Below are 115,343 nucleotides of genomic sequence, written 5' to 3'. Positions count from 1 at the left end.
AGTATGTTCACAACCTAACAGTGCAATTGATAAGAAGAATGATGTCGTTGCAAAGGGGGCGGAAATTTCTAATCTAGATAAATTCGAGAAGTTCGTTTGGAATGTGGAACAAGGGGAAGTTGATAAAATAAGAATTGTACAGTATACACATGAAGGTGACCCGATTTTTCAAACGTTAGAGCATAGTGAGAAAGATATACTTTATGTGTTAGATAATAGACAAGATCAATTTGCTGGTGACCATAAAGGGTTACATAAAGATAGTTGTAAAAGGATTGTTAAAGAGCAACGTGAATCAGAAACGGCATATAGGTTAATAGATTGTACGAATGAAAATGGGTGCAATGGATATGACTTATTATATGTACTTAAAAAATAGAGTTAGTAGAGGAAGGGAGTATTTATTCCTTCCTTTTTCTATATATAACTTGTCGAAAACTTTACCGAATATCTGTTCGTTTTTTTAGGTTTTTTATGGGCATTCGTGGTAAAATAATAATACAGATTTTTATGAGGAGGTCGGTTTTTAGTTGGAACATCCATTTGAAATTATCTCAGAGTATTCCCCGCAAGGTGATCAGCCGGGAGCGATAGAGAAGCTTGTAGAGGGAATTAATAGTGGAAAGAAAAAGCAAGTGTTGCTTGGAGCGACAGGAACGGGTAAGACATTTACGATTTCAAATGTCATTAAAGAAGTGCAGAAGCCAACACTTGTAATGGCTCATAATAAAACGTTAGCAGGACAGTTATATAGTGAGCTGAAAGATTTCTTTCCTAACAATTCTGTGGAGTATTTTGTTAGTTATTACGATTATTATCAGCCGGAAGCGTACGTACCACATACGGATACGTTTATTGAAAAAGATGCGCAAATTAACGATGAAATTGATAAATTACGCCACTCGGCAACGTCTTCTTTATTTGAACGAGATGATGTTATTATCGTTGCGAGTGTTTCGTGCATATACGGTTTAGGTTCTCCGGAAGAATACCGCGAGTTAGTTGTTTCGCTTCGAGTTGGTATGGAAAAGGACCGCAATCAATTGCTTCGTGAACTTGTTGATGTACAGTATGGACGTAATGATATTGATTTTAAGCGTGGTACATTCCGTGTGCGCGGAGATGTAGTTGAAATCTTCCCCGCATCACTTGATGAGCATTGTATTCGAATTGAATTTTTTGGGGATGAAATAGATCGTATTCGAGAAGTAAATGCATTAACGGGTGAAGTATTAGCAGAACGTGATCATGTAGCAATCTTCCCGGCATCTCACTTCGTTACACGTGAAGAAAAGCTGAAGGTCGCTATTGAAAATATCGAAAAAGAATTAGAAGAGCGTTTAAAAGAATTAAATGATAACGGTAAGTTGTTAGAGGCGCAGCGCATAGAACAGCGAACGCGTTATGATTTAGAAATGATGCGCGAGATGGGCTTTTGTTCAGGGATTGAAAACTATTCCCGTCATTTAACACTTCGTCCAGCAGGTTCAACGCCGTATACGCTTTTAGATTATTTTCCAGAGGATTTCTTAATCGTTATGGATGAGTCGCACGTATCGGTTCCGCAAGTAAGAGCGATGTATAACGGGGACCAAGCACGTAAGCAAGTGCTTGTTGATCATGGATTCCGTCTGCCATCAGCTTTAGATAATAGACCGCTCACGTTTGATGAGTTTGAAGAGAAAACGAATCAAGTTATTTACGTTTCGGCAACGCCAGGACCGTACGAGTTAGAGCAGTCACCGAAAGCAATAGAACAAATTATTCGTCCAACAGGGCTTTTAGATCCACCAATTGATATACGACCAATTGAAGGACAAATAGATGATTTATTAGGAGAAATCCATGACCGGATTGCGAAAAATGAACGTGTATTAATTACGACTTTAACGAAGAAAATGTCAGAGGATTTAACGGACTATTTAAAAGATGTAGGAATTAAAGTGAATTATCTTCACTCTGAAATTAAAACATTAGAGCGTATTGAAATTATCCGTGATCTTCGCCTTGGTAAGTTTGATGTACTTGTCGGTATTAACTTATTACGAGAAGGATTAGATATTCCAGAAGTATCACTTGTAGCTATTTTAGATGCTGATAAGGAAGGTTTCTTACGTTCAGAGCGTTCATTAATTCAAACAATTGGTCGTGCGGCGCGTAATGCAAACGGCCGCGTTATTATGTACGCAGATCGCATAACGAGATCAATGGGAATTGCAATTGAAGAAACACAGCGTCGTCGTAGTATACAAGAAGCTTACAATGAAAAGCATGGTATTACGCCGAAAACGATTCAAAAAGGAGTACGTGACGTTATTCGTGCGACAACAGCAGCTGAGGATACGGAAATATATGAAGCAACACCAGCTAAGAAGATGACGAAAAAAGAACGTGAAAATACAATTGCGAAGATGGAAGCAGAGATGAAAGAAGCAGCAAAGGCATTAGATTTCGAGCGTGCAGCTGAATTAAGAGATTTACTATTAGAATTAAAAGCGGAAGGGTGAAAAGAGTGAGTAAAGATTTTATTGTTGTAAAAGGTGCTAGAGCGCATAATTTAAAAAATATTGACGTAACCATTCCGAGAAATCAGCTTGTTGTTGTGACGGGATTGTCTGGTTCGGGGAAATCATCGTTAGCATTCGATACGATTTATGCAGAAGGGCAGCGTAGATACGTGGAATCTTTATCTGCGTATGCGCGCCAGTTTTTAGGGCAAATGGATAAGCCGGATGTTGATATGATTGAAGGTTTATCTCCAGCGATTTCAATTGATCAAAAAACGACGAGTCGTAATCCTCGTTCAACGGTTGGAACGGTAACGGAGATTTATGATTATTTACGTTTATTATTTGCACGAATTGGTACGCCGATTTGTCCGAATCATGGAATTGAAATTACATCACAAACAGTGGAACAGATGGTAGACCGTGTTCTTGAATATCCTGAACGTACGAAGTTGCAAGTGCTAGCGCCTATCGTGTCAGGGCGTAAAGGTGCGCATGCGAAAGTATTAGAAGATATTAAGAAGCAAGGTTATGTTCGTGTGCGCGTTGATGGAGAGATGCTGGATGTATCGGAAGAGATTACTTTAGAAAAAAATAAGAAGCATTCAATTGAAGTTGTTATTGACCGTATTGTTGTGAAAGAAGGAATTGCAAGCCGACTTGCAGATTCACTAGAAAGTGCTTTAAAGCTTGGCGGGGGCCGAGTTTTAATCGATGTAATGGGAGAGGAAGAACTTCTATTTAGTGAACATCATGCTTGTCCACATTGTGGTTTTTCAATCGGAGAATTAGAGCCGCGTATGTTCTCGTTTAATAGTCCGTTCGGCGCGTGTCCTTCTTGTGATGGACTTGGATCGAAGTTAGAGGTAGATTTAGAACTTGTTATTCCGAACTGGGATGTATCATTAAATGAACATGCGATTGCTCCTTGGGAACCGACAAGTTCACAATATTACCCGCAATTATTAAAATCTGTGTGTAATCATTACGGCATCGATATGGATATGCCGGTGAAAGATATACCGAAGGATTTATTTGATAAAGTGCTGTACGGAAGCGGGGAAGAGAAGCTTTATTTCCGCTATGTGAATGAATTTGGTCAAGTAAAGGAAAATGAGATTTTATTTGAAGGTGTTATTCCGAATATTGAGCGTCGTTATCGTGAGACGAGTTCTGATTATGTTCGTGAGCAAATGGAGAAATATATGGCAGAGCAAGCTTGTCCGAAGTGTAAAGGTGGACGCTTAAAGCCTGAGAGTTTAGCTGTTTTCGTTGGTGATAAAACGATTGCCGATGTAACGAAATATTCTGTTCAAGAAGTACAGGAGTTCTTCTCAACTGTTGAGCTAACTGAGAAACAACAAAAAATTGCGCATTTAATTTTAAGAGAAATTCAGGAACGTGTTGGGTTCTTAGTGAACGTCGGTTTAGATTATTTAACGTTAAGTCGTGCTGCAGGAACTTTATCAGGTGGTGAGGCGCAGCGTATTCGTTTAGCGACACAAATTGGTTCTCGCCTTACTGGCGTACTTTACATTCTTGATGAGCCTTCTATTGGTTTGCATCAGCGTGATAATGATCGTCTTATTCGTACATTGCAGGAAATGCGTGATTTAGGAAATACGTTAATTGTTGTTGAGCATGATGAAGATACGATGATGGCTGCTGATTATTTACTTGATATCGGACCTGGTGCAGGTATTCATGGTGGTCAAGTTGTATCAGCAGGTACACCAGCTGAAGTTATGCAAGACGAGAATTCATTAACTGGGAAATATTTAAGCGGTAAAGAGTTTATTCCGGTACCACTTGAAAGACGTAAAGGTGACGGACGTAAAGTGGAGATTGTCGGTGCGAAAGAAAATAACTTAAAGAATGCGAAAATGTCATTCCCTCTAGGAACATTTGTAGCAGTAACAGGCGTATCTGGCTCTGGAAAAAGTACGATAATTAATGAAGTACTATACAAATCATTAGCTCAAAAGCTATATAAGGCGAAAGCGAAGCCAGGGGCTCATAAAGAAATTAAAGGTCTTGAGCAGTTAGATAAAGTGATTGATATTGATCAATCACCAATCGGGCGTACACCACGTTCAAATCCGGCGACATACACTGGCGTATTTGATGATATTCGTGATGTATTTGCGCACACGAATGAAGCGAAAGTACGTGGGTATCAAAAAGGACGTTTCAGCTTTAACGTAAAAGGCGGCCGTTGTGAAGCGTGCCGCGGTGATGGAATTATTAAAATCGAAATGCATTTCTTACCAGACGTGTATGTTCCGTGTGAAGTTTGTCACGGTAAACGTTACAACCGTGAAACGTTAGAAGTGAAATATAAAGATAAGAATATTTCTGAAGTGTTAGGGATGACAATTGAAGATGGGGTAGAGTTCTTTGCTAATATCCCGAAAATTAAGCGTAAACTTCAAACGCTTGTAGATGTAGGGCTTGGTTATATGAAGTTAGGACAACCAGCTACGACGTTATCAGGTGGTGAGGCGCAGCGTGTGAAATTAGCTTCTGAATTACATCGTCGTTCTACAGGGCGTACGTTATACATTTTAGATGAGCCAACGACTGGCTTACATGCACATGATATTGCACGCCTTCTAGAAGTGTTGCAACGTCTTGTTGAGAGTGGTGAGACGGTACTTGTAATTGAGCATAATTTAGATGTTATTAAAACAGCTGATTATATTATTGATCTTGGACCAGAAGGCGGAGACAAAGGCGGACAAATCGTTGCTTCCGGAACGCCAGAGCAAGTAGTGAAAGAAGAGCGCTCTTATACAGGTAAGTATTTAAAAGAGATTTTAGATCGTGATAAAGCAAGAATGAAAGAGAAAATAAAAGAAGTAGAGTTATCACAATAAGTTGTTAATAAAAACCGAGTGGGAATTGCACTCGGTTTTTATTTCACTAAGAGAAACTGGTAAGAATGTTAGTAGGTATACAAGTATAAAGAATAGAATAAATTGGTATAAGTGTTTGCGTGTTACTTGCGTTTATTATCTATTAGCGTATGATGAAATATATATGTTAAAAGGATGTGTAAGGAAATGAGATGGATTGTATCACTTCTTGTAAATAGCGTTGTGTTAATCGCTGTATCCGGACTTTTAAAAGGGGTTGCACCAGACGCATTTTACATAGCAAATATACAAACTGCAATTATTGCGAGTATTATATTGGCGATTTTAAACGTATTTGTAAAGCCGCTTTTAATTTTAATTACGCTACCGATTACTCTTGTAACTTTCGGTTTCTTCTTAATTGTTATTAATGCGATTACGTTAAAGATGACGGATTCGTTATTAGGGGACGCCTTTAATATATCTGGATTTGGTGTAGCGATTGTTGCGGCAATTTGTATTTCTATTTTTAATATGATAATTGAAAAAGTAATTGTTGAACCATTACATGAAAAAAAGAGAAAATGACAAAAAGAAAAACATTTCATGATTCATATGAAATGTTTTTTTCTATTTATTAGAAACCGAGTTTCTTGTTTCCAGAAAAAAATGGTACAATATCCGATAGAATGGAATTTTACATCAAATGAGACTGAACCCGCAGCGGAGTGGAGGTTTATACATATGCCGAAAGTAAGGACAAAAGATTTAATTGAACAATTTCAATTGGAGTTAGTAAGTGGTGAAGAAGGGATTCATCGTCCGATTGATACGAGTGATTTATCGCGACCTGGAATTGAAATGGCAGGATTTTTTACATATTATCCAGCTGATCGCGTGCAGCTTCTTGGGAAAACGGAGCTTACATTCTTTGATACGTTAACGACAGAGCAAAAGCAAGAGAGAATGAAAGCGCTTTGTACTGAGGAGACGCCTTGTATTATTGTAACTCGTAATCAAGATGTACCGGATGAGTTATTACAAGCATCACGTGAATCAGGCGTGCCTTTATTACGTTCTGCTCAAACGACGACGAGATTATCAAGTCGTTTAACAAACTATTTAGAAGGTAAGTTAGCACCAACAACAGCTGTTCATGGTGTGTTAGTAGATATTTATGGTGTTGGTGTTTTAATTACAGGTCAAAGTGGTGTCGGGAAAAGTGAGACAGCGCTTGAACTTGTAAAGCGTGGTCACCGCCTTGTTGCGGATGATAGCGTAGAAATTCGTCAAGAAGATGAAGATACATTAGTAGGGAGCTCACCTGATTTAATTGAGCACTTATTAGAAATTCGTGGTCTAGGTATCATTAACGTAATGACGTTATTCGGTGCAGGGGCAGTACGAAATTATAAACGTATTACACTTGTTATTAATCTTGAAATTTGGGATCAAAAGAAAAATTATGATCGCTTAGGTCTTGATGAAGAGAAGATGAAGATTATTGATACAGAACTTACGAAGATTACACTTCCAGTTCGTCCTGGTCGAAACTTGGCTGTTATTATTGAAGTAGCAGCGATGAACTTCAGATTAAAACGTATGGGAGTCAATGCGGCACAACAGTTCTCTGAACGATTAATGAGTGCGATTGAGTTAGGAAATCAAGAGTAGACTCTGGAGAGGGAGGTCATATATATGCTGTTAGGTTCTGTACCACAGCTTGACCGTATAGCAGTCCAACTTGGGCCGTTCCCTGTTTATTGGTATGGGGTTATTATCGGTACAGGTGTGCTATTAGGTCTTTGGCTAGCAACTCGCGAGGGAGAAAGGCTTGGTATTCACAAAGATACATTTATCGACCTTGTATTAATCGCAGTACCAATTGCCATTCTTTTTGCGAGAATGTATTATGTCATTTTTGAATGGGAATATTATTCGCAAAATCCGAGTCAAATTATTAATATTCGTCAAGGTGGTTTGGCGATTCATGGTGGTTTAATCGGGGCTGTTATTACAGGAATCCTTTTTGCGAAACGACGCGGGCTTTCATTCTGGAAGTTAGCGGATATTGCTGCGCCGAGTATTTTACTAGGACAAGCAATTGGTCGATGGGGAAACTTTATGAACCAAGAGGCGCATGGTGATGAAGTAACGAGACAGTTTTTAGAAGGTCTTCATTTACCAGATTTCATTATTAATCAAATGTACATTGATGGTGTGTATTATCACCCAACGTTTTTATATGAATCATTATGGAACTTTGCAGGTGTTATTTTACTACTCGCGTTACGAAAAGTGAATTTACGCCGTGGTGAATTATTCTTCACATATTTAATTTGGTATTCAGTGGGACGCTTCTTCGTAGAAGGTTTGCGTACAGATAGTTTAATGTTAGGACCACTTCGTATTGCACAAGTAATGTCTATTGGAATTGTTGTTATTTCTATCATTTTCATTATTGTGAGACGAAAAATGGGGCAAGCTGATAAAAGATATTTAGAAAATTAGAGAAAAGTAGCATCTTATATAAGATGCTGCTTCTTTCATATTCAGGTAATGAAAGGATTAAGGACGATGAAAATAAATACAGTGTTATTTGATTTAGATGGAACGTTAATTAATACAAATGAACTTATTATCTCTTCTTTTTTACATACGTTAAATCACTATTATTCTAATCAGTATAAGCGTGAAGATGTATTGCCATTTATCGGTCCATCTTTGCATGATACTTTTAGTAAGATTGATGCAAGTAAGGTTGAAGAGATGATTACATGTTATCGTCAATTTAATCATGAGCATCATGATGAATTAGTGGAAGAGTATGAAACTGTATATGAAACGGTTCAAGAATTGAAGAAGCAAGGTTATAAGATCGGCATCGTTACAACGAAAGCGAGACAGACGGTTGAAATGGGATTAAAGCTTTCGAAACTTGATCAGTTTTTTGATGTTGTCGTGACGATTGATGATGTGGAACATGTGAAACCACATCCAGAACCACTTCAAAAAGCATTGAAATTATTAGATGCAAAGCCAGAAGAAACATTGATGGTTGGTGATAATCATCATGATATCGTCGGTGGACAAAATGCAGGTACGAAAACAGTAGCGGTTTCATGGACATTGAAAGGTAGAGCGTATTTAGAAGCGTATAAACCAGATTATGTGCTAGATAAAATGAGTGATTTACTACCGATTTTGTCCCGCATTAACGGGTAGTAAGATTCCTGCCGGTTAAAGTGTCACTTTATATAAGTAGAGGAGAGAGTTCAGTGCGACGGACAACGCGCTATCCTGTTTCAGGAGAAAATTCATTGTGGAATGTGTATAAAACAGTTTCTTTTTGGAAGGTAATGAAAAACTTTATTATCATCCAAATCGCACGTTACACGCCATTTTTATCCGTAAAGAATTGGTTATATCGCACGTTTTTACGGATGGAAGTAGGAAAGAAAACGTCGTTTGCACTTATGGTAATGCCAGATATTATGTTTCCAGAAAAGATTACTGTGGGAGACAATTCAATTATCGGCTATAATACAACGCTTTTAGCGCATGAATATTTAATTCGTGAGTATCGACTCGGAGAAATCGTCATAGGGAATGAAGTTATGATTGGAGCGAATACGACAATTTTACCAGGTGTGATAATTGGAGATGGAGCTATCGTTTCTGCAGGTACACTTGTCCATAAAGATGTACCAGGCGGCGCTTTCGTAGGCGGAAATCCGATGCGTATTATTTATACGAAAGAGGAAATGGCCACTAGAGAAGGTTGATGTTAAAAATGTAACATTTCCCTTCTCTTTTTATGAATAAAAAGGAAATAATTGATTATAATATACTGTTTTGTTTTTTACGGAATCGTTTATACTTATAGATAGAAGAATGTGTGAACGAAGAAAACAAAAAACTGGAGGATATATGGGGAAAAATCAAAGAATATATAAGGAGAACGGACAAGTTATCTCTTTTAATCAGTTAGCGGACTTCTTTTATAAAAAAGGGATGAGGGCTTATAAAGGGCAAAAATTGCAAGATGCAATTAAATATTTTCGAAGAGCAGCGCAAAGCGAGAAGGAGCCGTTTATTTTATGCCAACTAGCAATAGCATTATCTGAATCTGGTGAATATCAAGAGTCGAATCAGATATTTCTAAAGCTTGTTAGATCCAATCCTGAACTTGAGCAATGCTATTATTTTATTTCAAATAATTATGCATATATGGGCTTGTTTCAACAGGCGAAGAAGTATGCAGAGCGATATTTAGAAGTTGCGGAAGAGAAGGAATTTGTAGAAGATACATTAGAATTGCTTGAGATTATGGAAGAAGATGCAATGGGTGCGGAAGAGATTGAGGATGAAGATGAGCTAATTGTTATGCAAGAAGAAGCGAACCGCTACATTCGTAACGGACAATTAGAAGAGGCGATTGCTACACTAGAAGTTGTTACGAAAGAATATCCAGAATTTTGGTCAGGACATAATAATTTAGCGATTGCACATTTTCAATCAGGTAATGTAGATCAAGCGCTTAAGTTAACAGAAATGATTTTAGAGAAAAATCCTGGTAATATGCATGCGCTTTGTAATACGCTTATTTTTCTATATTCAATTGGAGAGCATAAGCAAGTAGAGTCATTAGCGGGGCAGTTAGTTTCGGTATATCCAATTTCATTTGAGCATCGTTTGAAACTTGGAACAACGCTTGCAACAATTGGTCATTTTGAACCTGCATATAAATGGTTCAAAGTATTAAAGCGTCAAGGGTACGAAGGAGACGTCAGTTTTTATTACTGGTTTGCATACTCTGCGTATATGGTGAAGGAACAGCAAGTAGCTGAAAAAATGTGGCAACATGTTGTAGAATTGCATCCTGATAAAAAAGGAAAAGAACCGTGGAATGCACTGAATTTAGCAGATGAAGGACAAAATCTTTTATTTGAAGAGTTACGAAAATCATTTCAGCAAAGTACGACGCTAGAAGAGAAAATGCTAGCTTTATATTTAATGAATGAATTGTCAACACCAGAGAAGGTTGGATTCTTCTTTGATGTAACGCAAGCGAAAAATGGTGTTCCAATCGTATCGCAACTTGCAAAATATTTCTTTTTACTTAATAGTCATAAAAGCATCCCAGCTGATTTACAGCAATTTGAAAAGTGCGTACGAATCGCGGATGCATTATACAATTATACGAAAAAAGACGATGAATTAATCGAAGAGTGTTTAAATTTTTGGTTTTGCACGTTCATACGTTTATATACATCTGGAGCGACTTTTACAAATGTGTACGGTTGGTCAGCGGCAATTGAATACATTGTGCGCGGCGAACAAAGAAATAAGATGACACAGGCAGAGCTTGGTGATGTATATAATGTATCTGTAGCGACTGTACGAAAGTATGTGCAGGCTGTTAAGCGCACGCACACGTAGGGTAGGCAAATCATTGGGAAAAAAATGATGCTAACAGTATAATGAGGGTAACTTAATGTGTATGAATGAATGGGAGTGAATAGTGTGTCAGAAGAAAAAATTTATGATGTCATTATTATTGGTGCAGGACCAGCTGGTATGACAGCTGCGGTATATACATCTCGTGCGAATTTAAGCACACTGATGCTTGAGCGTGGTATTCCAGGTGGACAAATGGCAAATACAGAAGATGTAGAGAACTATCCAGGTTATGAGTCTATTTTAGGACCAGACTTATCAAATAAAATGTTTGAGCATGCGAAGAAATTTGGTGCTGAATATGCATACGGTGATGTGAAAGCAATCATCGATGGTAAAGAGTACAAAACAATTATTGCTGGTAAAAAAGAATATAAAGCACGTGCAATTATCGTTGCAAGCGGTGCAGAGTATAAAAAAATTGGTGTGCCAGGTGAAACAGAACTTGGCGGCCGCGGTGTATCATATTGTGCAGTATGTGATGGTGCATTCTTTAAAGGGAAAGAACTTGTTGTTATTGGCGGCGGAGATTCTGCTGTTGAAGAGGGTGTGTTCTTAACACGCTTCGCATCAAAAGTAACGATCGTTCACCGTCGTGACACTCTTCGTGCACAGAAAATTTTACAAGATCGTGCTTTCCAAAATGAGAAAGTAGATTTCATTTGGAATCACACTATAAAAGAAATTAACGATGCAAATGGTAAAGTAGGAAGCGTAACACTTGTAGATGTAAACAGCGGAGAAGAACAAGAAGTTAAAACTGACGGCGTTTTCATATACATCGGTATGTTACCATTATCAAAACCGTTTGTTGAGCTAGGTATTACAAATGAAAATGGTTATGTTGAAACGAACGAGCGTATGGAAACGAAAGTTCCTGGTATTTTCGCAGCTGGTGATGTTCGTGAAAAAATGCTTCGTCAAATTGTAACGGCAACAGGCGATGGTAGTATTGCAGCACAGAGTGCACAGCATTATATAGAAGAGTTAGTAGAGGAACTAAAGACTGTAACAGAAAAATAAGGTTATTTTTCCTTTTGAGAAGAAAGCTACCGATAGGTGGCTTTCTTTTTTTGTCCAAATGTCAAACTATTGTCAAAAACAATTAAGAATATAATGATTCTTATTGTTATACTAGAATTTACGGGAAAAATCATTATAAGAAACGAGGAATTTATTCAGTATGGAATGGCGTAATATATATCGTGGATTTTGTATGGGCGTTAGTGATTTAATTCCTGGTGTGAGTGGCGGAACAATCGCTGTTGTGTTGGGGATTTATGAACAATTGCTTGCAGCAATTAGCGGATTCTTTAGTCGTGAATGGAAAAAACATTTAGCGTTTTTAATCCCACTTGCAGCTGGTGTAGCGGCAGCTTTTCTAACGTTAAGTCACGTTATTAAATATTTATTAGCAAATCATTATGAACCGACTCAATTTTTCTTTCTCGGTTTAATTATTAGTATATTACCGATGTTAATGAGAGAAGCTGATGCAAAGGCAACGTTTAAAGGTAGTCATATTGTCTTATTAATAATTGCAGCAATTCTTGTTGCAATAACGGCATTCTTTAAACCAGATAAGGTAGCTGATCCGATTACGACGTTAACAATTTTAAATGCAATTGGTTTATTTTTCGCAGGATGGATGGCTAGTATGGCTATGCTTCTTCCTGGAATTAGTGGATCGTTTATTTTATTAATTATTGGTGTGTATCCAACAGCAATTAACGCTTTAACTACACTCAATTTACCGTTAATCGTGGTTATCGGTGCCGGCGTGATGGCCGGATTTGTTGTAAGTAGTAAAGGAATTAGTTATTTGTTAGATCGTTATAAAAGTATGACATTTGCGGCAATTATTGGGCTCGTTATCGGGTCGATTGTCATTGTGTTCCCTGGCATTCCGACTGGTGGAATTTCAATTGTAAGTTCAATTATTACTTTTATTTTAGGATTTGCGGTTGTTACTTATTTCGGTAAGAAATAAGTGTTTTAATCCCCTTAACGATAAAAATCGTTAAGGGGATTTTTATGTGCTATTCATGGGAAGTAAGGTATTTTGATTGCTTGTTATAGAAAGAATTTTTACAATTGCTTAGCGAAAGGGGACTGGCACCTTCGTTGTAGCAAACTGTTTTTGATAGTATAATGAAATGAGTATGCAGTGAGAAATTTTGCTGCAAGTAGCTGAGGTGAAGAAACATGCAAAGAGTGACAAACTGTGTGTTAATTAGAGATAATGAAGTACTCTTACTCCAAAAACCTCGCCGGAATTGGTGGGTTGCACCGGGCGGGAAAATGGAGCGTGGTGAGACAGTAAGAGATACCGTTGTTCGCGAGTATCGTGAAGAAACAGGTATTTATTTAAAGAATCCAGCATTAAAAGGGGTCTTCACTTTTGTCATCCAAGAAGGTGATAAAGTTGTTTCTGAATGGATGATGTTCTCCTTTTTAGCAACAGATTTTGCAGGAGAAAACAAATTAGAGAGCGAAGAAGGCATCATTGGTTGGCATACATTTGATAAAATTGATGATTTAGCAATGGCACCAGGAGATTATCACATTATTGATTATTTAATTAAAGGGAATGGTATAATCTACGGTACATTTGTATATACCCCAGATTTTGAGTTGCTTTCATATCGATTAGATCCGAGTTAAACCTGCAAGGAGAGGATACGATGACAGAGAATAATGATATAAAAATGGTAATTATTACAGGGATGTCTGGAGCTGGAAAGACGGTAGCGTTACAAAGTTTCGAAGATTTAGGATATTTTTGTGTAGATAATTTACCACCGATGTTATTGCCGAAGTTTATTGAACTTATGGCAGATTCAAAAGGTAAAATGAATAAAGTGGCACTCGGTATTGATTTACGTGGCCGAGAGTTTTTTGAATATTTATGGGGAGCGCTTGATGATTTATCAGAACGTACATGGATTATTCCTCATATTTTATTTTTAGATGCGAAAGATAGCACACTTGTAACTCGTTATAAAGAAACGAGACGTTCGCATCCACTTGCGCCAACTGGCTTGCCGTTAAAGGGAATTGAAGCTGAGCGTGGTCTCTTAACTGATATGAAGGCACGAGCGAATATTGTGCTTGATACATCTGATTTGAAACCGAAAGAATTACGAGAAAAAATTGTTCACTTATTCTCAACAGAAACTGAGCAAGCATTTCGTGTAAATGTTATGTCATTCGGATTTAAGTATGGAATTCCAATTGATGCTGATTTAGTATTTGATGTTCGTTTTTTACCAAATCCATATTATATTCCACATATGAAGCCATTAACAGGACTGGATGAAGAAGTTTCGTCGTATGTGTTGAAATTTAATGAAACACATAAGTTTTTAGAGAAATTGACGGATCTTATCACTTTCATGCTGCCTCATTATAAAAGAGAAGGTAAGAGTCAACTTGTAATTGCGATTGGATGTACAGGTGGGCAACATCGTTCTGTTACGCTTACAGAGTACCTTGGGAAACATTTGAAACCAGAGTATAGCGTTCATGTATCTCATCGTGATGTGGAGAAGAGAAAGGGCCATTAAGGGATGAAAAAAGAGAGAAAACCTAAAATTGTTATCATGGGAGGTGGAACTGGACTTTCTGTTTTATTAAGGGGATTAAAACAATATCCTGTTGATATTACAGCAGTTGTAACAGTAGCCGACGATGGAGGCAGTTCAGGTAGACTACGTGATGAGCTAGAAATTCCACCTCCAGGTGATATTCGTAACGTACTTGTTGCGTTATCGGATGTAGAACCATTAGTGGAGGCTTTATTTCAGCACCGTTTTACAACTGGAGACGGACTGAAAGGGCATGCGTTAGGAAATTTACTATTGGCAGGTATGACTTCGATTACAGGAGACTTTTACCACGCGATTACGGAAACGAGTAAAGTATTAAATGTCAGAGGACGTGTATTACCAGCAGCGAATCAAAGTGCGGTACTTCATGCAGAATTAGAAGATGGAGAAATTGTAACAGGTGAATCAAAGATTCCTCATTTCGGGAAGAAGATTAATCGTGTCTTTTTAACTCCAGAAGATGTAGAACCGTTATGTGAAACGTTGACGGAAATTAAACGAGCTGATTTGCTTGTTTTCGGTCCAGGAAGTCTGTACACAAGTATATTACCGAATTTAGTTGTTAACAAAATTGGAGACGCTGTTCTTGCTGCAAAAGCGAAGAAGGTATATGTATGTAATGTTATGACGCAAGCGGGCGAAACGAAGGGTTATACTGCATTTGATCATGTGCAGGCGTTACATGATCATTTAGGTAAACCATTTATCGACACTGCGATTGTAAATAATCGTGATATTCCTCGTGAATTACGTAAGTTATATGAGGAAGAGATGTCGGAACCAGTTGCACTGGATACAAATCGTTTTGCTGAACATAATATCGAAATCATTCAAGATCGATTAGCGAAATATGATGATCGTGTTGTAAGACATGATACATTAAAGTTAGCTTCTATTTTATATTCATTGTTATAAATGTGCGTTGCCTCATTTGAGGTAACGCTCCTCATTCATATAGGACAAGATTTTTGTTCCAAAGTAATAGTATAAGGAGGTGTTGACTGTGTCATTTGCATCAGAAACAAAGAAAGAGTTGACCAACCTTGAAATGAAGGAATGCTGCGAGAAATCAGAATTATCGGCGTTGCTTCGAATGAACGGATCGCTTTCTTTTTCAAACCGTCGCCTATCTATCGATATTCAAACGGAAAATGCAGCAATTGCAAGAAGGATTTATACGCTTTTGAAAAAAGGATATGATGTGACGGTAGAATTACTTGTTCGTAAAAAAATGCGATTGAAGAAAAATAATGTATATATCGTGCGGCTTGTTGAGAAGTCTCGCGAAATATTAGCAGATCTTCACATTGTTCGAGATGACTTTTCGTTTATTCGAAATATATCGCAGGAATTAATCGAGAAGAAATGTTGTAAACGATCGTATTTACGCGGTGCATTTTTAGCAGGTGGTTCAGTAAATAACCCAGAAACATCATCTTATCATTTAGAGATCTTTTCGTTATATAAGGAACATAATGATTCTATATGTGAACTGATGAACGGATTTGATTTAAATAGTAAGACGTTGGAAAGAAGAAAAGGGTACATTACGTATTTGAAAGAAGCTGAAAAAATTACAGAGTTTTTAAATATTATAGGTGCTCATAATGCACTTTTAAGATTTGAAGATATTCGAATTGTTCGCGATATGCGTAATTCAGTAAATCGTTTAGTTAACTGCGAAACAGCTAATTTAAATAAAACAATTGGTGCAGCGCTAAGGCAAATTGAGAACATCCGCTATATTGATGAGACGGTTGGGCTTGATATTTTGCCAGATAAATTAAGAGAAATTGCACAGTTACGAAGAGATTATCAAGATGTAACATTGAAAGAGTTAGGTGAGATGGTATCCGGGGGGAAAATTAGTAAATCGGGTATTAATCATCGTTTGCGTAAAATCGATGAAATTGCAGAGAAATTACGCGCGGGGGAAACAGTAGCAAAAAAATAAAAGGTTAAAGGGGAAATGGAGCTGTGGTTCAAAAACTGGTTAAAGTGGCATTAAAAAACGGCTTACAAGCACGTCCGGCTGCGTTGTTTGTACAAGAGGCAAATCGCTTTCATGCGGATATCTTCATCGAGAAAGATGGAAAGACAGTGAATGCAAAGAGCATAATGGGGATTATGAGCTTAGCAATCGGAACTGGTAGCATGATTACAATCACAACAGAAGGTTCAGATGCAGAAGAGGCTTTGGAAGCATTAACTGCATATGTACAATAAAGGGTTATCGCGAATGTGCGATAGCTTTTTTTATTTTTCTGTTTGTGGGGTGAGGTGAGTTGAGTTTGAGTGGTGGGGGTATATGATACCCTTGTACATAATAAAAAAAGCGCCCTGTTGACGGGCGCTTCCGCTTTTAGATGTATCCAGCTCCAGCGGCTAGAATCTCCGGTCGTTTCGCTTTTACATTCGAGGCAAAAAGCGCCTCGGATGTAAAAGCTCCAACGCCCTGCGATTCTGAACGAGCCGCTTCCGCTTTAAATTCTATCCAGCCCCAGCGGCTAGAATCTCCGGTCGTTTCGCCCCTTCATTCGAGGCAAAAAGCGCCTCGGAATCAGGGGCTCCAACGCCCTGCGATTCTGAACGAGCCGCTTCCGCTTTTAATTCTATCCAGCCCCAGCGGCTAGAATCTCCGGTCGTTTCGCCCCTTCATTCGAGGCAAAAAGCGCCTCGGAATCAGGGGCTCCAACGCCCTGCGATTCTGAACGAGCCGCTTCCGCTTTTAAGTATATCCAGCTCCGGCGGCTAGAACAGTCGGTCGTTTCACCCCTTCATTCGAGGCAAAAGGCGCCTCGGAATCAGGGGTTCCAACTTCCTCCTGTTCTAAACGAGCCGCCTCCGCTTTTAAGTATATCCAGCTCCAGTGGCTAGAATCTTCGGTCGTTTCGCTTTTACATTCGAGGCAAAAAGCGCCTCGGATGTAAAAGCTCCAACGCCCTGCGATTCTGAACGAGCCACTTCCGCTTTTAAGTATTAACGATTTGTAAAGATCTTATCGATTAAGCCGTATTCTAGAGCTCTTTCTGCTGTCATGAAGTTGTCGCGGTCTGTGTCGCGTTGTAGAACTTCAAGTGGTTGACCTGTGCGGTCAGCAAGAATTTGGTTTAATTTTTCACGTAAGAATAGGATACGTTTTGCAGCGATTTCGATTTCAGTCGCTTGACCTTGTGCTCCGCCAAGTGGTTGGTGAATCATAACTTCACTGTTTGGAAGTGCGTAACGTTTTCCTTTTTCACCTGCTGCAAGTAAGAATGCACCCATAGATGCAGCCATACCGATACAGATTGTTGATACTTGTGGTTTAATAAACTGCATTGTATCGTAAATTGCCATACCAGCTGTGATAGAACCACCAGGGCTGTTGATGTAAATGTGAATATCTTTTTCTGGATCTTGAGATTCCAAGAATAAAAGCTGGGAAACGATTGAGTTTGCTACGTTGTCATCAATTGCACTACCAAGCATAATGATGCGATCCTTTAATAGTCGAGAGTAAATATCGTAAGCGCGTTCTCCACGATTTGTTTGTTCAATTACTGTAGGAATTAAATTCATCTGTTATTTCCTCCTTTAAAAGCTTTCTTAGTCTTATAATACAATTATGGTCAATGAAGGTCAAACGAAACCACTTTAAATCAAAAAATATGTAGTTGTATCATGATTTATTCGCTATGTTTTTAAAATTCCCTGCTTATGTATCTTCAACATCATAACCGAATTACATAAATTTAAACGTGATTAATGGTGTGGGAAAGGCAAAAGAACGCCTTTTGTATAGAAGCGTTCTTTCATTTTTTATTCTTTTAACAGATAGGTTACTTTATTTAAGATTTTCTCGATTTGTTTTGCGTTTTTACTATACATATCACTCGCTGATTTTGATTTCGTTTCTAAAGAGAATAATTCAAGATCAGCATTGCATTTCTTTAAGGATGCCAATAGTAAAGGCTTGTTTTGAGGAGAAGGCATTTGGAGTTTATCATTATAGATGTCGATAGTAAGTTGTCCGTATGAATCAACTTGACCAAGAAAGACATTTTCAATGACAACACCGAGTTTTTCTAGCTCAGAATGTAACCAAGCGCGATTATGCCCGCTAGCAGAAAGAGGTTCATCTAATACATTTCCATCCATAATAACAGTTTGCGGTTCTTTTTCGTTTGGCACTTTTAAGCTGATATCTTTTGCTGTAAGTGGTTGGCGATCTTTCTTTAATAATACATTTAATTCACCGCTCGGTTCTAGTACAGCAAATTCAACATCAGCTACGCTGAACGCATTTTTTCCTCTGAGAAGCTCAAGTAATTCATCACTTGTATACTTTTCTTTCTTTAAATTATCTTCAAGTATTTTGCCATCTTTTATTAATACGGTAGATTTTCCTTCAAAAAAATCTCGAGCTGTTTTGTTCTTTAAAGAGAGGATTCCAGTGAAAAAAGGTACCACAGCGAAAATGAGTATCGCAAAGACGCCGTGGAAAAATTTTGAATCAAGCCCTGTAGATACTTGGGCAGCGATGTCACCGATTGTCATTCCGGCTATGTATTCAAAAAAGGAGAGCTGAGAGATTTGTCTTTTTCCTAACCATTTCGTAATAGCGAATAAAATAATTAATATGAATACAGAGCGAAGAATGACAAGTGTCCATTCCGGCAGGTGAGACATAGTCATTTCCTCCAGTCTACTTAAAACCCTTTATATTGAGGTTCTTCACGTTCTAATACTGAAACTCTATTCTGTAAATCGGTGATGATGCTGTCCATTTCTAACATACATTCATGAAATACACGTTTTGATTCCGCGTCCTGTGAATTTAGTGAAAGGGAGCTTAAACTTGCTTGAGCGCCCCTTACACTGGCAAGGCAGGTTTTAACGCTAGCGATAACTGTCATACGAACACCTTATCCTTTCGGTTTGAATAGCAATGCTCCAATGAAGCCGAAAATAATGGCAGCTGATACACCAGCACTCGTTACTTTAAACATGCCGGTAATAACGCCGACGATGCCATGTTTGGCTGCTTCCTCCATCGCGCCATGAACGAGGGCATTACCGAAACTTGTAATAGGTACAGTTGCCCCAGCGCCTGCAAAGTCGATTAATGGTTCATACAGATTGAATCCATCTAATATAGCTCCAGCAACAACGAGTGTTGCCATCGTATGAGCGGGGGTTAGTTTGCCGACATCAAACATAAGCTGTCCGATTACGCATATGAGTCCACCAATGACGAAAGCCCAGAAAAAAATCATTGCGTTGCACCTCCAAATTCAATCGAAACAGCGTGAGCGATACACGGAATCGTTTCTTCTTGTTGGAATGTAAGTGGAGATAGTAAAGCGCCTGTCGCAACGACAAGTATTTTCTTGAGTTCTCCTCTTTTCATTCGGTTTAATAAATGTCCGTATACGACTGTTGCTGAACAGCCTGGACCACTTCCACCAGCTATGACAGGTTGACCTTCTCTATAAATGATGATTCCGCAATCTTGAAATTGCTCGCTCTTTACTTTTGTTCCATGTTTATGTAGTAGGTCGTAAGCGATTTCGCGACCGACATGTCCAAGGTCACCTGTTACGATTAAGTCGTAATAAGAGGCGTCAATTTGTCGTTCGCGTAAATGAGCTTCAATCGTATCGACAGCAGCTGGGGCCATCGCACCACCCATATTAAAAGGATCTGTTAGTCCCATATCAATAACTCGTCCAATGGTGGCCGATGTTACTTGTGGACCATATCCAGTGTCGCTTAAAATAGCCGCGCCTGCACCGGTCACTGTCCACTGAGCCGTAGGAGGTTTTTGACCACCATATTCAGTTGGATAGCGGAATTGTTTTTCTACCGCAGCGTTATGACTTGATGCCCCAGTTAATAAATACTTTGCACCTTTTGCATTTACGATACTTGCGCCGAGTGCTAAGCCTTCCATAGAGGTAGAACAGGCGCCGAATAAACCGAGATAAGGTGTTCCGAGTGTGCGGCATGCAAAGCTCGTTGGAGTTATTTGGTTAATTAAATCCCCTGCGAGTACGAATTGAATATCGTCTTTACGGAGCTTTGCCTTTTCGGTAGCGCGGCTACAAGCTTCTTCAAATAAAATTTTATGCGCCTTTTCGTAAGAATCTTGTCCGAGCCATAAATCTTCATGCAGGGTATCGAAGTCTTCAGGAATTTTTCCATTTGCCTCAAATGGGCCACCGACTACACCTGTTGAGATGATAACTGGTTTGTTTTCGAATACCCATGTTCGGTGTCCTTGTAACATTTACAGCCCTCCCCATTGAAAGAGAATCGTTTTAATAAGAGCGATGACAAAAGCTGAAAATACGCCAAATAAGATGACCGATCCTGCTAGTTTAAACATGTTACCACCAACGCCGAGAACGAATCCTTCTGTACGGTGTTCAATACACGCGGCAATAACAGAGTTACCAAATCCAGTAACGGGAACTGCGGTACCAGCACCAGCAAATTGTCCGAGGCGATCGTAGACGCCAAATCCCGTCAGTAGCATAGAAATAAAAATAAGAGTTGCAACGGTAGGGTTCCCGGCAGATCTTTCAGTGAAATCAAAGTACGTAATATAAAAGGTGGAAATCAGTTGGCCTATTAGACAAATTAATCCCCCGACGAAAAAAGCTTTTATACAATTTTTTAAAACGGGGCGCTTCGGCTCGCGCTGTTGTTCGAATTTTTTATATTCTTGTTGTACAGGTGTTAAATTTTTATCTTTACTAGACATTTGAATCCTTCCTTCTCTTTTAGAAAGCTTAAATATTAGATCCCATTTCTGATTGAATGAGTTTTAACTGTTCTTTAATGCCATCCTTACTCACTTTCTTTTTCTTAATTTTGTTTTCAAGTTCTTCTATGAGCATAAAGATCTTTTTGTCTGTACTTACACGAATATCGAAAGTAGGGTTTTCATCACTTAGCTTCTTTTTTAATTTACTTCTTAAAGGCTTTAAACCAAATCTTTCGTGATGTTCAGGTTTAACGGCTATGTAAAGATCTAAATTTGTATTAACTGCGGTAGCTTCTGTAATTCCCTCTATAGTGAGAGCCTTTTTCTTAGCTTCTTGCGATATAGATTGATTAAAGGATTCTGTACTCATTTTTGTTAACTTAGGGCCCTTGTCTTCTTTCGTTCGTTTAGCTTCTTCTTTCTTTACCTTTTTATCTAACGGGCTATTATCACATCCGGTAAGTGAACCGAATAGGAGCATAAATAACGCGGTTATGATTCCGAGTTTTCGCATTATAATCATTCCATTTCTATTGCATTATGTAATTTGAGAAAAAAGGATGATTGCATATCACCCTTTTTCTCAAATTGTGTACCATTAGATACAATGGCACCTTTGGTTATTGCTGTGTGTATTGTGGTTCTTCTTGCTGGACTTCTTCAACACGCGGGTTTAAAGAATCGATAATTGTTTGTGTTTGCTGCGCAGCTGTTTGGAAAAGTTGCTTTGCTTGTTGGTTATCCGTATCAAGAGCGAATCCCTCTAAGCTAGCTTGTGCACTTTTTAATCCAGAAACAGTTTGCTTTAGTTTTGTAATTACAGTCATTGAATGAAGCCCCCTTTGGAATATCAATTCAAAGATTATAATTTGTGGGTTTGGGTGAATTTATGATTGGAAAATTTAGGTTTTTGAAGTTGAAGCTTTGATTCAAGCGTCAATGAATTCTTTGTTATAGTGGCGCTTTATAAGATGGAAGAGGATGATATGTAATTCATGATGTAGGTATGTTACCTGTTGAAGATTAAAAAGTAACTGAAAATTACATGAGGTTAAATTTCTAATTATTCACAAAAAACACATCAATAAAATATATATATTTCTATTCTTATAGTTATTTTCAATTTAAAATAAAATTTTCTTGTATAGTAAAAAAAAGGATGTTTCCAGTTTTAAAAAAATAATATCTTCATTATCTTATTCATTCAATCGAAGTCAATCACGAAAGAAGAACGTTATTAAATCAACGTTTCTTTTAATGCATAAAACATTTACGAATTGTTTTGTTCATCGAAAGTCTTGCGAATTCTTTTAAATCAACGTTTAGAAGAGAAAGTCGAAAGTAACAAAAGTCATTTATGTTGTATTCGTCATTCATCAAAATGAATACGCTATTCACCACAAGCCAACCCAAACGAAAATTTTCCGAACCCTCCAAGCCACCCCGCTGAGCCGTCGCAGGAGTCCCTTAGAGATAGTATTTGTGATTTTTGAATCAGGGGGTTGATCTCTCGCGAAGTCCTGACGCAGCCCAACGAATTGTCTTTTACCCAATTCTCGCCGAGTTTCTACTATCAAAGAAAATAACGTTTCTAATGCGATTGGGCAGCCGTTATCGGAACTTACCCCCGACAGTGTGTTAAAATTAATCGAAGCGGAAAACGAGGATCTCCAATTGACTGGACGTGTAATCGGTTGGACAGTTTAAGAGAGTTGTATAAAAAGGGAGATGGCGCAAAGATGGTGAGATCAAAAGAGAATGATTTAACGGAGAAATTGGCAGAAGGTCACCGAGAATATGGTGACGGCAACTTTACAGTACAGAACATCGGTGATGAAACTAACCCGAATTGGACTGTCGTAAAAAATGTGAGGAAGGGATCGGCAGGCATTCGTGAAGGGGAAGATATATTTAGCCTGCGATCAAAATATATAAAATAGTGCGGAGATGGGCGGGCATCACTTCGCCTGTCTTTTTTTTATAGACTATATGCGTTCTATTTCGATTTAAGTAGATTAAGGGGGAACGAAAGAAGGAAAACTGCGCGCTAAAGCTAGTGTAGAAGAGGTTTTTATGCTTGCGTATTAGGTTAGCGTCAGGATATAATATCCATATGTAAAGAAGCGAACGTATACGTGTTGGTGTTCGTATCCTACGTTTAACTTTCGGTAAGAACAAATCGGAAGAAGACGGAAGCAAACCGTTGATATTATCATAATCTCATGCGCCCATAGCTCAGTCGGATAGAGCGGTGGTTTCCGGTACCACGTCTGCCGGGGGTTCGAATCCCTCTGGGCGCGTTATGTATTGTTGTTGTGATGTGTTCTATTTAAAAGTATTGAGTAAATAGCACATAATAGCGTGAAGAACGTGTTGAAAATTAATAGTAAATCTAAAGAAACCCCTTGTATGTGATTAGAAATAATCGTGTATAGGGGGTTTTTCGTTATGAAAAGAATTAAAGAGTGAAATGCAATTCAAATCAGAACAGATTTTAGCACTAAAAGAAATTGTAACGAGATATATTGCACAAGCGTATTGTTAAGTTGCTGAACGAAGATATGACACGTAAGATAGTAGTGATTCACAAAGCAATAGGGGCAGGCTAGCCGTCTTTGCCAGTAAGCTGAAGTTTAATAAAAGTGATCATCTTTCGTTGGCATTATCGGACTTTCTTGACCGTTATGAAGGAGAAGAAGAATGAAAAAAGGTTCTCGCAAGCTATTTGAAATAAAATCGTTTCTTACATGTATTGAAGAAGAGGAGTGCGGAGAAAAGGTCTATTATGTAACGATGGAACATCACAACAGTAGTGCGACTCGTCACAAGATAACGAAAGATGATGCATTCGAAATGTTAGTTGCGTATGCAAAAGGAATACCTGAAATCATGGAGGTCTTCATGGAAGATGAAAATTTCACTGAAGTTTATAAGATAACGGCATCGCTAGGTATTTATTGCAGTTAAGTAAAAAGTACATGTCATAAATGTTGTTCACTTGTACGAATAGACCCTGGAAAAATAACTCAGAGGTAATCCAAGTCACAATTCGAAAATTACACAAAGCAGATAAACAAGAAAGTATCTTTATAGCAAATCGAAACGCTGTGAATTTGGTGCGTGTGGTACTCGTAGAGGATACGAACGGAATTAATCTATCAAATGAAAATGCGACAATGGTGAAGAAACGTGTAATATTCGATATGTACTCGCTATTGTAAAAAAAGGTCTGAACTTACAAGTATAAGTTCAGACCTTTTTTTATTATCACTTGTTATATCTGATAATAAGAATTACTATTAGTACGTGGTGATAATTTTTATACGTTATCATTTTCTTTCAATATTATTCAAATTTCGGTTGTAAGATGTAAATCTCATTAATACATATAAATTAATAATATTTTGGAATGGGTGTCTGCGATAGGATTCTCCTTTTACCAAACTTATTGTACAATAGAAACAAGGGGGAGATTAGTTTGAAGGCAAGTCTTTTACAAGAACAAAGCTTACGTTTGGCAATGACACAAGAGTTAAGGCAAGCGATTACAATGCTCCAGTATAATGTACAAGAATTATCGGAGTTTTTGTATGAGCAATCGTTAGAGAATCCCCTTATTGAGTTAGGTGGTTTTGAGAGGGAGAAGAAAAAGAGCTCTAACACAAGTAAAAGTACCCGCAAACAAGTCGAGAATCAAATGGAAATCTACAGTGTGGATTCTACAACGATTCAGCAACATTTATTAAATCAACTACAGTATTATAAAATAGATGAAGAAGAGCGAAAAGCAGCTTCTTTCATTATTATGAACATGGATGGAAATGGCTATTTACAAGAAACAAATGAAGAGTTATCAGAGCTTCTTTCTGCGCCAATTGATGTAGTGGACTGTTCCGTGGAGCTTGTTCAATCGTTAGAGCCAGCAGGGGTAGGTGCGCGTAATATTCAGGAATGTCTATCAATCCAATTGAAGCGCTTACAAAGAAGAAATGGGTTAGCGGAAGAAATTATAGATGATCATTTTAATTATTTCGTTAAGAAAGATTGGCGAAAGCTCGTTCAAGTGTTGAAGTGTACCAACGAGGAATTACAGGATGCGGTGAACTGTATTACATCATTGCAGCCGAAACCAGGTCTTGCATTTTCTTCTGATAAACCACTTTATATTGTGCCTGATATGGCGGTAAAAAAAGATGGCGATCATCTCGTTTTACAGATGAATGAGAGAAATATGCCAAGAATTGAAATTCACTCTGAGTATAGTGCGTTACTAAATAATAGTGAAAGTGAAGTGGCTTCTTACGTATCGGAGAAGTATCAGCATGTGCAATGGATTATGCGCAGTTTGAAACAGAGAAAACAAACACTCTTACAAGTGATGAATATTATTATGGAAAAACAGCATGATTTCTTCTGGGGAGGCCCAGAGTATTTAAAACCACTTGCTTTAAAAGAGGTGGCGGAAGAGTTAGGTGTGCATGAGTCTACAATTAGTCGTGCAACGCGTAATAAATATGTGCAAACGCCGCACGGTTTATTTGAGATGAAATCGTTCTTTAGTAATTCTATTTCTACGACGGAAGATGAGGCGGTTTCTACAAAGCGTGTGAAACAATTCATTCAAACGCTTGTTGGAGCAGAAAATAAGAAAAAGCCACTTTCGGATCAAAAGATTTCAAAATTATTAGAAGAAGAGCATGAAATAGTTATTTCTCGAAGAACGGTTGCGAAGTATAGAGAACAAATGCATATTCCTGCTTCATCTCTAAGAAAAACAATTGGATAGGTGAAGAAGATGAAGGTTGTACTATATACAAAAAAAGATTGTGGTCTTTGCGTGAAGGCGAAACAAGTTTTAAAAGAAGTACAATATGAATATTCTTTTCAAATTGAGGAAATAGATATATATGAAGATAATGACCTTTTAGAGAAATACCATCTAATGATTCCTGTTGTAGAAATAGGCGGAAGACAAGTGGAATATGGTAACATTCACAAAGGTGTCATAATAAACTATATAAAGAATGCAGTTAAGAGTTGAATAAGTTTCTGTCTCCTGTTACAATAATACACGTAGCAGGGATTATTTTTTTAACCTAAGTGGGACACAAAATGTCACTACGGGACATAAAGTGACCACGAAGGGAAATGAACCGATGCAGTGAGGAGAAAAGATATGCGCTCATGGATTCAGAACACAAAAAAATTATTACCTGATCTGCTACCTGTTATGCAAACGAGAATGCAAGTGCTTCAGTACATTAGGCTTATGCAGCCGATTGGAAGAAGAAACTTATCTGCAAGTCTCGGTATGACAGAACGAGTATTGCGAAGTGAAGTTCAAGTTTTGAAAGAACAAAACTTAGTTCACGTCGCTTCTTCTGGAATGACTTTGACAGAAGAAGGAACAGCTTTAGTTCTTGCTTTGGAAGACTTTATGAAAGAAATTTCCGGGTTAAAGGTTTTAGAAAAACAACTTAAGGAAACATTAGACTTGGATGAAGTTTTCGTTGTCCCTGGTGATAGTGATGAATCACCTTGGGTCAAACTGGAGATGGGCCGTGCTTGTGTGACTTGTATAAAAGACCGTCTGACAGTGAATAATATCGTTGCTGTGGCTGGAGGAACTACGCTAGCTGCTGCTGCGGACATGATGCAACTTGATTGCAAAGATTTACATATGCTATTTGTCCCAGCACGTGGTGGAATTGGAGAAGGTGTCGAGTTAGAAGCCAATACCATTTGCGCCAAAATGGCACAAAATACGATGAGTAATTATCGCTTATTGTATGTTCCAGATCACGTTAGTAGCGAAGCATATGCGTCTATTGTAACAGAGCCCTCCGTGAAAGAAGTTCTTGAGTTGATTCGATCTTCCAATATCGTCATTCATGGAATTGGTGATGCGTTAACAATGGCACGTCGCAGAAATACTTCAGAAGCAGATTGGTTAAAGATTCAGGCAAGCGAAGCAGTTGGCGAAGCTTTCGGTTACTACTTTAATGAACAAGGAAATGTTGTTCATAAAGTAAGAACAGTTGGTATGCAACTTGAAGATTTACAACATGTATCTCACGTTGTTGCAGTCGCTGGAGGTTCTTCAAAGGCAAAGGCAATACAGGCTGTAATAAAGCAAGGGCACACTTCAATTCTAATTACAGATGAAGGTGCAGCAAAACAATTAACAAAGGGTATTACCCTTTAATATAATCCCCCAAGGAGGAAATTTAAATGACTAAAATTGGTATTAATGGATTTGGACGTATCGGACGTAACGTATTCCGCGCAGCTCTTAACAACTCTGAGGTAGAAGTAGTAGCAATCAACGACTTAACAGATGCTAAAACATTAGCTCACCTTTTAAAATATGATACAGTTCACGGAACTTTAAATGCAGAAGTATCTGCTAACGAAAACAGCATCGTTGTTAACGGTAAAGAAATTAAAGTTATCGCTGAGCGTGACCCAGCTCAATTACCATGGAGCGACTACGGAGTAGAAGTAGTAGTAGAATCTACTGGCCGTTTCACTAAAAAATCAGACGCTGAGAAACACTTAGGTGGATCAGTTAAGAAAGTTATCATCTCAGCTCCAGCTTCTGACGAAGATATCACTGTAGTTATGGGTGTTAACCACGAACAATACGATGCAGCTAACCACAACGTAGTATCTAATGCTTCTTGTACTACAAACTGTCTAGCTCCATTCGCTAAAGTATTAAACGAAAAATTCGGCGTAAAACGCGGAATGATGACAACAATTCACTCTTACACTAACGACCAACAAATCTTAGACTTACCACACAAAGATTTACGTCGTGCTCGTGCAGCAGCTGAAAACATGATCCCAACATCTACTGGTGCTGCTAAAGCTGTAGCATTAGTATTACCAGAACTTAAAGGTAAATTAAACGGCGGCGCTGTACGTGTTCCAACTGCTAACGTTTCTCTTGTTGACTTAGTTGTTGAACTTGACAAAGAAGTAACAGTTGAAGATGTAAACGCAGCATTCAAAGCAGCTTCTGAAGGCGAATTAAAAGGTATCCTTGGATACAGCGAAGAGCCATTAGTATCTATCGACTATAACGGATGTACAGCTTCTTCTACAATCGATGCATTATCTACAATGGTAATGGAAGGTAACATGGTTAAAGTACTTTCTTGGTACGATAACGAAACTGGTTACTCTAACCGCGTAGTAGACCTAGCTGCATACATGACTTCTAAAGGTCTTTAATTCTTAAGTATATAAGCAATCAATGACAAAACGAGGGAGAGGGTTTGTTCCCTCTCTCTCTTCTTTCGTTTTAGAAGCAAATGTGATAAGCTTTTGAATGGGTTTTGTCAATCCTAACTAGTAGTCGGAGGGAAATCCAATGAACAAAAAATCAATTCGTGACGTAGATTTAAAAGGTAAGCGTGTATTTTGCCGCGTTGATTTCAACGTACCTATGAAAGAAGGCAAAATTACAGATGAAACTCGTATCCGTGCAGCTCTTCCTACAATTCAATATTTAGTAGAGCAAGGTGCGAAAGTAATTTTAGCAAGTCATTTAGGCCGTCCAAAAGGTCAAGCAGTAGAAGAATTACGTCTTACTCCAGTAGCAGCACGTTTAGGCGAGCTTCTTGGTAAAGATGTTAAAAAAGCGGACGAAGCATTCGGACCAGTTGCACAAGAAATGGTTGCAGCAATGAACGAAGGCGACGTATTAGTTCTTGAAAACGTACGTTTCTATGCGGGCGAAGAAAAGAACGATGCAGAACTTGCGAAAGAATTTGCAGCTCTTGCTGATATCTTCGTAAACGATGCATTCGGTGCAGCTCACCGTGCTCACGCTTCTACAGCAGGTATCGCAGACTACCTACCAGCAGTATCTGGATTATTAATGGAAAAAGAGTTAGATGTATTAGGTAAAGCACTTTCTAACCCAGAACGTCCATTCACAGCTATTATCGGTGGTGCGAAAGTAAAAGATAAAATCGGTGTAATTCGTCATCTATTAGATAAAGTAGATAACTTAATCATCGGTGGCGGACTTGCTTATACATTCGTTAAAGCTTTAGGTCATGAAATTGGTCAATCACTATGTGAAAACGACAAAGTTGAACTAGCTAAAGAATTTATGCAACTTGCAAAAGAAAAAGGCGTAAACTTCTACATGCCAGTTGATGTTGTAATCACTGAGGAATTCTCTGAAACTGCAACAACTCAAATCGTTGGTATCGACTCTATTCCTTCTACTTGGGAAGGCGTGGACATCGGTCCTAAAACACGTGAAATTTATGCAGATGTAATTAAAAACTCTAAGCTTGTTGTATGGAATGGACCAATGGGTGTATTCGAAATGACTCCATTCGCAGAAGGTACAAAAGCAGTAGGACAAGCATTAGCAGATGCAGAAGGTACATACTCTGTTATCGGCGGTGGTGACTCTGCAGCAGCTGTTGAAAAATTCGGTATGGCTGATAAAATGAGCCACATTTCTACTGGCGGCGGTGCGTCATTAGAATTCATGGAAGGTAAAGAGCTTCCAGGTGTAGTTTGTCTTAACGACAAATAAGTAGCAGCCAAAGAAAAAGGACGGTGCAAAGCATGCGTAAACCAATTATCGCAGGTAACTGGAAAATGAATAAAACTCTAGCTGAAGCAGTTAGCTTCGTAGAGGAAGTTAAAGGTCAAATCCCAGCAGCTTCAGCTGTTGATGCAGTAGTTTGCTCTCCAGCTCTATTCTTAGAGCGCTTAGTAGCTAAGGCTGAAGGAACTGACTTACAAGTAGGTGCACAAAACATGCACTTCGAAAAAAATGGTGCATTCACTGGCGAAATTAGCCCAGTAGCACTTAGCGACTTAAAAGTAGGCTACGTAGTACTTGGCCACTCTGAGCGTCGTGAAATGTTTGCTGAAACAGACGAATCAGTAAACAAAAAGACTCTTGCAGCATTTGAACATGGTTTAACACCAATCGTTTGTTGTGGTGAGACTTTAGAAGAGCGCGAAAGCGGAAAAACATTTGATCTAGTAGCAGGTCAAGTAACAAAAGCACTTGCAGGTTTAACAGAAGAGCAAGTTAAAGTAACTGTTATCGCTTATGAGCCAATCTGGGCTATCGGTACAGGTAAATCTTCTTCTTCTGCAGATGCAAATGAAGTATGTGCGCACATCCGTAAAGTTGTTGCAGAAGCTGTTTCTCCAGAAGCTGCAGAAGCTGTTCGTATTCAATACGGCGGTAGCGTAAAACCAGAAAACATTAAAGAGTATATGGCACAATCTGACATCGACGGCGCTTTAGTTGGCGGTGCTAGCTTAGAGCCTGCTTCGTTCTTAGGTCTTCTGGGGGCGGTAAAATGAGAAAGCCAACAGCTTTAATCATTCTTGATGGTTTCGGACTACGTGAAGAAACTTACGGGAATGCTGTAGCACAAGCTAAGAAACCTAATTTTGATGGTTACTGGAACAAATTCCCTCACACAACGCTTACAGCTTCTGGTGAGGAAGTAGGTCTTCCAGCAGGTCAAATGGGTAACTCAGAGGTTGGTCACTTAAATATCGGTGCTGGCCGCATCGTATATCAAAGCTTAACACGCGTAAACGTTGCAATTCGTGAAGGTGAGTTCGATCAGAACGAAACTTTCCAAAATGCAATTAAAAGCGTGAAAGAAAAAGGTACTGCTCTTCATTTATTCGGTTTACTTTCTGATGGTGGTGTGCACAGTCACATGAACCATATGTTTGCTCTTCTTCGCTTAGCAGCAAAAGAAGGCGTGGAGAAAGTATATATCCATGCATTCTTAGATGGCCGCGATGTTGGACCACAAACAGCAAAAGGTTATATCGATGCAACAAATGAAGTAATTAAAGAAACAGGAGTAGGACAATTCGCGACTATCTCTGGTCGTTATTACTCCATGGACCGTGACAAGCGCTGGGATCGCGTAGAAAAATGTTACCGTGCTATGGTGAATGGTGAAGGCCCTACTTATAAATCAGCAGAAGAGTGTGTAGAAGACTCTTATGCAAATGGTATTCATGATGAATTCGTATTGCCGTCTGTAATTGTTAACGAAGATGACACGCCAGTTGCAACAATCAATAATGATGATGCAGTTATCTTCTATAACTTCCGTCCAGACCGTGCAATTCAAATTGCTCGTGTATTTACAAACGAAGACTTCCGTGAGTTCGATCGTGGTGAAAAAGTACCTCACATTCCTGAGTTCGTTTGTATGACACATTTCAGTGAAACTGTAGATGGTTACGTGGCATTCAAGCCAATGAACCTTGATAACACATTAGGTGAAGTTGTTGCGCAAGCGGGATTAAAGCAACTTCGCATCGCGGAAACTGAAAAGTATCCGCACGTTACATTCTTCTTTAGCGGTGGTCGTGAGGCTGAATTCCCAGGAGAAGAGCGTATTTTAATTAACTCACCGAAGGTTGCAACATATGACTTGAAACCTGAAATGAGCATTTATGAAGTAACGGACGCTTTAGTAAATGACATCGAAAATGATAAACATGATGTTATCATTCTTAACTTTGCAAACTGTGATATGGTTGGCCATTCTGGGATGATGGAACCAACAATTAAAGCAGTAGAAGCAACTGACGAATGTTTAGGAAAAGTTGTAGAAGCGATTCTTGCAAAAGATGGTGTAGCACTTATTACTGCTGACCATGGTAATGCCGATCAGGAGTTAACTGCTGAAGGTGGACCAATGACAGCTCATACAACTAACCCGGTTCCTTTCATCGTTACAAAAAATGATGTAGAGCTTCGTGAAGGTGGTATTTTAGGAGATATCGCCCCAACAATGCTTACACTTTTAAATGTGGAACAACCGAAAGAAATGACAGGTAAAACAATTATTAAATAATTTGCTTATATAAAAAGGAGAGAATTTATTATGTCAACAATTATTGATGTTTATGCTCGCGAAGTCCTTGACTCTCGTGGTAACCCAACTGTAGAAGTAGAAGTTTACACAGAAAGCGGCGCATTCGGACGCGCTATCGTACCAAGTGGTGCATCTACTGGTGAGCACGAAGCAGTAGAATTACGTGACGGTGACAAATCTCGTTACCTTGGTAAAGGTGTTCTTAACGCAGTAAACAACGTTAACGAAGCAATTGCTCCAGAAATCGTTGGTTTCGACGTAACTGACCAAGCTGGTATCGACCGTGCTATGATCGAATTAGATGGCACTCCAAACAAAGGTAAACTAGGCGCTAACGCTATCCTTGGTGTATCTATGGCAGTAGCTCACGCAGCAGCTGACTTCGTAGGTCTTCCATTATACCGTTACCTTGGTGGATTCAATGCAAAACAATTACCAACTCCAATGATGAACATCATCAACGGTGGTTCTCACGCTGATAACAACGTTGACTTCCAAGAGTTCATGATCTTACCAGTTGGTGCTCCAACATTCAAAGAATCAATCCGTATGGGTGCTGAAGTATTCCATGCACTTAAAGCTGTATTACATGACAAAGGTCTTAACACTGCAGTAGGTGACGAAGGTGGATTCGCTCCAAACCTTGGTTCTAACCGTGAAGCATTAGAAGTAATCATCGAAGCTATCGAAAAAGCTGGTTACAAAGCTGGCGAGAACGTATTCTTAGGAATGGACGTTGCTTCTTCTGAGTTCTACAACAAAGAAACTGGTAAATATGACCTTGCAGGCGAAGGCCGTACTGGCTTAACTTCTGCAGAAATGGTTGATTTCTACGAAGAGCTTTGCAAAGACTTCCCAATCATCTCTATTGAAGATGGTTTAGACGAAAACGACTGGGATGGTCACAAATTATTAACTGAGCGTATCGGTGATAAAGTACAATTAGTTGGTGACGACTTATTCGTAACTAACACGCAAAAACTTGCTGAAGGTATCGAAAAAGGTATCTCTAACTCAATCTTAATTAAAGTTAACCAAATCGGTACTTTAACTGAGACTTTCGAAGCTATCGAAATGGCTAAACGTGCTGGTTACACAGCAGTTGTATCTCACCGTTCTGGTGAAACTGAAGATGCTACAATCGCTGACATCGCAGTTGCAACTAACGCTGGCCAAATCAAAACTGGTTCTATGAGCCGTACTGACCGTATTGCTAAGTACAACCAATTACTACGCATCGAAGACGAACTAGGCGAAATCGCTGTTTACGATGGTTTACAATCTTTCTACAATATCAAACGATAATTGTAGAAAATAAAAAACGGCTGAACTTAGTCGTACAAAGCGATTGCGTATGGTTTGAATTATGTGATACAAAAACATGAATTTAGTCGTACAATAATTATTGCTTTTGACCTCCTATTTATATGTGGTAATCCACAATAAGTAGGAGGTTTTTTATATGTTAATAACGGATTTATTGAAGGAATTTACTTTTGATTTAAAAATAAAGAATTATGCACCTCGGACAATTGAAACGTATAATTATAATGCTGTTCAATTGATTAACTATTTGAGTGAACAACATGAGATATCTGAAATTGAAGATATTTCTTCTTTGCATATTAAAAAATTTATTCAGTATCAACTAGAGGTAGGGAATAAACCAAGTTACATTAATACTATGATTAAATCGCTTCGAGCTTTTTATGTGTATTTGGTGGCAGAAGAATATGTAGCGTTGAATATTTTAGCAAAGAAAAAATTACTTAAAGAGGATAAAACCGTTATTAAAACATTTACAGACAAAGAAGTGGCAAAAATGATTGAAGCATACGATTTTAAAACATATTTAAATGCCCGTAACAAACTTATAATTGCTATGTTTGCTGATACAGGTATCAGAATGACAGAGCTAATTAACCTGCAATCAAGCTGGATTCATGATACTAATATGAAGATACTTGGTAAAGGTAGTAAGTGGCGTTATGTTCCTGTTAGTTTGATGTTAAGAAAGTACATGATACGTTATGAAAGGATTAAAGAAGCTTATTTCAAAAAGAAAATATTAGAACATGATAATTATTTTCTGTCTCGAAGTGGTAAACCATTAACAGGTGTACAAATTGAGAATATTGTTAAGCGTGCAGGTGAAAAAGCTCATGTTAGAGAAGATATCCGATGCTCTCCTCATACATTAAGACATTATGCTATCCAATCTAACTTGAGAAATGGGCTTGATTTGTATAGTTGTTCAAAGATAGCTGGACATGAGAATATTCAAGTAACTAAGCGTTATCTGCAAGGAATCGAAACAGAGAATATTTTGGAAATGGCATCAAAGACAAGTCCGTTAATGAATTTATAAATACTTGCGGTAGCTACTACGTAGCTCCGCATAGACCTCACTTCGTTCGGTGGGCTACGCCCTGCTTTTACACCAATCTATTCTTGGTAGTTCAAGACAAATAATATTAAAAAATATTTTAAGGGTTAGTTGAAAATATTCTTAATCGAGCAGAGGGTATTATCATAATATCGTTTTGGTGTCAATAGTTATATAGCATGTTTTTTGACTTTTTTTATAATTTATGATATAATATTATTTGTAGTCAGGTTTACGTGACTATAAAAAACCAAAAACATTAAGAACTAATTAAATTTAATTAAATTAAATTAAATTAAATTAAATACAACATTAAAAGAAACAAACCAAACACAAAATTCCTCTCTTTTTATTAAGGAGGTCATTTTGTGTTTTTTTTATTAAATTGTGATGATAAGGGAGTGAAACAAATAGTTTTGATTGAGCCGTTTTGGTACTTTTTCGGCGAGGCTTTGGAAAACGATAGTTTTCCAAAGGATGGTGATAAAAAGTACATAGCTGGAGGATAGAGGTAAACCAAATTACTCATAATAATATACTTAATAATATTGTAGGTGATTTGGTTTACCTATGGGACAAGTATAAAAAAGAAAGAGGATTTATAATTGAAAAAAAGAGTAATTACTAGAAAAGAAGCAGTGGAATTATATGGGTCAGAACAATGTAAAAGGCACTTTGAAAAATACAAAAAATTTACTAATAAGAAAATAGAAGATGCTTTAATTAAAACCTTAAATCAATATTATAAACAGGTTGAAAAAGAAAAACAGGGTAATTCAGTTGTATATATCTTAAGAGAGGAAAGAGAAGAGGTTGCGGTTCGTGAAGATAATCGAACTAGCAATGGTGCTTGGAGTATTCCATACACAAGAAATATGGATATCATGGTTGTTTCAGTATTAGAGCAAGGGCTGATTGTAGAAACCGCTCAAACATTAAGTAAATGGAGCTTAGATTTTGGGTTAATTACACCTAAAATGTATGAATTGCTACATGCAAAATATAGTGAATTTATAAAAGAACAAAATCTAAGAGATTTAAAAAATAATAATATTATTTGTGAGGGTGAAGAGCGGATCTTAAATGATTTTATACATGATATACAAAAAATACAGAACCAGTTAGCGGGTACATTGAATAGGATGCAAAAAGCGAAAATTATTGAATATTTTCCTGTATATAAAGGTTTTGTCAAAGAGGAAGGGATAACAGTTAATTTACATGAAAATACGGTTAAGAAAATTGTAAGTTTACGAAGAGAATTGATGAAACAATATGATGTAAACGAATGGTATCTAAGTGTATATAGTAATACTAAAAAATCTCGTAATTACTATGAAGAGTGGGAGGAAAAACTATCAAAAGTAAAAGATGAAAATGGAGTGACTTTAGGTTTAAGTTATTGGTATAAAACCTATGCTATTATATTGAAGGCTAGTGAAAAAAGAATAATTAGTTATTTGGAAAAATACAATAAAGATGTTATTGAACTATATAAGAAAGATGAACAGATATTCCTAGCTGAGAACGAAGATACATTTCATAAGAAAAGAAAAAATTATGTGGTAAAAGAAGCAAAAAAAAGAGAAGATAACTTCATGGAGGAAAAGACAAAAATTATAACTTTAAATGAGACAGTTGCACAAATTTATGGAACAAAAAAACTAGAAGTAAAATATCATAATAATAGACATGATTTCACGTATGATGAAAGTTATTATGCTTTATATTTTAAGAAACTGTACGCAAAACGAATCAAAGAATTACAAGAATACTATGGATATACTTTCGAATGAAAAATGTGGTTTTTGGAATTTTCGATTAACCTTATATAACATAGATATAACATATAATGCTAATCAAGCATTTCAAACACAAAGTAATAAAGTAGAACCCCATTTTTGTTAATGGGGTTTTAACTGTATAAAATGGGATTTTTATGTACAACGCTCCTACTCATGTTAAAAATACGCCACGTGTGAAAAGTAAGATTCTTCTCTCAATTAACATAACTTTACGTGCAAAAATCATATATTATTGAAGTTGGGGGATTTTTACTAATTATTATTTAGGGGGATATGAGGATGCTGAAAAAATGGGGAATTATCTTATTAATGTTTGGATTAATATTTGCAGGATGTTCTTCTAAGACAGACCAAAAGGTAGAAAAAGAAGATGCTGAAAAAACAACGGAAGTAAAGAAAGCAGAAAAACCTGCTGATAATAACACAATATTTAATATTGATTGGAAGACGTTTAAAAATCAGTGGTATAATTCCCTGGATAGTACAAATGGAAATTTAAGTGTTATTACTGATATTGAAGAAAAAACAAGTGCATTTAGTATTCGTCATGATGGGCAAATTAGTAGGGCTTTATTTGTTAGTGCAAATACTGATGAGAATACTGGCAAGGTAGTATATGCGGTAGTAATAGGAGCTACAGAAAAGAAAAATGTGGATAAAAATACGGATGTTCTTATAGCTTCTGTTAACTTAATCAAACTAACTGATCCATCCCTCACACTTGAAAAGAGGAAACAAATTGCTCTAGAGTATCTAGGCCTAGGCGATGGAATAATATTAAAAGAAAAAACCCGTTCTTATTCTCATAATGGCATTATCTACAAAGCAGAATATGAGCAAGGGAATGAACGTGTAGGAACTTTAACTGTTTCAGTTGAAAAAAATAACAATTAGAGTCTATGAAAGTTAGAGTTATTTTAATCTCTTACTCAAAAAGTTTTATAAATCTTACTGTTTCCTTACAAAACCTCACCTTTTGGTGAGGTTTTGTAAGGAAGAATGGATATATTAAATTATAAATATCCATAAAATAACATAGAAGTTTGAGTTAAAGTAGGTTTATACCTATTGAGTGTCATTTGAGTACACCTTATTGATACATTGCGAGGTGCTTGATATACTTAGGTTATAGATGTCTCATATACATGTATCAAAATGAAAGGGTGAAAATTATATGAAATATGGTTATGCTCGTGTGTCATCAGCAGGTCAAAATTTAAGTGCACAGATTAAACAACTGCAAGAAGCAGGATGTGACACTATCTTTAAAGAGAAAGTCAGTGGAAGAAAGAAAGAAGATAGAGAGCAGTTCAACTTGCTCCTTGAGAAAGTAAAAGAAGATGATACTATTGTTGTTACGAAGTTAGACAGATTTGCTAGAAGTACAAAGGATGCCTTAAATACTATTGAATACTTAAACAGCAAAGGAGTTGCCCTTATTGTCTTGAACATGGGTGGAGATAAGATTGATACAAGTACGGCAATTGGTAAGTTAATGATTACTGTTTTATCTGGAATAGCTGAGTTTGAAGCTGATATGATTAAGGAAAGACAATTAGAGGGCATTGAAGAAGCAAAGAAAAGAGGTGTCTATAAAGGGAGACCTAAGAAATACACTGAAAATAACAGAGGTTTACAGTATGCCCTTGAGTTATTTCACAATAGACCAACGAATAAGATGACAGTTAAAGAGATTGAGGAGATAACCAAGATAAGCAGGGCAACTCTTTATAGAACAGTAAGGGAACAGGAAAGTAGTGTCGAATGAAATGAATTACCATATACAGAAAAAAGGTATGGGGCTCCATATCACCTTTTTGTATGATTTATTAATCGAATAGTGTATAAGCACATCTGTCCCCGCACTCTGAATAAAAAATCATGCTTGTTAAATTGTTTGGTCTCTTTATAGTGGAATATTATTATATATATTAATTTTACTTATTTTTATATTATGCTAAACGCTGGATTATTTTTTTTAAGTGTGTAGTTTTTGCAGTTATATATATGGAAGCTTATTTTTTAATAGAGAGGAGATATAATTTGAAGGGGAATTTTAAGAGTTCAATAATGATTAGTTTATTTTTGATGTTCGCATCTTTTGGCTATTTTAGTTTTAGATTAACTGAGAATGAAACAGATTTAACAAGTAAGGTATTGGGTTGGGGGATGAGTTATTTTTGTTTATATCTAAGCTTAACAATATTGTTTTCGAAAAATAAAAATAGGTTTATTGATTTGTTGTTAAAGGTTCTTGGCTTTCCAATTTTATTAGTCATGCTAGTTCAGTATTATTTAGCACCAATCGTTACGATAATGATGTTTATAGTATTTTATGTCTCTCCTACTGCTGTAGTTTTAAATTTATCGAATGTATTTTCTTTTTTTAAGCCTTACCTTGGTGGAATAATATATTTAGTTAATGTTTTTGCAGTTTTAGCCTTTGCTTACTTCGGTAACAGTATTATGAAGTTTGTAATGAGTACCTTTAAGACTAAGTTAGTTAAGGATGTATTAGATAAATACTCTACAGTCTTGTATACGAGAATTTACAGTTATGTGTTGATGATTTTAATTTATGTAATATATAATTTTATAACATTTTCACAAAGTGACCTTTTAAAAGTATTACCTATAGAGCCTGTTTCGGTTATTAAGGAAGTATTTGTAACTTTTGTTGCAATAGATACTTTGATTCAAATCTTATTAACCAAGAAAGAAAATAAACAATCTAAAATTGAAGCGTCTTAATAGCGGATGATTGTTAAATAAATACTTCATAACTAATTAATGGATTTTTGGTACAATAAGGATAGAAGATACATAGTTTTACAGTGAAATTTATTTATTATTATAGTGGAGGGAAAAATGGACTATATAATTGCAAATAAAGAATGGATATTTTCAGGTATTGGGATATTTATAGTAGGTGGGATAATTAGCCTTTTAAAAAAAAAATCTTCGGTCAAACCAATAAACAATAAATATCAAGATGGAAATAATAATATTCAAACAGATGGAACGGTAACAATAAATAACACAACTCATGTATATGAAAAAAAAGAGTCGAAAAAAAAAAGTCCGCTAATTGAATTAGCAAATAAATTTTATTCTATTTTTGAGTATCATGGAGTTAGCAGGTCACAAATACCATCTTTTATTGATAAAAAGTTTAATATTGAGTATCCAGATATAGATGATGAAAAAGCAATCGTTCCAAAACTTAATCAAGATTTACTTAAATGGGTTTCTTTGAAATTTGGCATTAGAAGAAGTTGGTTTGATGAAAAGGATGAAATATATTCAAGTAGATATATGTATGACAGTATCGATTGTTATAAGTATACAGGAGCATTTATAAGTTTGTTGAGTAAACTAATTGATGAATTTACTGTTTATGATTATAAGAAGTATATTGAAGTTTATTTTCTTAAAACATTTAAAGATTTTAAAGGGGATAACTCAGGTGAGGGTGGGATAGCTGATGTATTGGTAATCGTCAGTGTGGAAATAGGAAATACGACTACAAATAGTGTTAACAAATATATTTTGATTACACCAAACCTAAGATGGGATTACGGGAAATCGAGACATGATATTAAAAGAATGATTAGAATAGCTGAAAAGTTAGGCATAACGACTAGAGGGTATGATATCTCGGAAAGTGAATATTATGAAATCGGTTCGAGAGAAGTGGTACCGAGGGCTACTATATTGAATCAAAAAAGAGTGACTTGGTATCCAGAGGATTATGATGGTTCTTTTAATGATAGAATAGATGAAATTGAGTATGAGCATAGTAAATTATTTCAGGAGTCCTTAAGAAACATAGATGACAAAATTTGTGAAATACTTGAAGAGAAAAGACAGCAGTTTATTAACAAAAGATTTAATAATGATATGACATGAAAGTTACTGGTATGTCTAATATGCTCTTTTTAGTGAAAATGAAGAGTGGACTTATAGAGGGGCTTGGTTTTTTTATGTTATGCAAGTTATAATATGATTAAACTAGTTTGTACACGATTTAAGTTAAGTGATAAATGTTGTTTACGAACTAAGTAATACAATCATATATGAATAGGAAGAAACAAGTTAAATAATATTGTTCTTCTCATGTTTTTATAAAAATTCTATGAGCCGTACTGACCGTATTGCTAAGTACAACCAATTACTACGCATCGAAGACGAACTAGGCGAAATCGCTGTTTACGATGGTATCAAATCTTTCTACAACATCAAACGATAATTGTAGAAAATAACGACAGACCGTGAGAAATCACGGTCTGTTTTTTTTTTGCTAAAATTGTTCGTCTGTCATAAGTGACATGAAGTATTTAAAGAAGAGATTATAATCAAAATCGATAGCAATTTGCTGCGAGGGCCGATTGGTGAATGGGCTTGATCCTACTAAAGAGCGGAAATCACCGATGCTTGCTCCTTGAGCGTAAGATTCGGTCATGACGGTAATTGGTGATTTGTAGTAGGTAAACATAGAATTATCAAGTAAAGCTAATATCGGTATCGTGTCATGAAAAGGGCAGCCTTTTAATTGTGGTAAAATTTTTTCGTAATATCCATAGTAGTAATGATCGAATAGAGGTTTGACGAGAGAAGCCTTTCCTTTCGCCTCAATATATTCAGCCATATTAGGTGTAACGATGGAATACTGAGTTACATTTAACGGGTATATGTACATGTTGGATGCAGATTGTAATACAATGTTAGCCGCGATTGGATCGCCATAAAAATTCGCTTCTGATACGGGAGTTACATTACCTGGGTGCAGAAAGGAACCACCCATTACATAATAAGATTTAATTTGCTGCATTAAGTTTTTACATAAAATAAATAAAGCAGCTAGGGAAGTGAGTCGCCCTAAACTTACAATGATTAGTTCGTCTTTATACTGCTCGATAAGAGGGATAACTTCAAAAAAATTCTCCATTTCCCCGTTTTGTAACTTTTCATTTGGGATGATTGGCCCTAACCCTTCTTTACCGTGAATATTAGTAAAAAAAGCGGGTGGACCTCCATTGAGAGGACGGTCTGAACCACCAAATATTTTCATATCTCTATTTCTTGATTTTTGTTTAAGAAAATGAGCATTTTGTACGGCCATTTCTTTTGGAACATTGCCGTAATCAGCGACAATCCCAACAATTTCAATTTCATCGATAAGGAATGCGAGGAGGAGGGCTATCGCATCGTCGATTCCAGGATCACAAAAAATGAGAATTTTTTTAGACATGCGTTCACCACCTATCTTTATATATATATGTGTGCTAGAGAGAAGGCAGAATAAAAATGGAGTGAAGGATTTTGTTTTATTAAAATAATAACCATCAAAATTCAGAAAATATAAACTTCATATATTAGGTCAAGGTTTTTGACGTAAATCACATTAGGAAACGCAGTCATATCAAGGGTGTAAGCGTATAATATAGTGGGTTTTCGTTGTCGATTTGATAAATTGCAGGTTTTTACAATTTATACTATGATAAGGATATTAACAGAAGATCGTATAAACATGAGGGATGATGAACATGAAACTTACAAAGATTCTTGTCCAAATTGCTGCTCTTTATGTATTTTATATGGTTGGAAATTGGGTGCAAGAAATGTTGAATCTTCCGATTCCAGGAAGTTTGATTGGGATGTTCCTCCTACTTGTTTTGCTTAGCCTAAAAGTACTTCCAGTGAAATGGTTTGATTTAGGAGCAGAAACACTCGTTGCTATTATGCCGTTTTTATTAATTCCGCCAACGCTTGGCTTAATGAATTACGGTGCTTTTTTTATGAGTAAAGGAATTTCCCTTTTCATTACAGTTGTAGCGAGTACGTTTTTAATTATTATTGTCGCAGGACATACAGGACAATATCTTGCGAATAGAAAGGAAAAAGAGACACAATGAGCCAAATATTAATCGGAATCGGTTGGGTTCTTTTTACGGTGCTATTATATCAATTATCTAAAAAAATCTACAAATTATTTCCAACACCATTTACCATTCCAATGCTTGTTGCAACAGGATTAATGGCTTTCTTATTTATAATGCTTGATATACCATATCAAAATTATATGGAAAGTGGTGGTGGCTGGATTGCGAAGCTACTAGGACCAGGTGTTGTAGCATTTGCAATCCCGCTGTATAAACAACGTCATGTTCTGCAAAAATATGTTGTACCAATTGCTGGTGGTGTATTAGTAGGTACAACAGTTGCTATTGCAAGTGATTTTGCTATCGCCACACTTATGGGAACAGATAAAAGCTTAATTTTATCTTCTTTACCAAAATCAGTGACAATGCCAGTTGCGATGAGTGTATCTGAACAAGTTGGTGGTGTCCCGTCCTTAACAGCAGCATTCGTCGTTATCGCAGGGATTACTGGAACGATTTCAGGACCAATTTTATTAAAATGGAGCCGTGTTACAAACTCAGTTGGTAAAGGGATTGGCTTTGGATGTGCGTCTCATATTATGGGTGTTATGAGAGCGATGAAAAATAATGAGCATGAAGGTGTTATTGGATCGGTAACAATGACATTAACAGCAATTTTGACATGTTTGCTTGGACCGTTATTCGCAATGATGTTCATGTAATAGAAGAAAAGCGAGAGCGATTCTATAGCTCTCGCTTTTCTATAGGATTTATGCTACATTTAAAATAACTGAATCTTTGTAGGAGGTACGCCAAGTGCATACGTTATTATCAGTTTTACTTATTATTGTATCGATTTTAATGATTGTTATGGTACTTATGCAGTCTAGTAATAGCTCAGGCCTTTCAGGCGCTATTTCAGGTGGTGCAGAGCAATTGTTTGGTAAGCAAAAAGCACGTGGAATTGAAGCGGTATTAAACCGTGTTACAGTTGTCTTAGCTGTACTATTCTTCGTACTAACAATTGGTGTTACGTACTTAAATTTATAAAATTAAAAGAAGAAGCGTTAGCGGATTATGCTAATGGTTCTTCTTTTTTTGATTTGTTATTCAAAAAAAGTTTCTAATTAGATTATAGAATTATAAATATGGTACACTAAGAATAGAAAGAATACGACTAGATTACAGAAGAGAAAGAGGAGAAGTACATGATGAAATTAGCATCTCCGAAACCATTTACATTTGAAGGTGGAGACCGCGCTGTTTTATTATTACATGGATTCACAGGGAACTCAGCTGACGTACGCATGCTAGGGCGTTTCTTAGAGAAGAAAGGCTATACTTGTCATGCGCCAATTTATAAAGGACACGGTGTACCACCAGAAGAGCTTGTTCATACAGGCCCTGAAGACTGGTGGAAAGATGTAATGAATGCCTACCAGCATTTAAAAGATCAAGGTTACGAGAAAATAGCTGCGGTTGGATTATCATTAGGCGGAGTATTCTCATTAAAACTTGCTTATACATTACCGATTTTAGGTGTTGTACCAATGTGTGCACCGATGTACATTAAAAGTGAAGAAATTATGTACCAAGGTATATTGGCATATGCCCGCGAATATAAAAAGCGTGAGCAAAAATCACCAGAACGAATTGAGCAGGAAATGTTTGAATTTAAACAGACACCAATGAATACATTAAAAGCATTACAGGAGTTGATTCGTGACGTACGCAATAATGTTGATATGATTTATGCTCCAACATTCGTTGTACAAGCACGTCATGATGAGATGATTAATACAGATAGTGCTAACATTATTTATAACGGTGTAGAATCTACGTTAAAAGACATTAAATGGTATGAAGACTCTACGCATGTCATTACACTTGATAAAGAACGTGATGTGCTACATGAGGATGTATATAACTTCTTGGAGCAACTAGATTGGTAAGGTCTAGTTGCCTCTTTTTTTCATAAGGGAATTTTTATCCCGCTATTTGTGGGCTAATAATCAGTGGGGACGGACAAAAAACCACTGGTTAAAGTTACACTTTATGAAAGCTGTAAAAAATCATTGGGAGATGATTAAAGTTTCACTTTATACATCCCCCATCTTTCGGATACACTAAATAATATAAGGGTTTAAAGGAGGTATTTCTGCTTGGAAGAAATCATGCAAGAACATATTGATAAGTTGTTATTATTTATGAGGGAAGAAGCGTATAAACCGTTAACGATACAAGAATTAGAATCGGCATTTGGAATCGAAGGCTCTGAGGGCTTTAAAGATTTCGTAAAGGCACTTGTAATGATGGAAGAGAAGGGGCTTGTTATCCGCACACGTAGTAACCGCTACGGTCTTCCAGAAAAAATGAATTTAGTACGCGGTAAATTAATTGGGCACGCACGTGGTTTTGCGTTCGTCGTTCCAGAAGAGAAGAAAACAGGAGATGATGATCTTTTCATCCCGCCGACAGAATTAAATGGTGCACTTCATGGTGATACAGTATTAGCACGTGTTAGCGCACAATCAAGTGGATCACGCCAAGAAGGCGCGATTGTTCGTATTTTAGAGCGTGGAACGAAGGAACTAGTTGGTACATATACAGAGTCAAAGAACTTTGGATTTGTTATACCTGATAATAAACGCTGGACAAGTGACATTTTTATCTTGAAAAGTGCATCTATGGGCGCTGTAGAAGGCCATAAAGTAGTTGTGAAAATTACGGGCTACCCAGAGAACCGTTTAAGCGCAGAAGGTGAAGTTATTCAAATTCTAGGTCATAAAAATGACCCAGGAGTAGATATTTTATCTGTCATTCATAAACATCATTTACCTTTAGCATTCCCTGAAGAAGTGATGGAGCATGCAAACAGTGTACCAGAAACGATTTCAGAAGAAGATATAAAAGATCGTCGTGATTTACGTGATCAAATGATTGTTACAATTGATGGTGCGGATGCGAAAGACTTAGATGACGCTGTTACAGTAACGAAGCTTGAGAACGGTAACTATAAGCTTGGTGTTCATATTGCGGATGTAAGTCATTACGTTCAAGAAGGTTCTCCAATTGATGTTGAAGCAGCAGAGAGAGCGACGAGTGTATATCTTGTAGACCGTGTAATTCCGATGATTCCGCATCGTTTATCAAACGGTATTTGTTCATTAAATCCGAAAGTAGACCGTCTGACACTATCTTGTGAAATGGAAATCAACAATCTAGGTGATGTTGTAAAACACGAGATTTTCCAAAGTGTAATTAAAACGACAGAGCGTATGACGTATGCTGACGTAAGAAGCATTTTAGAAGATGAAGACGAAGCACTAATTGAACGTTACGAGCCGCTAGTACCAATGTTTAAAGAAATGGGGCAGTTAGCACAAATTTTACGTGAAAAACGTATGCGCCGTGGTGCGATTGACTTTGACTTTAAAGAAGCGAAAGTACTAGTAGATGAAGAAGGAAAACCGACTGATGTTGTAATGCGTGATCGTTCTGTATCAGAGAAGTTAATTGAAGAGTTTATGCTTGTTGCGAACGAAACAGTAGCGGAGCATTTCCACTGGATGAACGTACCGTTTATGTACCGTGTCCATGAAGATCCGAAAGAAGATAAGCTTGAGCGTTTCTTCGAGTTTGTAACAAACTTCGGATATGCAGTAAAGGGACGTGCGAATGAAATACACCCTCGTGCATTGCAGCAAATTCTTGAAATGGTTCAAGGTCAGCCGGAAGAAATAGTCATTTCAACAGTTATGCTTCGTTCTATGAAGCAAGCACGTTACGACTCGAACAGCTTAGGACATTTTGGTTTATCAACTGAGTTCTACACGCATTTCACATCGCCAATTCGTCGTTACCCAGATACGATTGTTCATAGATTGATTCGTGAATACATCATTAATGGTAAAGTAGACAACGAAACGCAAGCGAAATGGCGTGAAAACTTACCTGAGATTGCAGAGCACTCTTCTAATATGGAACGCCGCGCTGTTGAAGCAGAGCGTGAAACAGACGAAATGAAAAAAGCAGAGTATATGGTCGATAAGATCGGTGAAGAGTATGACGGTATGATTAGCTCTGTAACAAACTTCGGTTTATTCGTAGAGCTTCCAAATACAATTGAAGGTCTTGTACACGTTAGCTATTTAACAGATGATTACTACCGTTATGACGAAAAACATTTTGCGATGATCGGAGAACGTACAGGTAACGTATTCCGCATCGGTGACGAAATTACAATTCGTGTTATTAACGTAAATAAAGACGAGCGCGCAATCGACTTTGAAATCGTTGGCATGAAAGGCACACCTCGTCGTAAGTTCAAAGATCGTCCAGTTGTGATTGAACAGCCAAGAACAGGCAGAAAGAAACGCGGTGGACGTAGCGAACGTAGTAATGAGCGCGGTGGTGAACGCGGCACAGGAAGAAAGTTTGATCGTGGTGGACAAGGAAAAGGAAAAGCATCTGCATCTGCATCCACATCCGCTAGTCAGCCAGGGAAAAAAGATGGTAATAGTAATGGTAATGGTAAGAAGAAAAAAGGATTCTTTGAAAATGTACCAGGATTCAAGAAGAAAAAGAAAAAGCGCAAGTAAGAAAAGAGTGGCTTCGCCTTACATTCTGAGCGAGCCACTTTCGCTTTTTGTGGAATCCAGCTACAGTGGCTAGAATGTTTGGTGGCTTCGCTTCTTCCCAGGAGGCAAAGAGCGCCTCAAGGTCAGAAGCTCCATCCACCTCACATTCTGAGCGAGCCACTTTCGCTTTTTGTTTACATTTGTTACAATGGTAAAAATAGAGGAGGGACGTTATATGCCAAAGGGTACAGGTAAGGTTATTGCGCAAAATAAAAAAGCATTTCATGATTATTTCATCGAAGAAACATACGAAGTAGGGCTTGTCCTTCAAGGAACGGAAATTAAGTCGATTCGCGCTGGACGCGTGAACTTGAAAGATGCGTTTGCACGTATACATAACGGTGAAGTATGGGTTCATAATATGCATATTAATACATATGAACAAGGGAATCGTTTCAATCACGATCCGCTACGTACAAGGAAGTTACTTCTTCATAAAAAAGAAATTGATAAGCTAGCAGGTTACGCAAAAGAAACAGGATATGCATTAGTTCCAGTTAGAATCTATTTGAAAAATGGATTTGCGAAAATGGCACTTGGTTTAGCAAAAGGTAAGAAGCAATATGATAAGCGTCACGATTTAAAAGAGAAAGAAGCTAAACGTGAAATTGCACGCGTGTTCCGTGATCGTCAAAAGATGTAATACAGATATTTACATTTGTAAAACGGCGCGCGTATGATATAATAACTTATGTAAGATTGTTGCACATTGAAAAACAGCTCTTAGTAGCTATCACGATATTTCTTCGTATGCTCCATTTTTATCATGGGGACGTTACGGATTCGACAGGGATAGTTCGAGCTTAGGTTGCGAGTCGAGGGGATCGGCCTCGTTAAAACGTCAAAGCCTATAATTGGCAAACAAAACAATCTTTCTTTAGCTGCTTAATTGCACTAAAGGTTCCTCCCTCCATCGTCCATGTGGTAGGGTAAGGGACTCAAACTAAGTGGACTACGCCGGAGTTCGCCGTCTGAGGGCGAAGGAAGAGAACAATCAGACTAGCAACTTGGAAGCCTGTCGATAGGCCGAAGAGTTCGCGAAATGCTAATATATCGACTACACTCGTAGAAGCTTAAGTGCCGATATTTTTGGACGTGGGTTCGACTCCCACCGTCTCCACCAATACATAACTGTTTGGTGGTTTTTTATTTTGTATGATATGAACCATAACTTTGCCAGAGTGGCGGGGGGATGGTTCTTTTTGTTTTGTGGTTTTATAAAATGCTTAAGTTGAGGACGGTACCCTTGAAACAGAAACTGAATGAATAGTTATTGATAATAAGCAACTAGATAATATAGTTGCTCTTAATGATTAAATAATATGTATTTAAATCTTCATATATTTTGTGTTTTCATCCATATCTATTGTAAGATTATATATAGTTCTCCTAATAAGCTGTTATAACGGCTTTTTTAGGGATTTAATATTTATAGATCTTAAATTATTTTTTTGGGATAACTTTTTATCCAACTAAGTTATATTGAAGTAGAGGTGAACCATCGGTGAAGCAGGTGTTAGTAATTAAGAATGAACGGTCTTTTGCAAAGAAAATCGTAAGCGGTCTAACGCAAGAGGGCTATTTCATTTTAAAACTTCACAATGAAAACCAAGGTTTAAATATAGTATATGAACAAGATTGGGATATTATCATATTGGATTGGGATTCATTAAGTATATCGGGACCAGAAATTTGTAGACAAATACGACTTGTTAAAACGACACCGATAATTATTGTGACCGACAATATTTCTAGCAAGGATTGTATAGCAGGGCTACAAGCAGGAGCAGATGATTATATTAGAAAACCATTTGTGAAAGAAGAATTAGTAGCGAGGGTTCAAGCTATTTTAAGGAGAAGTGACTGTATCCAGCAAAATGAGACAAACTTTTTTCAGTTTAAAGATCTCTTTGTTGATGCATCTAGCAATATTGTAAAAAAAGGTGGTAAAAATCTCACGCTTACTAAGCGCGAGTACGATTTACTTGTATTTTTAATCAAGAATAAAAATACAATATTGAGCCGTGAAATGCTTTTGAACCAGGTTTGGGGATATAACGTAGTAGTCAATCCCAATGTAGTGGATTTATATATTGGGTATGTAAGAAAAAAGTTAAAGTGCGAGAAGAGAGATAGATATATTCAAACGATACATGGCAGGGGCTATTCAATGATTGAATGATAAAATAAGATAATAGGTAAAGTACAGTTTGTCATAATAGAAAAAACGAGTAAAACTATTTCATACAGTTTTACTCGTTTTTTCTATTAAACCTGATAATCAAATAGTTTCTGTGAAATATTAAAAGACGGAAACTATAAAAAGAAGATTGCTACCAGGCAATGGATTATGAAAAATTAGCTATTCATGGGCATTTTTTTTGCAGTAGAAATCATGGTTTATAAGGTGCCCAATCTATTGATTAGTACGTGTGGGGGGATGACTCTAGTGCGCATTAGATGAGACTGTATCTAATGTATGTTTAATTGTATTAACTCACACCATTCACAAGATTTTCACATAATTAATGACTATACTTATTAACAGGATGTTCAAATGAAAATGATTATCAATAGCAATTTAGATGCATAAAGGTTACTATCTAATTTAATCTATGGACGTTATCATTTTCGAACTAAATTACATTATAAGGAGTATACGTATGAAAAAAACTATGCTTTTAAAATTAGTAAGTATTTTAGCAATTTTCACTTTAATGTTAGTGGCTTGCTCAGATTCAAGTAAGGAAACTTCGAAAGCTAATAAAGGTGATAGTAGTGATAAGCCAAAAACAGTTGAAATCACTGATGCACATGGAACTGTTAAAGTCCCTGTAAATCCAAAGAATGTAGTTGCTTTAGATAATAGAACTTTTGAAACTTTAGCTGATTGGGGAATTAAATTAGCGGCTGCTCCAAAGGATGTAATGCCTGCAGATTCAGCATATGTAAAAGATGATTCAGTTAAAAATATTGGGAATCACCGCGAACCAAATCTTGAAATTATTGCAGCGGCAAACCCTGAACTTGTAATCGTTGGTCAAAGATTTGCTGGCCATTACGAAGAAATCAAAAAATTAGTGCCAAATGCAGCTGTTATTGATCTTAATGTTGATGTTTCTGAAAAAGCTACTAAGCCTGGCGAAAACTTAGTAAAAGGACTTAAAGATTCTACAATTACTTTAGGGAAAATCTTTGATAAAGATAAAGAAGCTAAACAAGTAGTAGCTGATTTTGATAAATCTATTGAAAAAGTAAAATCTGCTTATAATGGAAAAGATAAAGTTATGAGTGTTATTGTTACTGGTGGAAATATTGGTTTTGCTGCTCCACATTCTGGTCGCGTTTGGGGACCGATGTATGAAATTTTCGGTTGGACTCCAGCACTAGAAGTTGCTAATTCTACTGCAGGTCATAAAGGTGATGACGTTTCTGTTGAAGCTATTGCACAAACAAATCCTGATTGGCTTTTCGTATTAGATCGTGATGCTGCAACATCTGATGCTGCTACTTCAGCTCCTGCTCAAGATGTTATTTCTAAATCACCAGCTCTTCAAAACACAACTGCTGTTTCTAAAAAACAAGTTGTTTATGCACCAGCAGATACTTACACAAATGAATCAATTCAGACTTATATAGAGTTATTTGGAAATATCGCAAAAACTTTAGCTAAGTAGTGTAAAGGAGTACGAAGCAGTGTCAAAAAATATGATTTCTAGGGTTGAGAATATTTCTCAACCCCAGTTTTATAATCACAATAAAATATGGACAAAACCTTTTATAATAGCGATTATGATTGTTATAATTTTAGGGATTATATCACTGTTTACTGGAGTTTATGATATACGTGGACAAGAGGACGGAATGGAGATGTTTTTCATCACTCGTGTTCCGAGAACAGTTGCATTAATGCTTACTGGAGCTGCAATGGCGATGGCAGGGCTCGTAATGCAATTAATTACACAGAATCGTTTTGTTGAACCTACTACAACGGGGACTATTGAATGGTCAGGCTTAGGCCTGCTTTTTGTATATTTATTATTTCCTGCCCCGACGTTAGTTCAAAGAATGACTGGTGCAATCATTTTTTCTTTTATAGGAACTATGATTTTCTTTCTATTTTTAAGAAGAGTTAAACTTCGTTCGTCTTTAATTGTTCCGATTATTGGATTGATGCTTGGAGCAGTTATTTCTGCAGTGTCTACTTTTTTGGGACTCCTTTTTCAAATGACGCAAAGTATTGAAACTTGGTTCGTAGGTTCATTTGCTACCGTTCAGGTGGGAAGATATGAATATTTATGGCTGATTGTTATCGTTACTGTGCTTATTTTTATGTATGCTAATAGATTGACTCTAGCTGGACTAGGAGAAGATGTCGCAACAAGCCTTGGAGTTAATTACAATAGAATTGTTCTTTTTGGGACTGGCCTTATCTCTGTTGCAGTTGGAATTGTTGCAGCTGTTATTGGAAACTTACCTTTCTTGGGATTAATTGTTCCAAACATTGTTTCAATGTTTAGGGGAGATGATCTTAGGAGTAATTTACCTTGGGTATGTGTGATCGGAATGGGGACAATAACTGCCTGTGACATCATTTCTCGAACAATTATAAAGCCTTTTGAAGTACCTGTTTCTTTAATACTTGCAACAGTGGGAGCAGTCGTATTCATTACTATTTTATTGAGAAAAAGAAAACCAAGGAGGCTGCGATGATCACATTAGACTATAGAAATAAAGAAAATGTCGAAATCGATTCTAGCCTTCATAATGAAAGTAGATCAGCTAGCGCTTTTCGTTCTAAGAAGGAAGCAAGACGTTATTGGATTGTACTGATAACATTGATCGCTTTAGGTCTCCTTTCTTCATATGGACTTTTAGTTTATAACAATCCAGTTCCGATAGATTCACCTTCTTTTATCCCAGTTGTTAAGAGAAGGATAATAGCCATTGTTGCGATGATTATTGCTGCAGTTTGCCATAGCTTGTCGACAGTTGCTTTCCAATCTATTACGAACAATAAGATTATTACTCCTTCGCTTTTAGGTTTCGAATCACTTTATTCAGCAATTCATACGAGTACAATATTCTTCTTTGGTGCTAGTGCATTAATAAACTTTAATGGAATTGGATCGTTTGTATTCCAAGTTGTTGTTATGGTCTTCATGAGTTTGATACTTTATGGATGGTTACTTTCCGGTAAATACGGGAATTTACAACTTATGCTTTTAGTTGGAATTATTATTGGTACCGGACTAAATTCTGTGTCAACTTTTATGAGAAAGCTACTTGCGCCTTCAGAGTTTGATATTTTACAAGCGAAATTATTTGGTTCTGTTAATCATGCAGATCCTGCATATTTTCCTATTGTAATTCCTATGATCATAATTGTAGCAGTATTAATTTTTGCTCATTCTAAGAATTTGAATGTTTTGTCACTAGGAAAGGATGTTGCTACTTCTTTTGGAGTTAAATATCAACCTAGTGTAATTTATACGCTTGTATTAGTTGCTATTTTGATGTCCATTTCAACAGCTCTAATTGGACCACTTACTTTCTACGGATTTTTAGTGGCAACTTTGAGTTATCAAGCGGCGTCAACTTATGATCATAGATATATTTTCCCAATGGCTTTTGCTATAGGATTTTTGATAATGACGAGTGCATACTTTTTAATGTATCATGTATTCCATGCTCAAGGTGTAGTTTCAGTTATTATTGAATTATTTGGTGGAATAGTATTCTTAACTATAGTTTTAAGGAAGAGGGCTTTATGATAAAAATTGATAATGTTAAAAAGTTCTATACTGATAAGGTAAAAATAGGACCTTTGGATATTGAAATACCAAAAGCGGGCTTTACTTCTTTAATTGGACCAAATGGCGCTGGAAAGTCTACGACACTTTTGATGATTGGAAGACTTTTAGATATGGATGAAGGTCAAATTCAGGTAGCGAATATGGATGTTTCTGAATCCAAATCAAAAGACTTAGCGAAAATTTTGACTATATTGCGACAAGAAAATCATTTTGTAACGAGGCTTACGATTAGACAACTAGTTGGATTTGGGCGCTTTCCTTATTCAAAGGGAAGATTAACTAAAGAAGATGAAGTTATCATTTCTAAATATATTGATTTCCTAGATTTAACTAGTTTAGAGAATAGATATTTAGATGAGCTTTCTGGTGGTCAAAGACAAAGGGCATATGTAGCGATGGTATTGTGCCAAGAGACTGAGTATGTACTTTTGGATGAGCCTCTGAACAACCTTGATGTTGCTCGTTCTGTTCAAATGATGGAGCATTTAAGACGCGCGGCTAATGAATTTGGAAGAACAATTTTGACTGTTATGCATGACATAAATTTTGCAGCTAAATACTCTGATAAAATTTGTGCTATGAAAGATGGACAAATTGCTGCTTTTGGAACAGTAGAAGAGGTTATGGACCCAACAATTTTGACAGATATTTTTGAAACAAAAATAGAAATTATCAATGGTCCTTATGGGCCAATCGCTGTTTATTAGTTACAAAGTGTAAAAATGAGTATGTCAAAAAAATACTGTAGCTTGCGTAAATCATGCCAGCTACTCTAGTTGAAGTTGCTGTCTGTATTTTATAGGCAGCAGCTTTTTTTATGCGGTTGCCCATGATAACTCTTAATATTTCTGGCTGCTCGTAACAGTCCTGCATGTATTTCATTACTTCCGGTCCTGCGATGCTTCCAACAATAAACTTGTAAATTACTCATGAAATGCAAAGGAACGCTTTGTGTTTTCAAGTATTTACCAAACAAAAAATTTATCTCTGTATAACTTTTTATAAGAATTCAGCTTGTTTTTTTTGTATGTAATATTGCATATAAGAGTGTATTGATAAAAGTGTAAGGGGTCACTATAATGAGGGCATAAAGATAAATCACATTTTCGTAGCAATAAAAAAGGAGGAAATAATATGGAAATCGCAATGGCAGTTTTGAAATTTGTAGGTGGCGTAATCCCGTTAATTCAAGAACTTTTGAAAGCATTTATGTAGGTTTATTAGTTAGCTATCATTTATCAATCATTATCATATCTTACTAAAAAAAGAACGGGGTGATTTTTCTGAATATTAAGAAAAACACTAAAAGAAGAAAGTTCCTTACATGTTTATTAGTTAGTCTATGCACTATTAATTATTCATCTATTTCCTTCGCAGAAACACAAGTAGGTAATGCAACTGATGTAACCAAAAATGCTAGTGGCATTGATACTGGTATAGCAAATCTTAAATATAATAATCAAGAGGTTTTAGCTGTAAATGGTGATAAGGTAGAGAGTTTTGTTCCGAAAGAAAGTATCAATTCAAATGGTAAATTTGTAGTAGTGGAACGCGAGAAAAAATCACTTACAACTTCACCAGTCGATATTTCGATTATTGATTCTGTGGTGAATCGTACGTATCCAGGAGCGGTACAACTTGCAAATAAAGCTTTTGCAGACAATCAACCGAGTTTATTAGTGGCTAAGAGAAAGCCTTTGAATATTAGTATAGACTTACCTGGCATGAGAAAAGAAAATACAATTACTGTCCAGAATCCGACATATGGTAATGTGGCTGGAGCAGTAGATGATTTAGTATCTACTTGGAATGAAAAGTATTCTAAAACACATACGTTACCTGCAAGAATGCAGTATACAGAATCTATGGTTTATAGTAAATCACAAATCGCAAGTGCCCTTAACGTTAACGCTAAATATCTCGATAACAGTCTAAACATCGATTTTAATGCGGTTGCAAATGGAGAGAAGAAAGTGATGGTAGCGGCATATAAGCAAATATTTTATACCGTAAGTGCTGAACTACCTAACAATCCATCCGATCTTTTTGATAATAGTGTTACTTTTGGTGAGTTAACTCGTAAAGGTGTAAGTAATTCGGCTCCACCTGTTATGGTCTCAAATGTAGCTTATGGTAGAACTGTTTATGTAAAATTAGAAACAACATCTAAGAGCAAAGATGTACAAGCTGCTTTTAAAGCCTTACTTAAGAATAACAGCGTCGAAACGAGTGGACAGTACAAAGATATTTTTGAAGAAAGTACTTTTACTGCTGTAGTATTAGGCGGAGATGCGAAAGAGCATAACAAGGTTGTTACTAAAGATTTCAATGAAATCCGAAATATCATTAAAGATAATGCTGAATTAAGTCTTAAAAATCCAGCATATCCAATTTCATATACAAGCACTTTCTTAAAAGATAATGCAACTGCTGCTGTTCATAACAATACAGATTATATTGAGACGACAACTACAGAATATTCAAGTGCTAAAATGACACTTGATCATTACGGTGCTTATGTTGCTCAATTTGATGTATCTTGGGATGAATTCACATTTGATCAAAATGGGAAAGAAGTACTAACACATAAAACATGGGATGGTAGCGGCAGAGACAAAACAGCTCATTACTCTACAGTTATCCCTTTTCCACCAAATTCAAAAAATATAAAAATCGTAGCTAGAGAATGTACTGGTCTTGCATGGGAATGGTGGAGAACAATTATTAATGAACAAAATGTTCCATTAACAAATGAAATAAAAGTTTCAATTGGAGGAACAACATTATACCCAACTGCTAGTATTAGTCATTAGGTATAAAAAGGCGCCCTGTAAGCAGGGCGCTTTTTTACTTAGTCACAAATTTTACTCTTTCCAAAACTGTTCCAATAGAATGACAAGCATGGTACCCACAAGTAATCCATTACTTAAAACATATTGTAAGGAAGAAGGAATTCCGCTAAATGCACTTTCTGGAAGAAACATTATTCCCAAACTGATTAATAATGAAATTCCTAATATAGTTAATCGGCGTTGATTTAATTCTTCACGTAAAATGGATTGAAATGAAATGCCTATTACTTGGACAAATGTTGCTAAAAGTGCGGCATTAGCAATAGGACCTGGTAGCAAGGATATAAAGTTTACAATTGAAGGAATAAAAGAAATTCCTGCTAATATAAGACTTGCTATAAGGAACGACTTCACTTTTCTTTGTCCTGTTAGTTGAATAAATCCTGCTGATGCAGGTAATGGTACAATTCCAATTGTAGAAAACAACGACGAGATAATATGCGATATACCTCCGGCCCACACGCCGCGGTTCAGTATTTGCTTTTCATTTTCTTTAGATAACGGAGCCACTTGTTTTACAGCCGAAATAGCAGCGATTGTATTTGCAACTAAAAGAAATGTAAATAAAGTTGCAGTTAGAGCCATTCCAATATCTAATCTAGGTGTGCCCCAAGAAAATAGCTCTGGTAACTTAACTAACGGTGTGTGTGAAGGTATATGAGATGATTTTCCTAATACAGCATACAAAAGCCAACCACATGAAATTCCAAGTAACACAGCGTAACTTTTCATCCATCCGTTCCCTTTAATTGATAAGAAAGTAATAAGGACAAAAACAAAGAGCGCAATAGCAGCCGTTGTATAATCAGGATGAGTTACAGCTCCTTGTAATCCCATCATTCCTTTTAGTAACACACCACTAAGCTGAAGAGATAATATTAAAAGAAAAGTTCCTGTAACCAAGGGTGTAAATAAACGTAGAATTCGATGAACAAGCCCTGTTATACCAAGGACGAAGAGTAATATACCTGCAATAATTAATCCGCCTTCTAAAAGTTGTAATACATCCTTTGCACTTTGTCCCTGATGCATAGCGACTTGTCCCAATATGACAAATATACTTACCCATGAACCGGCTGGCCCATCCGCTATGGGATAGCGATGCCCAAACCATGCTTGTATAAATGAACTTACTCCTACAACTAAAAAAGTTCGTTGCATTAATGTTGAGATATCTTCTATTGATAAATGGAATATTCCACCAATAATGATAGGCAATGCAATTGCATTTGCTAATAAAAACACAAACCACTGTAGAATACTAAAGCTCGTATCGACGTATTTTTTATTCATATTATTCTCCCTTGTATAAAAAGAATCTCATAGTAAAAATCCATCCTTTCTATACAGCTAGATTAAAAAGGATGGATTTTATAAATTTATAAAATCACTTTAATTATATAGATAGATTTTTAATTAATTACCATGTACGGAACGGTAAGAATTTCCCGTTAAGTGTAATCACGATACGAGGGTCGCCACCTTTTGGATCTTCTTGTGTGTCCACACCTAGATTGAAGTTAATTGCACTCATTACACCTTCGCCAGCTTTTTCTAGGATTAATTCTCTAAGAGTTGGTGCGTATTGTAACATCATTTCATATAATCGATATAAGATTGGGTCAGTAGGAGGCATTTGCATTACTTGACCTCTAAGTGGAACTACTGTTAATGCTTGAACTACTTCTTCATCTAATTCTAATAGTTTACCGATTTTTTCTGCTTCTGGACGTGTCATTGTAGCTTGTCCTAATAACGCTGTTACAACCCAAGTCTCAGAGTTTTCACTTACTTTTGAAATTTCTTCCCATGTTAAACCTTTTGCAATTTTTGCTTCCATAATTTTTTGCGTAGCTTCTTGTCTATTCATATCTAATAACTTCCCTTCATTTAAGTAATAATTAATTTTTCATACCATTTAATGCTTTATATCCATCAACTATTAAATCCAATTTACCTGTGTGAGGATCAATAACTAAACCATGTACAGGAACATCTTTTGGAATAAGTGGATGATTTCTTACTAAATCAACATTAGCTTGAGTTGAACCGTTGACATCATCGAATCCAAATAACCATTTTTCAAGGTCAACACCAGCATATTCAATTGCTGATAAAATTTCTGGTGAAGCTACTCCACGATCTAATATTTTTTGAAGTGTTCCTTTTGGATTAGTTTGGCTCGCACCACATCTTTGGTGTCCGATAAGGAAGATTTCATCTGCATTTAGATCATATACTGATGCGACAACACTTTGCATAACACTATCGAAAGCAGAAGCAATTTTACCACCTGCATTTCTGATAACTTTTGCATCACCATCGTGTATATCTAAAGCTTTTGGAAGTAGCTCAATTAAACGAGCATCCATGCAAGAAACAACAACCATACGTTTTTTAGGCATTTTTGTCGCTTCACAAGGAGCGTATTCCTTATTTTCTACAAATTGTTCATTGAACGATAGGATTTCTTGTAATAACATATTTGTAACCTCCTTTAAATCTAGATGTATTTTTTTGTTGCGTCCTCTATGTTATAAGTGAATATAACTGATAAGTAATGTGATGTAAGAGGATAAACTAAGTATAGTGAATTGTATCGATAAGCAGAATAAGTTGGCGAAACACTTTCTGGCTTTCTACTTTCACGGTGAAAGGATTGGTTTATATCATTGATCAAACAGATTTTGAGATACTAAAATTATTAGGAGAAAACTCAAGAATACAATGGAAAGAACTTGGTCAGAAAATACATATGACGGGGCAGGCTGTAGGAAATCGAATTCGAAGGTTAGAGGATTTAGGGATTATTGAGCAATATACAATCGCAATAAACCGAATCAAATTAGGACAAGTAGTGACTGCATTTGTTACTTTGTTTGTAACAACAGCTAACCATCAAGAGTTTATGAATTTCTTTCAAAAAGAAGAAGGGATTTCTGAAGTAGACCGTATAAGTGGTGAGGGATGTTATTTATTAAAAACACATTTTGCTTCTAATGAAGAATTGGATAAATTTCTGGGGCGACTATTAAAGTATGGGAATTATCGTGTTAACTTATCAATAGGAAAGTTAAAATAAGATTTCTTTTTTTGAGGTTATAGTAACATTATTTGCTAATCCCTATTTGTATAGAGATAATAAAGTCGTTTGATTTTTATCCCGCATTAACGGGCGAGTTAAAACGATTGGTAACTGGTATTACGCAAAAAATGCTTACTGAGCAATTGAAAGAGCTTGAAAAAGATGGGCTTGTGTCTAGAAAAGTATACAATCAAGTACCACCGAAAGTTGAGTGAAACAGGGACAATCATTAAAAGAAGTTTTAAAAGTACTTTGCGATTGGGGAGGCAACTATATTAAGCAAAGATATCCTAATGGTGATAGTGAAAGAGGACGATCATATATGATTTAACACTCCTATAATTGTAAGTTTGCTATAATGAACAAGTACTTATACGAAGGGGAGTTTAAAGAGAAAATGAAATCATTTAACATCGATCATTTTATTGCTAGTGTCTTGCAATGGATATTAAATATAGCTCTAATCATATTATCCATTGTCTTATCTATCTTTTTAATTAATGAAACGATTACTTTTATTCAATACATATTTTCGACGAAGAAGTATACATCTTATAAATTAGTTGAAAGTATTATCGTCTATTTCTTATACTTCGAGTTTATCGCATTAATTATTAAGTATTTCAAATCGAATTATCATTTTCCGTTACGTTATTTTATTTATATCGGAATTACGGCTTTAATTAGATTAATTATTGTATCTCATGAGGAACCGATGGAGACGTTATTATATGCGGGATCCATTCTTGTTTTAGTTATTGCTTTATACATATCGAATATGAGAGATTTGAGAAAAGAGTAGTGCAGACATAAGTTTGCACTACTTTTTGTACCTTGACCTTCAAGTTACTTAAAGGTTTACAATGTAATTAGGGCGTTTGAAATCGAAAAAAATTGAGAAATTAAGTGAAGAGGTTATTTTACTTGGAGGTTATAGAAATGAGTCAGGAATTAAAGTTACGTCCTTTAGAACGGGAAGATTTAAAGTTCGTGCACGAACTTAATAATAACGCACATATTATGTCTTATTGGTTTGAAGAGCCGTATGAGGCTTTTGTAGAACTACAGGATTTATATGATAAACATATCCACGATCAAAGTGAACGCCGTTTTATCCTGGAGAAAGATAATGAGATGGTTGGATTAGTTGAGTTAGTGGAAATTGATTATATTCATCGAAGAACTGAATTCCAGATTATTATTGATCCGAATTATCAAGGACATGGTTATGCAGCGGAAGCGACGCGTTTAGCGATGGATTACGCTTTTTCTGTATTAAATATGCATAAACTCTATTTAGTTGTTGATAAAGAGAATGAAAAGGCTGTACATGTTTATAAAAAGGTTGGATTTATGGTAGAAGGAGAACTTCTCGACGAGTTTTTCGTTGATGGAAACTACCATAATGCGATAAGAATGTGCATGTTCCAGAAGGAATATTTTAGAACGAAATAATGGAGTGAAAAGGCTATAGACGATCATTGTCTATAGCCTTTTTTATTATGTTTAACAACAACTATTTATTGCAAAACAATAAATAGTTGTTGACTTAAAATGTTAGTGGGCTTATTATGATGGTATTGAGAATAGTAAAAAGGAATGCAGATAAATTAATTGTGAAATCAAAGGAGAATATATTATGAAAAAATATTTATTAGCTTCTAGTCCAATATTTTTAGGAGTGTTATGCATCATTATGTTTAATGTAATTGGTTCGGAAGTAAAACCAGACGGAACTTTAGTGGAGCCATTTTACTTAATTCCGTTAGCATATTTATTTACCTTCACTGGAATTGTTGCAATTTTATGTGTGGCTCTTTTCTCGGTGCTTCGAAACAAGACAGCGTAATAAAACACTTGCCATGAAATAGAAACATACGATAGGGAAGAAAAATAAAAAGTGAGCTGAATAATGGTGAATCATTATTGTTATCCTGAAAGACAAGTAGGATTGGCTATTACTTTGGCAGGAGCACAGGGGACAATTTATGCTGTGAATCAAGTGATTCAAATGCAGCAGCAAGCATATTTTGCACAAATGATGCAAGGACAGTATATGTCGTACTCACAGCCTCCGATGCAAATTGTACATTACGATGTGCATCCAGCGGGTTTATCCCGCATTAACGGGCAGTAAAACTCCCACCTCAAAATTCGGCAGGAGCAAAGAAGTTAGGTGGGAGATCAACTGCCCGTAAACGCCCGATTGGTGAAGGCTAATAATCAGTGGGTAAGAACAAAACCCCCACTGATTATTAGCCTTCACTTTATTTTCCATTCCATATGGCGGGACATACTTCTTATGAAAGAAAGCGACTCAATAGAGTCGCTTTTTTATATTCCACCGAGCTTCATTCCAAGGAATGCGAATAGGATACCAATTATGTAAGTAGTACTTAAATATAAAAGGAATGTGTAAATTTTTTTGCGATTGAGAAGCTGAATGGACTCTAATTTAAGTGTCGAAAATGTGGTGAATGCGCCCATAAATCCAGTTCCTAATAATAATTGCCATTCTGTAGAGACTCCATTGCCAATTATATACCCGAGTAAAAATGCTCCTGTTATATTAATAAGGAATGTAGCAATTGGAAAGGGTGTTTTATTTCTTTTTTTAAACCAATTGCTAATTGCAAATCGTGTAATCGCACCGAAAAACCCTCCTGTTGCGACTAATAAAGCTCCCATCATGAGTAATCACCTTCCGTAAGATGTTTCTTAATTAAGAAATCCCCAAGTGTATAGCCAAGTCCAGACATAATGAGGCCGCCAAGTATGCTACATGATACATATAAGAAAGCCGTGCTCCATTCAGAATGATTGATTAATTGCACAGTTTCTACACTAAATGTTGAAAACGTCGTAAAGGAACCGATGAATCCAGTCCCGATGCCTGTGATAACCTCTGAAGGTAAGATGTTTAGCCGGGCGATATACGTAGTTAGCCATGCTAATAAGAAGCAGCCGGCTAAGTTAATGAGTAATGTAGCTAATGGAAAAGAATGATGCCAAAATGTATGAATAGTAAGACCTAAATAATAGCGGGAAAGGGCTCCTAATATGCCAGCGATGCCAACGATAATATAAATCAATTTTCTCACCTCTTTAAATAGCTTGCTCAAAAAAATAGACTCCTACCAGTAGTTATACTGGTAGGAGTCATTAGCTAAGCAGCGGTTATGGCGAACTCCATCACCTATGATTATTACATATAGTGTACTAAACATTGCGTTTAATTTCCAGTGGAGAAGTTGGTGCATTTTGTATTTATATAATAGTTTAAGATAAGGAATCCTTACTCATAAACTAAATATAGTGATATAAGGTTTTCAGTGTGATAAAATATTTCGTATGTCTGTCATTTTTTTATTTAACTGAAAATAAAGAAAAGTAAAATCGTATGTTTTAGAAAAGGAGTCGTTTGTTTGAAAAAGTTATTAAAAATAGTACTTATATGTATTTTAGTAGGTGTGGGAGTTGTAGGTGGGTTTTTAGCTTATATGACACTTACAAAAGAACAGCCGGCTGATGTTATAAGCTTGAAGGTGGAAAACAATAAGGAGCGCGTAATTGCGCATGGAAATGAATTTAAAGTTACAACATTTAATATTGGATATGCTGGACTAGATAAGGATCAAGACTTCTTTATGGATGGGGGAAAAGGATCTGGTTCAAGTAGTAAAGAACAAACGGAAACTAACTTAAAGAATATGCTTTCGTTTTTACAAAATGAGAATAGTGATTTTGCGCTATTACAAGAAATAGATATAAAATCAATGCGATCATTTGATGTAAATGGGCATGAATTTTTGAAAAAAGGACTACCTGATTATGCTTCTTCGTTCGGAAAGAACTATGATACAAAATGGGTTCCTGTACCAATCACAAGTCCAATGGGATATGCTGAAGCTGGATTAAGTACATTTTCTAAATATACGGTTCAAACAGCGAAGAGATTTCAGCTTCCTGGAATGGAGCCGTGGCCAAAGCGTTTATTTGATTTAGACCGAGCGATTGTTGAACATAAAATTCCTGTTAATAATGGGAAATTTGTTAGACTCGTAAATTTACATTTGTCTGCTTATGATGAAGGCGGAAAAATTAGAAAGCAGCAAGTGGAGTATTTAAAAGAATATATGAACAAGCATTATAAAAATGGTGATTATGTAATAATGGGCGGAGACTGGAATCAATTAATTTCTAACGCTCAGTTAAGTGATCCGAAGTTCGTGAAAGAGCGTCCTGAGTGGTTAGTAGAGTTACCAAAGGACTTTACTGATGGTGGCTTTAAGTGGGCTGTAGATCCGTCTGTTATGACTGTGAGAGATGATGTGAAGAAATATGTGGAAGGTGAAAATTTCGTCACGATTATTGATGGCTTTATCGTTTCACCGAATGTTGAAATTGTAAATGTACAAGGGAAAGATTTGAAGTTTGAAAATAGCGATCATAACCCAGTGAGTGCGGTATTCAAGCTGAAGTAATCGATACGTATGAGTAGAAGGTGGGGCTTCATATATGGAGTGGTTAAAGAGAACTTGTTTTTCTAACCTTGAGAAAGAATCACAGAAAAATCATTTATTGCTATTTATCACGATGTGTAGTTTCTTCCTTGGGATAATAGCGATTGGGTATTACGGATATATTTTTACAGAGAGAGCAATAGCATTTTGGATGTGTGGTATTTCTATCGTAGTATTTGGAACGCTGCTTACTTTTATAGAAAGTATGGAAGCAATGTATAAATACATCATGACATGTATGCTACTTATTATGTCTTTCATTATGGTACAAGCATTTAATGAAAGCCCAGCTGTATTTCAAATGGTCTATTTTACATTAGCGGTTTCACTTATTTATTTGAGTGAACGTCTTATTTTAATTCTTGGCGGGGTAGCAGTTGTTGTTACATTTATACTTTGTAGTTATTGGCCAAATCAATTTTTTGCGTATACAGCGTCATCTGAAGCTGCAAATTTCGCAAGCTTGTTAGCGATTGTAACGATCGCTATGTGGGGTGTCACAAAGATTGGTTCTAATCTTTTGGCTCGTTTAAGGGATGAGAAGCAAGCGGTGATGAAGAAAGCTCAGGAGTTAGAAGAAACGCAAAGGCTTATTGAGGAAACTGTTGTGAAGTTAGATAGTAATTTCAATCATTTAAGACAAAATATGAATACATCGATGGAGTCAATGAGTGAAATTAACTTTGCTTTTGAAGAAGTAGCAGTGGGAACTCAATCGCAATCAGAGATGATGTCACGTTCAGTAGAAGTATTGAATGATATGGAGGGAAATATTGACCAAATCATCTCTCAAGTAAGAAATGCGTCGATGCGTGTTGATAAAAGTTTGGAAATCTCAAAGGGTAGTGTAAATACTTTAAGAAATTTTGAAGCTAACATGAGAAGTTTAAATGATGTTGTTTCACAATCAGGAACGATATTTAGAGAATTAATGACACAATCGAAACAAATTAATGAAATTGTAGATGTAATCACGAATATTTCAAGTCAGACGAGTTTGCTAGCTTTAAATGCAAATATTGAAGCTGCAAGGGCAGGCGAGCATGGAAAAGGTTTTGCTATTGTAGCGAATGAAGTATTAAAGCTTGCTGAAGAATCGAATCGTTCTGCGGGGAGAATTCAAGGGATTTTGAAGGAGTTTAGTAATCAAGCAAGTAAAGTAGAAGTGCAGGTAGAGAAGTCAGAAAGAGTACAAGAAGAATGTAACGAAATGTTAGCAAGTGTTTTGACGAATGTAACGGATTTAGGGAAGTTTATTGATGCGATTAATGATGTAATGAGGGAGATTGTTGGTCATCAAGAAAGTTTCCAAGCTAAAACGACGAATATCGTAAAGGACGTTACACATGCTTCTAACGTAATTCAACAAACTTCTGCAGCTACGGAAGAAGTGTTAGCGAGTGTTGAAGAAGAAAAGCATCGAAATGATACATCGGTGAAGACGTTACATACTGTTAGCGAGCAAGTGAAGTTGCTAGAAGATATTTTAGAAAAGTAATATCGATGAAAAAGACCACTTGGTAGGAATTTAATTGCTTTTCTCCGCATTTTCTGCCAAGCTTAAGGAGAAAAATACTTCGAAGAAAGAAATATATAGGTGACGCATATGATTGAAGTTAAGACTTCTGAACTTAGTGATGGAGAATTTAATAGAGGTGTATTTGCAACTCGTGATATTAAAAAGGGTGAGTTGATACACTCAGCACCAGTTATCTCTTATCCGAATGAACAGCATGAACACATTGAGAAAACGTTACTTGCTGACTACGCATTTGAGTATGGGGTAAATCATACGGCATTCCTGTTAGGATACGGCATGTTATTTAATCATGCATATAATCCGAATGCAACGTATGATATTGTCTTCGAGAATCATACGTTTAACTTCTTTGCTTACAAAGATATAAAAGCGGGAGAAGAGATTCTAATCAATTATAATGGTGAAGTTGATGACGATGAGCTATTATGGTTTGATAAGGAAAAAGAAGAGAACGAAAAATAAGTTAAAAAGTATAGAAAGGGCACATTCTGTGGGATGTGCTCTTTTTTATTGATGAAAATAAAGTAAAGATTACAAAAAAATACCACTTTTCTTTCGTATGGTATAGTAAGATATTGAAGGGTATTACTTTGAAAAGCCTATATATTTTACAAATTGTTGTCTATATGGTTACATGTCAAGTTTAGTAGCCCATTTGGGTTGCTTTATTATGCGATATATATTTTAATATGAGTGGAACCTCTTATAATTTAAGAGGTTTATAGGTGTGCTTTATGTACACTGTATTCACCACGTTAGCTGTTGTTTTGTAATGCATTTTTATGTGGGGATATTATGGACCCGTATATAGCGGGATAAAAAGATTATAGAAATAGAGGAATCGTAAAATGAATATGCACGAGGTTTATAAATATTTAAGTACAGTATTGCCTGAAGGTCATGTGAAGCAAGATGAAATGTTAAAGAATCATACGCATATTAAAGTGGGCGGGAAAGCGGATGTGTTCGTTTCTCCTACGAATTATGATGAAATTCAAGAAGTTATAAAGTATGCGAATCAATACAATATTCCAGTTACGTTTTTAGGAAACGGCTCTAATGTTATTATTAAAGACGGTGGTCTGCGCGGGATTACAGTAAGTTTAATTCATATTACAAATGTTACTGTAACAGGGACAGCGATTGTTGCGGGGTGTGGTGCAGCAATTATTGATGTGTCACGAATTGCATTAGATCACTGTTTAACAGGACTTGAGTTTGCTTGTGGTATACCAGGTTCAGTTGGCGGAGCGTTATATATGAATGCTGGTGCATATGGCGGTGAGGTTGCATATGTGCTAACAGAAGCTGTCGTAATGACAGGTGATGGAGAGCTACGTACTTTAACGAAAGATGCATTTGAATTTGGATATCGTAAGAGTGTATTTGCGAACAATCATTACATTATTCTTGAAGCGAGGTTTGAACTTGAAGAAGGTGTGCGTGAAGAGATTAAGGAAAAGATGGATGATTTAACGTATAAGCGTGAATCAAAACAACCTTTAGAGTATCCTTCATGTGGCAGTGTATTTAAGCGTCCACCAAATAATTTTGCGGGTAAGCTTATTCAAGAATCAGGACTGCAAGGTAAGCGAATTGGCGGAGTTGAAGTTTCTTTAAAACACGCTGGATTTATGGTGAATGTTGATAACGGAACTGCACAAGATTATATCGATTTAATTCATTTCGTACAAACAACTGTTGAAGAAAAATTCGGTGTGAAATTAGAGAGAGAAGTAAGGATTATTGGAGAAGATCTACAGTAATCTTTGAATAAAAAACGTATAAAAGTATGAATTATTTCGAAATAACATTTGGGTATTGTTGACAATTTGATTTGGATTCAATATAATGGCTAATAATTTAACAAATAAAATATACGTTGAAAGAGCCCAGTAGCAGTTTGTCACTGTTATTAAAGAGAGCTAGGGGTTGCTGGAACCTAGCACAAACAAACTTGTGAATTACACTCTGGAGTATCTTAGGTAACGCTAAGCGGACTAGCAATCGATATTATTGCTAAGAGTGGTATGAATAGCTATGCTATTTATGCAAACTGGGTGGTAACACGGTGAATAATCGTCCCTATGTCTATTGTAGACATAGGGGCTTTTTTGTTTTCAAAAAAATAAAGGGGATGACAAAAGATGAATATTATTGATGAATTAGAATGGCGCGGTGCTGTGAATCAGCAGACTGATGAAGAAGGTTTACGTAAGTTAGTAGAAGAGAAAAAGATTTCACTATACTGCGGAGTTGATCCGACTGGTGATAGTATGCATATCGGACATTTGATTCCGTTCATGATGATGAAAAGATTTCAATTAGCTGGCCATCATCCGGTTATTTTAATTGGCGGGGCAACAGGAACAATTGGTGATCCAAGTGGACGTCAATCAGAGCGTCAACTGCAAACTTTAGAAGTGGTGCAGCATAATGTAGATGCGTTAACAGCGCAAATGAAAAAGCTATTTGACTTTGGCGGGAATAGCGAAGTGAAGATGGTAAATAACTATGACTGGACACATAAAATAAACATTATCGAGTTTTTACGTGATTACGGAAAAAACTTTAGCATAAATAGCATGTTAGCGAAAGATATTGTCGCAAGTCGTTTAGATACAGGGATTTCTTTCACAGAATTCACGTACCAAATCTTGCAAGCGATGGATTTTCATCATTTATACACAAAAGAAGATGTTCAATTGCAAATTGGTGGTAGTGATCAATGGGGAAATATTACGAGTGGTTTAGATTTAATTCGTAAGTTAGAAGGTCATGAAGCGAAAGTATTCGGATTAACGATTCCATTATTATTAAAATCAGATGGTACGAAGTTTGGTAAATCAGCAGGTGGTGCTATTTGGCTTGATCCGGAAAAGACAACACCGTTTGAATTTTACCAGTTCTGGGTGAATACAGATGACCGTGATGTAATTAAATACTTGAAATACTTTACGTTCTTAACGAAAGAGCGAATTGATGAATTAGCAGCGAAGGTAGAAACAGAGCCTCATAAACGTGAAGCACAAAAAGTATTAGCGGAAGAAATGACGAAATTCGTTCATGGAGAAGAAGCATTTTTACAGGCAGTGAAAATTACAGCAGCGTTATTTAGCGGAGATATTAAGTCGTTAACAGCTGATGAAATTGAACAAGGCTTTAAAGAGATGCCGACATTCCAATCTTCAAAAGAGACGAAAAATATCGTAGAGTGGCTAGTTGATTTAGGAATTGAACCTTCTAGACGTCAAGCGCGTGAAGATATTAATAATGGGGCTATATCTATGAATGGTGAAAAAGTAACGGATGTCAGTAGGGATGTTACTGTAGAAAATTCATTTGATGGACGATTCATCATTATTCGTAAAGGGAAGAAGAACTACAGCTTAGTGGAATTAGGAGAATAGTTCTTGTGAAAGAGCGGAAGTAGGGAAGATATCTACTTCCGCTCTTTTCATATACACAATTTTGACATAAAAAAGTCAGTATATTTTGATAATTAAAGAGGTTATATTATTCTTTTGCCGAATAAATAAGTTAGAGAAAATTACGGATAAAGTGAAACTTTAATCAGTGGGGGATTTTGTTCATCCCCACTGATTATCAGCCCGCAAATAGCGGGATAAAAATAGCCCGAACCATGCAGGGCATGATTCGGGCTTATATTCAGATTAGTATGCTAAGCTGAATAGACCTTTAATGTGTGATAAGTAACGAACGTTACTTGCTTCTTTCATTAATGATGCTGGTAAACCTTTAAGCGGAGTATTGCTTGCTCCGATTGTAGCAACAGCATCTTTACGTCCTAGACTAGCAAGTGTTCCAGAGTTGATAGGTGCGAACTCTTCGAATGCTTTGCCTTCTAGTGCTGCGTATAAGTTGTATCCAATTAACTCACCCATTTGCCAAGCGATTTGTGCAGTTGGTGGGTATGGACGACCGTCTGGAGAGAAGACAACAGCGCTGTCTCCAGCAACGAATACGTCTTTGTGAGAAGTAGATTGTAGATGTGCATCAACAGTTGCACGACCGCGGTTTACTTCAAGACCTGATTCACCAATTAATGGGTTACCTTGTACGCCACCTGTCCAAACGAATGTGTTAGCAACGATTTTTTGACCGTCTTTTAAGTCGATTTCATTACCAGCAACGTTTGTTACAGGAAGACCTGTTAAGAATGTAACACCGCGTGCTTCTAAGCTAGCAGTTGCACGTTCGATTAAGTGGTCTGGTAATACTGGAAGGATTTTTGGACCTGCTTCAACAAGAAGAAGTTTAACTTCTTTTGGATTTACGCCGTGGCTTTTTGCAAGTTTAGGCATAATGTCAGCAAGCTCACCAACTAGCTCAACGCCAGTTAATCCGCCACCACCGATTACGATTGTAGCATCAGCTTCGTTTTTCGTTTTAGCGTATTCACGAATACGGTCTTCAACGTGTTTGTAGATTTTGTTTGCATCAGCAGCAGATTTTAATACCATGCTGTTTTCTTCTAGTCCTGGAATACCGAAGTAAGCAGTTTTACTTCCTAAAGCAACTACAAGTGCATCGTAAGATAGCGTAGTGCCACCAGCTAGTTTGATTTCTTTGCTATCAACTGAGAATGACTCAACTGTTGCAATTTTAAGATCGATGTCTTTACCTTTGAAAAGCTTTGTAAGTGGCATTGCAATTGCTTGCTCAGCAACGTTACCAGCTGCAAGGCGGTGTAGTTCAGTGATGATTTGGTGCGTTGGGTATTGGTTAATCACTGTAACTTGTGCTTCTGATTTGCTGTAATATTTACGTACGTTTAAAGCGGCAAGAAGACCGCCATAACCAGCGCCTAAGATGACAATTTGTTTTGACATAGTATGATATCCCCCGTCTTTACTAATTGTTGTTATAAGTTAAATTATTTATTGTTACGTTCTGCACTAATTTGAAGGTATGCGTTCACAAAGCGGAACATTTTTTGTGCTTGTGGGTCTTTTAGTAATTTTAATAGACCGAACAGGCCGATAACTTCGTTGCTTTCATCAGCACGATCTTTCGCTTCGATAGCAGTTGCAGCCATGCTTTTCACTGTATCTTTTACAGGTTCTACAAGCTCTGTGATTGCACTAACAGTGTCGCTTTTTAATACTTCATCAGTAGCAACAGTTTGAGCGAAGTCATAAGACTTAGTTAAAATGTTAACAAGCTCAGTTAATTTTGGAAGCTGTTCCACTAGTGTTGTTAATGATTCTTGTACCTCAGGTTTTAACAACTGATCAAGTACATCAAGTTGTCCTTGGCTAGCAGAAATTTGTACAGTTTCTTGTTCTGGCTTTGTTTGAGTCATAGTTTCTGGCATCTCCAATTCTCCTTTACGATAGCAATACTCTTATTTTTTATAGGTAAGATAGTAAACGCTTATGAAACTTTATACAAAGTTTCACAAAGCACAATAAAATGCCTTTAAATTTATGACAGCAAGTAAGCTGAAATCATAAATCCAAAACCATAATGTCCTACCTATTATTTATGAACTGTCCGATACATGGCTTGTCCGCATAATGGAAAGTTCCCTTATCGGAAAGTGTATATAATATATATCCTATATTATATACTATATACACGTATGTTAACATAAAAATGATTCCTAATTATTTGATATTGATTCTGTAACCTAGTACTGACAAGGCATGAAAGCGCATAAATTATTTTATCTATCTTAAAAATGTACATATATATAAAGAAGAAAAGGAGGAAATGGACAAATTTATGTTCATTTTTTCCTTTTTTTATTGTTCACCTTCTGTAATTAGCATTGATGTGTTACCGCTTTTTTCAAGGTGGCATTCGCCCCAAGTACAAAGAGAATCAAGAATGGATTCTAAAGACCAACCGTAGTCTGTAAGAGAATATTCTACTTTCGGTGGTACTTGATTGTATACCTTTCTTTGAATAACTCCGTCTTCTTCTAATTCGCGTAATTGCTGTGTTAACATCTTTTGTGTAATACCAGGCATGAGACGTTTTAATTCACTCGTTCTCTTTGTACCTTTCGTTAAGTGGCAAAGAATAACGACTTTCCATTTTCCGCCGATAACCTCTAAAGTCGCTTCAACGGGAATATTATATTTCTTCATATAAAAATCTCCTTTGATGAATGTAGATTTCAGTTCTCCAACAAAAGAAGCCAAATAATTTAAATGTTACTAAAAAGTACCTATAGCACTTTAAAGTACGTACTTTTTATCATGTTGAATATGTTCCATAATAGCATACGTAAGAGGGAAATGAGTAGTACGGTACTAAAAAGTGCCTATGTTACTTTTTGGTACCTATCGTACTTTAAAGTGCGTTCTTCAAAAAAAGAGTGAAGCCATTCATAATAGCATTTATCAGCAGTAAAGTTATTTTTGTAGAAGATAAAAAGGCCTTTTTATCACACTATTATGATTGGATTTCTCGCATTAAGGAGGAGTTCAATTGAATTCATATGCAGTATCATCTTCGGCTGTTCAGACGAATCGAAGAAGTATGTTTGCTTTATTAGCGCTAGCAATTAGTGCATTTGGAATTGGTACAACCGAGTTTATTAGTGTCGGTTTATTACCATCTATTTCGGAAGATTTACATGTTTCTGTTACAACAGCGGGCTTAACCGTTTCTTTATACGCGTTAGGAGTAGCATTCGGTGCTCCTGTTTTAACTTCGCTAACTGCTAGTATGTCGCGAAAAACATTATTAATGTGGATTATGATTGTCTTTATTATCGGTAATGGGATTGCAGCGGTAGCAACAAGTTTTACTGTGTTACTTATCGCGAGGGTTGTCTCTGCGTTTGCACATGGCGTTTTTATGTCGATCGGATCCACAATTGCGGCTGCACTTGTACCAGAGAATAAACGTGCTAGTGCAATAGCATTTATGTTTACTGGTTTAACCGTTGCGACGATTACAGGTGTACCAATTGGAACGTTTATTGGTCAACAATTTGGCTGGAGAGCATCTTTTATGGTGATTGTGGTCATTGGAATTGTTGCCTTAGTCGCAAACAGCATGTTAATTCCGTCTAACTTAAAAAAGGGTACACGAGTATCATTTCGTGATCAATTCAAGCTTATCACGAACGGAAGACTCTTACTTGTTTTCGTCATTACTGCATTAGGATACGGAGGAACATTCGTAACATTTACGTATTTATCTCCGCTATTACAAGAAGTAACAGGATTTAAATCGAGTACCGTTACAATCATTTTGTTAGTGTACGGGATTGCAATTGCGATTGGGAATATGGTCGGCGGAAAATTATCGAATCATAATCCAATTCGTGCACTATTTTACATGTTCTTTATTCAAGCAATTGTATTATTCGTACTAACATTTACAGCGCCGTTTCAAGTAGCGGGGCTTATCACAATTATTTTTATGGGGCTATTCGCGTTTATGAATGTTCCAGGACTACAAGTGTATGTCGTTATATTGGCTGAGCGTTTCGTGCCGAGTGCCGTTGATATCGCATCAGCAATGAATATTGCAGCATTTAACGCAGGAATTGCTCTTGGGGCTTATTTGGGCGGTATTGTAACGAACTCGTTAGGATTAATTCATACAGCTTGGGTAGGCGGCATTATGGTAGTAGGCGCTGTTATTTTAACAGCTTGGAGTATGAACTTAGAAAAAAGAGATCAAGCAAAATAAAGGAGAGAAAAATATAATGAAAAATTTACAAAGTAAAACAACATTGCATAACGGTGTGGAAATGCCTTGGTTCGGTTTAGGTGTATTTAAAGTAGAAGATGGACCGGAACTTGTAGAGGCTGTGAAAGTAGCCATTAAAGAAGGATACCGTAGCATTGATACAGCTGCGATTTATGGAAATGAAAAAGCAGTTGGAGAAGGCATTCGCGCTGGTATAAAAGAAGCAGGAATTTCTCGAGAAGATTTATTCATTACTTCAAAAGTGTGGAACGCAGATCAAGGATATGAAACGACACTTGCTGCATACGAAGAGAGCTTAAAAAAATTAGAACTAGATTATTTAGATCTATATCTTGTTCACTGGCCTGTAGAAGGGAAATATAAAGATTCTTGGAGAGCGTTAGAAACACTTTACAAAGAGGGGCGCGCGCGTGCAATTGGTGTAAGTAATTTCCAAATCCATCACCTACAAGATGTGATGAAAGATGCAGAAATTAAACCGATGATTAACCAAGTAGAATACCACCCTCGTTTAACACAAAAAGAATTACAAGCTTTCTGTAAAGAACAAGGTATTCAAATGGAAGCATGGTCACCACTTATGCAAGGTCAATTATTAGATAACGAAACTTTACAAGAAGTTGCTGATAAGTACGGTAAAACAACAGCGCAGATTATTTTACGTTGGGATCTTCAAAATGAAGTTGTAACGATTCCGAAATCAACGAAAGAACAGCGTATTATTGCGAATGCAAGTATATTTGATTTTGAATTAACAAAAGAAGACATGGAAAAGATTGATGCTTTAAATCAAGACCACCGCGTCGGTCCAGATCCTGATAACTTTGATTTCTAAACTTATAGTGGAAGAAAGAGTGCAAACAGTTTGCACTCTTTTTTGTTTTACTTATGCATAAAAAAAGTTTCTAACTAAATAATAAACAGTAGTAAATTTGTTATTTTATAAGGGGTTGTAGACATGAATATAAAACGATCGTTCAAGATAATGGCCGCTTTTTTGAGTGTTTTATTTGTATTTGCGAACTTATTATTCCCGCTTCAAAAAGCATTCGCAGAAGTTATGGATCATACGAAGTATGAAATGGATTGGAGCTATAGTAGGTCAAAGAAGAAACCAATTCGAACAGAGCTTATTAAAACGGCAGATGGAAAAATTGCATTTTGCTTAAATGTGGATTTGAAATCTCCGAGCGGCCAAGACTTACCTGAAATGGGTAAAGTAGATATTAACGTATACCGTGTACTATTAAACGGGTATCCGCAGAAGAGTCCACAAGACTTAGGCGTTTCCGATTGGAGAGAGGCACATTACGCAACGCAGCTTGCGGTGTGGAATGCGTTAAAACAAATTGATATTAACGATTTAGATTTCCGTAATAAAAATGTAGAAAAAGTAACGAAAGATATCGTTGCGAAAGCAAACGCTAGTGAAGAACTACAAGAAATTACGATGAGTGTAGTACCATCAGAAGAACAACAAGCAGTATTGAAAAATGATTTCTTTGAAACAGGATTATATACAGTGGAAACAAACGCGAAAAGTGGAACGTATAAGGTGCAAGCAACAGGTGCTCCAGAAGGCGCGAAATTTGTAAATGAAAAAGGCGAAGCGAAAACTGAATTTAATGTAGGAGAGAAATTCCGCATTTTAATTCCGAAACAAACACCAGCGGGTGGATTTAGCTTTAAAGTATCAGGAAATTTAACGAAATTACAAGGAATTGCTCATAAAGGAACACCAACGATTCAAAATGCGGTTGTGTTACTTGAGCGTAGTGAAGAAAAAACAAGTCCAGAGTTGGCGGTAAGTTGGAAAAAAGCAAATGGTCATGATAATAAACCGAATAAACCCTATACACCAAATGAACCACATAAACCGAATCAATATAACAGATGATAAAAAAGCTCGTAAACATTATGTTTACGAGCTTTTTCTATTACTCAGCTTCAGAAACAACTGTGAAGCGTTCGTTTACGTGTTTTGGATTTTCGATTTCATCAAGTGCTGCAACTGCGAAGTCTTCGTAACTTACGTAGCTATCACCTTTTGAGTTAACAAGAAGATTGTCTTTTCCAGCTGTATAAGAGCCTGTGCGTTTTCCTAATGCAAATAGTGCAGAAGGGCTAATGAATGTCCAAGTAATATCATTTGTTTGATTTAGGATTTCTAAGTTTTTACCTTGGTTTTGAGCTGTTGCAAGATATTCATTTGGGAATCCTGGTGTATCAAATACACGTGTTGTTTTCTCTTCGTCTACAAATAAGCTACCAGCGCCGCCAACAACAAGTAATTTTGTATTAGGTGCACCTTTCATAGCTTCGATAAGTACGTTTCCTGCATCTACGTGAAGGTGTTCTTGTCCGGCTGGAGCACCGAATGCATTTACAACTACATCGAATGCTTGTAGGTCGTTAGATGTAAGCGTGAATACATCTTTCTCTAAAATCTTTACATTTTTTTCTGTAATTTTTGCAGCGCTTCTTACGATGGCAGTTACTTCATGTCCGCGATCTAATGCTTCTTTTAAAATACGACTTCCTGCTTTTCCGCTTGCTCCGATAATTCCAATTTTCATAATGATTCCCTCCAAGTTTCTTTATTAAAGTGTATATCTAAAAATAAATGAATTTAGTGTAATTAGGTTTGTTACAACTTGATGTAATCATTATAGTTACAGGTGTGCGTTTTTGTCAATGGTGTTGTTTATGAAATTATTTTTTATTTTAGTATGTGCACCTGATGAAAGTAGATTCAGAAAAGAGCATTGTATTCGTAAGGTGAATCCTAATATTTGGAAGTTATAAATTGTCGAAAAATGTTGATTTTTGAATATTTTTTGAATATAATTCGATTTATGGAGAAAAGGAGGGGTTAATTGTATGAATATTTTAGAACAATTCGTTTCATCAACGAATACAATTCTTTGGTCATATATTCTTATTGCAATGTTAATTGGTTTAGGGCTTTATTTTTCTATTAAATTGAAATTCGTACAACTTACTCATTTAGGGGAAATGATTCGATTAATGAGTGATGGCTTAACTGGAAAGACACGTAAAAAGGGAAGTGTATCGTCATTCCAAGCATTTTGTATGAGTTCAGCAGCTCGTATTGGTATCGGGAACTTAGCTGGTGTAGCGCTAGCTATTTCTATGGGAGGACCAGGAGCTGTATTTTGGATGTGGGTTATTGCGATTATTGGGGCGTCTTCAAGTTTCGTAGAAAGTACGCTTGCGCAAATTTATAAAGTAAAAGATGGCAGTGGCTTCCGTGGTGGTCCTGCTTATTATATGGAAAAAGGTTTAAATAAACGTTGGATGGGAATTTGGTTCTCTATTCTAATTACAATTACTTACGGATTAATTTTCAACTCCGTACAAGCAAATACAGTTACATTAGCATTTAAAAATGCTTTTGGTATTGAGCGTTACGTTGTTGGGATTGTGTTAGCGGTATTAGTTGCGGTTATTATTTTTGGTGGTGTAAAAAGTATTGCGCGTATGTCTGAAATGATCGTTCCGCCAATGGCGCTTATTTATATTGCAGTAGCAATTTTCGTCGTTATTAAAAATTATTATTTAATACCGGATATGTTTACAGAAATCTTTAAAGGGGCATTTGGTTTAGATTCAGCTGTAGGTGGCGGTATCGGTGCTGCAATGAAGTTTGGTATTCAGCGCGGATTATTTGCGAATGAAGCAGGTATGGGTAGTGCGCCAAACGCGGCTGCAACAGCTGATGTAACGCATCCAGCTAAACAAGGATTTATTCAAACAATCGGTGTTTTAGTAGATACGTTCTTAGTATGTACATCAACAGCGTTTATCGTACTATGTTCTGGTGCATATAAAGCAACAAATTTAGAAGGTATTGAATTAACGCAAAATGCATTAAGTTCACAAATTGGCCCATGGGCAAGTAGCTTCTTAGCGATTATCATTTTCTTATTTGCTTTCAGTTCACTTCTAGGAAACTACTATTATGGTGAAACGAATATTGAGTTTATTAAGCAAAGTAAAACTTGGTTAACGATTTACCGTATTGCGGTAGTGGGAATGGTATTATTCGGTTCTATTGCGACGCTTCAAGTTGTATGGAATATGGCAGACTTATTTATGGGTCTAATGGTAATCACAAACTTAATTGCGATTACACTTCTTGGCCGATTTGCGTATGCTGCGTTGGCGGACTATGTGAAACAAAAGAAACAAGGAAAAGATCCGGTATTCAGTGCAGATTCTATTCCTGGTTTAACGAACACAGAGTGTTGGGATAAGCCGGCGGTAACAGATAAAGAAAAAGCAGTATAATAAAAAGGCGAGCATCGAGATGAATTCGATGCTCGTTTTTTTGTTGTAATTAATGATATTAAGGCTAAAAGATGATTAATATAATTTTTATAAAAAATATGGATGTTATAATTGTTAACATCTTCATGTTATAAAACCTTACATTCTTTGTCGAAAATTCTTGATTGTTAAAAGTTTTTAGAATATAATCTTCTTAGTGTTATGAAGAGGGGGAACGCAATGATGGATTTTTTAACTAGTGTTATTGGGGATATGAATAATGTTCTATGGTCATATATTATTATTGCAATGCTAATTGGACTTGGGCTTTATTTTTCTTTCCGAGTAAAGTTTGTTCAAATACGTTACTTTGGAGAAATGATTCGTTTACTTGGGGATGGAGCAAGTTCAAAAACAAGAAAAGCGCAAAAAGAAAAAAGTGGTGTATCGTCATTCCAAGCATTTTGTATGAGTACAGCTTCTCGTGTAGGTACTGGTAACTTAGCTGGTGTAGCTATCGCAATCTCAGCAGGTGGACCAGGAGCGGTATTTTGGATGTGGTTAATCGCGGTAATTGGGGGTGCTTCTGCATTTGTAGAGAGCACATTAGCGCAAATTTATAAAGTAAAAGATGGGAATGCGTTCCGTGGTGGTCCAGCGTATTATATGGAAAAGGGTTTAAAGAAACGCTGGCTAGGAGTTGTCTTCTCTGTTCTAATAACAGTTAGTTTCGGATTAATTTTCAACGCCGTGCAGTCAAACACAGTAGCGGCGGCTTTTGATGGAGCATTTAACACAGATGGTAAGTTTGTAGGTCTGTTTATGGCTGGTTTACTTGCAATCATTATCTTCGGCGGAGTAAAACGTATTGCACGTGCGGTTGAAATGATTGTTCCAGTAATGGCAATTATATATGTAGCAGTGGCATTATTCGTTGTTGTAACAAACATTACGGCAATTCCATATGTATTTAAAGAAATTTTCTTACATGCTTTCGGAATTAAAGAAGTAGTGGGCGGGGGATTAGGAGCTGCGATTTTACTAGGGGTAAAACGTGGATTATTCTCAAATGAAGCAGGTATGGGTAGTGCGCCAAACGCAGCTGCGACTGCAAACGTAACGCACCCAGTTAAACAAGGTTTCATTCAAACTTTAGGGGTATTTACAGATACATTATTAATTTGTAGTTGTACAGCATTTATCATTTTATTATCAGATGTGCCTGGAGCGGCTGATTTAAACGGAATTCAATTAACGCAACAAGCATTAAGTCAACATATCGGACCGTGGGCTTCTATATTTGTAGCAGTTGCAATCTTCTTGTTTGCATTTAGTTCATTAGTAGGTAACTACTACTATGGTGAAACAAATATTGAGTTTTTAAATGGAAGTAAAGTTTTACTAAATGTTTATCGAATCGCGGTACTTGGTATGGTTATGTTAGGTTCTGTAGCAACAATTCAAATTGTTTGGGACTTAGCAGATTTATTCATGGGTATCATGGCTATTATTAACTTAGTGGCGATTGTATTCCTTTCTAAGTATGCTTTCGCGGCATTATCAGATTACGTAAAACAAAAGAAACAAGGAAAAGATCCAGTCTTTTATGCGGAGTCTATTCCTGGTTTAAACAATACAGAGTGCTGGGACAAGCCAGCAGTAGCAGATAAAGAAAAAGCTGTATAATAAAAAGGAACGAGCATCAGAGAAATTTGATGCTCGTTTTTTTTATGGTGATAAACTAAAGGAAGAGAGAAAATACGAACATTAATGAGTGTTTTATAATAAAATGTATTTTTTTAATAAAAGTGCGGATGTGAGTTATAATTTGTGTTAGAATGGAAAATGGCTTTGAGACAAGAGATTTTATGGTTTTTCATATCCGATTGAAGGTTTTGGAGGAGAAATGGAAAGTTCGGATTATTCCTTGTTTTGAGTAGTCAGACGTTCAACGTTAATGAAGAGTTAAATGGAGGATTTTATTAATGAAGTTTGTTATGTTTCTTGTAGGACTACTAGTTGTATTCGTACTCGGCTTTCTTATAAGTTCTGATCGTAAGAAGATTAAGTATAAACCAATCGCAATTATGCTTGTTATTCAGCTAGCGTTAACGTATTTCTTATTAAATACGCCAATTGGTTATATTTTAGTAAAAGGAATTTCAGATGGATTTGGAGCGCTTCTTGGATACGCGGAATCTGGAATCGTTTTCGTATTTGGTGGCCTTGTTAATAAAGGAGAGGTTTCATTCTTCTTAACAGCTTTATTACCAATCGTATTCTTTGCAGTGTTAATCGGAATTCTGCAACACTTTAAAATTTTACCGATATTTATTCGTGCTATTGGTACTATGCTAAGTAAAGTAAATGGTTTAGGAAAATTAGAATCATATAATGCAGTAGCGGCCGCAATTGTTGGGCAAGCAGAAGTATTTATTACAGTAAAAGATCAATTAAGTAAAATCCCAAAACATCGTTTATATACACTATGTGCATCTTCCATGTCGACAGTATCGATGTCGATCGTTGGTTCTTATATGAAAATGATTGAACCAAAATATGTAGTAACAGCACTTGTATTAAATTTATTTAGTGGTTTCATTATCATTCATATTATTAACCCGTACGATATTACAGAAGAAGAAGATACACTGAAGTTAGAAAATAAGAAAAAACAGTCATTCTTTGAAATGTTAAGCGAATATATTATGCTTGGTTTCACGATTGCGATTACGGTAGCAGCAATGTTACTTGGTTTCGTAGCATTAATTACAGCAATCAATAGCTTGTTTGATTCAGTGTTCGGTATTACATTCCAAGCTATTTTAGGATATATTTTCTCTCCATTAGCATTCGTAATGGGTATCCCGCAAGCAGAAATGGTAACAGCGGGACAAATTATGGCAACAAAATTAGTATCAAACGAGTTTGTTGCGATGCTTGATCTAGGAAAAGTAGCTGGTGATTTATCAGCTCGTACAGTCGGTATTCTTTCTGTATTCCTTGTATCATTCGCGAACTTCTCATCTATCGGAATTATCGCAGGCGCAACGAAAGGGATCGATGAAAACCAATCAAACGTTGTTTCATCATTCGGATTACGACTTGTATACGGTGCGACATTAGTAAGTCTTTTATCCGCGATTATCGTTGGTGTTATGTTATAAACAAAGATGGCCCTAGCTTATAGCTAGGGCTATTTTTTATGGTAAATTTGCATGAAAAAACCAATTAGTTAGGAATATATTAACATATAAAAATCTTTTAAAATTTATATTGCATTTCGATTAGATAACGCTTACAATTTGATTTGTAGGTGGTATCAATTTCAGACTTTCAAGTATGGTAGGAGAGAAGAAGCTACCTTTTATAAATTGCAATTTATGTAAACGCTTACTGATTTTAGAAAACAGTTGAATAATATTTAGGGGTTTTAAATTTTTTTAACATCAATGGTCAGACGTCATTCGTTATACGTTATACGACCGATAACTCGTGGGAGAAGTGGAGGATTCACATATGAAAATCGTAATGTTTCTAGTCGGTTTACTTGTAGTATTTGTACTAGGGTTCCTTATCAGTTCAGATCGTAAGAAAATTAAATATAAACCAATTGCACTTATGCTTGTCATTCAATTGGTACTTGCGTATTTCTTACTAAATACAAAGGTCGGATTTGTATTAGTAAAAGGGATTGCAGATGGATTTGGCGCTATTTTAAAATTTGCGGAAGCAGGGGTTAATTTCGTATTTGGTGGTCTAGCAAATGATGGACAAGCACCATTCTTCTTAACGGTATTATTACCAATTATTTTCTTAGCAGTACTAATTGGAATCTTACAACATATTAAAGTTTTACCGATTATCATTCGTGCAGTCGGTTTCGTATTAAGTAAAATTAACGGTTTAGGAAAACTTGAATCATATAATGCAGTAGCAGCGGCAATTGTCGGCCAAGGTGAAGTATTTATTACAGTAAAAGATCAATTAAGCAAATTACCGAAAAATCGTTTATACACACTTTGTGCATCATCAATGTCAACAGTTTCGATGTCAATCGTTGGTTCTTATATGAAGATGATTGATCCAAAATATGTAGTAACAGCACTTGTACTAAACTTATTTAGTGGATTTATTATCATTCATATTATTAATCCGTATGACGTAAAAGAAGAAGACGACATTTTAGAATTACAAGAAGATAAAAAACAAACATTCTTTGAAATGTTAGGCGAATATATTATGCTTGGTTTCTCTATCGCTGTAACAGTAGCGGCAATGTTAATCGGTTTCGTAGCATTAATTACAGCAATTAACGGTGTATTCGATTCAATTTTCGGAATCACATTCCAAAGCATTTTAGGATATGTTTTCTCACCATTAGCATTCGTAATGGGTATTCCAACATCAGAGATGCTAACGGCAGGACAAATTATGGCAACGAAATTAGTAACGAACGAATTCGTTGCAATGCTTGACCTTGGAAAAGTAGCTGGTGATTTATCAGCTCGTACAGTAGGTATTTTATCTATCTTCCTTGTATCATTTGCGAATTTCTCATCAATCGGAATTATCGCAGGTGCAACGAAGAGTATCGATGGCAAACAAGCAAACGTTGTATCTTCATTCGGATTAAAACTTGTATACGGTGCAACGTTAGTAAGTATATTATCAGCGATTATCGTTGGGGTTATGCTTTAATAAATTAAGAAAAGCAATGAGCGTAGGCTCATTGCTTTTTTATTTAACTTGCTCTATCTAAGTCTCTTTTAAATTGTGGTTTCTCCAAATAAGTTCCAAGCCTCCATATATACTCAACAGGACCCATTCGATATTTTCGCAGCCAATATGTGCTAACAAATAATTGAATTGTATAGATTCCAATCGTTAAAAGAATACCGAAGAAATATCCTATTTTACCGAATAAGCCAAAGCCGTATGCGTAAAAAATTGTTGTTGTGATAATAGACTGGGCTAAGTAATTACTAACCGACATTTTTCCCATATTGGCCATATATGTTAGTAGACGGGTTGCTTTTTTGTAATGGAATAATAAAATAATTGTGCTTCCGTAAAAGAAGGTCATGGTTACTGGTGTAAGGCCGTCTTGTAACATAAGTAAAATAGGATGTTTAACGAACATAGCTGAAGTTTTGATTGTAAAAGAGAAAATACCAGTAAGAATCCAGACCTTTTTGACAGCAGAGATATGCTTATCAATCTCAAATAACCATCCTTTTTTTCCTACGTACATACCGATTAAGAAGAGTGGAGATAGGAAAATGAGTGTGAAAAGTGTTATAAAGGTTAATCCGAAGAAACCGTCAATGCCTATATATTCGAAAGGATTTTCAGTTAACCTAAAGTTGACATGATCCATATAGCTTCCAGTCTCATGAACTTTATGTTCTTTTTCAATATAAGGAGCAAAATCAGTAACATTTGTATTTGGATCAGTTGAATAAGTCATAAGTGTAAGGAGTGCGAGTAGAATAGTTGCCCAAATTAATAATGTTTTTGGCTTTCTGTTTATAAACATCAGTAAGAAAATCCCGATGAGGCCATATGAGAATAAAATATCCCCTGACCAAATGAGCACGCCGTGAATAAAACCTAGTAGTAAAAGAATAAGAATACGACGTAAATATGTAGGGGAAAACTTTTTTCCTTTTGCGACAATGCTTTTTTGTAACAAAATAATGCTAAGACCAAATAAAAAAGAGAATAAAGAAATGAAATTTTGTGTGCCAAAAAATTGAATAAACCAATTAGCACCTTTATCGAGTCCGCCAAATATATAGGATGGTTTTTCATTAGCGAAGAACCCGAATTGAATTAATGTTATATTAACAAGTAAAATACCAAATAAAGAAAAACCACGCATTGCATCAACAACTTCTACACGTTGATTCATTTTTTCTCTCCTTTTATATCATTTTATATTGAAAATAATACCATTTTATAGTTGGCACTATGTCAAATATGAGGAAATTTAAGGTGATTTTAAGCTAAAGAGAAAATAAAAAATCACCTTAATACATTCATTAAGGTGATTGGAATACTACTCAGCTGGAGGCGTAAATGTACGTTTCTCTAATTCAGCATCTAGCATAAATAATGCGTTTGAATCGCTTGTAATACGTTTTAATTTTTGGATGATGCTATCAAATGAAGCTTCTTCTTCTACTTGCTCGTCAACGAACCATTTTAAGAAGGTAATTGTTGCGTGTTCACGCTCATCCCAAGCGATATCAGATAAGTGATAAATGCGCTTCGTTACTTCACGCTCGTGCTCAAGTGCTACTTCAAAAGCATTCAATACAGAATCATATTCGTTATTAGGATGATCAAATCCAGTAATAATAGCGCGCTCGCCGCGGTCATTAATGTAGTTGTAAAGCTTCATTGCGTGGAAACGCTCTTCTTCAGCTTGTACAAGGAAAAAGTTAGCGAATCCATCGTAGCTTTCCGCTGTACAGTAAGCAGCCATTGCCATATAAGCGTGGGCAGAGTAAAATTCAAAATTCATTTGTTCATTTAGTGCGTCGTGCAATTTTTTAGATAACATAAAATCCCCCTTATTATTTTGACAAGAACATTATATCACAATTGATAATGTTCTCATTTAGATGTTTCGAATCTTTTTGAAAGCTTTGTGACGTGTGTTTCCATAATGTCTTGTAAATCCAAATCATATTTTTGTGAAAGAACAATAAGATTAGATAGTACATCACCAAGTTCTTCTTTTAGTTCTTGTTTTAGCTCTTCTTGTGTTTTCGTTTGTTCATCAGGGCGATCACGACCGATTTCAATTGCGCGAACAACGCGTGAAACTTCCCCAACTTCCTCAGTTAAGAAATTTAAGCGAATAAAGGAGTTGTACTGTGACCAGCTTCGTTTTTCGTAAAATTCCTCCACCCATCTTTGAAATGCGACGATATCCATTTCTTCCTCATCCCTTCAATATGTTGTACAATACTCATTGTATCATAACAATATATAGCTTCGGGGTGTAGGAATGAGAAAGATTTGTGTGTTTGCAGGTTCAAATTTAGGGGGAAGACCAGAATTTAAAGAGCAGGCAATAGAGTTAGGGAAAATGTTTGTTGAGAACGATTATGAGCTTGTATACGGCGGTTCATGCGTTGGATTAATGGGAGAAGTAGCAAACGAAGTTCTTCGTTTAGATGGACGTGTAACAGGTGTTATGCCGCGTGGTTTATTCCGTGGTGAAATCGTTCATACAGGATTAACAGAATTAATTGAAGTAGAAACGATGCACGAACGTAAAGCAAAAATGGCAGAGCTTGCGGATGCTTTCATTGCATTACCAGGCGGATACGGAACATTTGAAGAGCTATTTGAAGTTGTATGTTGGTCACAAATTGGTATACATGATAAGCCAGTTGGTTTATTAAATATTAAAGACTTCTACGGACCAATTCTGCAAATGGTTGATCGCGCAGCGGAAGAAGGCTTTATGAACCCATCGAATAAAGAGTTGATCGTTTCAGCTGAGACGGCAGATAAATTAATTCATGAAATACAAAATTATGAGCGTCCTGTTTTGGGGACAAAGTGGAAGCAGTTATCATAGTACATTTTTATAGTGGATTTTGGAAACACATGTCTTTTTATCGCAAAAAGACATGTGTTTTTAATTTGGTTAAATATATTGATAGCGAGATGTGAAATCGTTGGAAGAGGGGAAGTAGATGGAGGTATGTTTTGCTGACTTAAAAAAGAACATCTGAATAAACGGTGAGTAAGGATTTATTGAGTGACATAGAATTGTTCCGTTAAAGGGTCAGATTGTGGAAGATGGCGAATGTTTTTTATGAAGTTAATAGAGGTTTTTTTAATCGTAATCAGAATAAATTTTATAGATGTAATCCTTTGGGGATTTTTAAGCAGCTATGTATCATAATCTAATCATTAAAATGAAATTTGGAGGAGAAATGAGCATGGGTCGTTCTGTATTAAAAATGTATAACTACCACTTATGGGCAAATGAAGTTATTTTAAATCGCTTAAAAGAACTACCGCAAGACATTTTCCATAAGGAAGTTAAGAGTGGTTTTTCTTCGGTGGCAAAAGTAATGTCTCACATATACCTCACAGATTTAGCCTGGCTTGAGATTATTTCTGGTAAAAGTATGAGTGATGCAATGGTACACACAGACCAATTGAAAGAACAGCTAGAAACAAAAAATATTGAGGAAATGGAAACTAGTTTTTATGAATTATCTAAACGATATAAAGAATATTTAAGTAGTCAACAAGATTATGAAAAAGTGTTTGAGGTTGATAATCCGTATGCTGGGCTCCTGGATACGACGGTTTCTGAAACAATACTACACGTCGTCACCCACGGAGCATATCACCGTGGGAATATAGCCACAATGTTGCGGCAAATGGGGCATACCTCTGTTATGCAAGATTTTGGACTATTTCTATATTCAAAATGAATTCTTTTTATTTACGATAGAATATGGGTTGTATGATGTTTTTGGGGACTGATTTTATTAGTGGTTTAAGCTTAATTATGTATTAGAGAAAAAAGGCATTCCATATTATTTTGGAATGCCTTTATCATTTTGATTACTTTGTTTTTTATACAGGTACCAGCCACCCCAACCGCCACCAATAGCTACAACAACGAGGAAAGCATAGTCTTTAACCTCGACACGTATGTTGAAAATATTAGCTATGAGTAAGAGAATCCCAACTGTTATTAACGCAAAAAATGCTCTAATTAAGTAGTCTTTCAACTGAACCACTCCCGCCATTTAAGTAGTAAATGCTGAATATGGAAAAGCTTTTTTGGATCTATTTTACTAAAGGGTGTTACCTATATTTTAACATAAAAGGGATTGTAATATATTGATAAAAGTAGAGGAGAGGGGGGCTAATATTGTCGTGATTTGTTGGTAAAGCGATATTCTTTGTCGAAACGTTGATATATCGTGAGTTGCGATCGATATAATTTTATGTATTATCAAGTGCGACCAATCAATAGAAAAAAGCGGCTCTGAGCGAGCCGCTTCTGCTTTAAGTGGTATCTGGCTCCAGCGGCTAGAATCTCCGGTCATTTCGCTCTCTCGCTCGAAGCAAAAAGCGCTTCAAGGTCGAGAGCTCCAATGTCCTGCGATTCTGAGCGAGCCGCTTCTGCTTTTAATCTATTATTGATTCAAGAATGCACGTAGCATCCAAGCGTGTTTTTCTAGTTCTGTGTAGATGCCTAGTAGTAGGTCAGATGTCATTTCGTCGTCAGATTCTTGAGCGATTACCATGCCTTTTTTCAGTTCAGTTAGCATCATTTCGTAGTCTTTCATGATTGCTTCGACCATCCCTTCTGCAGTTTCTCCGTAAGCTGCTTCTTGAATAGAAGATAGTTCTAAGTATTCTTTCATTGTTGCTACTGGTTTGCCGCCAATTGCTAAAATTCGTTCTGCGATTTCATCGATGTGAGTAGCTGATTCTGTGTAAAGCTCTTCAAATTTTTCATGTAGTGTGAAGAATTGAGGTCCTTTTACGTACCAATGGAAGTTGTGTAGTTTTGTAAATAAAACGCTCCAGTTTGCTACTTGTTTGTTTAATGCTTCGATTACTTGTGTATTCATTATGATCAATCTCCTCTTGAGTTATTATTTTATATGAATTACTAATTTATAATTATTATAATCTAGTAATTTGTATAAATCAACCCTTTTGCTGGAATTAATTTGAACAAATTATGAACTGTTGTAAATAAAAAATCCCTATTACTGTGAAGTAATAGGGATTTTTATTGTTAAATAGCTTGTTTCTTCTCTTCTAAATCTTGCCCATCCCAACACTCTGTATTTTTTAAGCCAGGGATAGAACTTGCAACGAAGACAGGATCTTTTCCTTGTTTCTTTTGTTTAATATAGTCTACTAATGCTGCGTAGGCGAACTTGCTAAGGAATGAGATGGCAATTAAGTTTGTGAATACCATTAGTCCCATAAAGAAATCAGCTAAACTCCAAACTGTTTGAAGGGCAGCGATAGATCCGAAGAACACCATTCCGACAACTGCAACACGATAAATCAGTAACCATGTTTTGCTTTCTTTAATGAATGCGATATTTGTTTCACCATAATAGTAGTTTCCTAGTAAAGAACTGAAAGCGAATAGGAAAATAATAATCGCTAAGAAAGTGCTTGCCCATGGTCCAATTTGTGAACTTAATGCTTGTTGTGTTAATTCAATACCTTCTAAATTCGATCCTTTGTAAAGTCCAGAACATAATACGATAAACGCTGTTGATGTACATACTAAGAATGTATCTACGAAAACACCTAATGCTTGAACAAGTCCTTGTTTTACAGGGTGAGATACATCTGATGTTGCTGCTGCATTAGGAGAGCTACCCATACCTGCTTCTGTCGCGAATAAACCGCGCTGAATTCCGAATTTGATTGCTGCTCCAATACCACCAGCGATAGCTTGGTCTAAACCAAATGCGCTGTTAAATATTTCTGTAAAAATGCTTGGTAACATAGTGAAGTTGTTAATTACGACAAAAACAGCTACGCCGATATAAATGATTGCCATTGGAGGAACAATCATTTCTGTAATACGTGAAATGCTCTTGATACCACCAAAAATAATAACTGCGACTAATAAAGCTAATAGAGCTCCTACAATCGTTCGCTCTAGTCCAAAAGCATTTTCAAACGCTATTGTTACTGTATTTGCTTGTACAGAATTGAAAATTAATCCGTACGCAACTGTAATAAGAAGTGAAAACCAAACACCCATCCAGCGTTTGTTTAATCCTTTTTCCATGTAATATGCTGGTCCACCACGGAACCTGCTTCCATCTTTTACTTTATAAATTTGCGCGAGCGTACATTCTACGAAACTAGTAGCTGCTCCAAGGATAGCGATAAACCACATCCAAAATATTGCGCCGGGTCCACCCATTGAAATGGCTAATGCTACACCAGCTAAGTTTCCGATACCGATACGTGCCGCTGCACTTAAGCAAAATGCTTGGAATGGAGAGATGCTATCTTTCTTTTTTTCTTTTCGATTAAATCCTTTACTAATTAAACTGACCATCTCACGGAAATGAGTAATTTGGACAAATTTTAATTTGAAAGAGAAATAAAGACCGAAGCCGATTAACATTGCAATAAGAATATATGACCATAAAATATTATTCGTTACCTCAAGGAATCTGCTAAAGATATCAACCATATAATACACTTCCTTTTTTTCATAATAAGAAAATTATATGCAAAAAATATACCAGAATCAATTTTTCTAAAAAATCATGTTACTTAAATGTGTTTTGTGTTATGATTATGTTACATCGTAATATTTTTAGAATTATTTACATTTTAAAAAACTAAATTTAAAGCGAAAAAGAGGGGATAATTTGAAAGAAGAATCTTTATTGAAAGTAAGTCTTAAGAGTTTGAAAATAAGAAGTAATTTATTTTTTATCATTACATCTTTAAGTATCTTTTTAGGAGCCACTTATTATTACAATAAAAGATTTCCAAGTCATAGGTATCCTGAATGGTTAGAATTTCTAAAATTGATTGGATGAACAAAAGACAGAAAAACAGAAAATTAAAATAAAGAAGTTATGGAGGAGCTAAATATGAATATTAGAGAAAGTGAACTTCCGGGTATTGGTTATAAATTTCAAATCGTTACGAAAGGTAACGAAAAGATGGTGATTGTCATTCATGATGATGGGCGTAGAGAAATGTATCATTTTGATTCAGATCATGAAGAAAGCATCTCAAGTATTTCATTACGTGACTCAGAGGCGAGACAAATTGCAGCAATATTAGGTGGAATGGTATATAAGCCTAGAGCATTAGAAAATGTTGAGATGGTCTTTGAAGGTTTAGCAATTGAGTGGTTTAAAGTGGAGAATGCAGCTCCGGCAATCGGAAAAACAATTGGCGACCTTGAAATAAGAAAAACATATAGCGTAACGATAATTGCAGTTATGAAAAAGAATATGAAAAAGCTATTTAATCCAGGTCCAGACACGGTGATTGAAGAAGGAGATATGCTTGTAGTTTCTGGTGAGAGAGAAGAAATTAAAAAGATTATTAATGAATTACTTTCGAATAGGGGGACTGACTAGATGGATACTTTAATTTTTGAAGTTGGTACAGCTTTAGTTTTAGTAGCAATTGCGGCGGTAATTGCTGGAAAGTTTAAATTCTCAGTAATTCCTTTTCTAATCGTTCTTGGCATGTTAGTAGGTCCGCACGCGCCGACAATAGGTGTTATCGATCTCAAATTTATTGAAAGTGCAAGTGTGATATCCTTCCTTGGAAGGATTGGTGTTCTGTTCCTTCTTTTCTATCTGGGATTAGAGTTTTCGATGAAAAAACTAATTAAATCTGGACGTTCTATCGCGATTGGCGGAACAATCTATATTTTGATTAACTTTTCACTAGGATTATTATACGGATTTATAATGGGATTCCCGTTACTCGAAATCTTAATTATTGCGGGTATTATTACGATTTCTTCTAGTGCTATCGTTGCAAAGGTATTAGTTGATTTAAGAAGAACTGGTAATAATGAAACCGAATTAATTTTAGGAATTATTATGTTTGAAGATATATTCCTTGCTGTATATTTATCAGTAGTTTCTGGCTTAGTTCTTGGGGATCACGCTTCCTTCTTAGGTGCCCTTACTTCAATTGGAATTGCTTTAGGATATATGCTTCTATTCTTTATTGTGGCTAGAAAAGCAACGCCGTTATTAAATAGATTGCTCAATATTAGTTCAGATGAAATTTTTATTATTGTAGTATTTGCTTCGTTGTTCTTTATTGCAGGTTTTTCAGAAACAATTCACGTTGCAGAAGCAATCGGGGCACTTCTTTTAGGGTTAGTTTTCTCTGAGACAGAGCATAGTGATCGAATTGAACATCTTGTTGTTCCATTTAGAGACTTCTTCGGAGCTATTTTCTTCTTCAGTTTCGGATTAAGTATCGATCCGTTTTCATTAGGCGGGGCGATATGGTTAACGTTAGGTGCTGTCCTTCTTACAATCGTCGGAAACTTTGTTGCAGGGATGATTGCGGGACGACAAGCTGGATTATCTCATAAAGCATCAACAAATATTGGATTAACAATCGTTTCAAGAGGAGAATTCTCCATCATTATGGCTAATATCGGCATCGCCGGTGGTTTAATGTCAGTACTGAAACCATTCTCAGCACTATACGTGCTTATACTATCGATCTTAGGTCCACTTCTGACGAAAGAGTCAAAGAATGTATATAAATTTTTAAATAAAATCTTTAAGTGGGATACGAAGACTAGATAAATTTAAAAAAAATAAAAGTACAAGATATTTACTGCTTGTACTTTTATTTTTTGCAATGAAAACAGTAAAGAGAGGTAAATGATGTTAGGAGAGTTGATTCATTCAGTTTTAGTTTTTCTAGAAGGACTTGGTTATTGGGGAATTATGCTGGGATTAATGATAGAGGTTATCCCAAGTGAAATCGTATTATCTTATGCAGGTTATTTAGTATCAACAGGAAGCATTACATTTTGGGGGGCTGTCGCGTTCGGTACAATTGGTGGTGTAATCGCACAACTATTCATTTATTGGATCGGTCGATACGGAGGAAGACCTGTTCTTGAGCGATATGGAAAATATATTTTGATTCAGAAGAAACATATTGATTATGCTGAAGCGTGGTTTAATCGTTACGGAACTGGTGTTATTTTTACAGCGCGTTTTATTCCTGTTGTGCGTCATGCTATTTCGATACCAGCGGGTATTGCGAAAATGTCACATGCTAAGTTTATTACGCTAACTACACTAGCTGTTATTCCATGGTCAATTGTATTTGTATATTTAGGTTTTAAATTAGGAACAGAGTGGGAAAGTATTAATAAAGTAGCTGGGCCATATGTGAAATACTTTGCACTTGCTGCTATTGTTTGTGCAATTGGTTATTTTATATTAAAAAAAATGATGAAAAAAAAGTGATTACGGAAAAAGAATCTATGCTGACATAGATTCTTTTTTATCGTCATTTTTTAAAGGATGAAAGTGTATGTTTAATATTTACCATATTGTGGCATATATATAGGAAAAGGGAGTTTAGGAAGGGGATTATTGAGAAATGGAACTCCAGTTTCAAAATGTATATCAACAAGTTGAGAATTGGTATGTGTTGGATTCGGAGCTTCCTTGGGATGTCAAAAAGTTAAGAAATGATTTGTTTTCTCTTATTGAAGTAAGTGCAACGCCAGTTATTTTTTGTGATACGTGTGATGCGAATCATGTACTTTTATCATTAGGAGAAGAAGAAGAGGAGTTTTTATTCCCAGTAGGTGGTTTTTATCATAAAGAAAAACAATTAATTTTCGTTTGTATGTGGGAAGAGTATGAGCAAGTGCTCAAAACGCTATTGCATGAATTCAGGCATGCGATGCAGCATAAGGACGATGTACTATATGTTGGAAATGAACTATACGAAGAAAGATGGATTGAGAAAGATGCGAGGCATTTCGCGGAGAGGAAGCTAGATGAATATAAAAATAGAAATTTAATCTGAAGCATAGTGGAGAAAAATCACTGTGCTTTTATTTATTGCTAATTAAAAATAAGTAGTTGACCTTTAATAAGTTTAGTTCTAAACTAATAGTATCAAATGAGCGAGGTGATGGAATGAAAGCAGGGGAAAGACTTGGAGTACTATTATGGTTTCGTTTATCACGCTTTTATAATAGAAGTATTCGTGAGACGAATCAGCATTTGAAAAAGTGGAATGTATCTGCCGCTCAGTTTGATGTATTAGTTCAAATTGGAGGAAACGATCGTTTAACGCAGCAAGAACTTGGAAATAAGTTGTTTGTTACGAAAGGAAATGTTACTCAACTTTTAAATAAGATGGAGCAACTAGATTGGATTCAGCGTGAACAAGAAGGTACTACGAAATATATTTCATTAACAGAAAAGGGAAAGGTTCTATATGAAGAAATAGTCCCGCCGCAAGAAACATTTCAAGCAGAGCAATTTGATAAGTTAAATAGAGAAGAACAAAAACAATTATTAGAATTACTGAAGAAGTTGCAGTGATAAAAATTAAAAATAATTATCTCGATTTCGAGATAATATGAGGTGAAGGATATGTTTAGAAAAGTTGATCATAAAAATATGGGAAGAGCAAATCACGGGTGGTTAAATACACATTTTCATTTTTCCTTTGCAAATTATTATAATCCAAACAACATGAATTTTGGAGCAGTACGTGTTATGAATGATGATTTAATAGCGCCACAAACTGGTTTTGATATGCATCCGCACCGTGATATGGAGATTATCTCTTACGTTATAGATGGTGAATTAACACATGAAGATAGTATGGGGAACCGCGGGACAATTGAGCGTGGGCATGTTCAATATATGAGTGCAGGTACTGGTGTATTTCACAGTGAGCATAACTTAGGAAGTGAAACATTACGTTTATTGCAAATTTGGATTTTACCAGACCGCGACGGTCATAAACCAAACTATGGTGAGTTTAAATTTGATTGGAGTAAACGTGAAAATGAGTGGTTCCATATGGTATCTCCTTCTGATGGAGATGCACCAATTCATATTCACCAAGATGCAAATTTATATTCTTTATCATTAGAAGCTGGTAAAGAAATTTATTTTCCTGTTAAAGAAGGACGTCAATTGTACCTTGTACAAATTGAAGGTAGCAGCGTTGTAAACGGTGAAACACTCGTAATGCGTGATGCGGCGGAGACTGTAGAAGAAGATATTCACATTCAAGCGAAAGAAAACTCTCACTACTTAGCGATTGAAATGAAAATGGAATAAAGTGAAACTTTAACCCATGGCGGTTTTAAGTATGTGAATAGCGAGATGAAAAGTTATAGGGAAGAGGATATCGAAAACGATATCCTTTTTTGTGTGAGTTAAATTAACAGAAAAAACTTTCTCAATTTTTGAGAGCAGGTATTGGAAAGATTATTCAGAATATTTATAAAGGTGTTAAAAACTTTTAGGGAAATGGGGAGTGTTAGATTGAAAAAGCAAGTAATTTCATCAGCATTAGCATTAACTGTTATCGCAAGTGGGTTTGGGGCATTTGGAGCAACTACGACGAAAGCAGAAGAGCAAAAAATCCAGTATCACCAAGAGTTTAAAACACCAGCTTACATAGGTGAAGAATGGAAAGCGCCGGAAGGACTAGATAAAAAAGAGACGGTCTTTCAATATTTAGAGAGTAAAAAAGATATGTTTAAACTAGCAGGAAATATTGACAAACATTTCAATATCGTTGGTGAGGAAAAAGATGCTGAGTCTGGTACAACACATGTGAAGTTAGTTGAGAAGCATAATAACATTCCTGTGTATGGTTCAGATCAAACAGTTACGCTTGATAAAGAGAATAATGTAAAAGCATTTTTCGGACAAGTTATTCCGAATTTAGAGAATAAAAATATTCCTGCATCTGCAAGTATTAGTGCGGAACAAGCAGAAACGATTGCAAAAGCTAATATTGAGAAAGAAATTGGTAAAGTAAAGAATTATGATGGTGTGAAAAAAGATTTATATGTGTATGAAAAAGATGGTCAATACTATCTTGCATATCTTGTAAAAGCGTCGGTTTCGAAACCAGCTCCAGGATATTGGCATTACTTTGTTGATGCAACAAATGGAAATGTTATTGAGAAATATAATGCTGTAGATAACATTACTGGATTTGGTTACGGAGTATTAGGTGCTAGACAATCATTTGAAATTGCTCAAGATACGAAAACAGGAGCGTTCAACTTATTTGATGGTACACGAGGACAAGGTGTCCATACATTTGATGCAGAGAATATGAACGAAGACTGGTTTAATTTATTCTCACAAATTCTTGGATATACAGGAGAAGAAATTGGAAGTAAATCTAAGTTCTTCGAAGATAAAGCGGCAGTTGATGCGCATGTGAATGCAGGAAAAGTATATGATTATTATAAAAAGACATTTAACCGTAACTCTTTCGATGATAAAGGTGCAAAACTTATTTCTGCTGTTCACGTAGGTGAATCCTGGAATAACGCAGCGTGGAACGGTGTACAAATGATGTATGGTGATGGAGATGGTAAGACATTTATTCCATTATCAGCTGGCCTAGACGTTATTGGCCACGAATTAACGCATGCTGTAACTGAACATACAGCAAATCTTGTTTATAAAGATGAGTCAGGAGCGTTAAATGAATCGTTATCTGATATTATGGGCGTCATGGTTGAGAAGAAAAGCTGGGATTTAGGAGCTGATATTTATACACCTGGTAAACCTGGTGATGCACTTCGTTCTCTGAAGGATCCAGCATCTATTCCAAACCCATTAAAACCAGGTGAAGGTTACCCAGATCACTATAATAAACGTTATACTGGAACAGCTGATAATGGCGGCGTTCATATTAACAGTAGTATTAACAATAAAGCGGCGTATTTAGTGTCTGAGGGCGGCACGCATTACAATGTGAAAGTAACTGGAGTGGGCCGTGAAGCAACAGAAAAAATTTACTATCGTGCTCTTACAAAATATTTAACTGCAAACTCTGATTTCAAAATGATGCGCCAAGCTGCACTTCAATCAGCAGAAGATTTATTCGGTAAAAACTCTAAAGAGGTACAAGCTGTAACGAAAGCTTATGACGCTGTAGGAGTAAAATAATAAGAGAAAAAAGACCTGACTGGATTGTCAGGTCTTTTCCTTATTTAATCACGAATACCTAGTGCGATTTTCGCCATACGCGACATACGTTCTTTCGTCCATGGCGGATTCCATACAACGTTTACTTCTATTTCATTTACTTCAGGTACGTTCGTTGATAATACTTTTTTAACGTCTGATACGATTTGGCCAGCCATTGGACAACCGATAGAAGTCATTGTCATTGTAATGACAGCATTATTATTTTCATCTGCTGTAACGTCATAAACTAATCCGAGATTGATAATATCAACACCTAGCTCAGGGTCAATAACAGCTTCTAAGTTGGCATATAACTTTTCTTCAAATGCTTGTTGTGACATGTGTAGCACCCCCTAAATATTAATGATATCGGTTCTCATTATAACGGATATGCGGGATAAGTGCAGGAAATGAGCTCAAAAAAATATTCCTCTCTGAGAGAGGAATATTTTTTTGAAAAGCTATTCAGTTTTAAAATGAGATACAAGCTGATCTAATTCTTCAACTGTTTGTTTCATTTGTTTTGCAGTGAGAGTCATTTCATTCATCACGATGACTTTCTGTTCAGCAGATTGTGCCGTTGCGGCTGTTTCACTAGATACTTCATTTGAAATAGAAGCGATGTTATTAAGTGAAGCGTTCATTTCTTCAGCGCTTGCAGCCATTTCTTCAGCAGTTGCTGATATGTCTTGCATTTGAGTTGATACTTTATTTACTTGTTCAACAATTGTTGTGAAAGAAGTACCAGCCTCACGAACGACAGTAATGCCTTCAAATGCTTCAGAACGACCTTTAGACATCATAGAGTTAGCAGTTTCCGTATCATTTTGAATTTGATGAAGCAATTGGTTAATATCTTTTGCCGCTGTTTTTGATTGTTCCGCAAGTTTACGAACTTCATCAGCTACGACAGCAAATCCTTTTCCTTGTTCACCAGCACGAGCCGCTTCAATAGAAGCATTTAAAGCAAGTAGATTTGTTTGTTCAGCGATATTAGAAATAGATTGTACAGCTGTATCAATATATTTTGTATGAGTGATTAGACGTTCGACTACTTCTGATGTAGCATTTACAGCTTCATGTATCGTTGTCATTTGTGAAACAGATTTTTGGATAACAGTACTTCCGTCGTTAGCGTGTTCAGATGTAGCTACAGCAAGTTCGGCTACAGATGAAGCAGATTCAGCGATACGCTGAACACTTATTGCCATATCATCCATCGCAGTCGAGCTTTCTTCCATACTAGAAGTTTGCGATTGAATACTTGAATTTAAGTTGGACATCGAGCTTTGAACTCTTATTGTTGCCTCGCGTGATGTATTAGTCTTTTCTAGCATATTTTCAGAAGCTGTTTGTACTTCTACAGATGTTTTTTGAACACGATTAATGATATGTTGCAGGTTTTCTAACATTTTATTAAACGATGATGCAATTGCACCGATTTCATCATTGCTATTTACTTGTAGACGGGCTGTTAAGTCGCCTTCTTGAGAGGCTAATTCTTTTAGTTTAGTATCAATTTGTTGAATTGGTTTTACAAGCTTACCAGAGAACCACCATGCAAGAATAATTGCAGTTACAATACAAATAACAAGTGATAAGAAGACAACATATTCAATTCGTAGTGAAGATTGATCGATTTTTTCAATAGATTGTTCACGTAATTTAGCTTGTTCATTACTGTAATTTGTGAAATCACCGATTACTTTATAAACAGTGCCATTCTCTGTAGAAGCTACTTGTAAAGCTTCTTCCCATTTTTGTTCTTTTGCAAGAGTGAATACTTTCTCTTCAATGAACTTTCTCCAAGTGGATCCTAATTCCATTGTGCTTTTCACGGACTGAGAAGTGTTAGGGTTAGAAAGAAGTTGCCCTTTTGTATCTTCAAGACGTTTACTCATCTCATTAAACTTGTCTAATTCGACTTGATCATGTTGTAGTAAATAACCTCTTAAAGCAGAAAGTTGTACTTGATAAGCGTCTCCGCGCTCTTTCAATTCTGTTGCAAGAGGAGAAATTTCTTTTTGTAATGTTTCAGCTTTATGAGACTGATCCATGGTAAAGAATAAAATAAAAGCTAAGGCGATGCCGAATAAAGCGCAAATCATTCCCATCATGAACATTAGTTTTTTTCGAATGCTAATAAAATTCATATGATAAAAATCCTCCTTGTAAAATCTTAGTATTAGAATTAATTAATTAATGTAAAAAATTGAAAGAAAGCTTTACTCCATCTGGAATAAAGCTTTCTTCTTTCCTTTAGGAATTATAGCAGACAGAATGGGAGATAGAAAGAGATATTTTAGCGTGAAAAAAGAGAGACTCTAAATCGCTCTTTCTAACAATTTAGAGTTCGTAGAAGTATAAATGAAATTTTCATTTTAACTATTTGTTTTGAAATGAGAAACGAGCACTTCAAGTTCTTGCACAATTGTTTTCATTTCTGATGATTTTTTAGCAACGACACTCATTTTGTTTACTTGGTCACCAGCTGAAGTTGCTGTTTTCGATGTTTCGGCAGCAACTTCATTTGAAATAGAAGCGATATTATTTAAAGCTGCATTCATTTCTTCAGAACTTGCGGCCATTTCTTCAGCAGTTGCAGACATTTCTTGTATTTGTGTAGAGAAATTGTTAATGTGATTAACAATTTCTGAGAATGAAGATCCAGCGGTACGAATGACTGTAATTCCTTCAGAAGCTTCTGACTGACCTTGTGTCATCATGTCATTTGCTATTTTTGTGTCCGCTTGAATTTGATGAAGTAAATGGTTAATGTCATTTGCTGCTAGCTGAGATTGTTCAGCAAGTTTTCGTACTTCATCGGCAACAACAGCGAATCCTTTTCCGTGTTCACCAGCACGGGCCGCTTCAATAGAAGCATTTAAAGCGAGCAAATTCGTCTGCTCGGCAATATTAGAAATAGATTGAAGTGCAGTATCAATATGATTCGTATGTGTAATGAGTCGCTCTACCACTTGTGATGTAGCGTTAACAGCTTCGTTAATTGTATGCATTTGTGTAATAGATTTTTCAATGACTTTATTTCCATCATCTGCTTTTTCAGAAGTTGTAACAGCTAGGCTAGCGGCAGAAGAGGCAGCTTGTGCAATGCGCTGAACACTCGTTGCCATATCATCCATTGCGGTTGAACTTTCTTCAATGCTAGAAACTTGTGAACGAATATTGTGCTCAAGAGCATTCATAGTCTCTTTAGTTTTTGCGGTATTTTCCATAGAAGCAGTTGTTTCGATAAACACATTTTCAGAAGCTTCTTTTACACTTGTTGATGTTTGTTGAACTTGCTTTATTATACGCTGTAAGTTAGCAAGCATTTGATTAAAGGAATTTGCGATGTCACCAATTTCATCTTTACTCGTTACGTGTAATCTAGCGGTTAAATCGCCATCTTGAGAAGCTAATTCTTTTAACTTCGCATCAATTTGTCGAATCGGTTTAACGAGTTTACCAGAGAACCACCATGCCAATAGAATAGACGTTAATGTACATGTAATGAGTGAGAAGAAAATAATATATTGAATAAGGGATGAAGAAGACTCTACGTCAGCAATTAATACGTCCCGTTTGTCATTTTCTTCATTTGCATATTTAGTAAAACGACTTAAAAGATCATTTACATAATCTGTTTGAGCAAGAGCAATTTTGGATGCTTCATCCCATTTTCCTTCCCGTGCAAGAGGGAGGACTTCATTATCTACGACGCTGCGCCATTTTGCTCCCATTAAAATGGCCTCTTTCATTCCTTCTGGGAGTTTTTTATCACTTGTTACTTTCTCCCTAGTATCAGCTAGTTTTTTTCCTTCCCGGTTGAATTTATCCAATCCTTTTTGGTCATGTGATAGTAAATATTCTTGTAAACCAGCGACCTGCGCTTGGAACCAATCGCCACGTTCTTTTAAAATCGTTGCTCTTTTCGATACATCATTCTTTAATGTTTCGATTTCACTTGCTTGATTCATCGCGAATGAAAGAATAACAATAAGAGCAATGCTAAATAAGGAAGAAATGCTTAAGAGTGTGAACAGTAGTTTTTTTCGAATGCTAACATATTTCATTGTTACCCCTACCTTTTTCAAAAAACTATTTATTGTAATTTATAAATATTGAGAACGAAACTAATAAAAACATAATTAAGAAGTTATTAATCTGTTCAATGAAAATTATAGCAGATAATGGAATATGGCAGATTAATGTGAGTAAATGTTCTTAAAATATATACATTTGTATATCAAAAAATTCATAAATAAAAATCAGAAATGGTATTGTAATTTGAAATAACATCCTGTATACTTCTAATTAGTTGATAACGATTATCACTATCAACTGAACATTACTCTTCGTTATGTTGGTCATACCCCTTTTTGACGACGTAAGTCAGAGACGAATGTTGAAATATCTTGTGTCCTATTCTACAGAATTATGGTAATCTCCAACCTCAACTTATATGCGTAAGCATGCAAAAAAAGGATCCTATCCGTGAAGGGATCCTTTTTTGCATGTTGTCGCAATTAATGTATATAGACCGGGTATACGCTTTTCAATTCCCTCTGGTGCAGTAGAAGGGAAAACCCACTTTTGATGAGATCCGTGTTCTTCAATCAATTTTTCAACCTTGAAATTTGTTTCTGCCATTGATGTAATTATTTCTCCTAGTGTCCAGCGCCTAATTTTTGTTCTCGGTAAAGCGTATTTCTGTGATCCCGTAAGGAGAGTACTATAAGCTACGTCATCTTCAATTAGTTCCTCGTCGAAATAATTTCCATTTGCTCGAAATGATGGATGATCTACTCCTAATAATTTTGTATAAACGGGATGATAGTCACGTAGTATAAAGGTCCCATCTTGTTTTAGTAAGTGAGAGATTATATGAAAGAGTGGCTTTAAGTCTAAAAAGTAATGGAGCACGCCAAGTTCCAGTAACACGATATCAAATGATTGGGGTAGATTTAAATCTAGTACATCGGAAATGATATATTGAATAGAGACACCAGCAGCTTCGGCTAGTTCGGTTGCGTATTTTTCATTACTTGCTGAAATGTCTACAACTGTTACATCGGCTCCTAAAAGAGCAAGAGCAACTGCTTTATTTCCTTTTGATCCGAGTAAATTAATAATACGCTTTCCTTTTGGAGATTGTATGTAAGGTAAATAATGATTTACCTCGCGCACGGGATCTTCCATGAGCTTTTTCGCATAATCCTCTGGCGCCCCGTGGCGATTTGTCCAAGCTTCATAAGCAGCTGCGTTCCAGCTTTTTTCATTAATAGTACTTAGTTGTTTTTGATTCAATTTTATCACTCCTTTTGTGAACGTATAGTTATTCGGTGAATGAGTAGGATTTCCTGTTTTTTTGAATAAAAGTTTGATTTTTCTGTTGTTAAGTCGTAAAATACGTTTTATACATAAAAGCGTTGAAAAGGAAAAGTAGAATGAAATCATTCTGTCCAGAGAGCTTCGGTAGCTGAGAAGAAGCAAGAATATTCATTTGAACAATGGCCTTTGAGCTTCGTCCTGAACTTATCAAATGATAATAGTAGGCGGCGACGAGAGTTGGTACTCGTTATCAAAACCACAGTATAAGAGCATATAGCTCCGTACTTGTTAAGGTTAGTTATGCGAATGACTGACGAAATAAGGTGGTACCGCGACTGTTTATACAGCCCCGCCCTTATCTTTTTTAAGATAAGGGCGGGGCTTTTTATATTTTAAAGGAGGAATATAAGATGAGTATTTTTATTGGAGGCGCTTGGCCGTATGCAAATGGTTCGTTACACCTTGGACACATTGCTAGTTTGTTACCAGGAGATATTTTAGCACGTTATTACAGGGCAAAAGGTGAGCATGTGTTGTATGTTTCAGGAAGTGATTGTAATGGAACACCGATTACAATTAGAGCAAAGCAAGAAGGTGTGACGGTGAAAGAAATTGCTGATAAGTATCACGAAGAGTTTGAGCGATGTTTTCGTAGCCTTGGTTTTACTTATGATTGCTATACACGTACAGATAGCGAGCATCATCATGAAACTGTTCAAAAAGTCTTTTTGCGACTATTAGAAGAAGGTTATATTTATAAAAAAGTAGTTGAACAAGCTTATTGCGAAACGTGTACGCAATTTTTACCGGATCGATATGTAGAAGGTATTTGTCCGCATTGTCATGAAGCAGCAAGGGGCGATCAATGCGATGCTTGTTCCGCTATTTTAGATCCACTCGATTTGTTAGAAAAGAAATGTAAATTATGTGGTAGTACGCCATCAGTACAGGAAACAGAGCATTTCTATTTTGCATTGCATAAATTTCAGCAGCAAATTAAAGAGGCCGTAGAAATTGCAAAGCAGAAAGGAACATGGCGCGACAATGCAATTCAATTAACAGAGAGATATTTAAAGGAAGGATTACAAGATAGGGCAGTGTCACGTGATTTACCAATTGGGGTACCAATTCCAGTGGCAGGATATGAAGATAAGAAAATTTACGTATGGATTGAAGCAGTGACAGGATATTATTCGGCGAGTAAACACTGGGTTGAAGAAACAGGGAAAGATGATCAAGAGTTTTGGGATAAAGAAGCGAAAACATATTATGTACATGGTAAGGATAATATTCCGTTTCATTCAATCATTTGGCCAGCGGTATTACTTGGAATAGGAGAAGAAGCAATCCCGCGTCATATCGTTTCGAATGAATATTTAACAGTTGAAAAAAGAAAATTATCGACAAGTAAAAACTGGGCAGTATGGGTGCCTGACATATTAGAATGCTATAATCCAGATTCTATTCGTTACTTTTTAACAGTTAACGCACCAGAAAATCGTGATACTGATTTTTCATGGCGTGAATTCATTTACAGTCATAATAGTGAATTGTTAGGTGCATACGGGAACTTTGTGAACCGGACATTAAAGTTTATTGAAAAATATTATGGTGGTACTGTACCGAAGGGAAGTATTGATGTAGAGCTGAAAGATAAAGTAGAAGGATTATATAAAAGTGTAGGAGAGGCGATTGAACAAACTAAATTTAAGGTGGCACTAGAAACAATATTTGATGCAGTACGCTTTGCAAATAAATACTTTGATGAAAAGCAGCCTTGGAAACAAAGAGAAGACGAACCAGTTTCATGTGAGGAAACAATTTATAATTGTGTTTACCTAATAGCAAACTTTGCACAACTGCTTGAACCATTTTTACCGTTTTCAAGTGAAAGAGTTAGAAATACATTATCGAGTGTTAAAGTAAATTGGGAACCTCAAAATACGTTGCCAAACCGAATTGATAATGTGCAGCCATTATTTGAGCGAATCGATGTAAAACAAATTGAACATGAGGTAGAGAAGTTATATGGAGCGGTAAAGTGAAATATAAGGAAAAGACCTTTCAAATAAAGTGAAACTTTAATCAGTGGGGGTTTTGTTCATCCCCCACTGATTATTAGTTGAACCAATCGGGCTTTTACGGGCAGTTGATTCCCCACCTAAATTCTTTGCTTTCTCTGAATTTTGAGGTGGGGGTCTTAATGCCCGTTAATGCGGGATAAATGAAAGGTCTTTTGTTATGCTGTATAACCCTCTTTCTTATCTTTCAAAAAGAAAAGCACAGCAAGGATTACGAGAATAATAGCCGCAATATCATATGTTATTTTGAAGGTAGTAATAAAGTTTAACATATCGTAACTTTATTCACATTTATATACAAGTTGATGTTGTCACGCACTATGAACACGATTATGTTTTTTTTCTTTCCTAGCAGTAAGTAGTTGTGGTGTGAAAATACCGAGCAATATAACCACAATCCCAATCCACTGCATTGGCGATACAACTTCATGAACAAGTGTAATAGAAGCGATAATTGCTGTTGGTAATTCAGCTGCACCTAATATTGTACCAAGTCCTGTTCCGACTTTTGGTACCCCAATTGAAAAACAAATGACAGGTATAATAACCCCGAACAGTCCAAGGAAGAAAGCATATTTCCATAGGCCTGCTTGTAAAGCGCCGTCCGTTAAAAAGGTAGGCGGGAAAAATAAGCATACAATAAGAGTAGCACTCGTTGTCATAAGAAAGCTTTTCGTATAAGGCGGAACATCTGTAGCAACGCGCCCGCTTACAAATACATAGAATGAGAAGGAGACGGCAGCTAATAGTCCGAAAATAATACCTTTCGTAGAAAAGTTTTGTCCAAGACCTTCAAATACTCCACCAGCAAACAATGTACCAGTAAATAAAATAATTATAGATATAACTTTCTCACGGCTTGGGAATGTCCGGTTGGCAATCGCTTCGATGACTACACCAATCCAAGTGAACTGAAAGAGTAAAACGACAGCGATAGAGGCTGGCAATTCTTCTACGGAAATAGCATAGAAAATACCTGTCATACTCATTGTTGTGCCGACTGTTAGTAACGAAAAGAATTGTTTTTTTGATACTTTATGACGTGAAAAGAACAGAACGAGTAAAAGGAGTCCAATCCATCCGAAGACATATTGCCCTCCTAGTAGTTGGTGTGCGGAAAATCCGTCGATGAATCCGAGTTTAAAAATAGTTGAAAGTACGCCGTAGCTACAAGCGCCGAATAAAACTAGTAATGAATACTTAAATTTCTCCATAAAAATCCTCCTTTTAAATAATAAAAAACGCCCGCTATCCAAATAAGGATAACGGGCGAACGAAACAGAGTAAGATACTCTACAAAATTCCGCCATTCATACGAAGTATGAATTTGGGGTATGAAATTAGAGTAGGTTTTACATTGCTTTTGGGAATACAATGGAGCATTTTACACCTTGAGGTGTGTTTTGTATTCCATAAGGAAACTGATGTTTATCTAATATTTGTTTTACAATATATAACCCAAGACCACTACCTTGTACTAAGCCATGTTTGTCAGGATTTGCGCGATAGAATGGTTCAAATAAATGGGCAAGTTTATCTTCATCAATTTGAGAACCTGTATTTAATACTTCTAATGCGTAACCGTTTGGCTTTTCATAAAGTTTTATATATACATGCTGATGGTCAATTGTATAATGAATTGCATTTGAAATAATGTTAAAAATAGCAGTTTGCATAAATTTAGGATCAGCTAAAATTTGTGCATCTTGTTTAATGTTAGATTGAACATTTAATTGTTTTACAGATACAAAATAATCTACTTTCTTTATAACGTCCTCAATAATATTAGTTAATGAGATAACTTTTAAATTTGGTTTAAATTGAGGGTTTTGTATTTTGGATAATTCTGACACTTTTTCCGTTAATATGTTAATATCTTGCATCATCTCATATGAACGTTTTAAATATTTATCTCTATCTTTATAAGCGCCAATTCCGTGAATCATGCCATCGAGTTGTCCCATAACGGCTGCGATTGGTGTTTTTAATTCATGGGATATCATAGACATAAATTCTTTACGAGATTGTTCTAACTGTTGTTCCTTCTTGAGTTCATTTCTTAAATCTTGATTGCTTTCATGTAAATTTTTCACAATAGTAGGTACTTGTGAGGCAGCTACTTGCAAATTAAAATCTGTTTGATCTGTATTTTTGTTAAGTAGCTTTTTATCTGAGAAATCAAGATTCATAATATCTTTTAAAGCATCGCTCATATATCGGAAAGGTTTGGCGATTATTTTTGCGTAGATTAAAGATCCAAGCAGAGATAATGCAAGCATTGTCGCCCCAATATGTGGAGCTAACTGCTGCAACACATCTGTTAACTTTGGATTATCATGTGTATCATTTGCTTTACTTGCTGCACTTTGTGTATGTAAGGCATCATTGTTAGTAACTTGCTTTTCCGCTTCTGTAAGTGAAGACGTTGTGTTACTTTTCCCCGGAATATTTTGTGCATGTTCTTTTGCTTTTGCAGTTTGGCTAGGCTGCAAAAGATGATTGATGGCTGTAGAGAGTGCTTTCATGTCTATTTGAGAAGATTGAAAATTAGAGATGCTACTCTCTGACACAGCTTTATTTTGCTTTGTTTTACTTTGGTCGTTTTGTTTGTCTGATTCCGCTTGTTCCGCAGTTTGCGTTCCAGAAGCTTTCAAACGATCTTTATCGTAATTTGAGGCTAGAAAATAAATAATTTGATAAAGACAAAGTGATAACAGAATACAAAATAATAAGGTTTTGATGAATATATTTTTGGTGATGTTGTCTTTGCTACGATTCGATTTTGTAGCCAATGCCTTTCACCGTTTTAATATAAGGAATTTCTAATTTTTTTCGTAAGTTTTTAATATGTGTATCTATAACCCTCACATCACCATAATGTTCATAGCCCCATACCTTATTCAACAAATCACTTCTTGATAGTACTTTTCCCCGATTTTGCAGTAAAGTATATATAATTTCAAATTCTTTTGTAGTCAATTCAATTTGATTACCATGAACATAAGCGGCATATGCTGTAGAATTTAACATCAATTCATGGAATTGTAGTATAGTTGCAGCTTCTGCTTCCTTTGTTGCTGCCCTTCTTAATACAGCTTCTACACGTTTTATAAATACGGTGTAATGGAACGGTTTTGTAATATAGTCATCAATACCTAACTCAAATCCTTTAATTTCACTTTCTTCATTATGTAAGCCTGTTAACATAATGATTGGTACATCAGATTGTCCTCGCATAATTTTGCAAATACTATAGCCATCTATATCTGGTAACATTACATCGAGGAGGACAAGATCGTATGAATTTTTTTGGAAAAGAAGAATGCCTTCTGTTCCAGCACCAACTACATCAACAGTAAAGTTTTGTGCCATTAGAAATTCACGAATAAGTTCTTGTATATCTGGGTTGTCTTCAATCACCAGTATATGCGTCATAGTAACACCTCCTAAATAACGCTTTTTACTGCAATATTCGAATTCATCATTTTTTGGATGACTCAGATTGTTTATACATATAATAAGCCCCCGCTATAAAATAGTAATGAAAGTAGCAAGGGGGATTGTTTAGTGTCACTGAATAGTTCAGTATTACAGTAGTTCTATTATAGTATGTATTGTAAAATTTATAAAATATTATAACTGTATAATTTTAATATCCATGTTTATCAATGTTAAGATGATGTTGAATGCAATCTATTTTTATTATATATGTAAATACAGTTGTTTTGCTACTGTAAATGAATAAATAAAATAAGCCAAGACATAAAATTCTTGGCTACACATAAATCTTGTTCTTAGGCTAATTTACAGTGACAGTAGCTTGCTGCTGAACGCGCTCAAATAACCAGTGAATATCATTGTTAAACATACGAATACAACCAAGTGTTGTTGCTTTCCCGATTGCTTGATTATTGTTAGTTCCATGAATCGCATACGTTGTTCCGTAAGTTCCTGCCATATTTAATCCGAGCCAGCGGTCCCCAAGTGGATTACGTGGATCGCCGCCTTTAATTTTTCCTGTATAGTAAGGACGGTTTTTAATTTTATTTACGATTTGAAAAGTACCCTTAGGTGTTGGTGTTGCTGCTTTTCCAGTAGCGACAGTGAAACTTTTTATGAATTTTCCATCTTGATAATAATCCATTTTATTTATTTTTGTGTTTACGATAAGCTGATCTTTCGTCGTAGCTGCTTCTGCAGTAGTGAATGGAAGAGTTAAAAATCCTAATGATAATAGCGCACTTAATAATAGTTTTTTCATTATATTCTCCTTTTACTTATTGTAGTAGTCTTACATACAATGAATTTGTAATCCTCGTAATGCTTGATTGACATTTTCATCTAATGTTTCAAAGAAGGTAGTAATCTTTGTATTACATTTGTTGTTTTTATCGATAAGTAATCTTTCATTTAATAAAAGCTCACCATGTAGTCCAAAACTTTGAACTCGAATATTTAGTTCATCTTCAGTTTCAGAAATAATCGGTAAGAAATAGTGAAAAGCTTTCGTTGGAATGATGTAGCTTTTGCCAATCATGCTTTCTTGATTTGAATTAACCCATTTTCTCGTGACGATCTTAATGTTCTTTTTTGAAACGATAAAAGACAGCGTTGTAGATTTTGTTAAACTTACGTCAAATTCATTTGTTTCACATATTTGTAAATTAAAAACGGTTTCATTTTGATGAGATTCAACATTCGTATTAATAAAATCGTGCATTTTATAAGCTTCCATTTCTTATTCACCCTTTTTTCAATTTCGAAAAGCGATTTATATTTATTCAGTTTAATGTTTAGTCATATATTAGCTAAATTTTTCAACAAATTCCGATATAATCTTACAATACGTATATGAAGCTAATATGAAGTTCATATGAGTTTGTGGTGGTTTTTTATAGAGAACAAAATAAGGTGGTTTTCGAGAGTTAAAAACTGGATGAAAAATGTATATTAATGGATTTTCTTCGCGTGATATATAGTTGTTAGCTTGTTTTTTAATGCTAATAGATATAAGTAAATAGAGAACAAAAAACTTTAGAATGAGCCTTACAAAAATGTAATAAAAATGTAAGCTATTGTGATAGTTATTTCGACAATTTTTTTATACAATAATAGTAACAAGTTGTACGTGAATGAAAGGGGAGATGACATGGAATGGGTTCATGAATTATTTCAGCAATATGGGTATTATGTAGTACTTGTAGGCCTGCTGTTAGAATATATTGCACTTCCGTTTCCGGGAGAGCCAACATTAGCATATGCGGGGTTTTTAGCACAGAAGGGTGATCTAAGTTTACCTATTTTAATTATCCTATCCTTTATTGGGACAAGTGTAGGAATGACGATTCAATACTTTTTAGGGAATAAGCTTGGTATGCCTTTTGTTCAAAAATACGGGAAGTACGTATTTTTAACACAAAGAAAAATTGATTTAACGAGAATGTGGTTCGATAAATACGGATATTTCCTTATCTTTATTGGCTTCTTCATTCCTGGTGTACGTCATTTTACAGGATACTTTGCAGGTATCATTAACTTACCGTTTCGCCGCTTTGCAATTACAATTTATTCAGGTGCTTTATTCTGGGTATCGTTCTTCTTAATTGGCGGCTACTGGTTAGGTGGTAACTTACATGATATTTTCGGATTACTGGGAGATCATATCGGCAAAATCATTTTCGGAGCGATTGTCATTGTAGCAATTACGTTAAGCATTCGTTTCCGCAAGCAACTAAAACGAGTATTTTTACAAAACGCAAGTTAATATGGAATCCATTCTATGTCAGATTTTAGGGAGGCAGTGCAAAAGCACTGCCTTTTTTATTGTATTTTCCAGTTTGCTTTTATTTTTCCATCGATACCGTCACCGGTGGCTGGTATATAATACGTTCCTATTTTTTTCCGTATGTGATTATTAAAATCTATTATCTAAGTTATATATTTAGGAGAATATAGATTTATTTTTGACATGTATATAAGTCAAAATGACAATTATAATTGACAAAGATAAGGATATTATTTACAATTTTAATTAAATAAATGAAAAAGAGGGAAGACATGAAGCTTCAAAATCGAGTGAGGGAATTTCGAGCAAAGCATCGTTTATCACAAGGGGATTTAGGGAAAGCGATTGGCTCATCACGGCAAACCATTAGTTTAATTGAGCGTGGAGATTATGCACCATCTATTGTGTTATCGCTAAAAATCGCACAAATTTTTGGAGCGCCGGTGGAGGAGATATTTATGTTGGTGGAGGGGGAAGAGGACGATGAAGATGAAGAGTAAACGAAAAAAACAATTTGATTTTGTGGGGAAAATAGCATTAAGTATGATGGGTGGCTTTTTAACATCTTATATAGCTTTAAATTTACTCTCGAATGAACCGAGAGAATTATCATCTAATACATTTATAGGTGTATGTACTATTTTTGGAATCTTAATGATGTACTACACTTGGAAGAATACACGTATGTTAGCGGAGGCACGCGATGAAGAAGAGAGCGTACAAGGCAGAAAATTAGGCATTATAAGTATATATTTACGTGTAGGTGATATAGTTACGCAGGCATGGTTTGTATATGCAGTTATTACATGTAGACGTGCACTGTTACAGGATACAAATGTGTCATTTGCAGTGTGGAATTTAGTAGCTTCTATTGTCTGTTTAACTATTGTAGTGGTTATTGGGCTCATAACAAAAAATCGTTATAATAAGCTATATCCTGAACAAGGTGTAACATATATGGAATCTATGAAAATGTGGACGAAAAACGCAGATGAAGGATTAAAGTACATTGTGCATGAGGCTGGATATAAAGCATATGAATTTACGAATACAATATTGGCATATGTATGGTGGGCTGCCGTTATATATACAGCGGCTAGTGATATCGATTTTGTATTAATTGGCTTAATCTCATTTATTTGGATATTGCATCTCGGAAAATTCATGTACGAAATGCAGAGAAAAATGATTTATTAAGGGGAGAAAAAGGTGGATATTTTAAGAAGGCCAGCTGGTTCCATGACGGCGGCGCTAGTTCTGTCCATTTTATACGGAGTAATTCGAACTGGGAAATTAGAAGTAATGTTGAATATATCGGCAGTATTTGGAATTGTATTATTAGTGTTAGCCATTCATGAGCTAGGGCACGTAGTATTTGGTTTGATAGGTGGTTTGAATTTTAAATTTATGACAGTAGGACCTATCACTGTTCAAAAAGAAAAGGGGAAATTACGCATTCGAGAAAATAAATTATGGGCGTACTTTGGTGGTGTGGTGATGTTAGCACCGTCTTCTATAGAGACACCGAACCTTTCAAAGAAATGGGCGTGGATGACTTTAGGCGGACCAATTATCAGTTTATTATTCGGTATTACTTCAGGTTACATATACATGGTGAGCTATTATCAATATCTTTTATATTTTTCCGTTTTCCACTTTGTGATTTTTGCAGTTACAATCGTGCCGATAAAAGGAACGCTTCTGAGTGATGGCATGCAATTTCTCATTTTAATTAAAGATGATGAAAAAGCTAAGCAGCATTTATATACGATTCAAATATCGAGTGAGTTATTTAGTTATAAAAGACCGAAAGATTGGGATGAGAGATTAGTAGAACTTAGTGAGGAAAAATTAAAAGAGGATAAAAGTATAAGAGAGATAATGAGCGGACTTATGCTCGTCTTTTATGCCCGAGCTGATCAAAAGGGAATGGAAAGAGCGATACCGTATATAGAACAAATTGTTCAGCTATCTGTAACGAAGGAAAATAAATTTTTCGTTGGTAGTTTTCATAGTTGGTATCTTTTATATAAAGCTCTTTATCAGATGGATAGCCTTTCTCTGCAAGAAGCAAAGGAACATGCAAAGGCCATTACCAAAATGGATTTAAACGGATATTACCGTACACAAGGAATTATTAAATATTTAGAGGACGATATGGAAGCTTCCCGCTGTTATATGAAGAAAGCTGATAAGGAATTAGAGAGTGCTGAGAAGAGTGGAATGGGATATTTACAAGTAGAGAGAGAATGGTTTGAGCAGCTACAGGCGAGGGTATCTTACGATGGGTGAGGTATCCTCTTTTTTATATGTCATCTTATTCGATTTCATAAAAAACGAAGTACAGGTAGAATAAAAGAGATAGGAGGAGATACATATGGAAATTTTATCGATTATTTTGATAGTCTTGCTCATTTATGCTGTTTTTAAAGTGGCGTATGTAGCATTAAAGATACTCGCGATCCTATTAATTATCTTTTTAATCGTTGAGTTCGGCAGTAAGTTACTTGGGGGATAGGCATGTTGTGCGTTTTGAGTGTCGAACCGTCGATATAATGAAAAAATCGCTGATATAAGTGGAGAAACGATCGATATATTTTAAAAATCGTTGATATATTTAATTGAATACTAAGTGGGGTATATGGGAAAGAAGTTGCCGTGGAGGTAACTTCTTTTTATTTTGGTGATGGGGTATGAACAGGAAAGAACAGTAAACAAAAAAGCTGGAAGAATTTCTTCCAGCTTACGAGTTACTTTCAATTTGACGACCATTTTCTTCTTCAGTGTCCTGTAATAGATTGAATACGTCTGCTAGGCAGAATGCGATAAACCAAGTCCATAGACCGTGGAAGAAAGCTGAGCTTAATTGAAGTGGTAATGTATAGTTTGTCATTGAGTAGGAAATACATCCACCAACGATTCCGATCATTGTTAATAACATTGTTTTTTGAGCATTTTCTTCTGGATTGAAGAGGAAGAAAATGTATCCGCCTAAAATTGAAGCGCTTACAAGGGTTTCGATTCCATTAAAAATGATATTCTCTCCAAGCTCTGTGTTTGTCCAGAAACAGATCACGCCGCCGACGATCGCAAATAGGACAGCTAGTGTGTATCGTATATATTGATTCATATGTTCATCTCCTTATGTAATAAGATGATTTGGAAGTCAAAAAGGTAGGTATAGTATATTGAAGTGAATTTTAGTTGTACGTATCTTTTATAAAAAGATCAGTGAAGAATAACTAAGATGATCGGTTTTTTTTAACCGTTACGTGTATGGTGTCTGAAATATACCCGACTGCTCGTTTCTTTTTGCTTATAAAAATAAGAGAAACTTCCAAGTCTATATACTCTTTTTTGTTAGTCTAGTTTTATTATAACATATTTAGTGATACAATAATAGAATTATCTGATTTTGTAATAAGTGTAAAAAATAAAAAACGCAAGGAATTGTAGTTCCTTGCGCTTTTTTATATACGTTTGAAACGGCCGACAATTTCAACTGTTTCAGTAATGTTCATAAATGCTTTATTATCCACTTGGCGGATAATACGTTTCATTTCGCCCAACTCGTAGCGAGTTACGACAGTGTAAATCATTTTTTTCTTATGGTTTGTATAGCCGCCGACAGCATCTACCATTGTTACGCCACGTATGCCGTGATGTAATAGTGAGCTTTTTATTTCCTCACCTTTTTCTGTAATTGTCATTATCGTTAATTTAATATGTTTTGTATGCACGGCATCAATTACTTTGCTGACTACAAACCGACTAATTAACGTATAAAGCGTAATATCCCATCCGAAAATAAATCCTGCTGCAACAAGTAAGATTAAGTTGAATCCAAAGATGATAGCTCCAATTGAAACATCGCGATGTTTCGCTACAATCAATCCAACAACATCAAAACCACCTGTTGAAGAAGCAAATCGGAATATGATTCCTGAGGCAGCACCGCAGATGACACCACCGAATACAGAAGACAGCAAAATATCATCTGAAACTTGGTGTACTGGGATAATGTTCATCGCTAAAGATGATACAGCTACAAAGTATGCCGTTAAAAAGGTTGTCTTCTTTCCTAAGTAAAAGTGACTTAAAATAAGAAGCGGAATGTTTAGTAAAAAGATAAGTGCTCCGATATTGTAGTGCATTAAATAACCGATAATCATCCCTACACCAGCGAACCCACCGCTAATCATATTATGCGGGATAAAAAACATATTCATAGAAATTGCATACAAAATAGAAGCTATAAAAATAACAACTAACTGTATGATGAATTCTAAATGAAATGTTTTAGCTGCTGGGAAGGATAAAAAGGCGGTGTCGGGAACGTAATCGGCGTCTCCTAGTTGACCCATAGTATGTTTCATCTCCATATTCATTTTTGATTACAAGAAGAGAATAAAGCTTTTTTCAAAAACTGGCAATAGTTTTATTATAATGCAAAAATTTTATAAATTTCTAACAAATTAAACCTATTCAAAGATACGTGTGAATATACTAAAGAAAGCGAATACATTGGTTTTCTAGCATAATTTTTTGAGGAAATATGCAAAAAAACTTTTGAGAACAAAAGGAAATAGAGAATGTTTGCTGAATATGCTAAAATGACTTTATTAAGGATGTGAAGCGATGGAATTTTTATTGCAGGATGCAATTCTATATATATCGTTTGTAACGACAGCGCTTTGTGTATTAGAAGTCTTTTTTCTTGCTAACGTTTCTCGCTTTGTGCGTCAGCAAGCATCGAGCGGTAGACAGAGAGCTTTTAAACTAGTAGATACGTGTGAAGAGGGTACAAGAAATGTACCGCTATTTTCTATTTTTTATAAATATGGAATGATTCGTTCTGTCCGCAGACAAGAATCGAGTGGAGAGAGTGACGAGGTAGGTCCGTATACACCAATGTTTCGCTAATTAATTACGAAACATTGGAGGAATGAACATGTTAAAATCATACCGAGCTAGGCTCATTAGTTTATCATTATTACTTGTTTTTGTTTTATCTGGCTGCAGTAATGCAGGCACAATTGATTCACATAGTACGGGAATTTGGAACCATTATTTCGTATATCCAATCTCATTTATGATTCAATTTGTTGCTCATCATATACCTGGAGCTAGCTTCGGGATTGCCATCATTATCATGACGCTCGTTATTCGTTCAGCAATGATTCCATTAGCTGTTTCGCAATATCGTAGCCAAGCGAAAATGAAAAAAATGCAACCTGAATTACAGAAGCTGAAACAGAAATACGGTGATGTGGGTAAAGATCTTGAAAAACAAAAGCAGTATCAAAAAGAAATGTCAGAACTAATGAAATCAGGCGGTTGGAATCCGTTAGCTGGGTGCTGGCCAATCTTTATACAAATGCCGATTTTCTCTGCTTTGTATTATGCGATTAGCCGAACTGAAGAGATTCGTACATCTTCATTTTTATGGGTGAACCTAGGACATGCAGATCCATATCATATATTACCGATTATCGCAGCGTTAACAACATTTATTCAAATGAAGGTGTTCCAATCAAATGTAACGCCTGGAGAACAAGTTCAAATGCTGAAAATACAGCAAATTATGATGCCTGCAATGATTCTATTTATGGGATTTGCGGCGCCATCAGGACTGGTGCTGTATTGGATTACAGGTAACTTATTTACAATGACACAAACAATTGTATTAAGAAAAATAATGGAACGTGAAGAATTACAATTACAAAAAGCTTAGAAAAACGCCGCTCGTGATGAGCGGTGTTTTTTTATTTAAATCGTTAAGGAAATTTTAAGAAACCAACATTACTATTGGCATTGTATACGAAAGTGTACATGCTTTAGAAATATGAAGGAGGAAATTTCCTATGAAGAAGAAAACAGTTGGGTATGTAGCAATTGCAGGTGCTTTATCATTTGGAATTATAGGAGGAGCTTGCATACCAGCGTTTGCGGCAACGAATACTCCAGCGGCCGAGCAAGTTACAAAAGGAACTGCGAAGAAGAATTTAGATGAAGCGACAAAACAAAAAGTAAAAACAATTATGGACGATACAAAGAAACAATTAGAGGAAATAGGTGTGAAACTTCCAGAGAAGGAGAAACGCAAAGACATGCTTGCGGACTTAGATGAGGCGACAAAAGAAAAAGCGAAGTCGATTCTAGAGCAAGAAAAATCCGGGAAATTAACTCGCGAACAAGCAAATGAGGAATTAACAAAGCTAGGCGTGAAATTCCCAGAGAAAGGTAAGCACAAAGATATATTCGCGAATTTAGATGAGGCGACAAAAGAAAAAGCGAAGTCCATTTTTGAGCAAGAAAAGTCCGGAGCATTAACGCATGAGCAAGTGAAAGAGAAATTGAAAGAATTAGGCGTAACGCTTCCAGAGAAAGGGAAGCACGGTGACATGTTTGCGGATTTAGATGAGGCGACAAAAGAAAAAGCGGAAGCAATTTTGAAGCAAGAGAAGTCTGGAACACTAACTCGTGAGCAAGCAAAAGCGAAGTTGAAAGAACTAGGTGTGAAATTCCCAGAGAAAGGGAAGCACGGTGATAGGTTCGCGAATCTAGATGAGGCGACAAAAGAAAAAGCGAAGTCTATTTTTGAGCAAGAAAAATCCGGGAAATTAACTCGCGAGCAAGCGAAAGAAGAATTGACAAAACTAGGTGTGAATCTTCCAGAGAAAGGGAAGCATGAAGACATCTTTGCAAACTTAGATGAGGCGACAAAAGAAAAAGCGAAAGCGATTCTAGAAAAGGAAAAGAAACAATTAGCAGATTTAAATGTGGATCTTCCAAATCATAAATTTTTTATGAAAAAAGATGATAAATAATTGAACTATGTAGTATCTTTCGTGCGGGCAACCGAAAGGTACATACGACAAATGCGAGGACCGATTTCTGTAAGCAGAAATCGGTCCCTTTTAATGATTCATTGAAATTCTTTTCATTGTTAGTATGTATCCAAAGATGCAGTAGAAGATTGCAAAACCGATAAACACTTCAGTATATTGGTATTTACCTAATACGTAGAAGGAAGCAGCTGGTATAATAGCTACCGCTAAAATGCTATAACCAGGATACTTATATCGATACATGATAGCGAATATAAAAGAAAGAACCGTAGCGATGATACAAAAAATAGCAATCATTATTAGTACACCTCCTACATGAATTGTACCATTTTTAGGGGATTAGAGAAGTGTCGGAACTTCTGTTATAATATAAGAAGAGAAATGTTTCTTATGTTATATAAAAAATATATTGATTTTTTCTAACAATTCAATATAATGGGAAACAACTACAAAATTCGACATCAAGAAGTGATGATGAGGACATGATCAGTTTTTTACGATTATCAGAGAGGGAGGCCTTTGGCTGTGAGCTTCCTAATACGGGAAAATCGATTACCACCTCTGAACTGCAGCAGTGAACGTATATCTAGTAATTGCATGCCGGCAAAAACCGTTATTTAGACTTGAGAAATTGGTGAAGTGTGTCACTTTACTAATTGAAACAAGGGTGGAACCACGAATACAACACTCGTCCCTTTTTTAGGGAGGAGTGTTTTTTTATTTCATTTTTGCATCACACTAGAATTGGAAGGAGGATACGCAGCATGCATCATGATGAGAAAAACAAAATTGGTTTAACAGTAGCACTTTCTATCGTAGTAGGAACTATTATTGGGTCTGGTGTGTTTATGAAACCAGGGAGCGTATTAGATTACTCAGGGAGTTCTAATATGGCTATTCTTGCTTGGGTAATTGGTGGTCTGTTGACGTTAGCAAGTGGTTTAACAGTAGCCGAAATTGGAGCGCAAAT

At 36.1% G+C, this 115,343-nt stretch carries 117 protein-coding genes, 1 tRNA gene, 1 other RNA gene, 2 pseudogenes, 1 riboswitch and 3 other annotated features (2 of these 125 only partly in view); of the genes and pseudogenes, 85 read left to right on the top strand and 36 right to left on the bottom strand.

What is annotated here, in order from left to right; all coding sequences use genetic code 11:
• The 16 genes from NSQ08_RS24465 to NSQ08_RS24390 form a co-directional block, all read left to right on the top strand.
• Positions 1-379, top strand: partial view of a DUF4362 domain-containing protein gene (locus NSQ08_RS24465; protein WP_340780252.1) — the 3' portion only. Its footprint begins 53 nt before the window's first position; 379 of the gene's 432 nt are visible here — the last part of the coding sequence; the start codon falls outside the window, past its left edge; its stop codon occupies positions 377-379.
• Positions 380-530: 151 nt separating this feature from the next.
• Complete coding sequence (gene uvrB / locus NSQ08_RS24460; protein WP_002016097.1) at positions 531-2,507, top strand: excinuclease ABC subunit B; 1,977 nt, start codon at positions 531-533, stop codon at positions 2,505-2,507.
• 5 nt (positions 2,508-2,512) lie between these two features.
• Complete coding sequence (uvrA, locus tag NSQ08_RS24455) at positions 2,513-5,383, top strand: excinuclease ABC subunit UvrA (protein ID WP_002034714.1); 2,871 nt, start codon at positions 2,513-2,515, stop codon at positions 5,381-5,383.
• Between the two features lie 186 nt (positions 5,384-5,569).
• Positions 5,570-5,950 (top strand): phage holin family protein, encoded by a 381-nt coding sequence (locus NSQ08_RS24450; protein WP_002089574.1) that lies wholly within the window; start codon positions 5,570-5,572, stop codon positions 5,948-5,950.
• Between the two features lie 156 nt (positions 5,951-6,106).
• Positions 6,107-7,036 carry an HPr(Ser) kinase/phosphatase gene (gene hprK / locus NSQ08_RS24445; protein WP_002016091.1) on the top strand — a complete coding sequence of 310 codons (930 nt, stop codon included), beginning with the start codon at positions 6,107-6,109 and terminating at the stop codon, positions 7,034-7,036.
• Positions 7,037-7,060: 24 nt separating this feature from the next.
• Complete coding sequence (gene lgt, locus NSQ08_RS24440; RefSeq protein WP_002034719.1) at positions 7,061-7,873, top strand: prolipoprotein diacylglyceryl transferase; 813 nt, start codon at positions 7,061-7,063, stop codon at positions 7,871-7,873.
• Positions 7,874-7,939: 66 nt separating this feature from the next.
• Positions 7,940-8,587 carry a pyrophosphatase PpaX gene (ppaX, locus tag NSQ08_RS24435; RefSeq protein ID WP_002089567.1) on the top strand — a complete coding sequence of 216 codons (648 nt, stop codon included), beginning with the start codon at positions 7,940-7,942 and terminating at the stop codon, positions 8,585-8,587.
• A 53-nt stretch (positions 8,588-8,640) separates the two neighbouring features.
• Positions 8,641-9,147 carry a DapH/DapD/GlmU-related protein gene (locus NSQ08_RS24430; protein WP_193662877.1) on the top strand — a complete coding sequence of 169 codons (507 nt, stop codon included), beginning with the start codon at positions 8,641-8,643 and terminating at the stop codon, positions 9,145-9,147.
• Between the two features lie 145 nt (positions 9,148-9,292).
• Positions 9,293-10,804, top strand: coding sequence for a tetratricopeptide repeat protein (locus NSQ08_RS24425; RefSeq protein WP_002143728.1), 1,512 nt, complete (start codon positions 9,293-9,295; stop codon positions 10,802-10,804).
• An 84-nt stretch (positions 10,805-10,888) separates the two neighbouring features.
• Positions 10,889-11,845 carry a thioredoxin-disulfide reductase gene (trxB, locus tag NSQ08_RS24420; protein ID WP_002089563.1) on the top strand — a complete coding sequence of 319 codons (957 nt, stop codon included), beginning with the start codon at positions 10,889-10,891 and terminating at the stop codon, positions 11,843-11,845.
• Between the two features lie 160 nt (positions 11,846-12,005).
• A complete protein-coding gene (locus tag NSQ08_RS24415) occupies positions 12,006-12,812 on the top strand; it encodes a DUF368 domain-containing protein (protein ID WP_340779363.1) in 807 nt (268 codons plus the stop codon).
• 215 nt (positions 12,813-13,027) lie between these two features.
• Positions 13,028-13,486 (top strand): NUDIX hydrolase, encoded by a 459-nt coding sequence (locus NSQ08_RS24410; protein WP_002124062.1) that lies wholly within the window; start codon positions 13,028-13,030, stop codon positions 13,484-13,486.
• A 20-nt stretch (positions 13,487-13,506) separates the two neighbouring features.
• Positions 13,507-14,388 (top strand): RNase adapter RapZ, encoded by an 882-nt coding sequence (gene rapZ, locus NSQ08_RS24405; RefSeq protein WP_002016084.1) that lies wholly within the window; start codon positions 13,507-13,509, stop codon positions 14,386-14,388.
• Between the two features lie 3 nt (positions 14,389-14,391).
• The gene (locus NSQ08_RS24400; RefSeq protein WP_002016083.1) at positions 14,392-15,345 is read left to right on the top strand and encodes a gluconeogenesis factor YvcK family protein; all 954 of its coding nucleotides are present in this window, start codon (positions 14,392-14,394) and stop codon (positions 15,343-15,345) included.
• 88 nt (positions 15,346-15,433) lie between these two features.
• Complete coding sequence (gene whiA / locus NSQ08_RS24395; RefSeq protein ID WP_002016082.1) at positions 15,434-16,384, top strand: DNA-binding protein WhiA; 951 nt, start codon at positions 15,434-15,436, stop codon at positions 16,382-16,384.
• Between the two features lie 23 nt (positions 16,385-16,407).
• Entirely contained in the window at positions 16,408-16,656 is a 249-nt protein-coding gene (locus NSQ08_RS24390) for an HPr family phosphocarrier protein (protein WP_002016081.1), read from the top strand.
• 753 nt (positions 16,657-17,409) lie between these two features.
• On the opposite strand, the gene clpP is transcribed toward NSQ08_RS24390, so the two are convergent.
• The 8 genes from clpP to NSQ08_RS24350 all read right to left on the bottom strand — a co-directional run bounded on the left by clpP (position 17,410) and on the right by NSQ08_RS24350 (position 22,008).
• The gene (clpP, locus tag NSQ08_RS24385; RefSeq protein ID WP_001049163.1) at positions 17,410-17,991 is read right to left on the bottom strand and encodes an ATP-dependent Clp endopeptidase proteolytic subunit ClpP; all 582 of its coding nucleotides are present in this window, start codon (positions 17,989-17,991) and stop codon (positions 17,410-17,412) included.
• Between the two features lie 240 nt (positions 17,992-18,231).
• The gene (locus tag NSQ08_RS24380; RefSeq protein WP_002016080.1) at positions 18,232-19,101 is read right to left on the bottom strand and encodes a DUF421 domain-containing protein; all 870 of its coding nucleotides are present in this window, start codon (positions 19,099-19,101) and stop codon (positions 18,232-18,234) included.
• Positions 19,102-19,121: 20 nt separating this feature from the next.
• Positions 19,122-19,328 (bottom strand): DUF1657 domain-containing protein, encoded by a 207-nt coding sequence (locus NSQ08_RS24375; protein ID WP_002034728.1) that lies wholly within the window; start codon positions 19,326-19,328, stop codon positions 19,122-19,124.
• Positions 19,329-19,337: 9 nt separating this feature from the next.
• Entirely contained in the window at positions 19,338-19,688 is a 351-nt protein-coding gene (gene spoVAE, locus NSQ08_RS24370; protein ID WP_000575919.1) for a stage V sporulation protein AE, read from the bottom strand.
• Positions 19,685-20,701: a stage V sporulation protein AD gene (spoVAD, locus tag NSQ08_RS24365; RefSeq protein ID WP_340779354.1), complete on the bottom strand. Its 1,017-nt coding sequence runs from the start codon at positions 20,699-20,701 to the stop codon at positions 19,685-19,687. Before spoVAD ends, spoVAE begins: the two co-directional genes overlap by 4 nt.
• Positions 20,702-21,178: a stage V sporulation protein AC gene (gene spoVAC / locus NSQ08_RS24360; protein WP_002034730.1), complete on the bottom strand. Its 477-nt coding sequence runs from the start codon at positions 21,176-21,178 to the stop codon at positions 20,702-20,704.
• A gap of 28 nt (positions 21,179-21,206) precedes the next feature.
• A complete protein-coding gene (locus tag NSQ08_RS24355) occupies positions 21,207-21,695 on the bottom strand; it encodes a YhcN/YlaJ family sporulation lipoprotein (protein ID WP_040963136.1) in 489 nt (162 codons plus the stop codon).
• Positions 21,696-21,801: 106 nt separating this feature from the next.
• Positions 21,802-22,008 (bottom strand): DUF1657 domain-containing protein, encoded by a 207-nt coding sequence (locus NSQ08_RS24350; RefSeq protein WP_000216167.1) that lies wholly within the window; start codon positions 22,006-22,008, stop codon positions 21,802-21,804.
• Positions 22,009-22,920: 912 nt separating this feature from the next.
• Between NSQ08_RS24350 and NSQ08_RS24345 the strand changes: the two genes are divergently transcribed.
• The 19 genes and pseudogenes from NSQ08_RS24345 to NSQ08_RS24255 all read left to right on the top strand — a co-directional run.
• A complete protein-coding gene (locus NSQ08_RS24345) occupies positions 22,921-23,121 on the top strand; it encodes a hypothetical protein (protein ID WP_002129884.1) in 201 nt (66 codons plus the stop codon).
• Positions 23,122-23,405: 284 nt separating this feature from the next.
• Positions 23,406-23,481 (top strand) — tRNA-Arg (locus NSQ08_RS24340).
• A 400-nt stretch (positions 23,482-23,881) separates the two neighbouring features.
• On the top strand, positions 23,882-24,148 hold the full coding sequence (locus tag NSQ08_RS24335; protein ID WP_113769674.1) for a hypothetical protein: 267 nt from the start codon (positions 23,882-23,884) through the stop codon (positions 24,146-24,148).
• Positions 24,149-24,659: 511 nt separating this feature from the next.
• Positions 24,660-25,967: an RNA polymerase factor sigma-54 gene (gene rpoN / locus NSQ08_RS24330; protein ID WP_002016074.1), complete on the top strand. Its 1,308-nt coding sequence runs from the start codon at positions 24,660-24,662 to the stop codon at positions 25,965-25,967.
• A 9-nt stretch (positions 25,968-25,976) separates the two neighbouring features.
• Positions 25,977-26,222 carry a glutaredoxin family protein gene (locus NSQ08_RS24325; RefSeq protein WP_002143722.1) on the top strand — a complete coding sequence of 82 codons (246 nt, stop codon included), beginning with the start codon at positions 25,977-25,979 and terminating at the stop codon, positions 26,220-26,222.
• A 135-nt stretch (positions 26,223-26,357) separates the two neighbouring features.
• Positions 26,358-27,386: a gapA transcriptional regulator CggR gene (gene cggR / locus NSQ08_RS24320; RefSeq protein WP_002089545.1), complete on the top strand. Its 1,029-nt coding sequence runs from the start codon at positions 26,358-26,360 to the stop codon at positions 27,384-27,386.
• A 26-nt stretch (positions 27,387-27,412) separates the two neighbouring features.
• A complete protein-coding gene (gene gap / locus NSQ08_RS24315; RefSeq protein ID WP_002016071.1) occupies positions 27,413-28,417 on the top strand; it encodes a type I glyceraldehyde-3-phosphate dehydrogenase in 1,005 nt (334 codons plus the stop codon).
• Between the two features lie 139 nt (positions 28,418-28,556).
• The gene (locus tag NSQ08_RS24310; RefSeq protein ID WP_340779345.1) at positions 28,557-29,741 is read left to right on the top strand and encodes a phosphoglycerate kinase; all 1,185 of its coding nucleotides are present in this window, start codon (positions 28,557-28,559) and stop codon (positions 29,739-29,741) included.
• A gap of 32 nt (positions 29,742-29,773) precedes the next feature.
• Entirely contained in the window at positions 29,774-30,529 is a 756-nt protein-coding gene (gene tpiA / locus NSQ08_RS24305; protein ID WP_002159914.1) for a triose-phosphate isomerase, read from the top strand.
• Positions 30,526-32,055, top strand: coding sequence for a 2,3-bisphosphoglycerate-independent phosphoglycerate mutase (gpmI, locus tag NSQ08_RS24300; protein ID WP_002129880.1), 1,530 nt, complete (start codon positions 30,526-30,528; stop codon positions 32,053-32,055). Before tpiA ends, gpmI begins: the two co-directional genes overlap by 4 nt.
• 30 nt (positions 32,056-32,085) lie before the next feature.
• Positions 32,086-33,381 carry a phosphopyruvate hydratase gene (eno, locus tag NSQ08_RS24295; protein WP_340779338.1) on the top strand — a complete coding sequence of 432 codons (1,296 nt, stop codon included), beginning with the start codon at positions 32,086-32,088 and terminating at the stop codon, positions 33,379-33,381.
• 157 nt (positions 33,382-33,538) lie between these two features.
• A complete protein-coding gene (locus NSQ08_RS24290; RefSeq protein WP_340779336.1) occupies positions 33,539-34,444 on the top strand; it encodes a tyrosine-type recombinase/integrase in 906 nt (301 codons plus the stop codon).
• A 386-nt stretch (positions 34,445-34,830) separates the two neighbouring features.
• Positions 34,831-34,971: a hypothetical protein gene (locus tag NSQ08_RS24285; RefSeq protein WP_340779334.1), complete on the top strand. Its 141-nt coding sequence runs from the start codon at positions 34,831-34,833 to the stop codon at positions 34,969-34,971.
• Positions 34,972-35,067: 96 nt separating this feature from the next.
• Complete coding sequence (locus NSQ08_RS24280) at positions 35,068-36,258, top strand: hypothetical protein (protein WP_340779332.1); 1,191 nt, start codon at positions 35,068-35,070, stop codon at positions 36,256-36,258.
• 288 nt (positions 36,259-36,546) lie between these two features.
• The gene (locus NSQ08_RS24275; protein WP_340779330.1) at positions 36,547-37,161 is read left to right on the top strand and encodes a hypothetical protein; all 615 of its coding nucleotides are present in this window, start codon (positions 36,547-36,549) and stop codon (positions 37,159-37,161) included.
• A 280-nt stretch (positions 37,162-37,441) separates the two neighbouring features.
• Complete coding sequence (locus NSQ08_RS24270; RefSeq protein ID WP_340779328.1) at positions 37,442-38,035, top strand: recombinase family protein; 594 nt, start codon at positions 37,442-37,444, stop codon at positions 38,033-38,035.
• A 302-nt stretch (positions 38,036-38,337) separates the two neighbouring features.
• The gene (locus NSQ08_RS24265) at positions 38,338-39,018 is read left to right on the top strand and encodes a hypothetical protein (protein ID WP_340779327.1); all 681 of its coding nucleotides are present in this window, start codon (positions 38,338-38,340) and stop codon (positions 39,016-39,018) included.
• A 117-nt stretch (positions 39,019-39,135) separates the two neighbouring features.
• Positions 39,136-40,176 (top strand): hypothetical protein, encoded by a 1,041-nt coding sequence (locus NSQ08_RS24260; RefSeq protein WP_340779325.1) that lies wholly within the window; start codon positions 39,136-39,138, stop codon positions 40,174-40,176.
• Between the two features lie 223 nt (positions 40,177-40,399).
• A pseudogene (locus NSQ08_RS24255) lies at positions 40,400-40,516 on the top strand (hypothetical protein); the annotation flags it as partial.
• A gap of 51 nt (positions 40,517-40,567) precedes the next feature.
• Here NSQ08_RS24255 and NSQ08_RS24250 read toward each other — a convergent pair.
• Positions 40,568-41,518, bottom strand: a complete 951-nt coding sequence (locus NSQ08_RS24250; RefSeq protein WP_340779322.1) for a nucleoside hydrolase — start codon at positions 41,516-41,518, stop codon at positions 40,568-40,570.
• A 286-nt stretch (positions 41,519-41,804) separates the two neighbouring features.
• Here NSQ08_RS24250 and NSQ08_RS24245 point away from each other — a divergent pair, with 286 nt between their 5' ends.
• From NSQ08_RS24245 to alo, 13 genes are all read left to right on the top strand, one after another.
• Entirely contained in the window at positions 41,805-42,182 is a 378-nt protein-coding gene (locus NSQ08_RS24245) for a CidA/LrgA family holin-like protein (protein ID WP_002016064.1), read from the top strand.
• A complete protein-coding gene (locus tag NSQ08_RS24240) occupies positions 42,179-42,871 on the top strand; it encodes an LrgB family protein (RefSeq protein ID WP_002129877.1) in 693 nt (230 codons plus the stop codon). The genes NSQ08_RS24245 and NSQ08_RS24240 overlap by 4 nt, the downstream gene beginning before the upstream one ends.
• 94 nt (positions 42,872-42,965) lie before the next feature.
• Positions 42,966-43,199: a preprotein translocase subunit SecG gene (gene secG / locus NSQ08_RS24235; RefSeq protein ID WP_002016062.1), complete on the top strand. Its 234-nt coding sequence runs from the start codon at positions 42,966-42,968 to the stop codon at positions 43,197-43,199.
• 161 nt (positions 43,200-43,360) lie between these two features.
• Positions 43,361-44,101, top strand: coding sequence for an alpha/beta hydrolase (locus tag NSQ08_RS24230; RefSeq protein ID WP_162836430.1), 741 nt, complete (start codon positions 43,361-43,363; stop codon positions 44,099-44,101).
• A gap of 222 nt (positions 44,102-44,323) precedes the next feature.
• Entirely contained in the window at positions 44,324-46,750 is a 2,427-nt protein-coding gene (gene rnr / locus NSQ08_RS24225) for a ribonuclease R (protein ID WP_372488531.1), read from the top strand.
• Between the two features lie 214 nt (positions 46,751-46,964).
• The gene (gene smpB / locus NSQ08_RS24220; RefSeq protein ID WP_002034685.1) at positions 46,965-47,432 is read left to right on the top strand and encodes an SsrA-binding protein; all 468 of its coding nucleotides are present in this window, start codon (positions 46,965-46,967) and stop codon (positions 47,430-47,432) included.
• Between the two features lie 125 nt (positions 47,433-47,557).
• Positions 47,558-47,912: a transfer-messenger RNA gene (gene ssrA, locus NSQ08_RS24215) on the top strand.
• Positions 47,913-48,293: 381 nt separating this feature from the next.
• Positions 48,294-48,971, top strand: a complete 678-nt coding sequence (locus NSQ08_RS24210) for a response regulator transcription factor (protein ID WP_002034688.1) — start codon at positions 48,294-48,296, stop codon at positions 48,969-48,971.
• Positions 48,972-49,452: 481 nt separating this feature from the next.
• Complete coding sequence (locus NSQ08_RS24205) at positions 49,453-50,466, top strand: siderophore ABC transporter substrate-binding protein (RefSeq protein WP_002143715.1); 1,014 nt, start codon at positions 49,453-49,455, stop codon at positions 50,464-50,466.
• Between the two features lie 19 nt (positions 50,467-50,485).
• Positions 50,486-51,502, top strand: a complete 1,017-nt coding sequence (locus NSQ08_RS24200) for an ABC transporter permease (protein WP_033709570.1) — start codon at positions 50,486-50,488, stop codon at positions 51,500-51,502.
• Positions 51,499-52,563 (top strand): iron chelate uptake ABC transporter family permease subunit, encoded by a 1,065-nt coding sequence (locus tag NSQ08_RS24195; protein ID WP_002143713.1) that lies wholly within the window; start codon positions 51,499-51,501, stop codon positions 52,561-52,563. The genes NSQ08_RS24200 and NSQ08_RS24195 overlap by 4 nt, the downstream gene beginning before the upstream one ends.
• Complete coding sequence (locus NSQ08_RS24190; RefSeq protein WP_000590055.1) at positions 52,560-53,312, top strand: iron ABC transporter ATP-binding protein; 753 nt, start codon at positions 52,560-52,562, stop codon at positions 53,310-53,312. Before NSQ08_RS24195 ends, NSQ08_RS24190 begins: the two co-directional genes overlap by 4 nt.
• Positions 53,313-53,879: 567 nt before the next feature.
• A complete protein-coding gene (alo, locus tag NSQ08_RS24185) occupies positions 53,880-55,418 on the top strand; it encodes an anthrolysin O/cereolysin O family cholesterol-dependent cytolysin Alo (protein ID WP_012261970.1) in 1,539 nt (512 codons plus the stop codon).
• Between the two features lie 51 nt (positions 55,419-55,469).
• Here the strand turns inward: alo and NSQ08_RS24180 are convergent, their stop codons facing one another.
• The 3 genes from NSQ08_RS24180 to NSQ08_RS24170 form a co-directional block, all read right to left on the bottom strand.
• Positions 55,470-56,750: a purine/pyrimidine permease gene (locus NSQ08_RS24180; RefSeq protein ID WP_002143711.1), complete on the bottom strand. Its 1,281-nt coding sequence runs from the start codon at positions 56,748-56,750 to the stop codon at positions 55,470-55,472.
• 127 nt (positions 56,751-56,877) lie between these two features.
• Positions 56,878-57,327 (bottom strand): cyanase, encoded by a 450-nt coding sequence (cynS, locus tag NSQ08_RS24175; protein WP_001081567.1) that lies wholly within the window; start codon positions 57,325-57,327, stop codon positions 56,878-56,880.
• Positions 57,328-57,358: 31 nt separating this feature from the next.
• On the bottom strand, positions 57,359-57,940 hold the full coding sequence (locus NSQ08_RS24170) for a beta-class carbonic anhydrase (RefSeq protein WP_002034698.1): 582 nt from the start codon (positions 57,938-57,940) through the stop codon (positions 57,359-57,361).
• Positions 57,941-58,107: 167 nt separating this feature from the next.
• Between NSQ08_RS24170 and NSQ08_RS24165 the strand changes: the two genes are divergently transcribed.
• The 6 genes and pseudogenes from NSQ08_RS24165 (at position 58,108) to NSQ08_RS24140 (ending at position 60,679) form a co-directional block, all read left to right on the top strand.
• Entirely contained in the window at positions 58,108-58,539 is a 432-nt protein-coding gene (locus NSQ08_RS24165; RefSeq protein WP_002034699.1) for an Lrp/AsnC family transcriptional regulator, read from the top strand.
• A gap of 32 nt (positions 58,540-58,571) precedes the next feature.
• Positions 58,572-58,868 (top strand): annotated as a pseudogene (locus NSQ08_RS24160) (winged helix-turn-helix transcriptional regulator).
• A gap of 71 nt (positions 58,869-58,939) precedes the next feature.
• Positions 58,940-59,344 carry a phosphate-starvation-inducible protein PsiE gene (psiE, locus tag NSQ08_RS24155; RefSeq protein WP_002089513.1) on the top strand — a complete coding sequence of 135 codons (405 nt, stop codon included), beginning with the start codon at positions 58,940-58,942 and terminating at the stop codon, positions 59,342-59,344.
• A 137-nt stretch (positions 59,345-59,481) separates the two neighbouring features.
• Positions 59,482-59,997, top strand: a complete 516-nt coding sequence (gene speG, locus NSQ08_RS24150) for a spermidine N1-acetyltransferase (RefSeq protein WP_002034701.1) — start codon at positions 59,482-59,484, stop codon at positions 59,995-59,997.
• 184 nt (positions 59,998-60,181) lie between these two features.
• Complete coding sequence (locus NSQ08_RS24145; protein WP_002034702.1) at positions 60,182-60,391, top strand: DUF3955 domain-containing protein; 210 nt, start codon at positions 60,182-60,184, stop codon at positions 60,389-60,391.
• Between the two features lie 63 nt (positions 60,392-60,454).
• The gene (locus NSQ08_RS24140; protein WP_012261967.1) at positions 60,455-60,679 is read left to right on the top strand and encodes a DUF3947 family protein; all 225 of its coding nucleotides are present in this window, start codon (positions 60,455-60,457) and stop codon (positions 60,677-60,679) included.
• A gap of 197 nt (positions 60,680-60,876) precedes the next feature.
• Here NSQ08_RS24140 and crcB (NSQ08_RS24135) read toward each other — a convergent pair whose 3' ends face one another.
• Positions 60,877-61,233 carry a fluoride efflux transporter CrcB gene (gene crcB / locus NSQ08_RS24135; protein WP_012261966.1) on the bottom strand — a complete coding sequence of 119 codons (357 nt, stop codon included), beginning with the start codon at positions 61,231-61,233 and terminating at the stop codon, positions 60,877-60,879.
• Complete coding sequence (gene crcB, locus NSQ08_RS24130) at positions 61,230-61,634, bottom strand: fluoride efflux transporter CrcB (RefSeq protein ID WP_174411853.1); 405 nt, start codon at positions 61,632-61,634, stop codon at positions 61,230-61,232. Before crcB (NSQ08_RS24130) ends, crcB (NSQ08_RS24135) begins: the two co-directional genes overlap by 4 nt.
• A 54-nt stretch (positions 61,635-61,688) precedes the next feature.
• A riboswitch (Fluoride riboswitch) is annotated at positions 61,689-61,748 on the bottom strand.
• Positions 61,749-61,967: 219 nt separating this feature from the next.
• Here crcB (NSQ08_RS24130) and NSQ08_RS24125 point away from each other — a divergent pair.
• The 5 genes from NSQ08_RS24125 to tyrS all read left to right on the top strand — a co-directional run bounded on the left by NSQ08_RS24125 (position 61,968) and on the right by tyrS (position 68,015).
• The gene (locus tag NSQ08_RS24125) at positions 61,968-63,026 is read left to right on the top strand and encodes an endonuclease/exonuclease/phosphatase family protein (RefSeq protein WP_002034680.1); all 1,059 of its coding nucleotides are present in this window, start codon (positions 61,968-61,970) and stop codon (positions 63,024-63,026) included.
• A gap of 34 nt (positions 63,027-63,060) precedes the next feature.
• Positions 63,061-64,563, top strand: coding sequence for a DUF4077 domain-containing protein (locus NSQ08_RS24120; RefSeq protein WP_002034679.1), 1,503 nt, complete (start codon positions 63,061-63,063; stop codon positions 64,561-64,563).
• Between the two features lie 108 nt (positions 64,564-64,671).
• Positions 64,672-65,067 (top strand): SET domain-containing protein, encoded by a 396-nt coding sequence (locus NSQ08_RS24115; protein ID WP_000573650.1) that lies wholly within the window; start codon positions 64,672-64,674, stop codon positions 65,065-65,067.
• A 386-nt stretch (positions 65,068-65,453) separates the two neighbouring features.
• Positions 65,454-66,371 (top strand): UDP-N-acetylmuramate dehydrogenase, encoded by a 918-nt coding sequence (gene murB / locus NSQ08_RS24110; RefSeq protein WP_002016019.1) that lies wholly within the window; start codon positions 65,454-65,456, stop codon positions 66,369-66,371.
• Positions 66,372-66,478: 107 nt separating this feature from the next.
• Positions 66,479-66,695, top strand: a binding site (T-box leader).
• 57 nt (positions 66,696-66,752) lie between these two features.
• Positions 66,753-68,015, top strand: coding sequence for a tyrosine--tRNA ligase (tyrS, locus tag NSQ08_RS24105; protein WP_012261963.1), 1,263 nt, complete (start codon positions 66,753-66,755; stop codon positions 68,013-68,015).
• 264 nt (positions 68,016-68,279) lie between these two features.
• Here tyrS and NSQ08_RS24100 read toward each other — a convergent pair whose 3' ends face one another.
• The 3 genes from NSQ08_RS24100 to NSQ08_RS24090 form a co-directional block, all read right to left on the bottom strand.
• Positions 68,280-69,458, bottom strand: a complete 1,179-nt coding sequence (locus tag NSQ08_RS24100; protein ID WP_002016002.1) for an NAD(P)/FAD-dependent oxidoreductase — start codon at positions 69,456-69,458, stop codon at positions 68,280-68,282.
• A 44-nt stretch (positions 69,459-69,502) separates the two neighbouring features.
• Entirely contained in the window at positions 69,503-69,943 is a 441-nt protein-coding gene (locus tag NSQ08_RS24095; protein WP_002016003.1) for a DUF1641 domain-containing protein, read from the bottom strand.
• Between the two features lie 430 nt (positions 69,944-70,373).
• On the bottom strand, positions 70,374-70,721 hold the full coding sequence (locus NSQ08_RS24090; protein ID WP_000760478.1) for a winged helix-turn-helix transcriptional regulator: 348 nt from the start codon (positions 70,719-70,721) through the stop codon (positions 70,374-70,376).
• A gap of 394 nt (positions 70,722-71,115) precedes the next feature.
• Between NSQ08_RS24090 and NSQ08_RS24085 the strand changes: the two genes are divergently transcribed.
• From NSQ08_RS24085 to NSQ08_RS24075, 3 genes are all read left to right on the top strand, one after another.
• Entirely contained in the window at positions 71,116-72,279 is a 1,164-nt protein-coding gene (locus tag NSQ08_RS24085; RefSeq protein ID WP_328068539.1) for an MFS transporter, read from the top strand.
• 16 nt (positions 72,280-72,295) lie between these two features.
• Positions 72,296-73,135: an aldo/keto reductase gene (locus NSQ08_RS24080; RefSeq protein ID WP_412675510.1), complete on the top strand. Its 840-nt coding sequence runs from the start codon at positions 72,296-72,298 to the stop codon at positions 73,133-73,135.
• A gap of 123 nt (positions 73,136-73,258) precedes the next feature.
• Positions 73,259-74,197, top strand: a complete 939-nt coding sequence (locus tag NSQ08_RS24075; RefSeq protein ID WP_199662739.1) for a thioester domain-containing protein — start codon at positions 73,259-73,261, stop codon at positions 74,195-74,197.
• A gap of 40 nt (positions 74,198-74,237) precedes the next feature.
• Here the strand turns inward: NSQ08_RS24075 and NSQ08_RS24070 are convergent, their stop codons facing one another.
• Positions 74,238-74,876, bottom strand: a complete 639-nt coding sequence (locus tag NSQ08_RS24070) for an NAD(P)-dependent oxidoreductase (protein WP_193652115.1) — start codon at positions 74,874-74,876, stop codon at positions 74,238-74,240.
• A gap of 304 nt (positions 74,877-75,180) precedes the next feature.
• Between NSQ08_RS24070 and NSQ08_RS24065 the strand changes: the two genes are divergently transcribed.
• The 4 genes from NSQ08_RS24065 (at position 75,181) to NSQ08_RS24050 (ending at position 81,291) form a co-directional block, all read left to right on the top strand.
• The gene (locus NSQ08_RS24065; protein ID WP_340779283.1) at positions 75,181-76,611 is read left to right on the top strand and encodes an alanine/glycine:cation symporter family protein; all 1,431 of its coding nucleotides are present in this window, start codon (positions 75,181-75,183) and stop codon (positions 76,609-76,611) included.
• A 222-nt stretch (positions 76,612-76,833) separates the two neighbouring features.
• Positions 76,834-78,276 carry an alanine/glycine:cation symporter family protein gene (locus NSQ08_RS24060; protein WP_340780244.1) on the top strand — a complete coding sequence of 481 codons (1,443 nt, stop codon included), beginning with the start codon at positions 76,834-76,836 and terminating at the stop codon, positions 78,274-78,276.
• A 299-nt stretch (positions 78,277-78,575) separates the two neighbouring features.
• A complete protein-coding gene (locus NSQ08_RS24055; protein ID WP_002089478.1) occupies positions 78,576-79,757 on the top strand; it encodes a NupC/NupG family nucleoside CNT transporter in 1,182 nt (393 codons plus the stop codon).
• Positions 79,758-80,109: 352 nt separating this feature from the next.
• Complete coding sequence (locus NSQ08_RS24050) at positions 80,110-81,291, top strand: NupC/NupG family nucleoside CNT transporter (protein WP_061690049.1); 1,182 nt, start codon at positions 80,110-80,112, stop codon at positions 81,289-81,291.
• A gap of 43 nt (positions 81,292-81,334) precedes the next feature.
• Here NSQ08_RS24050 and NSQ08_RS24045 read toward each other — a convergent pair whose 3' ends face one another.
• From NSQ08_RS24045 to NSQ08_RS24035, 3 genes are all read right to left on the bottom strand, one after another.
• The gene (locus NSQ08_RS24045; RefSeq protein ID WP_340779279.1) at positions 81,335-82,504 is read right to left on the bottom strand and encodes a DUF418 domain-containing protein; all 1,170 of its coding nucleotides are present in this window, start codon (positions 82,502-82,504) and stop codon (positions 81,335-81,337) included.
• Positions 82,505-82,651: 147 nt separating this feature from the next.
• Positions 82,652-83,158: a ferritin gene (locus NSQ08_RS24040; protein ID WP_002034655.1), complete on the bottom strand. Its 507-nt coding sequence runs from the start codon at positions 83,156-83,158 to the stop codon at positions 82,652-82,654.
• A 53-nt stretch (positions 83,159-83,211) separates the two neighbouring features.
• Positions 83,212-83,535, bottom strand: a complete 324-nt coding sequence (locus NSQ08_RS24035) for a MazG nucleotide pyrophosphohydrolase domain-containing protein (protein ID WP_002089472.1) — start codon at positions 83,533-83,535, stop codon at positions 83,212-83,214.
• A gap of 73 nt (positions 83,536-83,608) precedes the next feature.
• On the opposite strand from NSQ08_RS24035, the gene NSQ08_RS24030 reads away from it, so the two are divergent.
• Both NSQ08_RS24030 and NSQ08_RS24025 read left to right on the top strand, forming a co-directional pair.
• On the top strand, positions 83,609-84,187 hold the full coding sequence (locus tag NSQ08_RS24030; RefSeq protein WP_445686450.1) for an LOG family protein: 579 nt from the start codon (positions 83,609-83,611) through the stop codon (positions 84,185-84,187).
• A gap of 367 nt (positions 84,188-84,554) precedes the next feature.
• Complete coding sequence (locus NSQ08_RS24025; protein ID WP_044439270.1) at positions 84,555-85,058, top strand: DinB family protein; 504 nt, start codon at positions 84,555-84,557, stop codon at positions 85,056-85,058.
• Between the two features lie 105 nt (positions 85,059-85,163).
• On the opposite strand, the gene NSQ08_RS24020 is transcribed toward NSQ08_RS24025, so the two are convergent.
• The 3 genes from NSQ08_RS24020 to NSQ08_RS24010 form a co-directional block, all read right to left on the bottom strand.
• On the bottom strand, positions 85,164-85,361 hold the full coding sequence (locus tag NSQ08_RS24020) for a hypothetical protein (RefSeq protein WP_000656312.1): 198 nt from the start codon (positions 85,359-85,361) through the stop codon (positions 85,164-85,166).
• A gap of 411 nt (positions 85,362-85,772) precedes the next feature.
• Positions 85,773-86,213, bottom strand: a complete 441-nt coding sequence (locus NSQ08_RS24015) for a Dps family protein (protein WP_002034654.1) — start codon at positions 86,211-86,213, stop codon at positions 85,773-85,775.
• 170 nt (positions 86,214-86,383) lie between these two features.
• Positions 86,384-87,817 (bottom strand): alanine/glycine:cation symporter family protein, encoded by a 1,434-nt coding sequence (locus NSQ08_RS24010; protein WP_002191124.1) that lies wholly within the window; start codon positions 87,815-87,817, stop codon positions 86,384-86,386.
• A 409-nt stretch (positions 87,818-88,226) separates the two neighbouring features.
• On the opposite strand from NSQ08_RS24010, the gene NSQ08_RS24005 reads away from it, so the two are divergent.
• The 7 genes from NSQ08_RS24005 to NSQ08_RS23975 all read left to right on the top strand — a co-directional run bounded on the left by NSQ08_RS24005 (position 88,227) and on the right by NSQ08_RS23975 (position 94,301).
• Entirely contained in the window at positions 88,227-88,724 is a 498-nt protein-coding gene (locus tag NSQ08_RS24005; protein ID WP_001026068.1) for a cation:proton antiporter regulatory subunit, read from the top strand.
• A complete protein-coding gene (locus tag NSQ08_RS24000) occupies positions 88,725-89,924 on the top strand; it encodes a cation:proton antiporter (RefSeq protein ID WP_000380227.1) in 1,200 nt (399 codons plus the stop codon).
• 81 nt (positions 89,925-90,005) lie between these two features.
• Positions 90,006-90,599, top strand: coding sequence for a DedA family protein (locus tag NSQ08_RS23995; RefSeq protein WP_000900199.1), 594 nt, complete (start codon positions 90,006-90,008; stop codon positions 90,597-90,599).
• Between the two features lie 136 nt (positions 90,600-90,735).
• The gene (locus tag NSQ08_RS23990; RefSeq protein ID WP_002015986.1) at positions 90,736-91,170 is read left to right on the top strand and encodes a DUF3920 family protein; all 435 of its coding nucleotides are present in this window, start codon (positions 90,736-90,738) and stop codon (positions 91,168-91,170) included.
• A gap of 113 nt (positions 91,171-91,283) precedes the next feature.
• The gene (locus NSQ08_RS23985; RefSeq protein ID WP_002129828.1) at positions 91,284-91,694 is read left to right on the top strand and encodes a MarR family winged helix-turn-helix transcriptional regulator; all 411 of its coding nucleotides are present in this window, start codon (positions 91,284-91,286) and stop codon (positions 91,692-91,694) included.
• Positions 91,695-91,745: 51 nt separating this feature from the next.
• Positions 91,746-92,444, top strand: a complete 699-nt coding sequence (locus NSQ08_RS23980; RefSeq protein WP_061690057.1) for a pirin family protein — start codon at positions 91,746-91,748, stop codon at positions 92,442-92,444.
• 207 nt (positions 92,445-92,651) lie between these two features.
• A complete protein-coding gene (locus NSQ08_RS23975) occupies positions 92,652-94,301 on the top strand; it encodes a M4 family metallopeptidase (protein WP_154696111.1) in 1,650 nt (549 codons plus the stop codon).
• A gap of 44 nt (positions 94,302-94,345) precedes the next feature.
• Here NSQ08_RS23975 and NSQ08_RS23970 read toward each other — a convergent pair whose 3' ends face one another.
• The 4 genes from NSQ08_RS23970 to NSQ08_RS23955 form a co-directional block, all read right to left on the bottom strand.
• Entirely contained in the window at positions 94,346-94,663 is a 318-nt protein-coding gene (locus NSQ08_RS23970) for a metal-sulfur cluster assembly factor (protein WP_000082522.1), read from the bottom strand.
• A 120-nt stretch (positions 94,664-94,783) separates the two neighbouring features.
• A complete protein-coding gene (locus NSQ08_RS23965) occupies positions 94,784-96,475 on the bottom strand; it encodes a methyl-accepting chemotaxis protein (RefSeq protein WP_012261951.1) in 1,692 nt (563 codons plus the stop codon).
• A gap of 228 nt (positions 96,476-96,703) precedes the next feature.
• Positions 96,704-98,398 (bottom strand): methyl-accepting chemotaxis protein, encoded by a 1,695-nt coding sequence (locus tag NSQ08_RS23960; RefSeq protein ID WP_002129822.1) that lies wholly within the window; start codon positions 98,396-98,398, stop codon positions 96,704-96,706.
• 415 nt (positions 98,399-98,813) lie between these two features.
• Positions 98,814-99,632, bottom strand: a complete 819-nt coding sequence (locus tag NSQ08_RS23955; protein WP_340779254.1) for a class I SAM-dependent methyltransferase — start codon at positions 99,630-99,632, stop codon at positions 98,814-98,816.
• 113 nt (positions 99,633-99,745) lie between these two features.
• Positions 99,746-100,016, top strand: a binding site (T-box leader).
• Between the two features lie 50 nt (positions 100,017-100,066).
• Here NSQ08_RS23955 and metG point away from each other — a divergent pair.
• On the top strand, positions 100,067-101,701 hold the full coding sequence (gene metG, locus NSQ08_RS23950) for a methionine--tRNA ligase (protein WP_340779252.1): 1,635 nt from the start codon (positions 100,067-100,069) through the stop codon (positions 101,699-101,701).
• Between the two features lie 347 nt (positions 101,702-102,048).
• Here the strand turns inward: metG and NSQ08_RS23945 are convergent, their stop codons facing one another.
• The 5 genes from NSQ08_RS23945 to NSQ08_RS23925 all read right to left on the bottom strand — a co-directional run bounded on the left by NSQ08_RS23945 (position 102,049) and on the right by NSQ08_RS23925 (position 106,472).
• The gene (locus NSQ08_RS23945; RefSeq protein ID WP_002015976.1) at positions 102,049-102,951 is read right to left on the bottom strand and encodes an EamA family transporter; all 903 of its coding nucleotides are present in this window, start codon (positions 102,949-102,951) and stop codon (positions 102,049-102,051) included.
• A gap of 138 nt (positions 102,952-103,089) precedes the next feature.
• Positions 103,090-104,529, bottom strand: coding sequence for a sensor histidine kinase (locus NSQ08_RS23940; protein ID WP_016102236.1), 1,440 nt, complete (start codon positions 104,527-104,529; stop codon positions 103,090-103,092).
• Positions 104,507-105,172: a response regulator transcription factor gene (locus NSQ08_RS23935; RefSeq protein ID WP_000148832.1), complete on the bottom strand. Its 666-nt coding sequence runs from the start codon at positions 105,170-105,172 to the stop codon at positions 104,507-104,509. The genes NSQ08_RS23940 and NSQ08_RS23935 overlap by 23 nt, the downstream gene beginning before the upstream one ends.
• 364 nt (positions 105,173-105,536) lie before the next feature.
• On the bottom strand, positions 105,537-105,998 hold the full coding sequence (locus NSQ08_RS23930; RefSeq protein WP_002015973.1) for a L,D-transpeptidase: 462 nt from the start codon (positions 105,996-105,998) through the stop codon (positions 105,537-105,539).
• Positions 105,999-106,028: 30 nt separating this feature from the next.
• The gene (locus NSQ08_RS23925) at positions 106,029-106,472 is read right to left on the bottom strand and encodes a DUF3978 family protein (protein WP_002034632.1); all 444 of its coding nucleotides are present in this window, start codon (positions 106,470-106,472) and stop codon (positions 106,029-106,031) included.
• A gap of 414 nt (positions 106,473-106,886) precedes the next feature.
• Here NSQ08_RS23925 and NSQ08_RS23920 point away from each other — a divergent pair, with 414 nt between their 5' ends.
• The 5 genes from NSQ08_RS23920 to NSQ08_RS23900 all read left to right on the top strand — a co-directional run bounded on the left by NSQ08_RS23920 (position 106,887) and on the right by NSQ08_RS23900 (position 110,040).
• Positions 106,887-107,501 (top strand): DedA family protein, encoded by a 615-nt coding sequence (locus NSQ08_RS23920; protein WP_002143668.1) that lies wholly within the window; start codon positions 106,887-106,889, stop codon positions 107,499-107,501.
• 275 nt (positions 107,502-107,776) lie between these two features.
• Entirely contained in the window at positions 107,777-108,022 is a 246-nt protein-coding gene (locus NSQ08_RS23915; protein ID WP_002067963.1) for a helix-turn-helix transcriptional regulator, read from the top strand.
• Complete coding sequence (locus NSQ08_RS23910) at positions 108,012-108,719, top strand: DUF3169 family protein (protein WP_340780238.1); 708 nt, start codon at positions 108,012-108,014, stop codon at positions 108,717-108,719. Before NSQ08_RS23915 ends, NSQ08_RS23910 begins: the two co-directional genes overlap by 11 nt.
• A 42-nt stretch (positions 108,720-108,761) precedes the next feature.
• Positions 108,762-109,814, top strand: a complete 1,053-nt coding sequence (locus NSQ08_RS23905; protein ID WP_340780236.1) for a site-2 protease family protein — start codon at positions 108,762-108,764, stop codon at positions 109,812-109,814.
• Between the two features lie 85 nt (positions 109,815-109,899).
• On the top strand, positions 109,900-110,040 hold the full coding sequence (locus NSQ08_RS23900) for a DUF3985 family protein (RefSeq protein WP_000404757.1): 141 nt from the start codon (positions 109,900-109,902) through the stop codon (positions 110,038-110,040).
• A gap of 225 nt (positions 110,041-110,265) precedes the next feature.
• Here NSQ08_RS23900 and NSQ08_RS23895 read toward each other — a convergent pair whose 3' ends face one another.
• Positions 110,266-110,652, bottom strand: a complete 387-nt coding sequence (locus NSQ08_RS23895) for a DUF3938 domain-containing protein (protein ID WP_002034640.1) — start codon at positions 110,650-110,652, stop codon at positions 110,266-110,268.
• A 340-nt stretch (positions 110,653-110,992) separates the two neighbouring features.
• The gene (locus NSQ08_RS23890; RefSeq protein ID WP_000530031.1) at positions 110,993-111,886 is read right to left on the bottom strand and encodes a YitT family protein; all 894 of its coding nucleotides are present in this window, start codon (positions 111,884-111,886) and stop codon (positions 110,993-110,995) included.
• 274 nt (positions 111,887-112,160) lie between these two features.
• Between NSQ08_RS23890 and NSQ08_RS23885 the strand changes: the two genes are divergently transcribed.
• From NSQ08_RS23885 to NSQ08_RS23875, 3 genes are all read left to right on the top strand, one after another.
• Entirely contained in the window at positions 112,161-112,445 is a 285-nt protein-coding gene (locus NSQ08_RS23885; RefSeq protein ID WP_002015967.1) for a hypothetical protein, read from the top strand.
• Positions 112,446-112,473: 28 nt separating this feature from the next.
• A complete protein-coding gene (gene yidC / locus NSQ08_RS23880) occupies positions 112,474-113,256 on the top strand; it encodes a membrane protein insertase YidC (protein WP_002191109.1) in 783 nt (260 codons plus the stop codon).
• A 130-nt stretch (positions 113,257-113,386) separates the two neighbouring features.
• Positions 113,387-114,352 carry a hypothetical protein gene (locus NSQ08_RS23875; protein WP_340779236.1) on the top strand — a complete coding sequence of 322 codons (966 nt, stop codon included), beginning with the start codon at positions 113,387-113,389 and terminating at the stop codon, positions 114,350-114,352.
• A 90-nt stretch (positions 114,353-114,442) separates the two neighbouring features.
• Here NSQ08_RS23875 and NSQ08_RS23870 read toward each other — a convergent pair whose 3' ends face one another.
• The gene (locus NSQ08_RS23870; protein ID WP_002015964.1) at positions 114,443-114,670 is read right to left on the bottom strand and encodes a hypothetical protein; all 228 of its coding nucleotides are present in this window, start codon (positions 114,668-114,670) and stop codon (positions 114,443-114,445) included.
• Positions 114,671-114,835: 165 nt separating this feature from the next.
• Positions 114,836-115,072 (top strand) — a binding site (T-box leader).
• Between the two features lie 65 nt (positions 115,073-115,137).
• Here NSQ08_RS23870 and NSQ08_RS23865 point away from each other — a divergent pair.
• Positions 115,138-115,343 carry the 5' end (the start) of an APC family permease gene (locus NSQ08_RS23865; protein ID WP_340779234.1) on the top strand. The gene runs 1,108 nt beyond the window's last position, so only the first 206 of its 1,314 coding nucleotides appear in the window; the start codon lies at positions 115,138-115,140; its stop codon lies beyond the right edge, outside the window.

The sequence above is a fragment of the Bacillus sp. FSL E2-8887 genome (assembly GCF_038007205.1).
Lineage (GTDB): Bacteria > Bacillota > Bacilli > Bacillales > Bacillaceae_G > Bacillus_A > Bacillus_A mycoides.
This window is presented reverse-complemented; position numbering and strand designations above follow the sequence as displayed.

What these genes read in the sequence shown, in the direction of transcription:
- NSQ08_RS24140 (WP_012261967.1), top strand. Translation starts at nt 60,455, where the DNA reads ATGGTGAATCATTATTGTTATCCTGAAAGACAAGTAGGATTGGCTATT.
- NSQ08_RS24115 (WP_000573650.1), top strand. Translation starts at nt 64,672, where the DNA reads ATGATTGAAGTTAAGACTTCTGAACTTAGTGATGGAGAATTTAATAGA.
- ppaX (WP_002089567.1), top strand. Translation starts at nt 7,940, where the DNA reads ATGAAAATAAATACAGTGTTATTTGATTTAGATGGAACGTTAATTAAT.
- NSQ08_RS24240 (WP_002129877.1), top strand. Translation starts at nt 42,179, where the DNA reads ATGAGCCAAATATTAATCGGAATCGGTTGGGTTCTTTTTACGGTGCTA.
- NSQ08_RS24035 (WP_002089472.1), bottom strand. Translation starts at nt 83,535, where the DNA reads ATGGATATCGTCGCATTTCAAAGATGGGTGGAGGAATTTTACGAAAAA.
- NSQ08_RS23965 (WP_012261951.1), bottom strand. Translation starts at nt 96,475, where the DNA reads ATGAATTTTATTAGCATTCGAAAAAAACTAATGTTCATGATGGGAATG.
- NSQ08_RS24350 (WP_000216167.1), bottom strand. Translation starts at nt 22,008, where the DNA reads ATGACTGTAATTACAAAACTAAAGCAAACTGTTTCTGGATTAAAAAGT.
- cynS (WP_001081567.1), bottom strand. Translation starts at nt 57,327, where the DNA reads ATGAATAGACAAGAAGCTACGCAAAAAATTATGGAAGCAAAAATTGCA.
- psiE (WP_002089513.1), top strand. Translation starts at nt 58,940, where the DNA reads ATGAAATCATTTAACATCGATCATTTTATTGCTAGTGTCTTGCAATGG.
- NSQ08_RS24450 (WP_002089574.1), top strand. Translation starts at nt 5,570, where the DNA reads ATGAGATGGATTGTATCACTTCTTGTAAATAGCGTTGTGTTAATCGCT.
- speG (WP_002034701.1), top strand. Translation starts at nt 59,482, where the DNA reads ATGAGTCAGGAATTAAAGTTACGTCCTTTAGAACGGGAAGATTTAAAG.
- NSQ08_RS23960 (WP_002129822.1), bottom strand. Translation starts at nt 98,398, where the DNA reads ATGAAATATGTTAGCATTCGAAAAAAACTACTGTTCACACTCTTAAGC.
- NSQ08_RS24060 (WP_340780244.1), top strand. Translation starts at nt 76,834, where the DNA reads ATGGATTTTTTAACTAGTGTTATTGGGGATATGAATAATGTTCTATGG.
- NSQ08_RS24260 (WP_340779325.1), top strand. Translation starts at nt 39,136, where the DNA reads ATGGACTATATAATTGCAAATAAAGAATGGATATTTTCAGGTATTGGG.
- NSQ08_RS23995 (WP_000900199.1), top strand. Translation starts at nt 90,006, where the DNA reads ATGTTAGGAGAGTTGATTCATTCAGTTTTAGTTTTTCTAGAAGGACTT.
- gap (WP_002016071.1), top strand. Translation starts at nt 27,413, where the DNA reads ATGACTAAAATTGGTATTAATGGATTTGGACGTATCGGACGTAACGTA.
- smpB (WP_002034685.1), top strand. Translation starts at nt 46,965, where the DNA reads ATGCCAAAGGGTACAGGTAAGGTTATTGCGCAAAATAAAAAAGCATTT.
- NSQ08_RS23990 (WP_002015986.1), top strand. Translation starts at nt 90,736, where the DNA reads ATGGAACTCCAGTTTCAAAATGTATATCAACAAGTTGAGAATTGGTAT.
- NSQ08_RS24145 (WP_002034702.1), top strand. Translation starts at nt 60,182, where the DNA reads ATGAAAAAATATTTATTAGCTTCTAGTCCAATATTTTTAGGAGTGTTA.
- NSQ08_RS24265 (WP_340779327.1), top strand. Translation starts at nt 38,338, where the DNA reads ATGATTAGTTTATTTTTGATGTTCGCATCTTTTGGCTATTTTAGTTTT.
- NSQ08_RS24310 (WP_340779345.1), top strand. Translation starts at nt 28,557, where the DNA reads ATGAACAAAAAATCAATTCGTGACGTAGATTTAAAAGGTAAGCGTGTA.
- NSQ08_RS24170 (WP_002034698.1), bottom strand. Translation starts at nt 57,940, where the DNA reads ATGTTATTACAAGAAATCCTATCGTTCAATGAACAATTTGTAGAAAAT.
- NSQ08_RS23870 (WP_002015964.1), bottom strand. Translation starts at nt 114,670, where the DNA reads ATGATTGCTATTTTTTGTATCATCGCTACGGTTCTTTCTTTTATATTC.
- NSQ08_RS24120 (WP_002034679.1), top strand. Translation starts at nt 63,061, where the DNA reads ATGGAGTGGTTAAAGAGAACTTGTTTTTCTAACCTTGAGAAAGAATCA.
- NSQ08_RS24030 (WP_445686450.1), top strand. Translation starts at nt 83,609, where the DNA reads ATGAGAAAGATTTGTGTGTTTGCAGGTTCAAATTTAGGGGGAAGACCA.
- NSQ08_RS23935 (WP_000148832.1), bottom strand. Translation starts at nt 105,172, where the DNA reads ATGACGCATATACTGGTGATTGAAGACAACCCAGATATACAAGAACTT.
- NSQ08_RS24230 (WP_162836430.1), top strand. Translation starts at nt 43,361, where the DNA reads ATGAAATTAGCATCTCCGAAACCATTTACATTTGAAGGTGGAGACCGC.
- NSQ08_RS23885 (WP_002015967.1), top strand. Translation starts at nt 112,161, where the DNA reads ATGGAATTTTTATTGCAGGATGCAATTCTATATATATCGTTTGTAACG.
- NSQ08_RS24100 (WP_002016002.1), bottom strand. Translation starts at nt 69,458, where the DNA reads ATGTCAAAACAAATTGTCATCTTAGGCGCTGGTTATGGCGGTCTTCTT.
- metG (WP_340779252.1), top strand. Translation starts at nt 100,067, where the DNA reads ATGAGTATTTTTATTGGAGGCGCTTGGCCGTATGCAAATGGTTCGTTA.
- murB (WP_002016019.1), top strand. Translation starts at nt 65,454, where the DNA reads ATGAATATGCACGAGGTTTATAAATATTTAAGTACAGTATTGCCTGAA.
- eno (WP_340779338.1), top strand. Translation starts at nt 32,086, where the DNA reads ATGTCAACAATTATTGATGTTTATGCTCGCGAAGTCCTTGACTCTCGT.
- tpiA (WP_002159914.1), top strand. Translation starts at nt 29,774, where the DNA reads ATGCGTAAACCAATTATCGCAGGTAACTGGAAAATGAATAAAACTCTA.
- yidC (WP_002191109.1), top strand. Translation starts at nt 112,474, where the DNA reads ATGTTAAAATCATACCGAGCTAGGCTCATTAGTTTATCATTATTACTT.
- NSQ08_RS24275 (WP_340779330.1), top strand. Translation starts at nt 36,547, where the DNA reads ATGCTGAAAAAATGGGGAATTATCTTATTAATGTTTGGATTAATATTT.
- spoVAD (WP_340779354.1), bottom strand. Translation starts at nt 20,701, where the DNA reads ATGTTACAAGGACACCGAACATGGGTATTCGAAAACAAACCAGTTATC.
- NSQ08_RS23925 (WP_002034632.1), bottom strand. Translation starts at nt 106,472, where the DNA reads ATGGAAGCTTATAAAATGCACGATTTTATTAATACGAATGTTGAATCT.
- NSQ08_RS24085 (WP_328068539.1), top strand. Translation starts at nt 71,116, where the DNA reads ATGTTTGCTTTATTAGCGCTAGCAATTAGTGCATTTGGAATTGGTACA.
- crcB (WP_012261966.1), bottom strand. Translation starts at nt 61,233, where the DNA reads ATGATGGGAGCTTTATTAGTCGCAACAGGAGGGTTTTTCGGTGCGATT.
- NSQ08_RS24180 (WP_002143711.1), bottom strand. Translation starts at nt 56,750, where the DNA reads ATGAATAAAAAATACGTCGATACGAGCTTTAGTATTCTACAGTGGTTT.
- NSQ08_RS24010 (WP_002191124.1), bottom strand. Translation starts at nt 87,817, where the DNA reads ATGGTTGATATCTTTAGCAGATTCCTTGAGGTAACGAATAATATTTTA.
- NSQ08_RS24095 (WP_002016003.1), bottom strand. Translation starts at nt 69,943, where the DNA reads ATGCCAGAAACTATGACTCAAACAAAGCCAGAACAAGAAACTGTACAA.
- NSQ08_RS24075 (WP_199662739.1), top strand. Translation starts at nt 73,259, where the DNA reads ATGAATATAAAACGATCGTTCAAGATAATGGCCGCTTTTTTGAGTGTT.
- NSQ08_RS23875 (WP_340779236.1), top strand. Translation starts at nt 113,387, where the DNA reads ATGAAGAAGAAAACAGTTGGGTATGTAGCAATTGCAGGTGCTTTATCA.
- NSQ08_RS24045 (WP_340779279.1), bottom strand. Translation starts at nt 82,504, where the DNA reads ATGAATCAACGTGTAGAAGTTGTTGATGCAATGCGTGGTTTTTCTTTA.
- NSQ08_RS24270 (WP_340779328.1), top strand. Translation starts at nt 37,442, where the DNA reads ATGAAATATGGTTATGCTCGTGTGTCATCAGCAGGTCAAAATTTAAGT.
- NSQ08_RS24400 (WP_002016083.1), top strand. Translation starts at nt 14,392, where the DNA reads ATGAAAAAAGAGAGAAAACCTAAAATTGTTATCATGGGAGGTGGAACT.
- NSQ08_RS24335 (WP_113769674.1), top strand. Translation starts at nt 23,882, where the DNA reads ATGAAAAAAGGTTCTCGCAAGCTATTTGAAATAAAATCGTTTCTTACA.
- NSQ08_RS24055 (WP_002089478.1), top strand. Translation starts at nt 78,576, where the DNA reads ATGAAGTTTGTTATGTTTCTTGTAGGACTACTAGTTGTATTCGTACTC.
- NSQ08_RS24000 (WP_000380227.1), top strand. Translation starts at nt 88,725, where the DNA reads ATGGATACTTTAATTTTTGAAGTTGGTACAGCTTTAGTTTTAGTAGCA.
- NSQ08_RS24375 (WP_002034728.1), bottom strand. Translation starts at nt 19,328, where the DNA reads ATGACAGTTATCGCTAGCGTTAAAACCTGCCTTGCCAGTGTAAGGGGC.
- NSQ08_RS24345 (WP_002129884.1), top strand. Translation starts at nt 22,921, where the DNA reads ATGGTGAGATCAAAAGAGAATGATTTAACGGAGAAATTGGCAGAAGGT.
- NSQ08_RS23980 (WP_061690057.1), top strand. Translation starts at nt 91,746, where the DNA reads ATGTTTAGAAAAGTTGATCATAAAAATATGGGAAGAGCAAATCACGGG.
- NSQ08_RS24205 (WP_002143715.1), top strand. Translation starts at nt 49,453, where the DNA reads ATGAAAAAAACTATGCTTTTAAAATTAGTAAGTATTTTAGCAATTTTC.
- NSQ08_RS24005 (WP_001026068.1), top strand. Translation starts at nt 88,227, where the DNA reads ATGAATATTAGAGAAAGTGAACTTCCGGGTATTGGTTATAAATTTCAA.
- gpmI (WP_002129880.1), top strand. Translation starts at nt 30,526, where the DNA reads ATGAGAAAGCCAACAGCTTTAATCATTCTTGATGGTTTCGGACTACGT.
- NSQ08_RS24410 (WP_002124062.1), top strand. Translation starts at nt 13,028, where the DNA reads ATGCAAAGAGTGACAAACTGTGTGTTAATTAGAGATAATGAAGTACTC.
- NSQ08_RS24380 (WP_002016080.1), bottom strand. Translation starts at nt 19,101, where the DNA reads ATGTCTCACCTGCCGGAATGGACACTTGTCATTCTTCGCTCTGTATTC.
- cggR (WP_002089545.1), top strand. Translation starts at nt 26,358, where the DNA reads ATGCGCTCATGGATTCAGAACACAAAAAAATTATTACCTGATCTGCTA.
- hprK (WP_002016091.1), top strand. Translation starts at nt 6,107, where the DNA reads ATGCCGAAAGTAAGGACAAAAGATTTAATTGAACAATTTCAATTGGAG.
- rapZ (WP_002016084.1), top strand. Translation starts at nt 13,507, where the DNA reads ATGACAGAGAATAATGATATAAAAATGGTAATTATTACAGGGATGTCT.
- NSQ08_RS24190 (WP_000590055.1), top strand. Translation starts at nt 52,560, where the DNA reads ATGATAAAAATTGATAATGTTAAAAAGTTCTATACTGATAAGGTAAAA.
- NSQ08_RS23895 (WP_002034640.1), bottom strand. Translation starts at nt 110,652, where the DNA reads ATGAATCAATATATACGATACACACTAGCTGTCCTATTTGCGATCGTC.
- NSQ08_RS24015 (WP_002034654.1), bottom strand. Translation starts at nt 86,213, where the DNA reads ATGAATACACAAGTAATCGAAGCATTAAACAAACAAGTAGCAAACTGG.
- tyrS (WP_012261963.1), top strand. Translation starts at nt 66,753, where the DNA reads ATGAATATTATTGATGAATTAGAATGGCGCGGTGCTGTGAATCAGCAG.
- NSQ08_RS23985 (WP_002129828.1), top strand. Translation starts at nt 91,284, where the DNA reads ATGAAAGCAGGGGAAAGACTTGGAGTACTATTATGGTTTCGTTTATCA.
- spoVAC (WP_002034730.1), bottom strand. Translation starts at nt 21,178, where the DNA reads ATGTCTAGTAAAGATAAAAATTTAACACCTGTACAACAAGAATATAAA.
- NSQ08_RS23970 (WP_000082522.1), bottom strand. Translation starts at nt 94,663, where the DNA reads ATGTCACAACAAGCATTTGAAGAAAAGTTATATGCCAACTTAGAAGCT.
- NSQ08_RS24040 (WP_002034655.1), bottom strand. Translation starts at nt 83,158, where the DNA reads ATGTTATCTAAAAAATTGCACGACGCACTAAATGAACAAATGAATTTT.
- spoVAE (WP_000575919.1), bottom strand. Translation starts at nt 19,688, where the DNA reads ATGATTTTTTTCTGGGCTTTCGTCATTGGTGGACTCATATGCGTAATC.
- NSQ08_RS24245 (WP_002016064.1), top strand. Translation starts at nt 41,805, where the DNA reads ATGATGAACATGAAACTTACAAAGATTCTTGTCCAAATTGCTGCTCTT.
- rnr (WP_372488531.1), top strand. Translation starts at nt 44,324, where the DNA reads ATGCAAGAACATATTGATAAGTTGTTATTATTTATGAGGGAAGAAGCG.
- lgt (WP_002034719.1), top strand. Translation starts at nt 7,061, where the DNA reads ATGCTGTTAGGTTCTGTACCACAGCTTGACCGTATAGCAGTCCAACTT.
- NSQ08_RS24415 (WP_340779363.1), top strand. Translation starts at nt 12,006, where the DNA reads ATGGAATGGCGTAATATATATCGTGGATTTTGTATGGGCGTTAGTGAT.
- NSQ08_RS23910 (WP_340780238.1), top strand. Translation starts at nt 108,012, where the DNA reads ATGAAGAGTAAACGAAAAAAACAATTTGATTTTGTGGGGAAAATAGCA.
- clpP (WP_001049163.1), bottom strand. Translation starts at nt 17,991, where the DNA reads ATGAATTTAATTCCTACAGTAATTGAACAAACAAATCGTGGAGAACGC.
- NSQ08_RS23930 (WP_002015973.1), bottom strand. Translation starts at nt 105,998, where the DNA reads ATGAAAAAACTATTATTAAGTGCGCTATTATCATTAGGATTTTTAACT.
- NSQ08_RS24065 (WP_340779283.1), top strand. Translation starts at nt 75,181, where the DNA reads ATGAATATTTTAGAACAATTCGTTTCATCAACGAATACAATTCTTTGG.
- NSQ08_RS24195 (WP_002143713.1), top strand. Translation starts at nt 51,499, where the DNA reads ATGATCACATTAGACTATAGAAATAAAGAAAATGTCGAAATCGATTCT.
- NSQ08_RS24425 (WP_002143728.1), top strand. Translation starts at nt 9,293, where the DNA reads ATGGGGAAAAATCAAAGAATATATAAGGAGAACGGACAAGTTATCTCT.
- NSQ08_RS24250 (WP_340779322.1), bottom strand. Translation starts at nt 41,518, where the DNA reads ATGTCTAAAAAAATTCTCATTTTTTGTGATCCTGGAATCGACGATGCG.
- NSQ08_RS24090 (WP_000760478.1), bottom strand. Translation starts at nt 70,721, where the DNA reads ATGAAGAAATATAATATTCCCGTTGAAGCGACTTTAGAGGTTATCGGC.
- NSQ08_RS23905 (WP_340780236.1), top strand. Translation starts at nt 108,762, where the DNA reads ATGACGGCGGCGCTAGTTCTGTCCATTTTATACGGAGTAATTCGAACT.
- NSQ08_RS24070 (WP_193652115.1), bottom strand. Translation starts at nt 74,876, where the DNA reads ATGAAAATTGGAATTATCGGAGCAAGCGGAAAAGCAGGAAGTCGTATT.
- NSQ08_RS23945 (WP_002015976.1), bottom strand. Translation starts at nt 102,951, where the DNA reads ATGGAGAAATTTAAGTATTCATTACTAGTTTTATTCGGCGCTTGTAGC.
- NSQ08_RS24290 (WP_340779336.1), top strand. Translation starts at nt 33,539, where the DNA reads ATGTTAATAACGGATTTATTGAAGGAATTTACTTTTGATTTAAAAATA.
- NSQ08_RS23900 (WP_000404757.1), top strand. Translation starts at nt 109,900, where the DNA reads ATGGAAATTTTATCGATTATTTTGATAGTCTTGCTCATTTATGCTGTT.
- NSQ08_RS23890 (WP_000530031.1), bottom strand. Translation starts at nt 111,886, where the DNA reads ATGGGTCAACTAGGAGACGCCGATTACGTTCCCGACACCGCCTTTTTA.
- NSQ08_RS23915 (WP_002067963.1), top strand. Translation starts at nt 107,777, where the DNA reads ATGAAAAAGAGGGAAGACATGAAGCTTCAAAATCGAGTGAGGGAATTT.
- NSQ08_RS24080 (WP_412675510.1), top strand. Translation starts at nt 72,296, where the DNA reads ATGAAAAATTTACAAAGTAAAACAACATTGCATAACGGTGTGGAAATG.
- NSQ08_RS24025 (WP_044439270.1), top strand. Translation starts at nt 84,555, where the DNA reads ATGGGTCGTTCTGTATTAAAAATGTATAACTACCACTTATGGGCAAAT.
- NSQ08_RS24325 (WP_002143722.1), top strand. Translation starts at nt 25,977, where the DNA reads ATGAAGGTTGTACTATATACAAAAAAAGATTGTGGTCTTTGCGTGAAG.
- NSQ08_RS23920 (WP_002143668.1), top strand. Translation starts at nt 106,887, where the DNA reads ATGGAATGGGTTCATGAATTATTTCAGCAATATGGGTATTATGTAGTA.
- NSQ08_RS24355 (WP_040963136.1), bottom strand. Translation starts at nt 21,695, where the DNA reads ATGCGAAAACTCGGAATCATAACCGCGTTATTTATGCTCCTATTCGGT.
- NSQ08_RS24050 (WP_061690049.1), top strand. Translation starts at nt 80,110, where the DNA reads ATGAAAATCGTAATGTTTCTAGTCGGTTTACTTGTAGTATTTGTACTA.